Source organism: Rhizobium sp. WSM409, assembly GCF_057653825.1.
Genome location: NZ_CM172794.1, coordinates 1,061,810 through 1,172,546, shown reverse-complemented (window position 1 = coordinate 1,172,546; position 110,737 = coordinate 1,061,810). Strand labels below are relative to the sequence as shown.

The window sequence follows — 110,737 nt, the reverse complement described above, 5'->3', positions numbered from 1 at the left end:
AAAGTCTGGACGACCCGCCGGCCGCAGCCGGATGCAGACGAGCTGGCGAATGCCATCGCGCTGATCAAGGCGTCGCAGAAGCCGGTGATCGTTGCCGGCGGCGGCGTGCTTTATTCGCAGGCGACGAAGGAGCTTACCGCCTTTGCCGAGGCCCACGGCCTTCCCGTCGTCGTCAGCCAGGCCGGCAAGTCGGCGATCAACGAGACCCACCCGCTGGCACTCGGCTCGGTCGGCGTCACCGGCACGTCGGCGGCGAATGCGATCGCCGAAGAGACGGATCTCGTTATCGCCGTCGGCACGCGCTGCCAGGATTTCACTACCGGCTCCTGGGCGCTGTTCAAGAATGACAGCCTGAAGATGATCGGCCTCAATATCGCCGCCTATGACGCGGTGAAGCACGACAGCTATCCGCTGGTGACAGACGCCCGCGAAGGGCTGAAGGCGCTTTCGGCCGGACTTTCGGGCTGGAAGGCGCCGGCCGCCCTCACCGAGAAGGCGGCTGCGGAAAAGAAGGTCTGGATGGAGGCTGCGGCCAGGGCAATGGCGACGACCAATGCCGCCCTGCCCTCCGATGCGCAGGTGATCGGCGCGGTGGCGCGCACGATCGGCGGTGAGAATACGACGGTGCTTTGCGCTGCCGGCGGCCTTCCCGGTGAATTGCACAAGCTCTGGCCGGCGACGGCGCCGGGCAGCTATCACATGGAATACGGCTTTTCCTGCATGGGCTACGAGATCGCCGGCGGGCTTGGCGCCAAGATGGCGCGTCCCGAACGGGATGTGGTCGTCATGGTCGGCGACGGTTCCTACATGATGATGAATTCCGAGATCGCCACCTCGGTCATGCTCGGCCTCAAGCTCAACATCGTCTTGCTCGACAATCGCGGCTATGGCTGCATCAATCGGTTGCAAATGGGAACCGGCGGCGCCAACTTCAACAATCTGCTGAAGGACTCCTACCACGAGGTGATGCCGGAGATCGATTTCCGCGCGCATGCCGAAAGCATGGGCGCCATCGCCGTCAAGGTCGCCTCGATCGCCGAGCTGGAGCAGGCGATCGCCGACTCGAGGAAGAACGATCGCACCTCGGTCTTCGTTATCGACACCGATCCGCTTATTACCACGGAGGCCGGCGGCCACTGGTGGGATGTCGCGGTGCCGGAGGTCAGCCCGCGCGAAGAGGTCAACGAAGCGCGCAAGGGCTATGTCGAAGCACGCGCCGCCCAGCGTATCGGCTGATCTATCGCTATCATTTTTTCGGAAGAGCAGAGCTCTTCCGCAATGCTTTTAAGGAGAATGTTGATGAAGGCCAAACTCGGCATGTCGCCCATCGCCTGGTGGAACGACGATCTTCCTGAGCTCAGCGACGATGTGTCCCTGGAGGAATGCCTGCGGCAATCGCGCGGTGCCGGCTTTACCGGCATGGAAAAGGGCCGCCGCTTCCCCGACGATCCAAAGGTGATGCTGCCGATTCTCCGTGCAGCCGACGTCACGCTGTGCGGCGGCTGGTTCTCGGGCACGCTTGTTGACGAGGAGCTTGCCGCCAACAAGGACCGCATCGCGCCGATGATCGAACTGTTCAAGGCCGTCGCCGCGCCCTGCATCGTTTATGGCGAAGTCGGCCGTTCCATCCAGGGCGACCGCTCCAAGCCGCTCGCGACCAAGCCTCGCCTTTCCGATGACGAGATGAAGGCCTATGCGCACCGCGTCACCCGGTTCGGAGAATGGTGCGCCGAGCAGGGCATGCCGCTTTCCTATCACCATCACATGGCGGCCGTCGTCGAAACCGAGCCGGAACTCAACGCCTTCATGCGCCATTCGGGCGAAGGCATCCCGCTGCTGCTCGATGCCGGGCATCTCGCCTTTGCCGGCGGCGACTTGCTGCGCGCCATTGGGAACCACCACGCCCGCATCAACCATGTTCACGTCAAGGATATCCGCAAACCTGTGGTGGATGGACTGGATCGCAGCCGGCAGTCCTTCCTCGATGCGGTGGCACTTGGCGCCTTCACGGTGCCGGGCGACGGCTCGCTCGATTTCGGCGCCATCGTCCAGCGGCTGGCCGATCACGGCTATGAAGGCTGGTTCGTTGTCGAGGCCGAACAGGATCCGCGCAAGGCTCCGCCGCAGAAAATGGCCGAGATCGGTCACGCCGAGTTGATGCGCGTCATGACGGCTGCGGGCTATACCGTGGAAACGGAAGGCTTTCCTAAGGGATAGCGGGAGCAAAAGACCCCTCCCCAACCCCTCCCCACAAGGGGAGGGACTTAACTTGATGCACCGCCCCGCACCAGATGGCGGCCACCTTGAAAAAAGGAAGGCCGTAATATGGGCGAGACAGCACGGCAGGTTAGCCCCTCCCCCTTGTGGGGAGGGGTTGGGGAGGGGAATTTTCCAACTTACGAGGAAAAACACCAATGCCAAATCTCAAGGTGAAACCATCAGGCACGTATGGCCGCGTCACGCATGTCACCCCGGAAAACGCCGGCTGGACCTATGTCGGCTTCGATCTGCATCGGATGAAGCCGGGCGAGACCGTTTCGGGAGAGACGGGTGATCGCGAAGTCTGCCTCGTCTGGGTGACCGGCAAGGGCAAAGCGTCTGCCGGCACCAAGGATTTCGGCACGCTCGGCGGCCGCATGAACCCGTTCGAAGGTGCGCCGCATGCGCTCTACATCCCGATGGAATCGACGTGGTCGGTGACGGCGGAGACCGATCTGGAGCTCGCCGTCTGCTCCGCACCCGGCGGCGGCACCTATCAGGCAAAGGCCATCCCGCCCGGCACGCACCCGCAGGTGACGCGCGGCAAGGGCACGAATGTGCGCTACGTCAACAATATCATGCCGGAAGACGACAGTTCGGCGCATTCACTGCTCGTCGTCGAGGTGATTACGCCAGGCGGCCACACCTCCTCCTATCCGCCGCACAAACACGACCAGGACGACCTGCCGAACGAGAGCTTCCTGGAAGAGACCTATTATCATCGGCTCAACCCGCCGCAGGGTTTCGCTTTCCAGCGCGTCTACACCGACGATCGCTCCCTTGACGAAGCGATGGCGCTCGAGGACGGCGACGTGACGCTGGTGCCGAAAGGCTATCACCCCTGCGCCGCCTGCCATGGTTACGACCTCTATTACCTCAACGTCATGGCCGGACCGCAGCGGATCTGGAAATTCCACAATGCCGCCGAGCACGAGTGGCTGCTGAAAGCGTAAGCGTCGCGTTCGATCGCTAAATAATCTGACAGCGCGGAACCGCCGCTGATGGTTCACTGCCTCCATCCAATCACGGATGGAGGATCACAATGCATAGCTCGAATTCCACAATCTCAGCCCGCAATATGCGGCCCGGCCTGTTCCTTGCTATAGTCACCGCAGCACAGTGGCTGGCGCGCAAAATGAACGAACGGCGCAACTGCAATTCTCTGATGGAGCTGTCCGACGAGCAGTTGAAGGATATCGGCCTTTCCAGGGGGCAGACCGAAAGCGACGTCCATGTCTACAGTCGCTGCTGAAACTTAAGCGTGATATTGTGCCGCTAGGTCGCCTCATCGGGCGGCCTGTCTGACCCGGAAGATGCAATGTCGCAGTTTTCAACAGCGCCGCTCCTGAAAACGAAGACGGTCACCATTCGTGACATCGTCTGCAATGGCGAATGCCGCCACAAGAGCGACGAGGAATGCGCTCACAAGACGAGCCTCGTCTATCCCTATCGCGGCGTATTCATGCGGCATGTCGGCCGCAATGATACGGTGGCCGAAGCCAATCAGGTTCTGTTCTTCAATGCCGGCCAGGGATACCGGATCAGCCACCCAATCGAGGGTGGCGATGCCTGCATCGATCTGGCGATCGACGAATCCATGCTCGAAGAGCTCACGCCGAAGGAGCAGGCGCAGCCCGGCCCGCCCTTTGCCTTTCGCCGCCAGCGCCGGCGGATCGATCCGCGCGCGCAGGCGCTGGTCGCTCTCCTGCGTCATGGTCTCAGCCGCAACGTCGCCGAAACGCTGGAAGCGGAAATATTGGCGCTGACGCTGGTGCGCCGCTCGCTCGGCGAGCGCACATCGCATGCGGCGGGCGCCAGCGCCGGCCGACAGAAGCTCGTCGACCGGGCAAAGCTGGTGCTCTCCTCCGATCTCGCGCGGCGCTGGACACTTTCGGAAATCGCCACCGAAGTGGGCGTCTCGCCGGTTTATCTCACCCAGGTCTTCCAACAGGTCGAGGCGACGCCACTTTACCGCTACCAGCTGCGGCTGCGGCTTGCCCGCGCGCTCGATCTGCTTGGCCAATATGAGGATCTGACCGCGCTCGGTCTCGACCTCGGCTTTTCCAGCCACAGCCATTTCAGCGCTTCCTTCAAGCAGACTTTCGGGCAGACTCCGGCCGAATTCCAACGCGCGGCGCAGCTGCGGCGCTAGTGAAAGCCTACAGCGCCGCGGGTCTTTTCGAGAGCCGCAAGGACGCTGTAGCACTTTGAATCCCCGCATAATTCCTTAAATCGATCCCAATTTAAGGAATTATGCGGGGGGTCGATCGCTAAAGATTTCGACAGCGGCAATGCGGACTTCAATGATCTTATCAGCCTGTCCCGATCGCGGGACGATCAACGGAGGATCATCAGATGAAGAAGACCACATGCGCCGCCTGCGACTGCGAACTCGGTGCGGAGACCATCACCGTCAAGCTCGGCGGCAAGACTGTCGAGGTCTGCTGCCAGGAATGCGCCGAGGCGCTGAATGAGGCGGAAGCCGCGACAACGGCCGCTTCGAGCGGCAAGGAATAGACGATATCAGGCAAAAGCCGCGCTCCCGGCGCGGCTTTTGCGTCTATATCTTTATTCTGCACAATTCCGGACGCAAACCGTTGCACCGTTTTGCTGGAATTGCTTTAGACGGGCAGAAGCCCGTACCGCCAGCCCCGGCGTTTGGCGTTCTGCGACAGCACCAGGAAGGCAAGGATGAACATGCCTGCCTCGGCAAAGACCGGCACCATCCAGATCCCCTGTTCGCCGAAGACGAAGGGTAGCAGGAAGGTAAGCGGCAGGGTGAGCAGATAGGGCCGCGACAGGCCAAAGATCGCCGCACGCGGCGCATCGCCGATCGACTGGAAATAGGATGACAGGATCATCATCTGCCCGAAGAGAAAATAGGCGCCGATCGTCCAGGGCAGAATTCGCCTGACCTCGGCAATGATCGCGGGATCGGCGACGAAGACGGCGCCGAGGCGGCCGGCCAGCAGCTCGACGATGATCTCCACCAGGGTGCAATAGACGAGTGCGGCGAGCATGGCGATCTGCAGGCTGCGGCCGACGCGGAGCCGGAGGCCGGCGCCGTGATTGTTGCCGGCGACCGTCTGCAGCGCGATGCTGAGACCAAGCAGCGGCAGATAGGTGAAGGTCATGATCCGGGTGATGATGCCGTAGGCGGCCACCGTCGCGACATAGTCATGTTCGCTCCAGAGAGAGATGTTGATCAGAATGGCGGCCGAGGCCAGCGATATGCCGATGAAACCGAGGCTCATCGGCGCGCCGAAGGCGACGATGCCGCGCCATTCGGCAAGAGCCAACCCCGGAGACGGCCTTAGTGCCGCCGGCCGGCGCCAGCGAAAGGCGAGCACGGCTGCGAGACAGACGCATTGCGATGCGATGGAGCCGGCTGCCGAACCGAGCACGCCCCAATGCATCACCGCCATGAACAGCCAGTTGGCGAAGATGTTGAGCAGCGAGGCCGACAGCGTCACCAAGGTCATGAAACCGATCTTGCCTTCGCAGCGCAGCCCGTCGAGATGCAGCGACAGGAAGAAGCTGATCGGCGCACAGGCGATCATCGCGCCCATGAACAGCATGGCGCCATCGGCCACGGCAGCATTGCCGGCAGCACCGGCATCGATGATCTGTCGGCCAACGATCCAGTAGACCAGATTGAGGATGAGGGTGACGGCGAGCGCCAGCGCATGCGCGCCGGCAAACACCCGACGCGCGCCTTGACGATCGCCGGCGCCGAGCCGGCGGGCGAGGATACTCGCCATACCGTTCGAGACCAGCGATTGCAGGGCGACCAGCAGCATCAAACCGGGAAAAATCAGGCTGACGGCAGAGAGCGCATCCGGGCCGACATAGGCGCCAAGGAAATAGGCGTCGACGACGGTGAACAGGCCGTTGACGGTGGTGATCGCGACGATCGGTGCCGCCGTTTTGATGAAGACGCCCGGCAGCCAGCCGGTGAGAAAGGCATTGCCTTCGGAAAGATCGGTCATGGAGAAATCCGTGCTATAGGAGGCAGGGCCCGATCCGGCTAAATCATTTGGATCCGGACGGCCTCAAAAGGACAAAACAATCTAGAGATCGAGCACCAAATGCGGCACGCCGTTCGAGGTCTTCCTCGGCGACACGCCGTCGGCATCGATCTGCGCGTTCACACGCCGGCGAAAGGCTGAAAAGCTCTCGAAGGTGACGACATCCACCGGCTCGTCGAAATGGATGGTGATCCTGTGAAGGTCGCCGCCCGGCAGGGCCGAAAGCGCCAGGACTTCGCCGGTGAACGGCTGATTGAGATAACGGCCGCGAATATGCGCGCCGACGAAGAGCGGTGTCTTCGGGCTGGCATTGGGCTTTGCCGCAAGGGCCGCGAGCGTGTTCCAATCGCGTACACCGTGCTGGCGGGCAATCATTTCCAGAGCCGCACTGTGGGTCAGCGGGGTGCCGCGATCGTTCATCGCCTGGCGCAGGCGCTTGGCCTGAGCCTTCAATTCTTCAATGGCAAGATAGGTCGTCGTCATGGCGTGAGCCTTCGCAAGGCATGCTCTTCGACTGTGGATGGGAGCTCGCATTGCCGCCAGTCAGCATGCACAAAGGGCCGTGACCATGATCGCGAGGACTTCACCATGGATTTTCATCCGCGAGCGGCCGGTGCCTCGAACCGGCCTTTGTATGCGCGAACGCCGCCGACATGTCAAGAATGGCGCATCTGCCTTGGGAATGCGCAACTTTGGGGCAAATCTGCACGAAATCGGTGCGATTTTCCCGCAGCGGTCACATAAGCATTCAATTTTTAACGATGTTCTTCAGCAAATGTCAGCATTCTTCACGTAATATCCTGTCGTATTACAAGCGGAGGCTAAAAGGGCCTTTCAGATGCACCTCGACACAGAACACCCCAAGCCGGAACGTGCCTACAGGGAATTCAATCTCGACAGGCCCGGCAACATCATCTTCGTCGGCCATCACCTCAGCACCGGAACGCAGGTGCGCTGCCTGATCCGCACGATCACGCTTGCCGGCGCATTGCTCGAAGTCAGCCCGAACCTGGAAATGCCGAGCCATTTCTTCCTCGAAATCCTCGGCATCCATGACGAGATCGGTGCGACCGTGGTCAAGCGCGAAGGTGAATTGGTGACGATCAGCTTCAACATGCTGATCAATCCGGAATTCCTGCACCACGTGTTGCGATTGAACTTCGAAACCTGAGGCTTTTTCCGATCCGCGAATCATCGCGGCACGGCACCTTTGTTTCTGCAGCCCGTCTTGCGACAAGACGCGCGATGATCGAAACGGTCCAGAGAAATCCACGCCATTCCGGACGATCAAGCGGATCGGCGAGCGGATCGGCAAAGCGATCGCGGCGGATTCGGCGATTGCAGATTTCGATTTCCCTGAAGAGAATAACCCAGTTGAGATCCATTGCTTCATCCTCCATCTATTGCTGGAGCACTTGAGCTAAGCCTTCGCGCCCTTCCGATGTAGAGGCGCTGGGGAAAGGGGGTTTTCATCCATGAAAGATGCGAGCTGGGACGACCTGCAGCTTTTCTTCCATGTTGCGACCGGCGGCGGGCTTTCGGCGGCGGCTCAGCGCACCGGGCTCAGCGCACCGACGATCGGCCGGCGTATGCTGGCGCTCGAACGGGTGACCGGCCGCTCGCTCTTCAGCCGCGGCCCCACCGGTTATCTGCTCGCCAAGGACGGGCAGGAGTTGCTCGATCGCGTCCGGCTGATGCAGGATGCAGCGCGTGCGATCTCCGACTGGCGCGGCGAGGTGCTGACACTGCCGATCGTCTCGACGGCGGCCGACAGCTGGACTTCACGCTTCGTCGCCGACCATCTGGCCAGCGTCTGGACGCCGAAAGACAGCTTCCGCATGTGCTACAAGACCTGCGATGCGAGCGTCGATTTCACCTATCGCGAGGCGCATATCGCCATTCGCCACAGTCGGCCGGAGAGCGGCAACGTCGCGATCCGCCGCTCGGTCAAGGTGGCGCATGCGGCATATCAGGCGCCCGGCTATGACGAGAAAAACTGCAACTGGATCTCGCTCGGCACTGATACCGCCATCACGCCAGCCGACAAATGGACGTTCGAACAGCCGGATTCCTGGATCACCAGCTGGACGAACACGCCGCATATGCTCTTTTACCTGATCCGCGGCGGTGCCGGCCGCGGGGTGCTTCCCTGTTTCATTGGGGATCAGGAGCGCAAGCTCGTCCGCGCCGGGCCTGTGATCGACGAGCTGACCTACGAGATGTGGATCGTCGCGCATGACGACGAACGGCAACGGCCAGAGGTCAGGATCGTCATCGACCGTCTGGCGGCGCTCTTTGCCGATCATGAAGAGCTGTTTTCCGGGCAGAGATCATCGGCTTGACGCAACGGCATGAGAAAACGCGGGCCATTCGACCCGCGTTCCCTAATAGTTAGGTTTTTGTCGGCTCAGGCGGCGAGATGCCGCTCGATCTCGTCGACCGGCATATTGGTATAGTCTTTCGCCACTTCCGCGGTGATCATCGCCTGCGTATCGGCGCGGAGCGCGGGCCGCAGCGCGCCAAGCGCCTTCGGCGGTGCAACGAGGACGATGCGACGGGCCTTCTTTTCCTGTACCAACTCGTCGAGCTTTACCGCTACCTGTTTCAGAAATTCGGCTTCGGCCTGATCCTGCCAACTGGTCTCCTCGACAGCGCTGCCGCTCAGTCCGTTCGCAGCATGGGTTCGGCCAGGCTTATCGGCGCCAATCTCGCGATCCGGCGCGCTCGGCTGCGTCAGGGTTTCCAGCACCTTCAGGTTCACCAGTTGGGCATCGCCGGCATTCTGCATGATCAGAGCCTTGGCTCCATCGCAGACCACAACCCATGATTCCCAAGGGATTTTGACATCAGTCATCTTCAACTCCTCGCTGTCGTCATTCGAAGCGCGCCGTGCTTCATCGATCAAGGCACAACGCTCGGCCATTGAAAGAGTTCGGGAAAATTGCACCGAAATCGCACGGGCGGCGATCCGGTCGGCCCTTGCTGCGTAGAAAGGCCAAGCTCGGGAGATTGACGATGAAGACATCACTGCTCGCCTATGCCGGCACCTTTCTCACTCTTCTCGTCTGCGACGGGATATGGCTCGGCCTCATCGCCCGCAACTTCTACCGCGACCAGCTGGGAGCGCTGATGCTGCCCTCGCCCAATCTGGCGGTCGGCGCACTGTTCTACCTGTTCTTCGCCGCCGCGGTGGTTGTACTTGCCGTGCTGCCCGCACTGTCGGCTGGCTCGATCGCCACTGCGTTTCTCCACGGTGCCATTCTGGGACTGGCGGCCTATGGCACTTATGACATCACCAATCTCGCCACGCTTCGCAACTGGCCGCTCGCCATGAGCCTGGTCGACATGTCCTGGGGCACGGCTCTGACGGCGCTGACTGCCGCCGGCGGATATTTCGCCGTCAGATTTTTTGGCTGAAACGGGAGCCTGGAGATGAAAGCCCACGTCCCGATAATGGACATCAGGCGTCCCGCTTGGGCACAAAGTTTAAACTCGTTAAAATTGTCATTTTATATTTGACGAATGTGCAAAACATTCATGTGACCTTGGTTTGAGCAAGACCCCAGCTTGCTCGCGATCAAGACCCCAAATGTGCCCCGTCTGACGGAGAATGTGAATGACTATGCTCCGCGCCACACACCTTGCCACGGTCAAGTCCGCTGTCTACGACCTGCGCTGGGAAGAATTCAGTGTCAAACGGCCAGCCCGCATTGTCGCCGTCCGGCCGTGCCTCACAGGCGTCTCCATGCGAAGCGCCGAGATCATCGATATCTCCCAGGGCGGCGCCACCTTCATCGTCTCGACCACGGCCGGCCTGCCAAAGCATTATTATCTCAACATTCTCGGCCTCGCCTACCGGATCGGCTGCGCCGAGGTCTATCGCCATAAGGAACGCATCGGGGTGCGGTTCATCAACATCATGGACCCCGAGGTTCTGCGCCGCGTCGTCCGCACCGATTTCCTTGTCGGCAACATGGAAGCAATCGCTGCCCGACGCGCGCCGATCTTCCGCGCCTGAACAGGCCGAGTCGTTGCGGAAATAATCTTGCTTGCGTTGGCCGTGCCCGGGCCTATTGTTTCGCCAATTGTCATTATGTCCGGGAAACTGCCGTCGCATGTCCGCCTTTTCGCGCTTTACACCTCTTGCCAGCGCCCTGCCCTCCACAGTCCCCTTCGTCGGCCCCGAGGCGATCGAGCGCCAGCGCGGACTTGCCGTTTCGGCGCGCATCGGCGCCAATGAGAACGGCTTCGGCCCAGCCGCTTCCGTGTTTGCAGCGATGCGCGAAGAGGCCGGCAATATCTGGAAATACAATGACCCGGAGAATTTCGCGCTCAGGGAAGCGCTGGCCGCCCATCTCGGCGTCTCGGCCGCCAATATCGCCATCGGCAGCGGCATCGACGAATTGCTTGGCCAGATCGTCCGGCTGGTGATCGAGCCGGGCGCGCCCGTCGTTACCTCGCTCGGCGCCTATCCGACCTTCAATTTCCACGTCGCCGGTTTCGGCGGCCGGCTGGTGACCGTTCCCTACGCAAACGACCGCGAGGATCTCGACGGGCTGCTCGATGCGGTGAAGCGCGAGAACGCACCGCTCGTCTATTTCGCCAATCCTGACAATCCGATGGGAAGCTGGTGGGATGCCGACAGCATCGTCGCTTTCGCCCGTTCGCTGCCCGAGACGACACTGATGGTGCTCGACGAGGCCTATAGCGAGACGGGACCATCAGGTTCGCTGCCGTCGGTCTCCTCGCTGATCGAAATGCCGAACGTCGTTCGCACCCGCACCTTCTCCAAGGCCTACGGGCTTGCCGGCTCACGCACCGGCTACGTGATCTCGACGGCAGGCACGGCGCAGGCCTTCGACAAGATCCGCAATCATTTCGGCATGAACCGGCTGGCAACGGCTGCAGCGCTCGCGGCGCTGAAGGACCAGGCCTATCTCGTCGAGGTGGTCGGGAAAATCCATGCGGCGCGGGAGCGGATCGGCGGCATCGCCCGGGCGAACGGTCTCGTCCCCCTGCCCTCGGCAACAAATTTCGTGGCGATCGACACAGGGCGCGACGGCTCTTATGCACGGTCGATCGTCGACGGCCTGATAGAGCACGGCGTCTTCATCCGCATGCCTGGTGTGGCGCCCCTCAACCGCTGCATCCGCATCAGCGTCGGGCCGGAGACGGATATGGCGCTGCTCGAACAGGCTCTGCCGCAGGTTCTGAAAAAGATCGGCCGATAAAACAGAAGAACCGCGGCCGGTGGAGGAAATCCGGTCGCGGTTCTCTTCTCCCGGCGTCGGCCCCGTCCAAAGCGCCCGCCAGCCCCCTCTTTTTGAGGTTGTTATTGCTGCTCTTGTCGAATTCCTGATCGGAGACGGTCTTAGTGAACCGTCATCCACTCGCGGGCGGCGCGCAGCGCTGCTGCGAGCTGCATCTTGTCCATGGCGGCGGCCACGTCGGCACGAAGCTCGGCGGCGCGGTCGTTGCCCTTGATGGCGGCGATGTTCAGCCATTTGTGGGCTGCAACGAGATCGACTTCGCAGCCGCGGCCGGTCGCATACATCAGACCCATTTCGCAGAAGACATCGGCGCTGTTGTTGTCGCCACCCATGGTGGCCGTTTCAGCATTGTGCATTTCAAAGCGTGCCATCGGTTTTATCCCTGTTAGCCTGTTTATGACTGACCCTGTTTTACCTCTAGGCCTTGCCGTCTATCGCGGCTTGCGGCCCTTTCGGTCCGGCGGGTTTGCCCCGCTCGTTTGATGGGTTCACTATGCCAAACGGCTTTCAAAAAACGCCTAAAATGCATGATTAATTTGAGACAAACAAAGTGCAAACACTTGGTAAAATTGGATTTTCGTTAAACATCGGACTCCCTGCGAATTAAGGATTTTCGAGCGGGTTTTACGAAAGATTCAGATTTGAAAATAAACGGATCGTTCATCATGAAATCAGGAGGCGATCTCTTTGAACGCTCGCCGCATAGCTTTTTCTCCCGTTTTTCAGCAGTCAGCATGATAGTGATTGACCTTATTTACCTTTACGTTCGCGTCAGTTATTTTCACGGCCGAACAGGGACATCATGGAGGAAAAGATGATCCGCAGCTTCATTCTCGCCGGCGCCATAACAGTGATCGCGGGTATCGCGCATGCCGAGGAGCCGATCGTCGGCAGCTGGAAGACGGCCGCCGGTGATACGGCGGTGATCGCATCCTGCGGCGGCAGTTATTGCGTGACGCTGAAGACCGGTAAATATGCCGGCCGGAAGATCGGCACGCTTGCTGGAACCGGCGGCAGCTATGCCGGCGAGATCACCGACCCGGCCGCCGAAAAGACCTATAGCGGCGCGGGCAAGGTTTCCGGCAATTCGCTAAGGATGCAGGGCTGCGTGATGAAGATCCTTTGCAAGTCTCAGACCTGGACGCGGCTCTGAGAGAACGCGGGGGATAGCTGGCAAGGCCGACATGTGTTAGATTGTACACAGTTCAACACAGGAGTTTTCGAAATGGCCGGCAGCACGACCATGACGATTCGGGTCCGCCCCGACGTAAAAGAAAAGCTCGACAGGATTGCCGCCGATACGCACCGCAGCAAATCGTTCCTCGCTGGCGAGGCCGTAGCGGCCTATGTGGAGCGCGAGCTTGAAATCATCGAGGGTATCAAGCGGGGCATGGCCGATGCGGAAGCTGGGCGCGTTATACCGCACGAGCAGGCTGTCGCCGAAATGCGTGAGGTCATCGAAGATGCCAAGCGCAGAAAGACCCCGCGCGGATGAGGCCGGTTCTTTGGTCGAAGGAAGCACACCAAGATAATCTGGAAATTCTGCGTTACATCGCGAAGGACAGCCCCGATGCGGCCGAAAGGGTCGTGGACGCCATCGAGGAAGCCGGCAAGAAACTTGGGGAATTTGCAACCGGTCGGCCAGGGCGAGTAGCTGGCACTTATGAAAAATCCCTCACCCGGCTCCCCTACATAATTTCTTATGAGCTGCGGTCGATCGCGGGACGTGAAAGCGTCGTTATCTTGCGTGTGATCCATACCGCGCGGGATTGGCCGGCCGAAGAATAGCCGAACCAACTTATAAGCGTATCGTAGCGCACCTGCGCAGCCATCATCCAAAACGCCAAGCATGTCGACGCGGCATGCCTCCAAGCCTCTGGCGGTCGGCCGAGCCTGTCCGGCAAGCTGAACGGCTGATGAACCGGCATCTCAGCACCCGTTCAGCCATCGCATGCCAAAACTCTTGTCACGATAGAGTTGCGTATCGGGGATAAGGGGATGAACATCTATATTCTGGCAAGACGCTTTAGCATCATCACGCTGTTTGCGGCGATCTTCGCGATCACGGTTTCGGCAGTCGTGGTGCACGAAGGCGGCGGCGGGGCGCAGTCGCATTTCGGGGCGAGCTATACCTGCCTGGAGAGAAACGGCACCTTCTGCGCGCCTGCGGTGCGCTGACTAAAGCGCATCGCATCGAACCGAATTCATGCAATGCGCTTTAAGTCTTTGATTTATGCAGTTCGTCATAAAAAACCGCTGCACACTTTTAGACGACATCGCATCGGACAGGCAGCAGGATAAAAAATCGGAATCCGCCGGCGCGCGTCGTTTGCTTGTCAAGAACAACTCTCTATAATGTGTCATGAACAAACGAATCCCCCCTTTGTCGCCCCTCGACATTTCCTCTCCACCGCCTTTCCAGCCTGAGAGTTTCGATGATCCCGCCAAGGCGGTCGAGGCGCTGACGGCGCTTTACGAGCGCAATACGGCGTTTCTCATCGAGAGCTTCGCCGAACTCGCACAGGGCGCGCCGATCTCCTCGCGCTACCGCGCTTTTTATCCACAGGTCAGCATCGAGACGACAAGCTTCGGCCATGTCGATTCGCGGCTTTCCTATGGTCATGTCACGGCACCCGGCATCTATACGACGACAGTTACCCGGCCGAAGCTCTTCAAGCATTACCTGAAGGAGCAGCTGGCGCTCTTGATGAAGAGCCACAACGTTCCTGTCATCGTCTCGGAATCGACGACGCCGATCCCCTTGCACTTCGCCTTCGGCGAGGGTGCGCATGTGGAAGCATCGACCAACGCATTCGTCGACATTCCGATGCGCGATATCTTCGACACACCCGATCTCAACACCACCGACGACGAGATCGCCAACGGCGAATATATCCCGCCGCCTGGAGAGCCCTCGCCGCTTGCGCCATTTACCGCGCAACGCATCGACTATTCGCTTGCCCGACTGTCGCATTATACGGCGACGCATGCCGAGCATTTCCAGAATTTCGTACTGTTTACGAATTACCAGTTCTATATCGACGAATTCTGCAGCTGGGCGCGCAAGCTGATGGCCGAGGGCGGCGACGGCTATACCGCCTTCGTCGAGCCCGGCAATGTCGTCACCCTGCCCGGCTCGAACGCGCCGGAAACGGATTCCGCCCTCACCCGCCTGCCACAGATGCCAGCCTACCATCTGAAGAAGAAGGGCCATGCCGGGATCACCATGATCAATATCGGCGTCGGCCCCTCCAACGCCAAGACGATCACCGACCACGTCGCCGTGCTGCGCCCGCATGCCTGGCTGATGCTCGGCCATTGCGCCGGTCTTCGCAACAGCCAGCGGCTCGGCGACTATGTTCTCGCCCATGCCTATATGCGCGAGGACCATGTCCTCGACGACGACCTGCCGGTCTGGGTACCGATCCCGGCGCTGGCCGAAGTGCAGGTGGCGCTGGAAGCCGCCGTTGCCGAAATCACCGGTTATGAGGGTTTCGAGCTGAAGCGCATCATGCGCACCGGCACCGTCGGCACGATCGACAACCGCAACTGGGAACTGCGCGACCAGCGCGGGCCGGTGAAGCGGCTCTCCCAGGCGCGCGCAATCGCGCTCGACATGGAATCGGCAACGATCGCCGCCAACGGCTTCCGCTTCCGCGTGCCCTATGGCACGCTGCTCTGCGTCTCCGACAAGCCGCTGCACGGCGAATTGAAGCTGCCGGGCATGGCGACGGCCTTCTACCGCACGCAGGTCAACCAGCACCTGCAGATCGGCATCCGCGCCGTCCAGAAGCTTGCCGCCATGCCGAAGGAAGCGTTGCATTCACGCAAGCTGCGCAGCTTCTTCGAAACGGCCTTCCAATAGGCCGTTTCCTCATCTGCCCGTGACGACAGGCGCCGACCCCTCGGCCAGCATCTGCGGCCTGCCGGCGGCAAGGTTCAGCCCTGATATCAGCAGGGTGAAGGCGACGACGACGAAAACGATGCGCAGAAGAACCTTCAGCGCATCGGCATCGTCGAGTACCAGCTGATGCCTCTCACGACGGCGTGCCCAGATCTGGCTTGCCAGGGCGATTTCAAGAATGCTCATTTCCGTTCTCCTCGACAGGTTTCGATGAAGCCTTGTCGAGTGCTGCCTTGCGATTTCGACAGCCGGCCGGCACAAAGATTTTTTCCACCGCTGTCGAAATGCAGGGAACTCGGTCGTCCAGAGTTATTGAGACGCTCACAAGGAGGCTGCCGCGATGAAATATCTCTGTCAGGTCTGGTTCGATGGCGGGGTACTCGACGCCATGACGAAAGAGGAAAAGATAGAACTCGACAGCAATTCCTTGAACTATGACAAGGACCTCGTCGAAAGCGGGCATATGATCGTCGCCCAGGCGCTGCAGCCGCCGAAATCGGCGGTGACCGTGCGGGTGCGCGGTGGCGAGATGTCAGTGACCGACGGTCCCTTCACTGAGACGAAGGAGGCGCTCGGCGGCTTCATCCTGATCGAGGCAAAGGATCTCAACGAAGCGATCCGGATTGCGTCAGGCATCCCGCTCGCCAGGCTCGGCGCGATCGAGGTGCGGCCAATCCACGAATTCGGAGCTAAATGAGGAGAGACCAATGAAATTTCTATGCCAGATCTGGTTCGACACGGAAAAAAGCAAGCTGGTCCCTCAAACCGAATGGGATGCGCTCACACAGGAGTGCATCACCAGCGACAATCGCTGGCGCGAGAGCGGTCATCTGCTGGTGGCGCTCGCCTTGCATGAACCGTCAACGGCGGTCACGGTCCGCCTGCGCAATGGCGAAGCCTTTGCGACCGATGGCCCATTTGCCGAAATCAAAGAGCACCTCGGTGGTTTTGTGCTGATCGAAGCCGAGAATATCGAGGAGGCGAAGACGATCGCGTCGAGTTTTCCGATCCTCAAATATTGCTCGATCGAAGTGCGCCCGACTTACTCCATCCAGGATGGGAAATAGCCATGCGCTACATCTGCCTGATTTATAACAGCGCCGACACGGACGGGACGCTGACGCCTGATGAAACCGATGAACTCGTCAAAGCGCATTTCGCCTTCGACGAGGAGCTGCGCCGCGACGGCATCATGATCCATGCCGATGCACTTGAGATGCCTGACAAGGCGACCGTGCTGCGGGTTCGAGACAATAGGCTGTCTGCTACCGACGGCCCCTATGTCGAGACGAAGGAGCATCTGGCCGGTTTCTACGTGATCGAGGCGCCGGATGTGTTGAAAGCCAGGGAAATTGCCGGGCGGATCCCGTCGGCGCGTTTCGGCGCGGTCGAACTGAGGCCCGTGCGGATGCTGACTCTGCCGGACTGAGGTGCCCCATTGGAAAGCGTGATCGAGGACATCTATCGGACGCAGTCGCGCCGGGTGCTGGCGACGCTGATCCGCCTGCTCGGCGATTTCGACCGGGCGGAGGAAGCGCTTCACGACGCCTTTGCCGCGGCCGCGCGGACATGGCCGACGGACGGTATTCCCGGCAACCCAGTCGCCTGGCTCGTTTCGACGGGGCGCTTCAAGGCGATCGACACGATCCGGCGGCGGGCGCGTTTCGATGCTTCGCAGCATCATATCGAAGACAGCCTCTACACGCCCGATGCAACGGAGATCGGCGGCATGGAACCGATCGAGGACGACATGCTGCGGCTGATCTTCACCTGCTGCCATCCGCTCATTCCGGCCGATGCGCAGATGGCGATGGCGCTGAGGGAAATCTGCGGGCTAACCACCGAAGAGATCGCCCATGCCTTCCTCATTCCGGCGCCGACGGTCGCCCAGCGGATCGTGCGCGCCAAAGGCAGGATCCGGGCGGCGAAGATCCCCTACGAGGTGCCGGGCCGCGAGGCGCTGCCGCCGCGGCTAGACCGGGTGCTGCACGTTATCTACCTCGTCTTCAACGAGGGCTATTCGGCCTCTTCGGGCGAGGAGGTGGTCCGCGCCGACCTGACCGCAGAGGCGATCCGTCTGGCGCGGCTGCTTCTGGCGCTGCTACCGCATCCCGACGTTTCCGGCCTGCTGGCGCTGATGCTGCTGCAGGACTCCCGCCGCACCGCCCGCCGCGTCGGGGACGGATCGCTGGTGCTGCTTGCCGATCAGGACCGCTCGCTCTGGGATCATGTGAAGATTGCGGAAGGCCTGGCGCTGCTCGCCGCGGCGATGGAAGCCGGAGAAATCGGTACCTATACGCTGCAGGCGGCGATCGCCGCCGAACATGCCCGGGCGCCGGCTGCCGAAGAGACCGACTGGCGGCGGATCGCCTTTTATTACGATCTGCTTCTGGCGGCGCAGCCCTCCCCGATCGTCGAGCTCAACCGCGCCGTGGCGATTGCGATGGCGGAAGGGCCGGCGAAGGGGCTGGAACTGGTCGATGCCATTCTGGGACGCGGGGAGCTGCAGGCCTATCACCTCGCCCATTCGGCGCGCGCCGATTTCCTGCGCCGTCTCGGCCGGAGGCAAGAGGCGATCGCCGCCTATCAAACGGCGCTGTCGCTCTGCCGGCAGGAGCCGGAGCAGGCGTTTTTGAGAAAACGGATTTCAGAGCTTGCCGCGGCGTCCGAGCGGCAGTGAGATCGCCGTGCCTGTCAGTGCCGAGACGATGATCAGCAGGTGGGCATTGATGCTTGCCTGCGCCAGCGCGGCAAGGGCCAGCCGCTCGCTCGAGGCGCCCAAGGCGATGGCGCCGGCGGTGATGCCGGCCGGATAAGTGCCGACGCCGCCTGGCGCATGCATCGGCAGCACGGAGGAAAGCTCGCCGCCGAGCGCGCCGCCGAAACTTGCGGCCATCGGCAACACACCCATCAGGCCGAGCGCCCAGGCCAGCACCATCACCTTCACCAGCCAGTTGACGATGGTCATCGCCCAGGCGCGCGCAAAGGCGATGGCATCGAGCGGCAAGCCGTTTTCGATCTCGGCGACGAATTTCTGCGCCTTCTTCGGCAGCAGTCTGGCGGCCAGGCGCAGCAGCGGCTTGCGGGCGGCGAAGGCCGCGACCGGCAGCAGCAGGAAGACACTCCAGAGCGACCAGGCAATAGCGGCATCGGCTGAAGCGATCGCAAAGCCGATGCCGGCGGCGGCCAGAAGCGCGTGCAGGTCGAGCAGCCGCATGACGAACAGCGCCGAGGTTCCGCGCGTCAGCGGAATGCCGAATTCGGTGCGCATCAGCAGCGGAAAGCTGGTCTCGCCGGCACGGAACGGCAGCATGATGTTCAGCAGATTATGGATTTGCGTGACGCGGAAGAGGATCGCGAACCGGCCGGCTGTCTCGTTCGGGAAATAATCATAAATGCGCCAGGTGCGCAGGAAATAGGTGCTCGTCAGCAGCACCAGCGCACCGATCACCGGACCCGCGCCGACATCGGCCCACTGCCTGATGATAACAGGCCAACCCCAGAACCATTGGATGAAGAGGCCATAGGCTGCGACGATGACGACCGTCAGAACGGTCATGCGATTGCGCATAAACCAGGATTGCCGGCTTTCAACGATCGAACTCTTCATGTAGTAGGCATTCCTCGCTTGGCTTCGCCATAGGCAGCGGTTCCGTCGCCAGGCCTTTTAGGAGAAATGAAGGTTGCGCACAACGGCGGAGTTGATGGCGGCGGTGGCGAACAGGCTTCCACGCCGACGATCCGAGCGCCGTGACGGCGCCTTGCCGGCTTGACGTGGAGACGATGTTGGAGCGGATTACCAAAAGCATTACGAGCGCAAGCATTTTTCTGGCAGGCTATTTCCTGCTGAACATCGCGCTTCGCATCGCCTTGCCGCATACGCTCGATCTCGACGAGGCGGAGCAATCCTTCTACTCGCAATACCTGCTTGCCGGCTACGGCCCGCAGCCGCCCTTCTACAACTGGATCCAATATGCCATCGTTTCGGTGACCGGCATATCGATGTGGGTGCTCTCGGTGCCCAAGAACATCATCCTCTTCGGCTGTTATCTCTTCTACGGGCTTGCTGCCCGCGAGGTACTGAAGAGCCGTTCGCTCGCAGCCGTCGCCATGTTGAGCCTGATTACTCTGCCGCAGGTCGGCCTGATGGCGCAGCGCGAACTGACCCATACGGTTGCCCTGCTGTTTGCGACCTCGCTCTTCCTCTTCGGTTTTTTCCGCACGCTGCGCCAGCCGACGATCGGGAGCTATCTCCTCATCGGCATCGCCACCGGCATCGGGCTCATCTCGAAGTATAATTTCGCCATCCTGCCATTTGCTGCTCTCGTCGCCGTGCTGCCAGAGCGGGAATGGCGCAGCCGGCTCATCGACTGGCGTTTGCTGCCGGCCGCCGTCCTTGCCATTCTGATCGTGCTGCCGCATGCGCTCTGGCTGCCTGACAATCTTGCCAGCGCCTCTGCGCCGACGCTGGAGCGGATGACTGCCGAACACCTGGCCCCGGCCGGCCTCCCCCGCATCGGGCAAGGACTGCTGTCTCTCGTCATCGCCGTCCTCGGCTTCGTCGCATTGCCGATCGTTCTGATCGCGGCCGCCTTCCGGCGCAACTTCTTTCGCGCGCTCTCCTCTTCCAGCCCGATGATCCGGGTGATCGAGCGGATGATGGTCATCAGCCTGCTCGCCTTCGTCGGCGTGATCCTCTTCGCCGGCGCGAGCGATATCCACGAGCGCTGGCTCGACCCATGCCTGCTCGTCCTGCTGATCTATCTGTTCCTGAAACTGGAAACCGCAGACCTCGATCTTTCCGCCGGTCTTGCGCGCTTCCGGCCGGTGGTGCCGGTCTTCATGGTCGTCATCCTGTCGATCCTTCTTTTCCGGATCGTCGGCATTCAATATATCGGCACTTATACGAGAACGAACGTACCCTTTTCCGGCTACGTTGCTGAATTGACCGCGACCCGCAAGCCGGTTCTGATCGTGGCGGGAACCAAGTTCGTTGCCGGCAACATGCGGCTAAAGTTTCCCGACGTTCCCGTCGTGATCCCGTTCTTCCCCGGTCCCGGAGTTCCCGAATATGCTGACGCGAAGGGGCCGGTGCTGGTTATCTGGCGCGGCGAGACCGCAGATGATCCAACAATTTCCCCCGGCTTCGCCAATGACCTCGTCAAATCGGGCATTCATCTGCCAGAGTTGAAGACGCTGACGCTGCCCTATCTCTTCGGTGACGGCAAACGCAGCTTCTCCATTGGTTACTCCTGGGTGGACGGCGGCGCGAAATAGCGCCCCGGCAGATCAGCCGATTGCGGGAAACCGGCATTGCCCGCTGGCAACCGGCGGACACTTCATGTAGTAGCCTTCCGCAAGTGCGGCGGCAGCAGTAAAGATTGCTCGGCCGTCCGGCCTTTTGGAGATGAAAGTTGCAGACAACCGTAGAGCCCATTCGCGGTACGAATGATCCGGTACAATCGCTCGAACTGTCGCTGGTCGTGCCCATTTTCAACGAAGAGCAAAGCGTCGGCCCGCTTGTCGAGCGCGTCGCGGCTGCGATGGTTAGCTACCCCCATCGCTGGGAGCTGATCCTCGTCGACGACGGCAGCACGGATGCGACGCTCGTCAACGCCCGCAAGTATGTGGGACGCGAGGGGCTGGCGCTCAGGATCGTCGAGCTGCAGCGCAACTTCGGCCAGACAGCCGCCATGCAGGCCGGCATCGATACCGCCCGTGGCCGCCTGATCGCGACGATGGACGGCGACCTGCAGAACGACCCGAAGGACATTCCTTCGATGGTCTCCGAGCTGGAACGGCGTGAACTCGACCTCTTGGTCGGCTGGCGCAAGAACCGCAAAGACGGCCTGTTCCTGCGCAAGATCCCCTCCTGGTGCGCCAACTACCTGATCGGCCGCATCACCGGCGTCAAGCTGCATGATTACGGCTGCAGCCTGAAGATCTACCGTGCCTCGATCATCAAGCAGGTGAAGCTGATGGGCGAGATGCACCGCTTCATCCCCGCCTGGGTCGCCGGTGTCGTCCCGAGCTCGCGCATCGGCGAGATGGCCGTCACCCACCATGCCCGGGAGCACGGCGTTTCGAAATACGGCATTTCGCGCACCTTCCGCGTCATCCTCGATCTGCTGTCGGTGATGTTCTTCATGCGCTACAAGGCGCGGCCGGGGCATTTCTTCGGTTCGCTGGGTCTCGGCCTCGGCGCGCTCGCCATGCTGATCCTGCTCTATCTCGGCTTCGACAAATTCATCCTGGGCAACGACATCGGCACGCGACCGATGCTGATGGTCGGCGTCGTGCTGCTGCTGTCGTCGGTACAGATGATCACCACCGGCATCCTGGCGGAAATGATCGCGCGCACCTATTACCGCGACGATGCCTCTCCGAATTATATCGTGCGGCAGATCTTCGACGATCAAAGCCAAGCCTAAGCCGGCAGCACGATGCTGGAGCGCGCGACGAGGACGATCAGAACCGCGGGCCTGCTGCTTGCAGCCTATTTCGTGCTCAACATCGCGCTGCGCATCGCGCTTCCGCATTCGCTGGAGCTCGACGAGGCCGAGCAATCCTTCTTCTCGCAATATCTGCTGGCCGGCTACGGCCCGCAGCCGCCCTTCTACAACTGGATGCAATATGCCGTCGTTTCGGTGACGGGCATGTCGATCGGCGCGCTGATCGTTCCGAAAAACATCCTGCTGTTCCTATCCTATCTCTTCTATGGCCTTGCCGGGCGGCGCGCGCTGAAGGACGAGGCGCTTGCCGCCGTCGGCATGCTGGCGCTGATCACCCTGCCCCAGGTCTCCTACATGGCCCAGCAGGATCTGACCCACACGACGGCGCTGCTCTTTGCCAGTTCGCTGTTTCTCTACGGCTTCTTCCGCACGCTCGACCGGCCCGATATGGCGAGCTACCTGCTGCTCGGGCTTGCGACCGGCATCGGGCTGATCTCGAAATATAATTTCGCCCTGATGCCTGTCGTCGCCTTGATCGCCATCCTGCCCGATGCCGAATGGCGGCGCCGGGCGCTCGACTGGCGCATGCTGGCAGCGATCGCTGTTGCGCTCGTCATCATCCTGCCGCACGCGATCTGGCTGCAGGGCAATCTCGCATTCGCCTCCTCCGACACTCTGGTCAAGATGGCCGCCGGCAGCGAACCCGCCGGCGCAGTGCGGATCGGCAAAGGCCTTCTCGCCTTTCTCGTCGCCATCATCGCCTTTGCGGCGCTGCCGGTCACTATCTTCGCCGCCACCTTCCGCCGGGATTTTGTCCGGGCGCTTTCGGCGGGCAACCGCTGGACTGCGATGATGGAGCGGATGATGCTCGCAAGTCTTGCCGGCATCGTTCTGATCGTGCTGTTCACCGGCTCTACCACGGTGCGCGAGCGCTGGCTCGACCCCTTCCTGCTAGTGCTGCCGATCTATTTCCTGGCGAAGATGCAGGCGGCCGGGCTCGACCTTTCCGCCGGGCTGCGCCGCTTCCGGCCGGTGTTGCCGGTGCTGATGGCCTGCGTGCTGATCGCACTCGGCTTCCGCGTCGTCGGCGCCGGGCTGATCGGCACTTACAGCCGGCCGAATGTGCCGATGGCGGGTTTTTCGCGCGAGATGACGCAACAGGCACAACCGGCGCTGGTGATCGCTTCCGACACCTATATCGGCGGAAACATGCGGCTGCAATTTCCCGATGTGCCGGTGGTGATCCCGGATTTTCCGGCACCGGGCATTCCGGCCTATGCCGAGGCCAAGGGGCCGGTGCTGATCGTCTGGCGCGGCAAGAAGACGGCGACGGCTGCCGATGCGGTGATGCCGGAGCGTTTTTCTTCGGCGCTGACGGCGGCTGATATCGCGCTGCAGGAGATCGGCTCGCTGTCGCTTCCCTATTACTTCGGCCGCCAGGGCGACAATTTCGCGCTCGGCTACGCCTGGGTTCGGCCGGAGAGCAAATAGAATGACCGAGAGCAACCGTCGCGGCCTGAGTTGGATCTTTGTCCTGCTGGCGGCCTATTTCGTGCTTCAGGTCGGCGTGCGGCTCGCAACCTCGCATTCTCTCGATCTCGACGAAGCCGAACAGGCCTTCCGCTCGCAATGGCTTGCCGCCGGCTACGGCCCGCAGCCGCCCTTCTACAACTGGCTGCAATACACCGTCTTCCAGTTCGCCGGCGTCTCGCTAACCGCCCTTTCGGTGGTGAAGAACCTACTGCTGTTCAGCTCCTACGTGCTCTACAGCCTGACCGCGCGGCTTATCCTGCGCGACAAGGCGCTGGTGGCGATCGCCACGCTCGGACTGCTGACCATCCCGCAGATGGCTTTCGAGATGCAGCGCGACCTGACGCACACGGTCGCCGTGTTCTTCTCGGCCAGCATCTTCTTCTACGGCTTCATCCGCAGCCTGAAGCAGCCGAGCCTTGCCTCCTATCTCATCGCCGGCATCGGCATCGGTTTCGGCCTGCTTGCTAAATATAATTTCGCGATCCTGCCGGCGGCCGCCCTGATTGCCGCGCTTTCGGATGCGCGCCTGCGGCCGCGGATCTTCGACTGGCGGCTGGTGCTGACGGCGGCGGTAGCGCTCGTCATCATCCTGCCGCATCTCTTCTGGCTGAAGGACAATCTCGATTTCGCCACCGCACGCACCCTGGAGAAGATGACCGCGAGCGGCCATGCGAGCTATCTCACGCAGGTGGCCATGGGCGTCAGTTCTCTGGCTCTCGCCATCATCAGCTTTGCCGGATTGACTGTGGCGGTGTTCGCGATCGTCTTCGGCAAGAGCCTTCGTCCGGCGCTGACCGCCGGTTCGGAATGGACGCGGCTGTTCGAGCGGATGATGCTCGTCTTCCTCGCCGGCATTCTGCTTCTGATCGTCTTCGGCGGCGCGGCCGGCATCAAGGATCGCTGGCTGGTGCCGATGCTCTTCATCCTGCCGCTCTATTTCTGCCTGAAGATCGAGGCAGTGGGCGTCGCGACAGACAGGGCGTTCAGGCGTTTCATGCCCATCGTCGCCGTCATCATGATCGGCGTGCCGGCGGCCCTTTACGGCAGCGTCACGGCGGCACGTATCACCGGTCATTACGAGCGGCTGAACAGGCCTTATGCCGGAATGCTGGAAACCTTGCGCAAACAGGCCGAACCGGCGGCGATCCTTGCCGGGGACAGCCTGCTCGCCGGCAATCTCAGGCAGGATATTCCCGGCGTGCCGATCCTCTCGGTGGATTATCCTGGCTTCCACCCGGATCTTACCGGCCGGCGACCACTTCTCCTGGTGTGGCTCCTCCCGCAGAAGGGGGGAAGCGAAGCTCTTCCGCCTGATATGGCTGAATGGCTGCAGACCCATCTCGGCGTGTCCGCACCGCAGGCGTCGGTGATCGACGTGCCCTATCTCTATGGGCGCGGCGACGACCGCTACCGTTTCGGCTATGCTTGGGTCAACCAGCCGGGCTGAGCACAATCAGGATTTCAGCTCCTTCCAGGCCAAATCCAGCGCCAGTTTCGTGATCCTCGCTATCTCATTCACTGTGCTCGGAGGCGCTGAGCCATTAGCTCGTTGGCCATATCCAGCATGCTCGAACATTGTAAAAGTATTGTATTTGTCATACACTAAGAGCAGGGAGTAAATTTACATGGCACGGGCAAAAACCTTTTCCCTTGGCGATACCTATGACGGGATTCTATCGGATCTTGTCCGCAATGGCCGGTTCGGCACCGAAACCGAGGCCGTGCGGGCAGGCATCCGTATGCTCGCCGACCACGAGCTGAAAATGCAGGTGCTGCGTAAGGATATTCAGGCGGCGGATGCCGAGATCGAAGCCGGCCTCGGCAAGGAATACGCTACCGGCGCGGAGTTCCTCAAAGACGTCATGAACGAAAGCTAAGGCCATCAAACCGAAACGCCTGATTATCGCTCCATCCGCCATTGAGGATCTGCGGAATATTCGACGCTATATCGCCGAGAGCAGCCCCCACTACGCGCATGAGTTTCTGGCCGACCTGACCGCGAAGATCGCCTGGATCGCCGAAGTGGACTTCACCGGATCTCCACGCGACCACATTGCGGAAGGCCTGCGCGGCCTGCCCTACCGGAACCGCTGCATCTACTACCGCTCCTATCACGACCGCATCGTTGTCCTACGTGTCAAGCATGGCGCCGAGGATATCAAGTCGCAGGATTTCGAGCTTTAGGCCCAGCTAGCTGGGCTGAGCGCAATCAGGATTTCAGTTCCTTCCAGGCCAAATCGAGCGCCAGCCTGGTGATCCTCGCCATCTCGTCCACCTCGGCGTGGCTGATGACGAGCGGCGGCGAGGCGAGCATGCGGTCGCCGGTGGCGCGCAGCACGAGACCGTTCGCCAGCGCGTGGTTGCGCACCAGCGCACCGACCTGATCGGGCTTGGCATAACGAGCGCGCGTGCTCTTCTCGGCGGCAAGCTGCAGTCCGCCCATCAGGCCGATGCTGGCGGCTTCGCCGACCAGATCATGGTCTGCGAGCTCTGCCCAGGCCCTGCCGAAATAGGGGCCGATATCGTCGCGCACGCGCTCGACCAGTCTTTCCTCTTCGATGATGCGCAGGTTTTCGAGGGCTGCGGCAGCGCAGACCGGGTGGCCGGAATAGGTGAAACCGTGGTTGAAGTCGCCGACATCGTTGATCAGCACATCGGCGATGCGGTCGCTGACGAGTACGCCGCCGATCGGCAGGTAGCCGGAGGAAAGCCCCTTGGCGATCGGCGCCAGATCGGGCTCGACGCCGAAATACTGGTGGCCGAACCAGGCGCCCAGTCGGCCGAAACCGCAGATCACCTCGTCGGTCACCAGCAGGATATTGCGCGCCTTGCAGATGCGGTCGATCTCCGGCCAGTAGGTCTCGGGCGGGATGATGACGCCGGCAGCCCCCTGTACCGGCTCGGCGACGAAGGCGGCGACGTTCTCCTCGCCGAGTTCGTCGATCTTCGCTTCGAGCTCTCGGGCAACCTTGAGACCGAATTCGGCCGGTGAGAGATCGCCGCCCTCGCCGTACCAATAGGGCTGGCCGATATGGACGATGCCGGGGATCGGCAAGTCGCCCTGCTCATGCATGTATTTCATGCCGCCGAGGCTGGCGCCGGCAACGGTCGAACCGTGATAGCCGTTCTTTCTCGATATGACGATTTTCTTCGACGGCTTGCCGATGGCGCTCCAATAGACACGCGCCATGCGGAACCAGGTGTCGTTCGCCTCCGAGCCGGAGCCGGTGAAGAAGATGTGGTTGAACCGCTCCCCGGCATGGGAGGTGACCTTCTGCGCAAGCAGCGTCGCCGGCGTCGAGGTCGTGCCGAAGAAGGTGTTGTAATAGGGCAGCTCATTCATCTGCCTGGTGGCGGCATCGGCGATCTCCCGGCGGCCATAGCCGATATTGACGCACCAGAGGCCGGCGAAGCCATCAAGATATTTCCTGCCGTGATTGTCGAAGATGTAGACGCCCTCGCCGCGTTGGATGATACGCGCGCCCTCGGCATTCAGCTTCTTCATGTCGGCGAAGGGATGCAGGTGGTGCGCAGCGTCGATCGCGGCAAGATTCGAGGGTGGGTAAGTATCGGGCATGACTGGTAAAAGACCCTCGCGGATTGAAAGGCTGATGTCGATGAGATAGGAGCTTGGCCTTGTCCCGGAGGATTTTCAAGGTCATGGCGAGCGACAGGATGGACGGCAAGGCCGACGGCGGCGATCCGCGCTTCGAGATCCTGATCGTCGGCATGAATGGCGACCTGCGTGGCAAGCAGCTTCCACCTGGTACCGAAGACAAGGTCTGGGCCGGTGACATCCGCCTGCCGACCTCGACGCAATCGCTCGACATCTGGGGCGACGACAATGACGATATCACCGGCCTGTCGCTGACGATCGGCGATCCCGACGGCAAGGTCATCCCCGACCGGCGCAGTCTGGCGCCGATGCCTTGGGCGCCCGAGGGCTCGATGCAGGTGCTCGCCACCATGCACGAATTCGACGGCAGCCCGAGCTTCATGGATCCGCGCGCCATCCTCGCTTCGGTGCTGGAGCGCTATGCGGCGCGCGGGCTGACGCCCGTCGTCGCCACCGAGCTGGAATTTTACGTGATGTCGGGAGACTGGCGCGAAACCGGACGCCCCTGCCCGCCCGAAAGCCTCACCTTTCGCGGCGAACCGAACGGTTTTCAGCTCTACGACATGAGCGTCGTCGACGCGCTCGACGGCTATTTGCAGACGCTGAGGGCCTATGCGAGAGCGCAGGACCTGCCGGCGGATGCGACGACAGCGGAATTCGGTCCGGGCCAGTTCGAGGTCAACCTGCTGCACCGCGCGGACGCGCTGGCAGCCGCCGACGATTGCCTCTATCTCAAGCGCATCGCCGAACAGGCGGCGCGCCGGCACGGGCTGAAATCGACCTGCATGGCCAAACCCTATTCCGAACATGCCGGCTCCGGCCTGCATGTGCATGCGAGTATCATCGACGGACAAGGCCGCAACATCCTCGATGCCAAGGGCGGCGAGCCGAAGATGCTCAAATCGGTGATAGCAGGCCTGCTCGACTCCATGCGCGCGGCGCAGCTGATCTTCGCCCCCTTCGCCAATTCCTACCGCCGCTTCCAGCTCGGCTCGTTCGCGCCTGTCGATCTGACCTGGGGAAGCGGCCATCGCGGCACGGCGATCCGCATACCCGACAAGGATGGTCCGGCCGCACGCATCGAACACCGCGTCGCCGGCGCCGACGCCAATCCCTATCTGCTGCTGGCAGCGATCCTCGGCGGCATGCTCACCGGTCTCGACAGCGAACTCGACCCCGGCGAAGAGACGACGCCCTCGCACACACCGGTGAATACGGCGCGACTGACGCATGACTTCCTCAGCGCCGTCGACACCTTCCACACCTCGCCGTTCATCACCGATATCTTCGGCGCGCGTTATCAGGCGCTCTATGGCGACACCAAGCGCAAGGAAGCGCTTGCGCATCTGCGCACCGTTTCGGATTTCGACTACCGCACCTATCTGCCGCGGCTCTGAAATTACGCGGCGGCCGACTTACGCAGCGGGCCGACTTACGCAGCGGGCCGACTTACGCAGCGGGCTCGCGGCGTTCGTCCGCATTCACCTGAGCGGCGAGACCCTGCTTGACGAGAACCTTCAATTCGCCCGGGTGCAGCCGGATCGAGACGTCGCGGGCGAGCGGCAGCAACTCGCCGTCCATGACGCAATTGGCCTTGGAGCGCAGTTTCGGGAAATGCAGGTGCACTTCGGCCGGGTGCATCACCATGACATCGGCATTCTCGCGGACCTTGCCGCGCAGCATGTCGATGGCGAGGCGGGCGACACCAAGCGGCTTCAGCGGATTTGCCGTGTAAAAGCCGAGTTCGCCGCTTCTCAAATTATCGGCGTAAAGCAGCGCGTTCTCGCCGAAGGGATTGTTGGAGACTGATATCGCCGACACCCTGCGGCGCTCGCGCATGCCGATCGCCTCGAACTCGACCTCGAATTCCGGCGGGTTGAAGATGACGCCCAAGGCCGCCTTCGTACTCGCCCGGATCTTGCCCAGCCGGGACCGATAGCTGTAGGCGTTGCGGTAACGCACCATGCGGGCATGCAGGCCGGCGGAAAACTGGTGGATGAAGGGCCGGCCGTTGGCGCTGGCGATATCGACATTGTCGACCTCGCCAGAGGCAAGCACATCGAGCGCCTGCCAGATATCGAGCGGCACACGCAGCGAGCGGGCAAAGAGGTTCATCGTGCCGGCCGGCACGACGCCGAGCGCAATGCCGTTTTTCCAGGCAATCGATGCCGCCGCCGAAATCGTGCCGTCACCACCGCCGGCAACGATACCGTCGATATCGTCGCGCTTGGCAGCCCGCTCCATGGCGGGAACGATTTCCTTTCCTGAGAAGACGATGGCGTCGAAATCGTGCCCCGCTTCGCGGAAAGCCGCCTCCGCCCTTTTTTCATAGGCCAGCATGTCGGTGGTCTTGAAGGTCCCGCCGTCGCGATTGAAAAAGCCTACAAGCTTCATAAGAGCTCCCGTCTCTGGCGCGGAAATGCTCCTGCCTTGCCCTGAGATGGTTGCGGTATCGCCGATTTCAAGCGCAGCCTTCTTTCCTGACAAAGGACAGAAGTTCAAAAATTGCAATAGACGTATGCACATAGCAGGACGCTGCACTGCAAAAAATGCACTCGACGGCAGCCGAGAGCTCACGGATAGATGGTCTATCGGAGACATCGTCTCCACCTCCCGCCATTTCCACCGATCGGCTTGCGGCTGCGCCTGCGCCAGCGGCCATTGCCAAGCAGAAACCGCCTCGAGGAGCTCTCGTGAGTGAGATTGCCGCCAATATTTCCATCGATAGCCGGGATGAAGAGCTGCCGTCGGCAATGACCGTGGCGCTGGTCCAGCTGGCGCTCGCCTGCGGCGGCTTCGGCATCGGCACCGGCGAATTCGCGATCATGGGATTGCTGCCCAATGTCGCCGAGACCTTCTCGGTCACGACGCCACAAGCCGGCTACGTCATCAGCGCCTATGCACTCGGCGTCGTCGTCGGCGCACCTGTTATTGCCGTGCTCGCCGCGAAGATGGCGCGCCGCACGCTGCTTTTGACGCTGATGCTGATCTTTGCCGCCGGCAATATATCGAGCGCCATGGCGCCGACCTTCGAAAGCTTCACGCTGCTGCGCTTCGTCAGCGGCCTGCCGCACGGCGCCTATTTCGGCGTCGCGGCCCTTGTCGCCGCCTCGATGGTGCCGGTGCATCGCCGCGCCCGTGCCGTTGGCCGCGTCATGCTCGGCCTGACCGTCGCGACACTTCTCGGCACGCCGTTGACGACCTTCTTCGGCCAGTCGCTCGACTGGCAGGTGGCGTTTTTCTCGGTCGGCGTGCTCGGCCTGCTGACGGTGGCACTGATCTGGTTCTACGTTCCGAAGGACAGGGTTTCCGCGGAAGCGGGTTTCCTGCGCGAACTCGGCGCCTTCCGCCGGCCGCAGGTGTGGCTGACGCTCGGCATTGCCGCTGTCGGTTACGGCGGCATGTTCGCGATGTTCAGCTATATCGCCTCGACGACGACTGAGGTGGCGATGCTGCCGGAGACGGCCGTTCCGATCATGCTGGTCCTCTTCGGCGTCGGCATGAATGCGGGCAATTTCATCGGCTCTTGGCTCGCCGACAAATCGCTGCTCGGCACGATCGGCGGGTCGCTCATCTATAATATCGTCGTGCTGACCATCTTCTCGCTGACCGCCGCCAATCCCTATATGCTCGGTCTCTCCGTCTTTCTCGTCGGCTGCGGTTTTGCCGCCGGACCGGCGCTGCAGACGCGGCTGATGGATGTCGCCGCCGACGCGCAGACGCTTGCGGCCGCTTCCAACCATTCCGCCTTCAACATCGCCAATGCGATCGGCGCTTGGCTCGGCGGTCTCGTCATCGCCGGGGGCTACGGTTTTGCGGCGACCGGTTATGTCGGCGCGGCACTGTCCTTCCTCGGCCTCTTCGTCTTTGCAGCCTCGCTACGCCTCGAGCGCCGCGACCGGAGCACGCAGGCCGTCTGAGGCCAAGCGCAGCTCGCGGCCTTCCGGGCTGCAGAAGACATAATCGTCACCCCAGGCGGCCAACGCCTGGATGACGGGCTTTAGCGTCCGGCCGAGCGGCGTCATTGCATATTCGACCCTCGGCGGCACGACCGGATAGACGGTGCGTGAGACAAGGCCGGACTCTTCCAGTTCACGCAGCTGCTTGGTCAGCATGCGCTGGGTCACGGCCGGCAGCTTACGACGCAATTCGTTGAAGCGCAGGGTTCCCTCCATCAGATGAAACAGGATCACGCCCTTCCACTTCCCGTCGAGGTAAGTCAGCGTCGCTTCGACCGGGCAGCCGGGGAAATTCTTGACGAGCTTGGCGCGCGGCAACGACATTTTACAGTATCCTTTTGGGTACTACGTACAGAATTTGTGCATTCTTGCGTTGTCAGATCATAGTGCGCATCTAGCTTCCGTGCAACGAACACAGGAGTTTCCCATGCGCGCCGTCGCCTATAAAAAGCCCCAACCGATCTCCTCCGAAACCTCGCTGATCGATGTCGAGCTGCCGATGCCGGAGGCCAAGGGTCACGATCTGCTCGTCGAGATCAAAGCCGTTTCGGTCAATCCCGTCGACGTCAAGGTGCGCGCCCATTCCGCACCGCCCGCAGACGAGTTCAAGGTGCTCGGCTGGGATGCCGCCGGCATCGTCAAGGCCATCGGCGCCGATGTCACCCTGTTCAAGCCCGGCGACGAGGTGTTCTACTCCGGCGTCATCAGCCGCCCGGGCAGCAATGCCGAATTCCATCTCGTCGACGAGCGCATCGTCGGCACCAAACCGAAGAGCCTCGACTTCGCGGCCGCGGCGGCCCTGCCGCTGACCTCGATTACGGCCTACGAGGCGCTGTTCGACCGGCTGAAGGTGCAGGACGCAGTTTCGGGAGCGGCACGATCCATCCTGATCATCGGCGGCGCTGGCGGCGTCGGCTCGATCGCCATTCAGATCGCCCGGGCATTGACCGACCTGACGGTGATCGCTACGGCCTCGCGGCCGGAAACGCAGGACTGGGTGAAGGAACTCGGCGCGCATCACGTCGTCGACCATTCCAAACCGATCGCGCCGCAGGTGGCAGCGCTCGGCATCGGCGCGCCGGGATTCATATTCTCGACCACCAATACCGACAGCCATATCGGCGACATCGTCGAAGCGATTGCGCCGCAAGGCCGCTTCGCATTGATCGACGATCCGAAAACGCTCGACATCGTGCCCTTCAAGCGCAAGGCCGTCTCCGTTCATTGGGAGCTGATGTTCACCCGCCCGCTCTACGGCACGCCTGACATGATCGAGCAGCACAAGCTGCTGAACAAGATTTCCGAGCTCATCGACGGCGGAAAGATCCGCACCACGCTTTCGGAGATCGTCGGGCCGATCAATGCGGCAAACCTAAAGACGGCGCATGCCATGGTCGAAAGCGGCAGGATGAAGGGCAAGGCGGTGCTTGCAGGATTCTGAGATCACAGCCGGCAGGCCGGTATTCGGGGACCCCCAAGATCATCCAAACCATACCCGCCTGGAATGCCGCATCGTGGGGTGCGGCATTCTGGCGTTAAGCATTTATCCCGCTTGACTTTTTCTGCGTCCGGGACCACCTAGCATTCACGTGGATGACACTCGTCGACCACGGATTTCAACGGAGCCATCATAACGATGCCAAGCGACAGTAGCAGTCGATTGCCTTTGCCGTACGCGACCCTCGTGCGCTGACCGACTCCTGTCGGCTCGCCCGATCGGACGCTACGGCGGATCGACGGAAAGGCGAGCCTCAAATGAATATCAATCGCTTCCCTCTTCGGGCAGGCCATGCCGCCCGTGTCTTCATCAACAACAGCCGCGGCGCAACGATCGCCGAACGTGTCGAATCGTTGAACGTACTCAGCGTCCAGGATGCCGGGCGGGTGCTGACCGGCATGCCGCTCGACTATGCGGTCAACATTCTCGACCGGCCGGAGCTTCGCAACGCTGCACAGATCCTTGCGCTGATCAGCCCCGAGGATGCCGCACGGCTGTTGCACGGCATGTCCAACGACCGCGTCGCCGACGTGCTGCTCGAACTCGACGGCGAGACCCGCGCCCGGCTTTTCTCCAGCCTCGACGAACCGGTGCGCATCGCGATCCAGCACCTGATGGGCTATCCGCCGCGCACGGCCGGCGGCATCATGACGACGGAGTTCGTCAGCGTGCCTGATAGCTGGACCGTCGCCCGCACGCTCGACCATGTGCGTCAGGTCGAACGCTCGCGCGAGACCGTCTACGCCATCTATGTGCTGGACGAGGTCAGCCATGCGCTGCTGCATGTGGTGACGCTGCGCCGCCTCATCACCGGCGAGCCGGAGGCTTCGATCCTCTCGGTGGCACAGAAGGGTGCGCCGGTTTCGGCCGATCCGCTGATGAAGCAGGAGGATGTCGCCAGGCTGATCCGCAAGCACGACCTGCTCGCCCTGCCCGTCACCGACGAACAGGGGCAGATTCTCGGCATCGTCACTGTCGATGACGTGATCGACACGATGATATCGGACACGACGGAAGCGGCTCAGAGGTTCGGCGGCATGGAGGCGCTCGGCCAGCCCTACATGAAGATCAGCTTCGCCGGCATGATCCGCAAGCGCGCCGGCTGGCTCGCTGCGCTCTTCCTCGGTGAGATGCTGACGGCAAGCGCCATGCAGCATTTCGAAGGCGAGCTGGAAAAGGCCGTGGTGCTGACGCTGTTCATCCCGCTGATCATGAGCTCGGGCGGCAATTCCGGGTCGCAGGCGACATCGCTGATCATCCGGGCGCTGGCGCTCGGCGAGTTGAAGCTTTCGGACTGGTGGAAGGTGCTTTTGCGCGAACTGCCGACCGGCATCGTGCTCGGCGCGATCCTCGGCCTCGTCGGCTTCATCCGCATCGTCTTCTGGCAGTCGGCCGGGCTTTACGATTACGGCCCGCACTGGCAGATGGTCGCCGTTACGGTGTTTGCCGCCCTGATCGGGATCGTCACCTTCGGTTCGATCTGCGGTTCGATGCTGCCCTTCGTGCTGCAGAAGCTCCGGCTCGATCCGGCCAGCGCCTCGGCCCCCTTCGTCGCCACGCTGGTCGATGTCACCGGGCTCGTCATCTACTTCTCGGTGGCGCTGCTCATCCTCAGCGGGACGCTGCTCTAACCCGCAATAATGCCCGAGGGAAATTATTTTCCCTCGGGCAACTTCAACGGCCCATGCGTCTTCATGCTGCGGATGGCGAAGTTCGAGCGGATGTCGCTGACATTCGGCAGGGTCAACAGCGTTTCCGTCAGAAGCCGTTCGTAGGCGGCGAGATCCTCCACCACCACTTCGGCGAGGAAATCGGCCGTGCCTGAGATCAGGAAACAGGAGACGATCTCGGGGATGGCGAGCAGCGCCTTCTGCTGCGCCTCGGAATTTTCGCGGCTGTGCTGGACGACCTTGAATTCGACGAAGACGGTGAGGCCGAGACCGACCTCCTTGCGATCGATATCTGCCGTGTAACCGCGGATGATCCCGGACCGTTCGAGATTGCGGATGCGGCGCAGGCAGGGCGACGGCGAAAGGTTCACCTTCTCGGCGATCTCGACATTTGTGGCCCGTGCATCCTCCTGCAGGCACTTCAGGATGGCAATATCGAATTTATCGAGATTTGGCATTTTCGCGACCCCCGCCGACATCAATTGGCAGAAGATTGCGCATAGCATGATTTTTGAGCCATAGATAGCAAGGACATGCCCTGACCTCTGGCGCTAGTCTTCTCTTCAACCGGACAGGCTCCGGATGAAAGAAAGGACAGGACGATGACCACCATTGCTTTCACGAACGACAAGTCGCCATCGCAGGTACTGGGTTATGCCGGCGGCACCATTACCGTGCTGATCTGGGCGACATGGTTTCTTGTCACCCGCCACAGCGCCGCAACGCCCCTCGGCTCGATCGATATCGGGCTGATCCGCTTCGGAATTCCGGCGCTGGTGCTTTCGCCTGTCTGGCTGAAGACGGGACTGCTGCCGAAGGGCCTGCCGCTTCACCTGCTGGCGATCATGGTGTCCGGTTCGGGCGCTGTCTTCTTCCTGCTGACCACGCTGGCAATCCATTCCACGCCGGCGGCCTCTTCGGGGATTCTGCTCGGCGGCTCGATGCCGCTCGCCGCGGCGCTCATCGGGATTGCGCTGTTTCGCGAAAGACCTGACGGCACACGCATCGCCGGGCTTATCGCAATCGTTGCCGGCGTGCTGATCCTGCTCACGCGCAGCCTTGCGGACGCCTCGCTGCCATGGACGAGCTTCGTGCTGCTGCCGGCCGGCGCCATTCTCTGGGCAAGTTATACGCATGCCTTCCGCCGCTCCGGTCTGACAGCCGTGCAGGCAAGCGCCCTGATCGCCGTCTGGTCCTTCCTGATCATGGGCGCGCTTGCCCTCATCTTCGGCATCTCGCTGCCACAGGCCCCACTTCAGGAGATCGGCCTGCAGGTGTTGAGCCAGGGCGTTCTTTCCGGCCTCGTCGCCATGGTCGCCTACGGCACCGCCGTCAGAACACTCGGCGGAACACAGGCTGCCGCCTTCACGGCGCTGACGCCGGTGCTGGCGACGCTTGGCGGCGGCTTGCTGCTTGGCGAAGCGATCGGCATGACGGAAATCAGCGCCGCCGTGATCACCGGCATCGGCGTGGCGCTTTCGACAGGCATCGCCACGCCACGCCGCTGAAATCCAACACCAACAGCAGATCGAAAGCCGCCTGCAGCCATCGCTGCGGCGGCTTTTTCAATGGAGAGGGCGTCGTTATCGAGCTTGGAACGGACACGTCAGGCCTGGATGACGACGACCCTGGCGCCGACTTCGACGCGGCTATAGAGGTCAATCACATCGTGGTTCATCATGCGGACACAGCCGCTCGACATGGCAAGACCGATCGATTGCGGCTGGTTGGTGCCATGAATGCGAAAATGCGTGTCGTTGCCGCCACGAAAGAGATACATCGCCCGCGCACCGAGCGGGTTGTTCGGGCCGCCCGGCATGCCGCCGGCGAGCTTGCGATAGCGCTCTTCGCGGCGCTGCATGTTTTCGGTGGGTGTCCAGCTCGGCCACTCGGCCTTGCGGCCGATATAGGCGTTACCGGCAAAGGCCAGCCCCTCGCGGCCGACACCGACGCCATAACGTACCGCCCTGCCGCCGCCGAGGACGTAATAGGCGCGCCGCGCGGGTGTGTCGACGATCACCGTGCCGGCAGCATGCGTGGTTTCGTAGGCCACTTCCTGGCGGCGGAGCTCCGGCTTGATCTTGTCGATCGGCACCTGCTTCAACGGGAATTTTTCATCCGGAAGTGCGGCATAATTGGTCTGGCTGTTCAGACCGGTCGAAGAGCAGCCGGCCACGAAAAGCGGCAGAGCGATCAGAAAGCCCCGGCGGGAGATCGTCATGAATGTGTCCTTAGTGCGTCAACACGATGTCGCAAGCTAAGGAGATTATGGTTAATGAAACGCTAAACAGGTGCGGCAGACGAAGATAACGAATGCGTTATCCGGTATGGGTGAACTGTTATTTCGCAACAGTTTCAATGCTACTCGTCAGCTCAAGGTATTGACCTACGGAAAAGTTTTCCCAGCCATCCTGCGGGGCACGATCGAGTTCTGGCGAGCGACTGGAATAAATGCCGAAGAATCCATCCGAGAGCTGATCGCGCCGGGCTAGGTAAGCCGCCTTCGAAAGGCCGACTTCGCTTTCCCGCTGAAGGATCTCTTCGCCCCCAATCGACATAGACCAGACCAGCCGGATGTTTCTGGTGCAAATGTCGATAACAGGATTCCCGCCGGTACACCTGCCGACAACAATCTCATCATCCTTGCCCCAGGTGTTCCGGCGCAAGAAATCCAAGAGTCGCATTTCATCATGGAAGCCGTCGGTTGCCACGCGCAGGCGGGCCATGCGGACGGATTTTCTGGCAGCGGGGGGAAGCCGAGCCACCTTTATCAGCCGGAGCGCATGGTGCGGCTCCTGCTCAAACCGAATTTCGAGAAAGGGCCGATAGCTCCAAAGAAGTGGAACAGCCGCTTCGGTACCCCCGTCCATCCACCAATCGGGCGGCCCCAGCAGCTCGGAGACCGCGCGCATAGTCATGCCGCACTTCAGGGGTCCAAGCTCTCCCGTTTGCAGAAAGGAGAGCAAAGAAACCGTGGCGGATTTGCGATAGCGAACGGCCATCCGGTCTTACATATTCGGATAGACCGGCCCCTCGCCGCCCTGCGGCGGCACCCAGTTGATGTTCTGGTTGGGGTCCTTGATGTCGCAGGTCTTGCAGTGCACGCAGTTCTGGGCGTTGATGACGAAGACGTCCTTGCCGTCTTTCTCCACCCATTCATAGACGCCGGCCGGACAGTAACGCGTCGACGGGCCGGCATAGATGTCGTGCTCGGACGACTTCTGCAGGTTCATGTCCTTGACCTGCAGGTGCACCGGCTGGTCTTCCTCGTGATTGGTGTTCGACAGGAACACCGAGGACAGGCGATCGAAGGTCAAGACGCCATCGGGTTTCGGATAGGCGATCGGCTTGTGCTGCGAGGCCGGCTCCAGCGATTGGGCATCGGTCTTGCCGTGCTTCAGCGTGCCGAAGAAGGAAAAACCGAGGAGCTGGTTCGTCCACATGTCGAAGCCGCCGAGCGCCACGCCGAGCGCGGTGCCGAACTTCGACCACAGCGGCTTGACGTTGCGCACGCGCTTCAAATCCTTGCCGATGTCGCCCTTGCGCCATTCATTCTCGATTTCGATCACGTCGTCATGGCTGCGGCCGGATACAATCGCCGCGGCAATCTTCTCGGCGGCCAGCATGCCCGACAGCACCGCATTGTGGCTGCCCTTGATGCGCGGCACGTTGACGAGCCCGGCCGAACAGCCGATCAGCGCCCCGCCAGGGAAGGAAAGCTTCGGCACCGACTGGTAGCCGCCCTCGGTGATGGCACGCGCCCCATAGGACAGTCGCTTGCCGCCCTCGAAGGTGGTGCGGATCGCCGGATGGGTCTTGAAGCGCTGGAATTCCTCGAAGGGATAGAGATAGGGGTTCTTGTAATTGAGGTGGACGACGAAGCCGACGGCCACCAGATTGTCTTCCAGGTGATAGAGGAAGGAGCCGCCGCCGGTCTTCATGCCGAGCGGCCAGCCGAAGGAGTGCTGCACCAGGCCCGGCCGATGGTTCTCCGGCTTGACCTGCCAGAGTTCCTTGATGCCGATGCCGAATTTTTGCGGTTCGCGGTCCTTCGAAAGATCGAACTTGGCAATCAGCTGCTTGGCGAGCGAGCCACGCACGCCCTCGCCGATCAGCACATATTTGCCGAGCAGTTCCATGCCGCGGGTATAGTTCGGGCCGGGCTCGCCGTTCTTCTCGATGCCCATATCGCCGGTGGCGACCCCGATCACCGCACCCTCGTCATTGTAGAGCACTTCGGTTGCGGCAAAACCCGGATAGATCTCGACGCCGAGTTCTTCGGCCTTGGTCGCCAGCCAGCGACAGACGAGCCCGAGCGAGACGATGTAGTTGCCGTGATTGTTCATCAGGGGCGGCATCAGCACATTCGGCAGGCGAACGGAGCCGGCCGGACCGAGCAGCAGGAAGTGGTCGGCGGTGACTTTGGTCTTGAAGGGATGATCGGCATCTTTACGCCAATCCGGCAGCAGCCGGTCGATGCCGATCGGATCGACGACGGCGCCCGAGAGGATATGCGCGCCGACTTCCGCGCCCTTCTCCAGCACGACGACGGACAGTTCCGGATTGACCTGCTTCAACCGGATCGCCGCCGCAAGACCAGCCGGGCCTGCGCCGACGATCACAACGTCGAATTCCATGCTCTCGCGTTCGGGCAGCTCAGTCGTCTCGGTCATTCACTCGTCTCCGCTTGGCGGCACGCGGCCGTCATCCCGTCATGGCACTTTCTTGTCAAAACGAGAAAGCATTGTCGAGCCGGGATACGACAGCCAATCTTCCAATTCGCCCAATGATGAGGCCTCGTGGAAAAGAATTACATAACGTTTACGTCAACGTCAATTATCAAACGCTGCCGAACCGGTTACATCCCCTTTCCTTTTCCGCTGCTTGCGCCTTATACATCGCTCAAAGCTATCGGAGGACAATCATGGATCTCGGCATCAAGGGCAAACGGGCACTCGTCCTCGCCTCCTCGCGCGGCCTCGGCCTAGGCATCGCCGTGGCGCTGGCGCGTGAGGGCGCAAACGTGCTGCTCTGCGGGCGCAGCGGCGACCAGCTGGAGGCCAATTGCAAAGCGATCAATGGCGAAGGCAAAGGCCGGGCCGACTGGATCTGGGCCGATCTCGGGGACGAACGCTTCGTCGAGATGGTGACGACGGCGGTAAAGGAAAAGTTCGGCGGGCTCGATATCCTGGTCAACAATACCGGCGGGCCGACACCCGGCACGACGGAGGACATGACGGGCGAAAAGCTGGAAATCTATTTCCTCTCCATGGTCGCGCGCGTGATCACGCTCACCAATGCGCTGCTGCCCGGCATGAAGGCGCAGGGCTGGGGCCGCATCCTGACGGTTGCCTCATCCGGCGTGATCGAACCGATCGCCAATCTGGCGTTGTCGAATACGCTGCGCCCGGCCCTTGCCGGCTGGAGCAAGACGCTTGCCTCCGAAGTGGCGGGCTTCGGCGTCACCACCAACCTGCTCCTGCCGGGCAGCATCCTGACGGCGCGGCTCGACGATCTCGACGGGGCGGCGGCAAAGCGGACCGGCAAGAGCCTCGAGGAGATCCGCACCGACAAGGAGGCGCGTATTCCGGTCGGCCGCTACGGCAGGGTGGAGGAATTTGCCGCAACCGCGGTCTTCCTGTGCAGCCAGCCGGCAAGCTATATCACCGGCTCGCTCATCCGCTGCGACGGCGGCGCGGCACGCTCCGTCTGAGCATTCCCTCTCAGCCGACGCGGGCCGCCGCCGCCCATGTCGCCACACTTCGGATCATCTGTTCGACGTTCGCCGGATCGTCCGCAAGTTCGGCGAGCTCGGACAGACGATGGAAGCCGGTCAGGATCGCAATGCGCCGCCGGTCGAGCCTGCGTCCGGTCAGCATTTCATAGGCCGATACGATGCGGGCGGTCAGATCGGGCGAGATGAAATTCGAGTAGATGAATTCCTGGTGCAACGGGCCAAAACCTGAATCGGCGAAATCATAAATGCCGTTCAGCCGCCTTTGCGCGTGGTCGAAGGCCATGTTCCAACCATGACCGTCGAAGAAGCCGTAGATGTTGCCGTAGGGATCGGGCGGCAAGGCTTCGAAATCGAAAATGATCACCTGCGCAAAGCTCCGGATGTCAGGCGGCAGCAGCGCCAAAGCCTTTGTTCGCACCGTCTCGGGCGATTGCCATGGCTGGATCGCCCCGGCACCGGCCGACCGCATGCGGTCGGCATCGAGCACATGCAGCTCGGCGTAAAAACGCGCGAGATCTTCCGCGAGGTGCTGACGATCGCTTTCGCCAAGCGCATCGTAATCTTCGACAATGAGATGTTCGCCGTCGAGCTTGGCATGGCTGGAGAAGATCGGCGGCCCGTCGTGAATGCGCATGTCGGGAACCGCCATCGACAGCGACGGCCGAACGATCTCGAGCAAGGCGGCTTCCTTCTGAAGCGCTCTTTCTGCGCCGAGATTGCGGGGAAACTTGAAGATCAGCGTGTCATCGACGTCGACGGCAAGCGAATCCCAGCCTTTTGCCGCCAGCTTGAAGACGGAGGCCGTGAGCTCAGGAAACACGCTTGTTATGAGAGAGCGAAATTCGCTGGCGTCCAACTCAGTCATGACGACCTGCCTTCTCTAGTTTTTCCTCCCGGGCGACGGTCGGCTTACGGGCCGAAATCGTCGCCCCGCGAACCACCCTCGCCGCCGCCGTCAGACGGCACCGGCTACACTGGCTCTATATTAGTATAGTTTGAATATTACGGAATATTCATTACAAAAATTTAAGCCATTATAACCACTTAGTGATTACCCGCCGGGAATTATGTCTTTTTTGCGCCGCAATATAAGTGGCTCAATCGGGGCATAAAATTCGCAACCTTGCCCCCGCAACCTTGCCCAAAGTCCGGTATCGCCCATGAAGAAATTTTGGATCACCGTCAGCGTTATCGCAATTGCCGCCGTCGGCGTCTGGCAATTCGGGAATCTGGTCCCTAATGCCTCCCGCATTCCCTACCTCTCGCAGTTCATCAAGCAGCCGCCCGGCGGTAATGGCGGCGGGCAGCAGGCACAGGCCGATCAGGGGCAGGCCAATCAGGGGCAGGATGGTGGGCAACATCAGGGCGGCGGGCGCAGACGCGGTGGCGGCGGCCCGACCGTCGTTAAAACAGTCGCAGCCGCGAAAACGACACTGCCGATGGACGTGACGGCGACCGGCTGGGCCGATGCCGATGACAATACGACCATTGCCGCACAGGAACAGGGCCTGATCGTCAGCATCGATGCGCAGGACGGGGCGACCGTCAAAGCCGGCGACCTGATCGCCAAGCTGGACGATCGGACGGCCAAGGCGACGGTCGACAAGGACAATGCGATGATCGTGCGCGACGCGGCAACCCTTTCGGAAGCCGCGACCGCATTGACGCGTGCGCAGGATCTCTTCAACCAGAAGGCCGGCACCCAGCAGAGCCTCGACCAGGCAGTCGCCGCCCGCGATACCGCTGCAGCCACTGTTGACGCCGACAAGGCGTCGCTGGCCTCCGATCAGATCTTGCTCGAGCACACCGATATCCGCGCTCCCTTCGACGGCCGGCTCGGCGATATCGTTGTCAGCAAGGGGGCTTTCCTCAGTGCCGGGGCGGCAATCGTCACCATCGCGAAATACGATCCGATCTATGTGAAATTCCACCTGCAGGAACGCTATCTGCGGGAGCTGAAGAGTGCCTTGGCAGCCGGTCCGGTCGAGGTCAGCACCGCCCCCAATTCCACCAAGGGGCAAGTGCGAAAGGGCGAAATCAGCTTCTACGACAACACGGTCGATACGGCCTCGGGCACGATCCTCGCCAAGGCGAAATTCGAGAATGCCTCCGGTGCGCTCTGGCCCGGCCAGTCAGTCAACATCGTCGTGCATTTCAACAATGACGAACAGCAGGTGGTGGTGCCGACGGTTGCCGTCAGCCCCGGTCCGGAGGGATTCTTCGCCTTCGTCGCCAAGGACGGCAAATCGCATCTGACGGCCGTCACCGTTGCCCGTGCAAATGGCGGCTTCACCGCCATAGAATCGGGCCTTCAGGCAGGCGATCACGTCGTCGTCGAGGGCCAGGGCCAGCTCAGCGACCAGCAGGCGATCAACGAGCAATTCGACGAAAAGGCGCTTGATGTCGCCTCCGCCGAAGAGCCTCGGCAACAGCAGCCGTCCGAGACGATCGCGGTGGGAGCTCAGCAATGATCCCGAATTTTTGTATCCAGCGCCCCGTCGCGACGACGCTGCTTGCCATCGGCGTCATTCTGGCCGGTCTTGCCGGTTATCAGCTCGTGCCGGTCGCGGCCCTGCCGCAGGTCGATTTTCCCACGATCAGCGTTTCGGCGCAGTTGAGTGGCGCCTCGCCGCAGACGATGGCAACCTCGGTTTCGACACCGCTGATCAAGCAGTTCGAGACCATTCCCGGGATCACCGAAATCAGCGCCTCCAGCTCGCTCGGCAGCACCAGCATCGTGCTGCAGTTCGACCTCAGTCGTAATATCGATGCGGCTGCAGCCGACGTGCAGGCGGCGATCTCGCATGCCACCCGGCAACTGCCCGACAATCTGACGACGCCGCCGAGTTATCGCAAGACAAACCCGGCCGATGCGCCCGTCATGCTGCTCTCGGTGCAGAGCAACACCATGCCGCGCAGCAAGCTTGACGACATCGCCGAGAACATCATCTCGCCGTCGCTTTCCACACTTCCCGGCGTCGCCCAGGTCAGCGTCTACGGTGCACAGACCTATGCCGTCCGCGTCGAGGTCGATCCCAACAAACTGCTGACCCGCGGCATCGGCATCGACACCGTCAACAAGGCGCTTGCTGCCGCCAACAGCCAGCAGCCCGTGGGAACACTGCAGAACAATTCGCAGAGCATGACCATCACGGCGAACACGCAGAGCACCAGCGCCGAGCAGTTCCGTTCGCTGGTCATTGCCAATCCGAACGGTGCGCCGATCCACCTCGGCGATATTGCCGACGTGCAGGACAGCGTCGAGAACCAGTATACCGGCAGCTGGTATGACGGCCAGCGTGGCATCATCCTCGCCATCCAGCGCCAGCCGGACGCCAACACCGTCGATGTCGTCGATGCGATCAACGCCAAGCTGCCGCAGCTTCACGCCGAAATCCCACCCTCGGTCAACACGGTCGTCATGAACGACGCCGCAAAGCCGATTCGCGATGCCATCTCCGATGTGAAGTTCACGCTGCTCCTGACGATCGGCCTCGTCGTTCTCGTCATCTACCTCTTTACCGGCCATGCGACCGCAACGATCATTCCCGGCCTTGCCGTTCCTCTGTCGCTGATCTCGACCTTCGGCATGATGTATGTGCTCGGCTATAGTATCGACAACATCTCGCTGCTCGGGCTAACGCTCGCGGTGGGGCTCGTGGTGGATGACGCCATCGTCATGCTCGAGAACATCCTGCGACATGTCGAGGAAGGCATGCCGGTGCGGGAAGCGGCGATCAAGGGTGCGGGCGAAGTCAGCTACACCATCATTTCCATGTCGGTTTCGCTGATCGCGGTCTTCATCCCGATCCTGCTGATGGGCGGTGTTGTCGGCCGCGTGTTCAACGAATTCGGCATGGTGGTCGCCATCGCCATCATCTCCTCGGCAATCGTCTCGCTAACCGTGACGCCGATGCTCGCCTCGCGCCTGTCGAACCACCAGAGCCGCCCGCCGCTCATCATCCGCATCTTCGATGCCGGCTTCGAACGGACGCTGCGCGGCTACGACAGGGCTGTCGGCTGGTGCCTTCGCCACCGCCCAACGATCCTCGGCGTTTTCCTCGCCTCGGTCGCGCTGACAATCTATTTCTTCATGACGCTGCCAACGAGCTTCTTCCCACAGGAGGATATCGGCCGCCTGACGATCAGCACGCAGGCCCGGCAGGACATTTCCTATTCCGCGATGTCGGCGCTGCAGCAGCAGGCGGCCGCCGTCGTGAAAGCGAACCCGGCGGTCAACCATGTGATGTCGACGATCGGCGGCAACCCCAACAAGCCGCAGAACAATGGCTCGATGTTCGTCGAACTCAAGGACAAGAAGCAGCGTGCGCCGCTTGACCAGACGCTGCGCGAACTGCGCACGGCGATCAACAAGATCCCCGGCTTGCAGGCCTTCGTGACGCCGAACCAGAGCCTGCGCTTCGGCGGCCGCCAGACCGCCAGCCAGTATCAGCTGGTCGTGCAGGCGCTGAACGTCGACCAGACCAACCTCTGGGCCGGCAAGATCCAGGCGGCGATGCGCAAGGACCGGCTGTTCACCGACGTGACCTCGGACGCCCAGAACAACGCCCTGCAGGCCAATATCGTCATCGATACCGAGCGGGCAGCCGCCTACGGGATCGACAACGACACGCTGCGCACGACGCTGCAGGAATCCTTCAGCGGATATTCCGCTGCGGAAATCCAGTCGACCGGCGACAGCTACGACGTCATCGTCGAATACGACACCAGCAAACCCTGGGACGACCAGAAGCTCTCGGAGATCCGTGTCGCCTCGGCCAATGGCAGCCTGGTGCCGCTTTCGAACTTCGCGCATGTCCAACGCACCACAGGCCCGGTCACCATCAACCAGACGGGCCAGCTGGTCTCGACCACCGTTTCCTTCAACCTGCCGGAAGGCGTCTCGCTCAGCGACGCCACGGCAGCGATCGACCAGATCAAGAAGGACATCAGCGTGCCGGCAGACGTCTTCACATCCTACGGCGGTACGGCGCAAATCTTCGAGCAATCGCAGGGCAATACGCCCTATCTGATCCTGGCGGCGGTGCTGACCATTTATGTCGTGCTCGGCGTGCTCTATGAAAGCTTCATCCACCCGCTCACCATCCTGTCCGGCCTTCCGGCCGCGGCATTCGGTGCGCTGCTGGCATTGAAGATCATGGGCTTCGACCTGTCGATCATCGCCCTGATCGGCCTCTTGATGCTGATCGGCATTGTCAAGAAGAACGCGATCATGATGATCGACGTGGCGGTGGAGACCATGCGCACGACGGGCGAGAAGGCGACGGCGGCGATCCACGAAGCCTGCGTGCGACGCTTCCGGCCGATCATGATGACGACCTTCTGTGCCCTGCTTGGCGCCCTGCCGATCGCGCTCGGCACCGGCGCAAGCTCGGAACTGCGTCAACCGCTCGGCATCGCCGTCGTCGGCGGCCTGATCGTCTCGCAGATGCTGACGCTCTTCATCACCCCGGTCATCTTCGTCGAGATGGATCGCTTCGGCAATTTCCTCGGCCGCCTGATCGGCCACAAGAAGGTCGAGGAGCCGGAGCTGCACGAGGCAAGGGCGATGGCCGCCGAATAACGGCGGACTGTTGAACCTTCATGGCTGATCTGCCCTGCGGCATCCTTCTTCTCCCTGGCGGGAGGAGAAGGATGCCTGCTCGACATATGCGCCTTCAATCCTCTTGAATGTGTCACGCCCCTGTGGCATCACCCGCCCTCCTGATTTCGGGGCGTGCTTACGCCCTTTCGCGGAGCGATGCTCCGTCTCCAATAACAATCGGCATGAAGAGGTGCGGGCATGGCTCAGGCGCTGGGTTTCGACTTCGGCACGACGAATACGGTTCTCGCCACGGCGGATGGCGGGGCGACGCGCTCGATGGCGTTCACGAGCACGGAGGGTACGGCAGACAGCATGCGCACGGCGCTTTCCTTCATGAAGGATGCCCAGCTCGGCGCATCGGCGCTGAAGGTGGAAGCGGGCCATGCGGCGATCCGCCAATTCATCGACAATCCCGGCGAATGTCGCTTCCTGCAGTCGATCAAGACCTTTGCGGCAAGCGCGCTGTTCCAGGGCACGCTGATCTTTGCCAAGCGGCATAATTTCGAGGATCTGATGGAGGTCTTCGTGCGGCGCCTGCGCAACTACGCCGGCGACAACTGGCCTTCAGACGTCAGCCGCATCGTCACCGGCCGGCCGGTGCATTTTGCCGGCGCCAGCCCCGATCCGGCGCTGGCGACCGAACGCTACAATGAGGCGCTGTCGCGCTTCGGCTTTCCCGAGATCCACTATGTCTATGAGCCGGTTGCCGCCGCCTTCTACTTCGCGCAGAACCTGAAGCGGGATGCCACCGTGCTGGTCGCGGATTTCGGCGGCGGCACGACCGACTATTCGCTGATCCGCTTCGAAACCGTCGCCGGCAAGCTGACGGCAATGCCGATCGGCCATTCCGGCGTCGGCGTCGCCGGCGACCATTTCGACTACAGGATGATCGACAACATCGTCGCGCCGCTGATCGGCAAGGGCAGCCATTTCAAAAGCTTCGACAAGATTCTTGAAGTGCCGTCCAATTACTATTCCAGCTTCGGCCGCTGGAACCAGCTGTCGATCTTCAAGACGACGCGAGAATTCGAGGATCTGAAGAAGCTGGTTCGCACCAGCCTGGAACCGGAAAAGCTCGAAATCTTCATCGACCTCATCGACCACGACGAGGGCTACCCGCTTTATCAGGCGGTGTCGGCGACGAAGATGGCGCTCTCGGCATCCGAGGAGGCGCCTTTCGATTTCGCACCGCTCGGCCGCGGTGGACATCGCAGCATCAAGCGCAGCGACTTCGAAGGCTGGATCGCCGATGATCTTGCCCGCATCGAAGGCGCGCTCGACGACGTGCTCGACAAGACCGAGACGAAACCGTCGGAGATCGACAAGGTGTTCTTGACCGGCGGCACCTCTTTCGTGCCGGCGGTGCGCCGCATCTTCACCGAACGCTTCGAGCGCGATCGGATCGAAAGCGGCGGCGAACTGCTGTCAATCGCCCATGGCCTGGCGCTGATCGGCGAACGCGACGACATCGCGCAATGGACTGTGCAATAGAGCCGGCAAGGGCGGGCAATCGGCTGCCCGCCCTTTCAATGCCAGTGTCACTCCGCTAAGCTTGCCCACATGATCTCCGCCAACGACCTTTCCCCAGCCGAGCTCGCAGCGCTTCTGCATTTCCATGCCGATGCCGGCGTGGAATGGCTGCTGGAGGAAGAGGCGATCGACCGCTTCGCCGAGTTCGAGGCAATGAAGGCCGCCCGCCGGCCGGCGGCACAGGCGCAGCAGCAACGTCCCGCCGCTGGGGAACGCCCTGCCCCAGGTCAGTCACCGGCGCGCCCGAACGCCGCAGCCCGCCCAGCGCCTGCCGAACGCGCAGCGTCAGGTCCGCAACCGGCAATCCCGGATGGCGAGGCGGTGCAGCAGGCGCGCTTCGTCGCCGAAACCGCGCGATCGCTCGTCGAGCTCAAGACCGCGATCGAAACCTTCAACGGCTGCAACCTCAAGCACAGCGCCCGCTCGACCATCTTTGCCAGCGGCGATACCGAAAGCGGGATCATGGTAATCGGCTCGGCGCCGAGCGCCGAAGACGATCGCGAGGGTTTGCCCTTCTCCGGAAAATCCGGTCAGCTGTTCGACAAGATGCTGGCGGCGATCGGGCTGACGCGCTCAACCATTCTGTTGACGCAGGTCATCCCCTGGCGGCCGCCTGGCAATCGTGCGCCCTCGGCGGCGGAAATGGACATCTGCCGACCCTTCATCGAGCGGCAGATCGCGCTTGCCGAACCGAAAGCGATCCTGCTGCTCGGCAATTTTTCGGCGCGTTTCTTCTTCGGCGAAAACGATACGATTCACGGCCTACGCGGCCGTTGGAAGGAGATTGCGGCTGCGGACTGTGTCATTCCTGCCATAGCCAGCCTGCATCCGCAGGATCTGTTAACCGCACCTGTAAACAAGCGGCTGGCCTGGAACGACCTGCTCGCCTTTCAAGCGAAGCTTAAGTCCCTCTCTTTGCTTAGAAATTAGCCAAAGTTGAATAATTTGTGAATCAATCCATGCGTTTTTCGCATGGCTGCATCCCGTCGTGACGCATTGCGGAATCTATGCTGCATCGCAATATCAGCTGTGTCTTGGGAGGAATCACAGGAACCAAGGCCATGAACAAACGTTTTCGTCCTATCCATAGCGGGTTTGAAACCCTTCGCCTCGCCGGCGACCAGGTTCGTTCTACTCAAGGCTACAGCCGTTTCGGCTTTGCCACGAACGAACAGATGATTGCCCGCGGCACCGGCATCAACAGCCGTACGGCGCGCCCGAACGCCATTTTTTCGGACTTCCAGCAATATTAAGCGGCAGGCCCTGCGCCTGCCCTTTCGTGTCAAGAGTACCCAACATGTCGAGCCTGATATCACTTCTGCGCAACATCGAAACCTTCGAGCACATCCGCGTCGCGGTCTGCGCCGCGCGGGAATATGAGCGCGAGCTCACGGTCAAGCCGGCCGATGCCGGAACTCGCAATGGCGCAGGCACAGCGGCGATCGTTCTCTGATCAAACGGCCATTTCCTCGATCTGGGCTTTCGCCCATTCGAAGGCTTCGTCGACATAGGCGAACTTGACGGCTTGCCAGGCGCAATATTCCTCGACGAAATCCCGCGATATCCAAAGGTGCGTCTTGCGCGGCTCGTCATACCAGCCGACGCAGCCGCGTTGCGCCGCTTTTGCAAGCAGCCGCTGCAGGTGCGTGCGCGACATCATGAAATCGGCAGCAAGAGCCCGGGTTTCGACACGGCCGACGGACAGCCGCCCCGGCTCGCTGCTTTCCATATCCATCCGGCCGATGAAGTTGTCGACGACGAGGCCGCCGGCTTCCGTCCAGAGGAACAACGCCACCTGCTCCGGCGGTTCGCGCCAGGCGGCATCTTCGATGCAATGGCGGGCAATGCGCGGCTGAATGAGCCGCATCAGTGATGGATTTGCCTGGAGAAAGGCGGCCCTTTGACCGCCGTCGAGCAGGTCGAGCGCGGCGAGATTGGAGAAAAGCCAGGCAAACATTCCCTGATGGCTGACGTCGGCCGGTTCGAAATGACGTGGCCGCCGCCGCTCGTCGCCGGGCGTGTGGGTTATGAAGCGGTAGGTATAGAGTTCTTCGATGAAGGCGAGCACGGTGTTGCGGCTCGCCACCTTGTGCGCGGTAATGCGCCCGGTCAGCCGCACGGCGGTGAAACCCGACGTCGGGTCGCGCGGATCATATTCCAGGTTGAGGGCATAGGCAGTCTGGGTCAGAAGCCAGCGTTGATGGGAAGCGAGCAATCGCGCCAGCCGCGGACCGGCATCGAACATGCCGCGCATCTGCCCAGCCAAAAAGCGAATGCTCATCAGAAAGGAAGAGTTCCCCACCAATTGCTCCGCTGTGAATGCCATTATGCTTTTCTCCACCTCCGCTCGCCGGCCAGCGTTCGGAGCAACGACACCCGAGAGCTCCTCCGGCATCAGCGGCCATTCAGACATGCACAGCTTGGAATAAATGATACTCTCTCATGTTCAACAATCATATTCCACAGGCCGACGGTATCCCAAGAATTCACCATTCTTTTCACTCTTTGAGCGCAATCCTCAACCCACTGCAATCGGCGCGTTAAAACCTTGATAACATGCACTTGCAGGTCTCAGGCTTGCGGCGTCGTGGCCTTGCGCGCCTCTCTTTGCTCGATGCCCAGTTGGTGCTCGCGATAGATGATGAAGATGCCGGCGGCGACGACGATGACGGTGCCGATCAGCATGGTCACGCTCGGCACGTCGCCGAAGACGAAGTAGGCGACGATGCCGCCGAGCAGGATCGAGGTATATTCGAACGGTGCGATGGTGGAGACGTCGGCATGGCGGTAACTTTCCGTCAGCAGGATCTGCGCGACGCCGCCGCAAAAGCCGGCGGCGATCAGATAGAGCGCCGTCGGCCATGGCAGGATGAGCCAGCCAAAGGGAAGAGAAGCCAGCGAGAAGACCGAGGCGGTGATCGAGAAATACAGCACGATCGTCGCAGTCTTCTCTTCCTCGACGAGCCGGCGCACCTGGATCATCGCCACGCCGCCGAGAACGGCCGAGAACAACACGCAGAGCGCACCGACGGCCTGGTCTGCTTCCATGCCGCCGTCGCGAAACAGCGTGAGTTTCGGCCAGGAAACGATGGCGACGCCGACGATGCCGACCAGGACGGCGCTCCAGCGATAGATGCGCACGGTCTCGCCGAGAAAAACGGCAGCGAAGATGACGGCGACGAGCGGCAGCGCATAGCCGAGCGCGATCGCCTCGGGCAGCGGCAGATGCAGGAGGCCGTAGAAACCGAAAGCCATCGACAAGATGCCGATCGTGCCGCGCTTCAGATGACCGATTGGATTGGCGGTGTAGAAGGCGGCGCGCAGCTGCCTGTTATAGGCCAGATAGGCCATGATCGGGAAGAGCGCGAAGAACGACCTGCAGAAGGTGACCTGACCCGGCGGGATGTCTGAGCCCGCCAGCTTGATGAAGGTCTGCATGGCCAGGAAGACCACGACCGACGAGACTTTCAGCGCAATGCCTCTCATCGGGTTTCTGAGAACCGAGTGCATGATCCTGGCTCTTGATACTGACTTAACCGGAACGGGGAGACGCGTTCGACTCGGGAACGCAGCAGGTGACGTCATCTATCGTAGCGAAAGAAAAACCCGATTGGCGAAAAAACCGCAAGCAACATGGCAGAATCGCAGAATCGCCGTCAGCCGCGGGATGAACCGTGCTGCATACGCGTCACTGCGCTGAAATTTCCCTATTTGAGTCATTCACCCCCAAAATGTTCATCTCCCGGCGTTCGGCGTTAACCAATTGAAAACCATAGGCAAGCATCGTTTTTTATCGCTGATCTCGAAATTTTCTTCACCGCACAAACAATTGCCCGCTCCTTTCAGGATCCCATTTGATGAAGCCGCTTAGCGCCGAAACCATCGCCCAGTCGCAGAATGCGACCCCGCGCTCCATGCGCGTCGTCACCGACGGCATCAGCACCGACCTCGAGCGCTTCAGCGCCGACAACACCCATATCGTCAAGCAGATCAAGCTGCTGGCGATCAATGCGCTGATCGAGGCGGCCAGAGCCGGCGAGACCGGAAAGGGCTTCGCGGTCGTTGCCAACGAGGTGCAGCGGCTGGCGCAGATCGCGACCGACATTACCGGCAGGTTTGAAAGCAACGTGCTTGGCCGCATCGGCCTCAGCCGCGCCATGGCCGATTCGCTGGTCGAGGAGATGGAGGGCGTTCGCCTCACCGATCTGGCGCAGACGCTGGTGCAGCTCATCGTCCGCAATCTCTTCGAGCGTACGGCCGATGTGCGCTGGTGGGCGACGGATCCGGCGCTCTGGCAGGCGCTGCAGAACCCGGCCCGTGAGACTGTCGCCTTTGCGGCGGAGCGTCTCGGCGCCATCAACCGCTTCTACACCGTCTATCTCGATCTCGTCATGACCGATCTCTCGGGCAAGGTGATCGCCTCCGCCAATCCCAAGTTCCAGCGCAAGATCGCAGGCACGAGCCTTGCCGGCGATCCGTGGTTCCGCGCGGCGTCGGTCTGCTCCTCCGGCGACGCGTATATTGTCGACGACGTCAAAGCGAGCCCGCTGCACGAGAACAGGCATGCGCTCGTCTATGCCACAGGCATCCGCGAAGAGGGCAAGCTCGACGGGCGGCTGGTCGGCACACTCGGCGTCTATTTCGACTGGCAGAACCAGGGCCAGGCGATCGTCGAGAAAGAGGCCAACCTGCCGCCGCAGCTGGCGGAAAGAACGACGGTCATGCTGCTCGACGGCAAGAGCCGGGTGATCGCCACCACCAATCCCGCCTTGCTCTTTTCCCATTTCGCGCTCGCCAATCCGTCCGGCCAGGCGAAAGGCAGCTACTACGACAATAACGGCTCAATCGTCGCCTTCGCACGCACCCTCGGCTATGAGGATTACGACGGGCTCGGCTGGTACGGCGTCGTCGTGCAGCAGACGGAAAACGACGCAACGATCAAGGCCGCGCTCAATCTGAAGTAGAGACTTTCTCCCCTCAGCTGCGTTCATTCGTTTCCAATAAGATATTTTGCCCGCGAACTTGGTGTTCGCGGGCAATTTGCTTTAAGTTTAGTTCAGACTTTAATGTAATCATCCCCGGCAAAATTTATGGCAGAGTGCGCCCGCCTCTGTATTCCGCGGTTATCAAATAACGGTCTTCAGGAAACACCATGCGAACAGATACCGGCCAGGTCATTCATCTGGCAGATTACCGTCCCACCGACTTCGTGCTGGAACGTGTGGACCTGACCTTCGAACTCGACCCGACTGAGACAAAGGTCGAGGCGCGTCTGATCTTTCATCGTCGCCCGGGCGCCGATCCGGCAGCGCCGATCGTTCTCGACGGCGACGAACTGACGCTGTCGGGGCTGCTGCTCGACCAGGTGGAGCTGGACCCTTCGCGTTACGACGCAGCACCGGAAAGCCTGACGGTGCGCGACCTGCCGGAGAGCGCGCCCTTCGAACTGACGATCACCACCGTCATCAACCCTGAGGCCAACACCAAGCTGATGGGCCTTTACCGCACCGGCGGCATCTACTGCACGCAGTGCGAGGCGGAGGGTTTCCGCCGCATCACCTATTTCCCCGACCGGCCCGACGTGCTTGCGCCGTTCACGGTCAACATCATCGCCGACAAGGACGCCAACCCGCTGCTTTTGTCGAACGGCAACTTCCTCGGCGGCGCCGGCTACGGCCCCGGCAAACATTTCGCCGCCTGGTTCGATCCGCATCCGAAGCCGAGCTATCTCTTCGCGCTCGTCGCTGGCGATCTCGGCGTTGTCGAAGACACGTTCACGACCATGTCCGGTCGCGAGGTGGTGCTGAAGATCTATGTCGAGCACGGCAAGGAGCCGCGCGCAGCCTATGCCATGGACGCGCTGAAACGCTCGATGAAGTGGGACGAAGAGAGGTTCGGCCGCGAATACGATCTCGACATCTTCATGATCGTCGCCGTCTCCGATTTCAACATGGGCGCGATGGAGAACAAGGGCCTCAACGTCTTCAACGACAAATACGTGCTTGCCGATCCCGAGATCGCCACCGATGCCGACTATGCCAATATCGAGACGATCATCGCGCATGAATATTTTCACAACTGGACCGGCAACCGCATCACCTGCCGCGACTGGTTCCAGCTGTGCCTCAAGGAAGGCCTGACGGTCTATCGAGACCACGAATTCTCTTCCGACCAGCGCTCGCGCGCCGTCAAGCGCATCGCCGAAGTGCGCCACCTGAAATCGGAGCAGTTCCCGGAAGATAGCGGCCCGCTCGCCCATCCGGTGCGGCCGACGACATATCGCGAGATCAACAATTTCTACACGACGACCGTCTACGAAAAGGGCAGCGAAGTCACGCGCATGATCGCGACGTTGCTCGGCAAGGACGGCTTCAAGAAGGGCATGGACCTCTATTTCGACCGCCATGACGGTGAGGCCGTGACGATCGAGGATTTCGTCAAATGCTTCGAGGATGCAAGCGGGCGCGACCTCGCGCAATTTTCGCTCTGGTACCATCAGGCCGGCACGCCGCTCGTCACCGCATCGGGCAGCTATGATGCGGCAGCCGGCAGCTTCACCCTGTCGCTCGAACAGATGATCCCTGCAACGCCCGGCCAGCCGAGCAAGGAGCCGATGCATATTCCGCTCAGCCTCGCGCTGTTTGGCGAAAACGGCGGCAAGATCGAGCCGACCTCGGTCGACGGCGCGGAATATGCCGGCGAGGTGCTGCATCTCACCGGCCGCACGCAGACGGCCGTGTTCCATGGCGTTGGCTCGCGGCCGGTCGTTTCGATCAACCGCAGCTTCTCGGCGCCGATCAACCTGCATTTCGATCAGAGCCCGGCCGATCTTGCCCATCTCGCCCGCCATGAGACCGATCATTTTGCCCGCTGGCAGGCATTGACCGATCTGGCGCTGCCGAACCTGCTGAAAGCGGCACGCGACGCCCGCGAGGGCAAGCCTGTGATCTGCGAGACGACCTTCGTCGAGACGCTGATTGCCGCCGCTGCCGACGAGAGCCTCGAGCCCGCCTTCCGCGCCCAGGCGCTGGCTCTGCCGAGCGAATCCGATATCGCCCGTGAACTCGGCGGCAACAATGACCCCGATGCCATCCATGCCGGCCGGCAGGCGGTCCTGAAACAGATCGCCGATGCCGGAAAGGATGTCTTTGCCGGCCTCTACGCAGCGATGACGACATCAGGCGATTTCAACCCGGATGCGAAGAGCGCCGGCCTGCGGGCGCTGCGCAATAGCGCCCTCACCTACCTCTCGCATGCCGAAGAGACGCCGACCCGCGCCAAGGCCGCCTTCGATGCGGCCAACAATATGACCGATCTCAGCCATGCGCTGACCATCCTCGCCCATCGTTTTCCCGACAGCGCGGAGACGAGCGAGGCGCTCGCCACCTTCCGTGACCGCTTCGCGGAAAATGCGCTCGTCATCGACAAATGGTTCGCGATCCAGGCCGGCATTCCGGGCGCAAAAACCCTGGGACGGGTCCGCGCGCTGATGGACGATCCGCTCTTCAAGCGCACCAATCCGAACCGGATGCGGTCGCTGGTCGGCACCTTCGCCTTTGCCAACCCCACCGGATTCGGCCGCGCCGATGGCGAAGGCTATCACTTCCTCTCGGATCAGATTCTCGATATCGACGGGCGCAACCCGCAGCTTGCCGCCCGCATTCTCACCTCGATGCGCTCCTGGCGCTCGCTCGAACCCGTGCGTGCCGATCACGCCCGCTCGGCGCTGATCGAGATCGAGCGAGCCACCGATCTTTCGACCGACGTGCGCGACATCGTCGAGCGCACGCTTAAGGGGTAATTTGATTCGACCGGCCATCAGGAGAAATTCGGCGGCCGGTCGCCCAGCACCTCGAATCATCTGGAAAAACCCGAAATTATAAATAGTTAACGGATTTTTACCTTTGCCTCTGGACAAGGCGAATCACCCATGATTCTCTAGGTCAGGTTCGAGCGAGCGGCGCGCGAATCACATGAGGGACAAGGCGAAGAGATGATGGACGTGCGGCGGGCAACCGTGGCCGGAGGACGGCTGCGTGTCGATTTTGACGGGCTCAATGCCTGGCGCGACAGCCTTTCGGGCCATGCGACATCGGAACCACTTCTGCGTTATCTGCCGAAGGCCGAGCTGGTCTTGAAGCGGGCCATCCCGGCGCTGATCGTCGCCTTCCTCTCCGTCGTCGCCGCCTCGCATTTCTTCGGCATGATGAGCGAATATGGGCGGCTGGAGGCCTCGGCGCGCCATGCCACCGCACTTTCGGCGGCGACCGCCTCTGCGGTGTTTGCCGATGCGTCCGACATCTTTGACAGCGGCGATATCACCGGGGCGCAGGCCCGCCTCGCCAAATACCTGCCGCAGGACCGGCTGGACAGCGGCGCTTTCGTGCTGCTCGTGCAGGCAAGCGGCAAGGTTTTTGCCGCGACCACCGCCGGGCTTTCGCATGTTGGCAGCAATGTCGGCGACTTCTTCCCCGAGGTCTCGGCGATCCGCCGCTTCGGCGATCGCGCCGGCGTCATCGAAACGACGATCGGCGGCGTGCCGCACTATGCCGAGATCACGCTGATGGGCAATGCCGGCGGTTATATCGTCGCCGCCACCTCGCTCGACGAGATCGGCCGGCTCTGGCGTGAGGAACTGGCGCTCAACGTGACGCTGTTTGCCGGCATCTCCTCTATCCTGCTCGTCATCCTCTATGCCTATTATACGCAGGTGAAGCGCGCTCGCGACGCCGACGACATCTTCCTGGAATCGAACCTGCGCGTCGAGACGGCGCTGTCGCGCGGCCGTTGCGGCCTCTGGGACTTCGATTTCGAGAACCGCGAATTCTTCTGGTCGCGCTCGATGTACGACATGCTCGGCCTGCCGGGTTCCGACAAGACGATGGGTTTCGGCGAAGCCGCCCGACTGATGCATCCCGATGACGGCGGGCTCTACGAGATCGCGCGCGCCATCGGCAAGGGCGCTTCCGGCCAGGTCGATCAGATCTTCCGCATGCGCCATGCCGGCGGCCACTATGTCTGGATGCGGGCGCGTGCCCAGGTGATCCGCAGCAATTCCGGCCGTATGCACCTGATCGGCATCGCCATGGACGTGACCGAACAGCATCGGCTCGCCCAGCGCTACGCAGAAGCCGACCAGCGCCTGGCCGACGCCATCGAATGCACCTCGGAAGCCTTCGTGCTCTGGGACAAGAACGATCGGCTGGTCATGTGCAACACGCATTTCCAGCAGGCCTATGGCCTGCCGGACAGCGTGCTCGTGCCCGGCACCGAGCGTTCGACCGTCAATGCCGCCGCCGCCCGGCCTGTCATCGAGCGGCGGATTTCCGATGCCGACGGCTCCGGCTATTCGCGCACGACGGAGGTGCAGCTTGCCGACGAGCGCTGGCTGCAGATCAACGAGCGGCGCACCCGCGACGGCGGCAGGGTTTCGGTCGGAACCGACATCACACTGATGAAACGCCACCAGGAGCGGCTGCGCGAATCCGAGCGCCGGCTGATGGCGACGATCGGCGATCTGTCCGCCTCGCGCCAGACGCTGGAGATCCAGAAATCCGAGCTTTCGACGGCCAACTCCAACTACCAGGCGGAGAAAGAACGCGCCGAGGCCGCCAACAAGGCGAAATCGGAATTCCTGGCCAACATGTCGCATGAGCTGCGCACGCCGCTCAACGCCATCCTCGGCTTCTCGGAAATCCTGCAGAACCAGATGTTCGGTCCGCTCGGCTCGCTGAAATACGACGAATATGCCCGCGATATCCATGACAGCGGCAAACATCTGCTCAACGTCATCAACGACATTCTCGACATGTCGAAGATCGAAGCCGGCCATGTCAGGCTGCATTGCGAGCGCATCGATCTTGTGCCGCTGATCGAGGAAAGCCTGCGCTTCACCGCCATGCCCGCTGCTGAAAAGAACATCGTCATCGAACAGCGCATCTGCTCCGGCCTGACGCTGATGGCCGACCGCCGGGCGATGAAACAGGTGCTGCTCAACCTGCTCTCCAATGCGGTGAAGTTCACCGACAATGGCGGCCGCATCGCGGTGCGCACCCGCCGCGTCGACGGCGCCGTCGTCGTCACCATCGCCGACACCGGCATCGGCATTCCACGCTCGGCGCTGTCGAAGATCGGCCAGCCCTTCGAGCAGGTGCAGAGCCAGTATGCCAAAAGCAAGGGCGGCTCAGGCCTCGGGCTCGCCATCTCGCGCTCCCTGACCTCGCTGCATGGCGGCCGCATGAAGATCCGCTCACGCGAAGCGGTCGGCACCGTGATCTCGCTGCGCATTCCGGATGATATCTAGAGCCGACCTCATTTAGCCGGCCGATGCGGCGGTGAAAACCGCCAGCTGAGCGGCGAAAGCACGCTTATATGCCGGCCGCGCCTCGGCCCGGGCGACATAGGCGGAGAGGTTCGAATATTCCTCCAGTATGGCAGATCCTTTCAACCTGAGCAGCACCGACACCATCAGCAGGTCGCCGGCGCTGAACGCACCATCGAGCCAGTCGGCATCGCCAAGACGGTGGGAGAGGCCGATCAGCCGTTTGCGGATGCTGTCCTCGAGGGCAGAAAGGCGGTGATCGTACCAAGGCTTGTCGCGCTCGAGGATCATGACGAGAGCGCGGTCGAAGATCGGTGGTTCCACCGTGTTGAGCGCGGCAAACATCCATGTGAGCGCGCGCGCCCGGGCATTCACATCGTCCGGCAGCAAGCCCGCATGGCGCTCGCCGATATGGAAGACGATGGCGCCGGACTCGAACAAAGTGAGATCGCCTTCCTCATAGGTCGGGATCTGCCCGAATGGCTGCAGCGCCAGATGCGCGGGCTCCTTCATCTCTTTGAACGAAACAAGACGAACGTCGTAAGGTTGGCCCACTTCTTCGAGCGCCCAGCGAACGCGCATTTCACGGGCCAGGCCCCTGCCGCGATCGGGCGACCGTTCAAAGGCGGTAATGGTAATCGTCATTCGTGTTCTCCATAGCTTTGCCCTGAAGACGACTGGCTAACCGAGAATCCGACAGGCGATGCTCGAGATAATCCTCACGGTCGTTCCATCTGGTGTGAGATCAGGCTTTCACGACAGTCAGGAATATTTTCCGAACCGCTTTCGAAAGCCGCTTCATCTCCGCTTCCAGCGTCCTGATGTCGGGGCAGTCGCCAGCGCGGCAGACGAGTTCGACGAGACCCGCCGGCGCCTCCTTCGGATCGAACAGGCCATCAATGCAGAGGCGGATCAGTTGCGAAAGGCCGGTATAAAGCGTGAAAGCCTCGAGACATATGTCGAGATCGGACGTTGCCATCAGCCGGTCACCAAGCACTTTCAGGGCCTCGCCAGTGCTCACCCCATTGACGGCAATGCCGACGCCCTTGGTCGGTGCGATCAGTGCAAGATACTGGGCGATGAATTCGAGATCGATGACGCCGCCGGGAATGAGCTTCAGGTCCCACGGACCGGAGGGCGGCTTTTCCTTGTCGATCAGTCCGCGCATCTCGGTGACATCATGCGCCACCTTAGCAATATCGCGATCGGCCGACAGCACCTCGCGAACGATCAGTTCCGCCTCGGCGATCAGGCTCTCATTGCCGCAGATCAGCCGGGCGCGGCTGAGCGCCATATGTTCCCAGGTCCATGCCTCAGCGCGCTGATACTTGCCGAAGGCATTGATGCGGGTGGCGACGGGCCCCTTGTTGCCGGATGGGCGCAGCCGCATGTCGACCTCGTAGAGCACACCTTCGGCGGTCGGCGCCGACAAGGCGGCCATCAGTCTCTGGGTGATGCGGGTGAAGTAACGCGTCGCGTCGAGCGGCTTCGGCCCGTCGGATTCGGAAGCCGAATCGTCATAATCATAGAGCAGGATCAGATCGATGTCGGAACCGGCCGTCAGCTCGAAACTGCCGAGCTTGCCCATGCCGGCGACCGCGATGCGCCCGCCGGGATAGTCGCCGTGTGCTGCCCGCATCTCGCCGACCACGGCATCGAGTGCCGCCGCAATGATGAGGTCGGCGAGATGGGTGAAGGCGCGTGCAGCCATCACGCCGTTGATCGCGCCGGTGAGCAGGCGGATGCCGATCAGGAAGCGCTGCTCGGCGGCGAAGATGCGCAGCCGGTCGAGCACCTCTTCATAGTGGCGCGCCTGGGCAAGCGAGCCCTTCAGCCGCTCGCCGAGATAATCGCGCGTCGGCAGCTCGGCCATCAGGCCGGGATCGAGCATGCCGTCGAAGACATGCGGCTTGGCGGCGATCACCTCGGCAAGCCGGGGTGCCGAGGACATGATGTTGACGATCAGCGACAGCAGCGCCGGGTTGCTGCCGAGCAGCGAGAACAGCTGGATGCCGGAGGGAAGGCCCGAGATGAAGCTGTCGAAGCGCAACAGCGCCTCGTCGGCGCGCTTGCTTTCGCCGAAGACCCGCAGGAGCTGAGGCGCCAGCTCCGTCAGCCTTTCACGCGCCTCGACCGATTGCGTCGCCCGGTAGCGGCCATAGTGCCAGGTGCGGATGATGCGCGAAATATCCGACGGCCTGGTAAAACCGAGTTTCTTCAGCGTCTCCAGCGTATCCGGGTCGTCGCCCTGGCCGGTGAAGACGAGATTTCCGGTGTCTGTGGAAAGCCTGCTCTCCTGTTCGAAGAGGTGGGCATAACGCCGCTCGACCGTCTTCAGCACGCCGACCAGCCGTTCGGAGAAGCTCGGCGTGTCGGAAAAGCCCATCATGAAGGCGATGCGCTTCAAATCGGCATCCGTCTCCGGCAGCAGGTGAGTTTGCTCGTCGCGCACCATCTGGATGCGATGCTCGACATCGCGCAGGAACCAGTAGGCCTCGATCAGCTCGTCGCGGGTTTCAGCGTCGATCCATTTCGCTTTGGTGAGTTCACCGAGCGTCTCCTCCGTCGCCCGGCCACGCAAGGCCGGCATGCGGCCGCCGGCGATCAGCTGCTGCGTCTGGACGAAGAATTCGATCTCGCGAATACCGCCGCGGCCGAGCTTGACGTTGTGGCCTTTGACGGCGATCGCACCGTGGCCCTTATGCGCGTGGATCTGCCGCTTGATCGAATGGATATCGGCAATCGCCGCGTAATCGAGATATTTGCGGAAGACGAAAGGGGCGAGCCCGCGCAGGAAATCACTGCCCGCGGTCAAGTCGCCGGCAACGGCGCGCGCCTTGATGAAAGCCGCCCGTTCCCAGTTCTGACCCCTGCCCTCGTAATAAATCATCGCCGCATCGACCGGGATCGCCAGCGGCGTCGAACCCGGATCAGGGCGCAATCTGAGATCGGTGCGGAAGACGTAGCCGTCCGCTGTCCGCTCCTGCAGGATGCGCACCAGCCGCCGCATCATCCTGGGGAAGATCTCGATCGCGTCATCCGGGTCGGGCACGATTCCCGCCTGTTCGTCGAACACGACGACGAGGTCGATATCGGAGGAATAGTTGAGTTCGGATGCGCCGAGTTTGCCCATGCCGAGCACGATCAGCCCGGAGCCGTCGCTCGGCGCCGCCACATCCCGCAGCCGCAGCTTTCCGCCCTCATGCGCCGAAAGCAGCAAATGGTCGATCGCGGCGGCAACCGAAGCTTCGGCAAGCTCGCTCAGCCAGGCCGTCGTCGCCCGGCCGTCGAAGATGCGTGCAAGATCGGCGAGCGCGACCAGGAAGGCCACCTTGCGCTTGATGATGCGCAGCCTGCTCATTACCACGGATTCCGCGGGCGCTGCCCCCTCGCCGTCCGGTTGCCAGCAGCGCCGCGCCTCGGCGACCAGCGCCTCGATCTGCGGCTCCAGCGGTTGGGTGATGGCACCAGCGAGGATGGCGGGATCGAGATTGACGATTTCGCGCAGATAAGGCGACAGCGTCAGCACGGCCGCGATGAAATCGCGAAGCGGCCCTTCCGTCTTCAGCATCGCAGCCACGGAAGGCTCGCTCCCGCCGGCCTCCTGAAGGTCGGCCAGCGCCAGCTTCAACTCCGTCTGGTTCAGCGGACGCAGCAGCCCTTCGGCGACATCCTTCAGACCATGCGTCGATTTCGTCAGCATGCGCTCTCCTGCTTTAGCACCTAAAGCGCATCACGATCTTTCGGATTCGCTCCTTGCGCTTTCAGCCTTTGTTTTACGCATGCCGTTATCGCAAAACCGCTGCACAGTTTTGCGCGACATGCTCGAGGGAAACGACCACGCAGAATCTCGGGAACGCCTCCTTCGATCGGCATTAAACTAGGGTCTTGGTGGAAAACCGCCAATACGCGATTCAGCCGATCATCGATCTCGGCAATCAGGCAGCCTTGGCGGGGAAGATCATGCTGACCGTCAATCCGCGCTTTTCGGGTTTGTCGGGATCGGTGTCGGAGAGTTCCAACCGGCCATTGTGCAGCTCCATCACCGCTTCCACCAGCGAAAGCCCGAGCCCCGTTCCAGGCTTCGACCGGCTTTCATCGAGGCGGACGAAGCGCTTCACCACGTCGTCGCGCCTGTCGGCCGGAACGCCCGGCCCGTGGTCGGCGACCGAAAGGCAGATGCCATCCGGGCGGCGGGCGAGCTTCAGCGTTACCTTGCCCGCCCCTTCCGTATCGGAAGAATATTTGATGGCATTGTCGAGCAGGTTGAAGATCGCCTGGCCGATCAGCTCGCGATTGCCCTGCACCTCGACATCGGGTTCGATGCTGGAGCTCAAGCCAAGCCCCGCCTCCTCCGCCGCCGGTTCGTAAAGCTCGGCGCTATCGGAGACGATGGCCGAAAGCTCCACCGGCGACATCTCGGCGGCGACCGATCCGGCCTCGACGCGGGAGATCATCAACAGCGCGTTGAAGGTGCGGATCAGTTGGTCGGATTCGGAAATGATGCCTTCGAGCGCGGTGCGCCGCGTCTCGCCATCGGCGATATCAAGCGCATCGGCCGCCTTGTTGCGCAACCGCGTCAACGGCGTCTTGAGATCGTGGGCGATGTTGTCGGAGACCTGCCGCAGGCCCTCGTTCAGCTTCTCGATGCGCTCCAGCATGGTATTCAAAGACATCGACAAGCGGTCGAATTCATCGCCGGATCCGCCCACCGGCAGGCGCTGCGACAGGTCGCCGGCCATGATCTTCTTGCTGGCATCCGACATGCGGTCGATGCGTTTCAGCGCGTTGCGGCCGATGCCGAACCAGATGATGATGGCGCCGAGCCCCATGATCGCCAAGGCCACCATCAGCGCCTGGCGCACCAGCAGACGGAAACGCTCGGGGTCGCCGAGGTCGCGGCCGATCAGGATTCTGAGGCCATTGTCGAGCACGAAGATATTGGCAATCGCCTTGTGGCGGCGCTCGACGCCGCTGTCGGTATAACGCTGGTAGCCGAATGGCGCGGAGGTCCAGCCGATCTCCTCGAAGACACCCGGCTGCACCGACGCGACGTTGCCGGCGAGAATATCGCCCGAAGGACCGGCGATGATGTAGAGGTTGGCGCCCGGCTGGCGGGCACGCCGCTCCATCGTGCGCAGGAGAAGGTTCATGCCGCCGGTGTCATAGGCGCGTTGCACCTGTTCCACCTCCTGCCTGACGGCATCGCGGATCTGGCCCGTCAGCAGCCGTTCCGACATTGCCGTCACATAGAAGACGAGCGTCGCGGCGCAGATGGCGAAAAGCAGGATGTAGAGTGCCGAAAGGCGGACTGCGGTGGACTTGAAGAGAACCTTGAAACGGCTCATCCCTCATCCTTGATCATATACCCCGCGCCGCGAATGGTCTTCAGGAGCGGCTGGCTGTAGTCCTTCTCGATCTTCGAGCGCAGGCGCGAGACATGGACGTCGATGACGTTGGTCTGCGGGTCGAAGTGATAGTCCCAGACATTTTCGAGCAGCATGGTGCGGGTCACCACCTGGCCGGCATTCTTCATCAGATATTCGAGCAGGCGGAATTCGCGCGGCTGCAGCGGGATCTCCTTGCCGCCGCGGCGCACCTCATGGGAGAGCCGGTCGAGTTCGAGATCGCCGACGCGATAAACGACGTCCTGATCCGGCGTGCCCTTGCGGCGGCCGAGCACCTCGACGCGCGCCAGCAATTCGCTGAAGGCATAAGGCTTCGGCAGATAATCGTCGCCGCCGGCACGAAGCCCGGTGACGCGGTCATCGACCTGGCCGAGCGCGGAGAGGATGAGGACCGGCGTATGGATCGCCTTGCGGCGCAATTCGCTGATGACCGAGAGCCCGTCCCGGCGCGGCAGCATGCGGTCGATGACGATGACGTCGTAGGTATTTTCCGACCCCATGAACAGGCCGCTCTCGCCGTCGCTGGCGTGATCGGCGACGATGCCCGCCTCGCGAAAGGCTTTCGTGAGGTAGACCGCGGCTTCGAGATCATCTTCGATGATGAGAATCTTCATGCGGCCGACATTACCCACCGGCTGCGTTTCGGCAAGGCTCAAAGCATCTTCCTGCGGGGCGGCGCTCATCGCGATCATCCTTCAAAGGTCAGAAGAATCGAGCCGCGCGGACTCTCGTCCGCACGGCTCCAGTTTTCTTGAAGATCAGCCCTGGCCGTTGATCGGAAGCGCTACGAAGCGGCTCCCCTCACTGGACTGGATCTGGAAGAGAGCGCGGGTGCGCCCGTCCTTCTTGGCTTGGTTCAGCACCTTGACGATGTCGTCGGCGCTGGAGACCTCCTGGTTGTTGACCGAGGTGATCTTCTCACCTTCCTTAATGCCCTTGTCGGCGGCATCGGAGTTCGGGTCGATGTCTGTTATCGCCAGGCCCTTGCCGTCGTCAGACGGGCCGACCGTCAGGCCGAGATCGGCAAGCGCCTTCTCGGAAGCCGGTGCCTCAGGCTGCTGCGGCTGGCTGTTGTCATCGGCAGACGCATCCTTCTGGTCGATCGGCAACGTGCCGAGTTCGACGGTGAGAGGCTGGGCCTTGCCGGCGCGCCAGACCGAAAGCTCAACCTTGCTGCCCGGCTGCATCGCACCGATACGGCGGCTGAGATCACGGGCATCCTTGATCGTCTCCCCATTCAGCGCGGTGACGACGTCTCCGGCCTTCATGCCGGCCTTGTCACCCGGCGACCCGGCCTGCGGGGCAACGACCAGGGCGCCGCTCGGCTCGGAAAGGCCGATGGATTCGGCGATGTCCTTGGTTACCGGCTGGATCTGGACACCCAGCCAGCCGCGCGAAACCTGGCCGTCCTTCATCAGATCGGCGACGACGTCCTTGGCGGTCGAGGCGGGAATGGCGAAGGCGATGCCGACGCTGCCGCCCGACGGCGAGAAGATCGCGGTGTTGATGCCGACGACTTCGCCGCTGAGGTTGAAGGTCGGACCGCCGGAGTTGCCGCGGTTCACGGCGGCATCCACCTGCAGATAATCGTCATAAGGACCGGAACCGATATCACGGCCGCGAGCTGAGACGATGCCGGCTGTAACCGTGCCGCCGAGACCGAAGGGATTGCCGACGGCAACGACCCAGTCACCGACGCGGACATTGTTGTCGTCGGCCCAGTTGACGTAGGTGAACTTCTTGCCCTTGCCGTCGACCTTCAGCACAGCGAGATCGGTGCGCGGATCCTTGCCGATCAGCTTGGCATCGAGTTCGGTGCCGTCTTTCATGACGGCGACGAAGGCCTGACCATCGGAAACGACGTGATTGTTGGTGACGATGTAGCCGTCCTCAGAGATGAAGAAGCCGGAGCCCTGGGCGACGGGGCGGAGGCGACCCTTGCCGCCCGGACCATTCGGGCCACCATTCGGTCCGTTCTGGCCGAAGCGCCTGGAATGGCCCTGCTGATCATTCGGATCCTGGCCGAACTGCTTGAAGAACCGCTTCAGCGGATGATCGTCGGGTAGGTCGTCGAAGCCGCGGCCGTTGAAATCGAAGGAGAAGCCGTCATTGTTGTTGTCGGAGACGGGATTGACGCGATTTTCGACCCGGACGGAAACGACGGCCGGCGAAACGGCGTCGACGACATTGGCGAAGCTCGGAACGGCGGGCGCCTGAACCTTGACAGCTTCGGCATAAGACCGGGTGATTTCGAGCGGAACGCCGGTTGCGAGCACAGCGGCTGCGATACCGGCAACGGTAGAGGCCTTGAGCACAGTGGCGAGGGACGGACGTCCGTTGAAATTCTTGAGCATTGGAGCACCTTCTCTTGTTCTTAGTTCTCAGAGCCGGCGATGCCGGATCAGTCGATGAGTAAAGATATAGGACGCCGCACCTTACTGCGAACTGTCCGGCCAATGAAAAGTTGGTAATGTTTGCAAGGTTTGGCAAACGGCCGAACGTGCCGCGGGCTTCTCTGGGCGGCCTGGACGCGGTCGGAAATGCTCGTCTACCGGCTCAGCCCGGTCGGTTATTTCTTCAGCAGCTCGCTCAGCCGCGCCTGCTCGTCTGCCGTCAGCTTGCTGCCGGTCGGCTTGCCCGCCCTGTTGCGCGCAAAGACCAGCAGCGACAGCCCGCCGGCGAGCACCAGCAGTACCGGTGCGCCCCAGAGCAGCACCGTCTTCATGCTGACACGCGGCTTCAAGAGCACGAACTCGCCGTAGCGCGAGACGATATAGTTCAGCACCGCCTCGTCGCTGTCGCCATCGGTGATGCGCTCGCGCACCAGCAGGCGCAGGTCCTTGGCCAGATCGGCGTTGGAATCGTCGATCGACTGGTTCTGGCAGACCATGCAGCGCAGTTCCGCCGAAAGTGTGCGGGCCCGCGCCTCGAGCGCCGGATCGGCCAGCACCTCGTCCGGATTGACGGCGAAGGCGGGGGCCGCCATCAGCAGCAAAGCAAAAGCCAGGAGCAGACGCCGCATCATTCCGCCGGCTCCATTTTGGGAGCTGCCGGCCTTGCCGGCTTCGCCTTGCGGCGCGGCGCGCCGACACGCAGGCGGCGGTCGCTGAGCGAGACCAGGCCGCCGAAGGCCATAAACACCGCTCCGCCCCAGATGCAGAGAATAAACGGCTTCCACCAGATGCGCACGACAATGCCGCCGTCCTTGGTGGCGTCACCGAGCGACACATAGAGCTGGCTGAGCCCGAAGGTCAGGATGCCGGCCTCCGTCGTCGGCATCTGGCGGGCAGTGTAGAGGCGCTTGGCTGACCAGGTATCGGCAACCGCGACACCGGCGCGCCGGACGGTGAAGTGGCCGCGGTCCTCGGTATAGTTCGGCCCGGTCGCCGGCTGCATGCCGTCGAAATGCAGACTGTAACCGCCGGCCTCGGTCACCTCACCGGGCTTCATCTCGATGACATACTCGCTCTCGAACGTCGTCACCGCAACGATGCCGAGCACGGTGACGCCGAGCCCGGCATGGGCAAGGGCCGTGCCGAAGGCCGACCGCGGCAGGCCGGAAAGCCGGCGCCAGGCGAGACGGCCTGCGACCTTGCCGATGCCGGCGCGGTACCAGAGATCGGCGACAGCACCGAGGATCAGGAACAGCCCGGCAGCGAGGCCGAGCACCGAAAGCACCGGCCCGCCATGTTGAATGTAGAAGAAGACCACCGCGGCAAGGAAGGCCAGACCTGCGACGACATAGAGCCGCTGCAGGGCGCCAAGCAGATCGCCGCGCTTCCAGGCAAGCATCGGCCCGAAGGGCACGATGACGACCAGCGGCGCCATCAGCAGGCCGAAGGTCAGGTTGAAGAAGGGCGCCCCGACGGAAATCTTGTCGCCGGTCAGCGTTTCCAGCAGCAGCGGATAGAGCGTACCTGTGAGCACCGTGCCGCAGGCGACCGTCAGGATGAGATTGTTGACGACGAGCGCGCCCTCGCGCGAAATCGGCGCAAACAGCCCGCCGGCCGACAGCTTCGGCGCGCGGAAGGCGAAGAGCGACAGCGCCCCGCCGATGAAGATCAGCAGGATGCAGAGAATGAAGACGCCGCGGGAGGGATCGCTGGCAAAGGCATGCACCGAGGTCAGCACGCCGGAGCGCACCAGGAAGGTGCCCATCAGCGACAGCGAGAAGGTGAGGATGGCGAGCAGCACCGTCCAGATCTTCAGCGCCTCGCGCTTCTCCATGACAAGCGCCGAATGCAGCAGTGCGGTGCCCGCTAGCCACGGCATGAAGGAGGCATTTTCCACCGGGTCCCAGAACCACCAGCCGCCCCAGCCGAGCTCGTAATAGGCCCAGTAGGAGCCCATGGCGATGCCAAGCGTCAGAAAGGTCCAGGCGGCCAGCGTCCAGGGCCGCACCCAGCGTGCCCAGGCGGCGTCGATGCGCCCTTCCAGCAGGGCCGCAACCGCAAAGGAAAAGCAGACGGAGAAGCCGACATAACCGAGATAGAGCAGCGGCGGATGGATCGCGAGGCCGACATCCTGAAGAACCGGGTTGAGATCGCGGCCCTCGGCCGGCGCCGGATCGAGACGGAGGAAGGGATTGGAGGTCAGCAGGATGAACAGCGTGAAGGCGACCGAAATCCAGGCTTGCACGGCCAATACGTTGGCTTTCAGCGTCTCCGGCAGATTGCGGCCGAAGATGGCGACCAGCGCGCTGAACAGCGTCAGGATCAACAGCCAGAGCATCATCGATCCCTCGTGATTGCCCCAGACGCCGGAATATTTATAGAGCAGCGGCACCAGCGAATGCGAATTCTCCCAGACGTTCTCGACCGAGAAATCCGAGACGACATGGGCATAAGTCAACACACCGAAGGAGAAGGCCACGAGCGCAAACATCGCCAGCGAGCCGATCGTCGCCACATCCATCATCGCCCGGTCGTGACGGCGGGCTCCGATCAGCGGCACGATGGAGAGGATGAGCGCCGTGGCCAGCGCCAGCACCAGCGCGTAATGGCCGATCTCGATGATCATGGCGTCGCCTTCACTTCCTGGCCTTGGCCTTCCTTCCACAGTCCCTGGGATTTGAGCCTGTCGGCCACATCCTTCGGCATGTAGGTCTCGTCATGCTTGGCAAGCACGGTGTCGGCGACGAAGACGTTCGTTCCAGCGGCAAACATGCCTTCGGTGACGACGCCCTGGCCCTCGCGGAAGAGATCGGGAAGGATGCCGGTATATTTGACCTTCACGGCATTGGTGCTGCCGTCGGTGACGGCAAACTCCACCGTCGAACCGGTGCCGCGCACGACACTGCCCTCACCGACCAGGCCGCCGAGGCGGATGCGGGTTTCCGGCGCCACCGGCGTCTTGGCGAGATCGGCCGGCATGTAGAAATAGGCGACCGACTGGCTGAAGGCGAACATCACCAGCAGCACGGCGGCGAGGATGAAGCCCATGCCGCCCGCAATCACCGCCAGGCGCTTCTGCTTGCGTGTCATTGCGTCGCTCCCTCCGTGGCTATGCCGAGTTCCCTGGCAAGCGCCAGCAATTGCCTGCCCTGTTCGCCGGGCGGCGGAAAGGCCGCAAGCCCACGCTTCAAGGCGCCGGCGGCGCGATCCTTGTCGTTTAATACGGCGTAAGAGCGGACGAGCCGCATCCATCCCTCGAAATTGTTCGGATCCTCGCTGAGCTTGGCGTCGAGGCTCTCGACCATGCCGCGGATCATCTGCTGCTGGTTGCCCGCGCTCATAGTCTCGGCCGCCGCCACATCTTGCTGCGTGGGATTGCCGGGGGCAGCCGGATTGGTCCCGGCCGGCGCGCCGCCGTTCATGGCGATATGCTGGTTGACCAGCGGCAGCCAGGGCGCATCTGATGGCGATTGTTTTGCCAGCGCCTCGAAGGCCTGGCGCGCCTCGTTCGGCCGTCCCGCCTGCTCCATGCTGAGGGCGATGTAGAAGCGGGCACGCGGATTGTCAGGTTCGAGCGTCAGCGATTGTTCCAGCACCTGCCGCGCCTCCTCCGTCACCACGCCGTCGGAGACCGCCATCAGCGTCTCGGCAAGGCCATCGAGCCGGACCGGGCTCGGGCCGAGAAGCCGGATGGCATTGCGATAGGCCAGTTGCGCATCGTTGACGCGCATCGTGCGGAAATAGATCGGCGCCAGCACGTCCCAGCCCTTGCCGTCATCGGGCTTCTCAGCCAGGTGCCGTTCCGCCTTGGCGATCAGCACCGCCACGTCGTTGCCAGGGTTTTCCAGCCGCGCCTCCAGCGGCTGCGAGGGCAGGTCCGGCCTGCCCGTCGTCAAATAAAGACAGAGCCCGAGAACCGGCAGGACCAGGAGAACGAAGGCTTCGGTGAAACGGTGATGCCGTGCGGGTTTCGGCGTCTCAGCCGGCTCGTCGGCAGAGACGGCGATCAGCCGCCGGCCGATTTCCGCCCTCGCATAATCAGCCTCCTCCGGGGTGATCAGCCCGCCATCGAGATCGCGGTCGAGTTCGCGCAACTGGTCGCGATAGACCGCCGCCTCGCCCGCACGGATATTATCCGCCGCCTTCGCTCCGCGCAGAAGGGGGTAGAGCAGGATGACGGCGAGGGCTGCCGTCAAAGCGGCAACGAGAATCCAGAACAGCATGTCGCCCAAATACGTGAAGCGCGCCTTCATTCCAACTGCCAAAGCCGGAATGACGAAGATTTGAGGCTAGCGCATAACCCCGAGAATCGGAATCGATTTTCGGAAAGGATTATGCGCCATTTAAAGTGATAGAGCGTCCTTAGCGCGTCCTGTCGGACGCGCGGCGCTCTATTGGCCGCAATTCAGAGCGGCGACCAGCTGCCGTCGTCATTGCGGCAGGCAGCGCCGCGCGTCACCGTGTCCTTGCCGTCGACGGTCAGCGTGTGGGTGTATTGCCGGCAGTTCTGGGAACCGACCTGATAGGGTGCAGCCGCAACGACCTTGCCGGTCACGTCCTTGCCGGTCCAGAGCACTGGCTGGCCGACGGCGGCGCCTTCCAGCGCCCGATATTCCGCCTCGAGCGCGCGCTGCTTGTCGCTGTCGTTCAGCGTCACGCCGCTGCGGCCGACGATGCCGCCCTGCAGCGCGGTGATGAAGGCGGCCGATGCCGAGGGCTTGCTCGAAAAAATGCCACGCGAAGCGGCACTCTTCGTCGTCGTGCAGCCGGACAGCGCGACGGCGACGAGAAGAGCGGAAGCGATCATGCCTTGCGAGCGTAAAATCATTGCGTCGAACCACGATCAGGGGTCAATTTCAGCCGATCGAAGTGCAGCGTCCCCGTGTCAGCATTAAGGCAAAGCATGCTATGCATTTGCCAGTATCTTTGTGACATCAAGCAGTTGCTCATGCAACATCCTTTGTGACGCCGGGCAGGATAAGCTTGGCCTTCAGCCCGCCCCATTCACCGCGGGAAAGCTCGAGCCGTCCCTGGTATTCGTTGGAAATCTCGGTGACGATCGAAAGGCCGAGCCCGGTTCCGGGTTTGCTTTCGTCGAGCCTGCGGCCGCGCTTCAGCGCCTCGCGGATCTGGTCCGGCTCCAGGCCCGGCCCGTCATCCTCGACTGTGAGCTCCACCCAGTGGCGGCGCACGCTCGCCTCCACCCCCTTCACATCCTCGCCGGCCTCGACGGCCGAAAGCCGCACCCTGCTTCTGGCAAAACGCGCCGCATTTTCCAGGAGGTTGCCGACTGTCTCCTCGAGATCCTGCTGCTCCATGGCAACGGCCAGATGCGGCGGTGAGACGACGAGATCGAATTCGGTATCGACGTTCAGCCGGCGCATGACGCGCACCAGCCGTTCAAGCGCCGGCTCGGCATCGGTGCGGGCGAGCACGGATTCGCGCTGCGCGGCGATGCGCGCCCGATTGAGATAGGACTGCACCTGCCCCTGCATCGCTTCCGCCTGGCTGCGCACCAGCTCACCATGGGATTTTTCGAGGACGCGCGCCTCGTTGAGAAGCACGGCGATCGGCGTCTTCAGCGAATGCGCGAGATTGCCGACCTGCATGCGGGCCCGCTCGACAATGCGGCGGTTGCTGTCGATCAGCGCATTCACCTCGTTGGCGAGCGGCAGGATTTCGCGCGGGAAGTCGCCTTTCAGCTGTTCGCTCTCGCCGGCGCGGATGCGCTCCAGCGCGGCGCGTGCCTTGTCGAGGGGCTTAAGGCCGTAGAGAATCGCCAGCGCGTTGACGATCAGGCTGCCGACGCCGAAACCGGCGAGCGCCAGATAGAGGCTGTGAGAGAAGGTGCGCACGTCGTCTTCGACGACATCGACATTGCCGGTGACGCGGACGCGCGCCGCGCGGCCGTCGGTATCGAGCACCACTTCGGTTTCGGCCACCTGCACGCGGTTCCCGGAGGCATCCGTCACCTGGTAATAGCGCTCGTAATTCTTGTCGAAGGGCGCCTCGACGACCGAGGGAACCGGAATGAGCGCCGAGCCGAGCGAAGGCGACACCAGCGGTGCGGTCGTATAGGTGCCGAGCGGCTCCACCACCCAATACCAGCCGGTCTTCGGCTGGGCAAAACGCAGGTCGCCGAGCTGCGGGCTGCCGCTGAGAGCGCCCTGATCGCCGATCGTCACCGAATTGATGACGTTGTAGAGCTGCGCCCGCAACAGATCCTGGAAACCGCGTTCGGCACTCTTGCGGTAGAGGGTGGAGATCAGCAAGCCGATCACCACCAGCGCCACCGTCGACCAGACCGTGGTCAGCAGCAACACACGTGCGGTGAGCGACTTAATTCGCATGTTTCGGCGCTTGGATGCGGTAACCGAGACCGCGCACCGTTTCGATCAGATCTACCCCCATTTTCTTGCGCAGGCGGCCGACGAAGACCTCGATCGTGTTGGAATCACGGTCGAAATCCTGGTCGTACATATGCTCGACCAGTTCCGTGCGCGAAACGACCTCGCCCATGTGGTGCATGAGATAGGAAAGCAGTCGATATTCGTGCGAGGTCAGCTTCAGCGTCGTGCCGTTGACCGTCGCCTTCGAGGACTTGGTATCGAGCCGCACCGGCCCGCAGATGATCTCGGATGAGGAGTGCCCGGCCGCGCGCCGGATCAGCGCCCGAAGGCGGGCCAGCACTTCCTCGACATGGAAGGGCTTGGTGACGTAGTCGTCGGCACCTGCATCGATGCCGGCGACCTTGTCGCTCCAGCGGTCGCGCGCCGTCAGGATCAGCACCGGCACACCGCGGCCGGCGCCACGCCATTTTTCTAGAACGGTGACCCCGTCCAACTCCGGCAGGCCGATATCGAGAATGATGGCGTCATAGGGTTCAGTGTCGCCGAGGAAATGGCCTTCCTCGCCATCGAACGCCTGGTCGACGACATAGCCCGCCTCCTTCAGCGTGTCGGCCAGCTGCCGGTTCAGATTAACGTCGTCTTCGACTACCAGGATGCGCATCGGTCCGCCTTCGTCCGCTTCAAATCAATCAATGTCCTGAATAAGCCGATTCCGCCTACATCGGAACCTTTACCGTGACTTTGCGTGGGCGCTGTCCATTGCCCTGCACAAGAACGGTGATGATGCAGGTATCGCCCACCGGTTGCACGGACAGGAGCTGGCCGCCGGTCTGCTCGACGACCTGGGCTGCGGCGGCGCTGCAATCGCCTCCGATACGCACGACAAAAGTGCTCGTGGCGTCCGGTGAGGGCGCCGATACCACCAGTCCGGCGGCCAATGCTGCGACGCTCAGAGGAAAGGCCATGTGTTATGCTTTCAAGGTAATGCCAACTTGCTCCGAATATGTACTCACGCGACCTGAATGGCAAATGAATGCCCCGTAATGCAGGGTGTTTAGAACTGTTCTCGACTGTTCGATGCAGCCGGTTTCAGGGCCTGGAAAACGCCGCAGCAGCCAGCTACGGCCACCGCCATTGCACCCAAAAACGATGACCTCCAGCCTTATCCACGCGTTCTTTATCACCTCCGGTAAAGGTGGGGAGCCGGCGGGACCGACACCACAGTCTTTGTCCGCGAATCGGCCGCGCCGTTCCGATTCCTGCCGACCGCAGCTTTCACGGGCCGGTTGAAACTGTTATGTCCTTGCCGCCCCCACATTTCAGACCGTTTCAGCACCAATGCCAAAATCCTCCCGCTTCCGCTCGGCGCAGACGGTCACCGTCCTCGCCGTTACCCAGCTGATCGGCTGGGGCACGACGTTCGACATGCTCGGGGTCATGGGCCGTGTCGTCGCGCCGGATCTCGGCCTGGCGAACGAAGTGGCGTTTGCCGGCCTGACGATCATGATGGTGGTCAGCGCCATCGTCGGTCCGGCGACCGGCCGATGGCTCGGCCGCTATGGTGCTGCCCGTGTGCTTTCGGCCGCCTCGCTGACCTTTGCGCTCGGGCTGCTTCTGCTTGCCGCCGCAAACGGCATCGTGCTCTATGCCAGCGCCTGGGTCATCATCGGCATCGGCGGCGCATTTGGCCTCTCGGCGCCGGCCTATACCGCCGTCGTCGAGCGCGAAGGAGCAAACGGCAAACGCGTCATCGCCATCCTGATGCTGTTCACCGGGCTTTCGAGCGCCATCTTCTGGCCGATCCTCAGCCTGCTCAACGAGGCGGTCGGCTGGCGCCTCACCTTCCTGGTCTGTGCGGCGCTGCAATTCTTCGTCTGTCTGCCGCTGCATCTCTTAGGCCTGCCGAAGCCGATCGCAACACATGTCGAAGGCGGCACAGCCGAAATCGCTCCGGTGCCGCTGTCGAAAGCCAAGCAGCGAAAAGCCTTCCTGCTGATCGCCGCGACGACGACGATCTCGACCTTCGTCACCTTCGGCATCTCGCCATCACTGCTCGAAATCTTCCGCCAGTCCGGCGCCTCGCCGGCCTTTGCGCTGCAGCTCGGCTCGGCACGCGGCGTCCTCGGCATCTCTGCACGTTTCCTCGACATGCTGCTCGGCCGGCACGGCAACCCCATGCTCAGCGCGGTCATGGGCATCAGCCTGATGATGATCAGTTTCCTGATGATGCTGGTTGCCAGCCCGTCGACGCCGCTGCTTGTCACCTTCGTCCTGTTTTACGGGTTCGGCACCGGGGTCATGACCGTCGCCCGCGCGCTGCTACCGCTGGCGCTGTTCTCACCGCGCGAATTCGGACTGCAATCGGCCCGGCTGTCGCTGCCGCAGAACCTCGCCAACGCCATCGCCCCCGTCATCTTCACCGCCATCCTCGATCGCGCCGGCACCGGCCCGGCGCTCGCCGCCTGCGCCGTTCTCGCGGCCTTGTCGCTGGCCTTCGTGCTGATGCTGATGGCGCTGGTGCGCGGTGCCCGCGCATCAGAGTCAGCCATTCTTAATGTCTCTTGATTATCATCCAAGCATGGACGAGCGCGGCTTTCCGTCCATACGCCGCAACCGCTGCGGCAGCCAGATCATGAACCAGAAGCCGCTTTTCACGAATCTTTTGAATCGCTTGCCGCCGCTTTTTCGAAAGGTGAGTCTGAGGACTCAGAAGTTGAGTCAGCTTCCGGGCGATCCGAATCCGGAAAATCATTCATCCAGTTGAAATTTCGATGGAATACAGCGTGGCCAAACGCCTGGGCAAGTCAGAGCGGCCGCGTCACAGCCGTGCGGTTATCGTAGTCGGCGGCGATGCGCTTTTCCCGGAGCGGCCGCACGCGATCGATCGAGAGCTGATAATCGGGATGCGCCTTGTAGGCGGCAAGGGCCGCCTCGTCGTCGAATTCGCCATAGACTACGAGATCGATCTCGGTGCCCAGCTGATCGGTCTTCACATTGGTGCCGATTTCCAGCAGCCGCGCATGCGGAATGCCGGTCAGTATAGAAAGCCCGGCCCTCACCTCCTGCAGATGTTCCTCCTGCACGGTGAAGAAGACGATATGACGGATCACGCGGAAGCTCCTGTCAGATTTATCAAAATGATGAAGCGACCTTGGCGCACCCTATCGGAGGCGCGGCGCTCCAGCTGTCAGCCGGGCGATAACACGCGCGCCCCAGGCCTTCAACCGCGCGAGCATGCCACGGGCCGCATCGGGACGTATCGCCGCATCGAAGACCATGGCATAAGCGGCGAGCTTTTCCGCCCGGTCGGTGCCATTGACGATGCGGCGCGCATTCACCCAATCCGCGGTCGTCGCGTTCAGGTGATCGGCGAGCTTGTGGCCGGTAAAACTTCCCTGCAGCATGCCCTCGATCAGGATCGTCACCGCCGCATCCATCTCCATCGCCCGGTCGGGATCGGCAACGAGATCGATCCCCGTCAGCACACTCATCGCCTCGTAGTTCCGCTTGTGGGTGAGCTGCACCAGGCCGCGTCCGAGCCAGCTGCAGCCATCCTCGTCCGGCCGCCAGTAGGGCGTCTTCACCCAAGAGAGCCGGCCTGCGGCAAAGGCCGTCTCGAGGATCTCGACTGCGCGCGCATCGCTTTCCGCCAGCGTCTCACGCACCGGCTGCATCGTATAGGCGGTCTCGTGGTAAGCGGTTGCGAGGATATAGGCGAGCCACCGCCGGTCGGCATCGGCAAACCGTTCTTCCCAGGCGTCGAGAATCGCCGTGATGCCCACTACCTGAGGCTGAGTCAGGTTTCCCTTGAAGAGTCCGTGCCGTACCGTGTCGAAAAAGAATGCCCGGTCCATGTGGACAACCATTCCGCGCTTCCCTCAAATATCAAGGTTAAAACTATCTTAATCGATTAAATTCGATTTAATCGTTTAAAGTGTTTAAGCCACTGATTTACACGCCTTTTGTCTTGTGCAATGCATCTTCCTGCCCTGAAGCCTTACTGCGAAAAGAGGAGACTTCCGATGCAGACGTCCGCCAATAGCCCAACCACCATTCCCCAGCATGTCGTCGACCAGATGGAAAACGAATGGCGCCAGGTTCGCCCTGAACGGGAAAATACGCGCCCGGCCCAGCAGCCTCAACAGCAACGCTGAAATAGACGCAAAGCGGTACCGATTTAAGCTCGAGCGCCGCCCCAGCGCCCGATCAACGCCCCGGCCAGTCACTCATGGCCGGGTGAATTTTTTCATAGGTACAATACACGTCCCAGCGGTTGACCGCCCCTCATCGTAGTACAGCCCCCTCATCGCATCACAGCATCTAGCCGTTTCGCCAGCGTGTCCAATGATCGGGTGAAAATCATCCTGTCGTCGAGCGCACGCGACAGCACCAGTGCGCCTTGAATGCCCGCGACGCCCTCCTCGGCGAGTGTTTGCGCCTCCCCCTCAGACCGGCCTGCCCGCATCAACGCCGAGCGCAAGGCGTCGATCCAGCGAATGAAATAATCGCCGATCTCTGCCGAAAACCGCTCGCGGGTTTCGTCAAGCGCGAAGGCGCCGACGAGGCAGATGCGGCGACCGGAGCGGAAGTAGTCGTTCACATTCGTCCACATCGCCGCGATCGCCTGATCGGCGTCGTCCTTTCTCAGCGGCTGATAGATCGCATGTTCGAACCAGGCATCGACATCGGCGAGCACGGCGCCCGCCATCTCCTCCTTGCCACCGGGGAAGAAGTGGTAAAGGCTGCCCTTGCCGATGCCGGTGCGTTCGGTGATGCGGCTGAGCGAAGTGCCCTCATAGCCGAGCTCGCGGAAGATTTCGGCGAGCAGCGGTACGATGTCGGCGCGTTCGTAGACGGTCTTCACCCGTGGCTTCCCTGGCTTGTTTAGAGGCCGAGTTCGGTCAGACCGGGATGGTCATCCGGCCGCCGGCCGAGCGGCCAATGGTACTTGCGCTCCGATTCCCGGATCGGCAGGTCGTTGATGCAGGCGAAGCGGCGCTGCATCAAGCCGGCGGCGTCGAATTCCCAGTTCTCGTTGCCATAGGAGCGGAACCAGTTGCCGCTGTCATCGTGCCATTCATAGGCGAAGCGCACGGCGATGCGATGATCGGTGAAGGCCCAGATCTCCTTGATCAGCCGGTAATCCAGCTCCTTTGCCCATTTGCGGGTGAGGAAAGCGACGATCTCCGCGCGGCCGGTGATGAATTCAGCGCGGTTCCGCCAGCGGCTGTCCGGCGTATAGACGAGCGAGACGCGCTGGGGATCACGGCTGTTCCAGCCATCCTCGGCAAGACGGACTTTCTGGGTGGCGGTCTCAAGGGTGAAAGGCGGGACGAGGCTGGACATAGGTTCTCCGGGCGCTCCTGTACTGAACGGTTATCATTGTACTGATCAGTACATTGATTGGCAAGCCGCTTCCAGGCGGCGTTTCTCAAAGGCCGGGAGGCCGGCGCCACCGCAACGGCAGGGCATCCGGGCGAAGCACGATCTTTTGCGGCGTGAAACGCCACAACCGTTCCGCCCGTTGAAAGGTGGCGATCTCAGGCGAATCCAGCAGCACCTCGGCCCTGCCCGTCATCTGCAGGATGTCCCCGGTTTCGAAATCGATGAAGACCAGCCCCGCCTTCGGGTTGACGAGGAAATTACCCAGCGTGTTGAAGAACCGATTGCCGGGAAAATCGGGAATGGTCAGTACGCCATCGGCGCCGACATGGACGAAGCCGGCATTGCCGCCGCGATGGGACACGTCCACCTGTCGCTCGCCATTGTCGCGGTCGACATAGGAGGCGACGAAAAACGTATCGGCGCCCTCGATCATCCCTAGCGCCCGATCGTCGAGTTGGCTGGAATGAAGCGTCGGCATCGCCGTCGGCAGATCGGGATCGCGGACGAAGGCGGAGGAGCGAAGCTGGATATATTGCGGGCAATTGCCGAAGCTCTGGCCGACGCGTACTTGGAAAGCTTCAGCATCCGTCCTGTGGATCACGCCGTTCAGCCGGTTGCGCCGCCGGGTCTCGAGCTGGATGCCGAGCATTCCAATCGCGTCACCATCCTCCATGCCGGCATCGGCAGGATCGGCTGCGTCACGCGGCAGGTGCACCTCGAGAATCTCCGGCTCCGGCGAGGCCATGAACCCCGGGCGCTCGGCCCTGACCGTTGCCCAGACATCGCCCTTGGCATCGACCGCGCCGAGCACGACGAAAGGCAGCATCGGAAAGAAGGCGCGATGCTGCTCCGGCATGGCCTTGCGGACGAAATTCCGGCCCGGCCCGTCCATGCGTTCGGCGACACCGACACTGCGCTGCATGGCGAGTTCGCCCGCATGCCAGGGCGATGTGGCATCCTGTCTTGTCTGTTCCAGCATCACGGCCTCCTTCGGGGCAGCATTTTGGGAACCGGGGCAGCGTCCCTGCCCCGGCGGCTTGTCACGCGGCAAGGCCGATCTTGGTCTTGCGAAAACCGACGAAACCCGGCAGCGCCTCGATGCGCGCAAGCCAGGCGCGAACGCTTGGATAGGCCGAGATATCGACATTACCCTCCGGCGCATTGGCGATGTAGCTGTAGAGCGCCACGTCGGCGATCACAGGATTGTCGCCGAGCAGGAAGCTGTGACCGTGGAGCTCCGCCTCGATCAGCGCAAGAATGCGGTGCGCCCGGGCGATCACCTCGTCGGTGCGGAAGTCAGCGCCGAAGACGGTGACTAGGCGCGCAGCACATGGCCCATAAGCGATCTCGCCTGCTGCAACCGAGAGCCATTTCTGTATCCGCGCCGCGGCCACCGCCTCTTCCGGCAGCCAGTCGGTGCGGCCGTATTTGCGCGCGAGATAGACGAGGATGGCAGAGGAATCGGCAATGACCGTGCCATTGTCGTCGAGCACCGGCACCTGGCCAAAGGGATTGAGCTTCAAAAAGTCCGGCGCCTTGTGGGCGCCTGCCGCCATGTCGACCTCGACCAGTTCATAGGGAACGCCAAGCAGCGACAGGAACAAGTGAGCCCGATGCGCATGGCCGGAAAGCGGGTGATGGTAGAGTTTCATGATGGTTCCTCTGGTCTTCCGATCGACGGGACGCGGTTGGCGATGGCCGCTTCGAACCATCTGCTCTCTAATTTACTGCCTTCCATCTGGCTGCAGTAGAATGCTAATCTGGGAGGCATCTTACCAATTCATGGAAGGATAGAATGGACCGCCTCGACGCCATGACCGTGCTTCTTGCCGTCGTCGAACAGGGCAGCCTGTCGGCCGCCTCACGGCATCTGCGATCCCCGCTCGCAACCGTCAGCCGCAAGGTTTCGGAACTGGAAGCCCATCTCAACGCCCAGCTGCTGCAACGGAGCAACCGGAAGATCACGCTGACGGAGGCCGGCCGCTCCTATGTCGAGGCGGCGCGGGAAATTCTCGATCGGGTGGAAGAGGCGGAACGGACGGCAGCCGGCGAATACAGCGCCCCGAAGGGCGAACTGACGATGACCGCACCGATCGTCTTCGGGCGGCTGCATGTCCTGCCTGTCGTGGTGGATTTCCTGAAAGCCTATCCCGATATCAATCTGCGGCTGATGCTTGGCGACCGGCTGTCGAACCTCGTCGAGGATCATATCGACGTGGCGCTGAGGATCGGCAACCTGCCTGATAGTAACCTGATCGCCACAAGGCTCGGCGCGATCCACCGCACGGTCTATGCCAGCCCGGATTATCTCACACGGCACGCTCACCCCCGGCACCCAGGCGATCTCGCCGGGCATGACTGCGTCACCTTCGAGGGTATGGCCTCGATGCTGAGCTGGACATTCACCGAGGGGAAACATGATCTCACGGTGCCGATCCGCTCGCGGCTTGCCGTCAACACTGCCGAGGCCGCGGTCGATGCGGCTGTCGCCGGCCTCGGCATCACCCGCGTGCTCTCCTACCAGGCCGCACGCGCCGAGATGGCTGGCCTGCTGGTGCCGCTGCTCCAAGATTTCGAACCGCCGCCGGCGCCGGTGCATCTCGTTTATCCCGCGCAGGGACTGGTGCCCCTGAAACTGCGGGCGCTGCTCGATTTCGCGACGCCGCGCCTGCGCGCGACGCTAAACAAGTCCTAGATCAAAGAAGTAGAGCATGATGTCGTCCGAAAACCGCTCACACTTTTCGGCATCACGCTCTAGGCGAGCTTGCCCTCTTCCGCCTTGTAGAAATACTGGCTGGCGACCAGCCAGCCCTTCAGCGGCCGGAGCGGCGGAATACAGGTGGCGAGCATGAACGGACCGGTGACCAGAAGCTGTACCCAGATCGGCGCCGAAAAGGCCACCTCCAGCCAGACGCCGAGCAGCACGCTCGGGACGCAGGCGAAGCAGATGACGAAGAAGGCCGGACCGTCGGCCGGATCGGCGAAGGAATAATCGAGACCGCAGACCTCGCATTCCGGCCGCAACGTCAGGAAGCCCCTGAACATATGGCCCTGGCCGCAGCGCGGGCAGCGCCCCCTGATGCCGGTCTGTACCGGAGGTAGTGGGGGATATTCCGTATCCATGACGATCTCGCTTTCTTGCTTCGCAAACATTGATGCCATCAATATCTGTAATGACTGCATTCAATATAATTACATTATAAGGAAATTACCAGTCAATTCGTCAGAATGCCGCGGAGCTCCCCAGCGCATGCCGGCAGCAAGCTGACTGCAGATTTATCAAGCAGCATTTGGGGCCGAAGCCAGGCCTGGCAGCCTGGGCGAATCAGACATGAACGTGACGGTTTCGCTTCGCCCAGGCCCCGACAGATCAGGGCCAGACCGATCTGATCTCGACCGCTCGTGCCTGATCAGCCTGGGGCGGCGTTTCCGCGTCAGAAGAACGACGCTGCCATTTCCGGCGGGCCTTCCAGCGCATGGGCCATGAATTCCAGTGCGCCCTGCAGTTTCTCCCGGGTGATCGGTCCGCCAAGGCAGACACGCACGGCCTCGGGCGCCGCGCCCTCGACCGTGAAGGCATCGCTTGCGACGACGCCGATGCCGGAAGAACGGGTGTGGCTGCCGAAGGTCGAGCGGGTCCAGCCGTTGGAGAGCGGCAGCCAGATGTTGAAACTGATCGGATCGGCGCGGTAGCTGCCGGCCGGCAGGATGGCGGCGACCATCTGCTGGCGGGCGGCGGCCTCGGCGCGGATGAAACGCAGGATCGTATCGGCGGTGCCGTCCTCGATCCAGCGGGTGGCGAGCGCCACGGTCAGCGGCGAGGCCATAACATTGTTGGCGCGCATGGCGCTGACGAAGGGCCACACGGCCTTGCTGTCCGGCGCTACGACATAAGCAAGTCGCAGACCCGCGCCGATGCATTTCGCCAGCCCGCCGATATGCCAGGTCAGATCGGGCGCTGTTGCCGCGAGCGGCGCCGGGCCGTGCTGCGGAATGAAGCCATAGGCATCGTCCTCGACGATCGGCACATGATATTTGCGGGCAACGGCGCAGATCTCCTCGCGGCGCCTGGCCGGAATGGTCAGCGTCGTCGGATTCTGCAGCGTCGGATTGAGATAGAGCGCCTTCGGCTTCAATCTCTCGCAGGCCTCGGCAAAGGCGTCCGGCAGGATACCGTCCTCGTCCATCAGCAGACCGGCCAGATTGAGCCGCAGCTGGGCGGCGATCGAGCGCATGCCGGGATAGGTGATGATTTCCGAAAGCACGGTTTCGCCCGGTTTTGCCAGCAGGCCGAAGATCGCCAGCAGGGCCGGATGGGCACCGGGTGTGACGAAGATGCGCTCCTGCGAGGGCACCAGCCCGCGACGGCTGAGCCAGGAGGCCGCAGCCTCCTTGTCCATGCTGGAGCCGCCGAAGCCCTGGTAGCGCAGAAGCGGAATGAGGTTCGCCGTCACCGCCGACATGCCCTCGCGCATGCGGGCGATCAGCTCGGGGTCGTGCGTTTCCGGCGGCATGTTCATCGAGAAATCGACGATGGAGGCGCGGCGGGGATCGGGCGCGGCGTCGGGCGCGAATCCCTGGCGCTCCTTGTCCGCGCCACCGGTAACGAAGGTGCCTCGGCCGACATGCGAATCCACAAGCCCACGCTTCTGCGCCTCGACATAACCTCTCGCCACCGTCGTGAAATCGACATTCAGCCGCTTGGCGAGTTCGCGTTGCGGCGGCAGCCGGTCCCCAACCACCAGATGCCCGCTGCGCAGATCCATTTCGATCACATCGGCGATCGCCATATAACGCGGACTGCTGCTGCGGCTGAGATCGGGATGCCAGTCTTTCATGTCGTGATCCGTGTCGGTCTGATTCCTGATGAGATTGACCGTATATTGTTGCATAGTGCCGCTGTCACGAAAAATGTCGCGCGCCAAGTCCCGAGAATGATGCACGTCGAAATGCCGCAGCTTTTGCGCACGCCTTGATACAATTTAATGACGGATTGTCGCCGGATTTGACTGCTGTTTGCGCAAATTCGATCTGGCACGACGACCGCGCTGTCGCAGGCCGATTTCGGCAGCGTGTGCGCCAATGACGTGCTGACGATCCGCTCGGCTTGCCGATCGGGCTTCACCCGAGAAGTCCCCGGTGAGGCGCGAGGACGGCAAGACAATCGGCAGCGTCTTCAGCGCGCATTGACGACGGTTTGCCGCGAGCCATGGCTTCAGGCGTACGCCGCGAAAGCGTCAATGCCGGTCAGCCTTGCCGACAAGATCCACAGGCGTGCCGCCTCCTCGGGATCGGCTGCATGGTCGCTGACGCCGCCGGGTTCTCCAACCGTTGCGCGGATGGCGATATCGCAGTCCTCGCAATAGAGGCCTCCCATACCTTCGAGTTGTGGCGAGGTCGCCGCCCAAACCTGCGTCGCTGCCCCCTGGGCTGGTGTCTTGAACGTCGGATCAATCGGATTGCCGTCTGCATCGATCCAGCCGGCACTGACCATTTCCTCCTTTGCGAGATGGCGCTGCAAGGGGGTAAAAATCTTGCCCGGGTGCAGCGAGAAGGCGCGGATGCCGGTGTCGCGCCCGAGCCTGTCCAGATGCACGGCGAAAAGTGCGTTGGCGGTCTTCGACTGGCCGTAGGCCTGCCATTTGTCGTAACCGGTCTCGAAATGCACATCCTCCCATCGTATGGCCGAGTTGCCATGGCCACCGGAGGAAACCGAAACGATGCGAGTGCCGCGCGAGATCGCCGGCCAGAGGCGGTTGACCAAGGCGAAATGGCCGAGATGATTGGTCGCGAACTGTGCCTCCCATCCGTCGCCGACACGCGTTTCCGGGCAGGCCATGATGCCGGCGCTGTTGATCAGAATGTCGATGCTGCGGCCAGATGCGACGAACCGCTCGGCAAAGGCGCGAACGCTTTCGAGGTCGGAAAGGTCGAGCCGATCAATCTCTACGCCATCGATACCGGCGACCGCGCTACGCGCCGCCTCGATGCTCCTTGCGCCGATGGTCACCTTCGCGCCGGCGCCCGCCAGAGCGCGCGTGGTCTCGAGCCCGAGGCCGGAATGGCCGCCGGTGACGATGGCGCGCTTGCCGGAAAGATCGAGACCGGCCAAAACCTCGCCGGCCGTCGTGTGGGCTCCAAATCCGGAGCGGATGGGGACTTGTTTGTCACTCATGATAATTACCTTTGTTCTGCGGCGCGTTGCCGTCGCTCGGGATGACGGTCGCGAGAATAAGGCGTGGCTTCCAGACGATCCATGCGCTAAAGTCCGGCATCTCTTCGCCATCGTCCGGATTTCTACATGGACCCGTTATCCGATGTTCTCGCATTGCTCAAACCGCGCAGCTATGTTTCCGCGGGGCTTGACGCTGGCGGTGCTTGGGCGATCGATTTTCCTCCCCCTGACGGCATCAAGTTCAACGCAGTGATTTCAGGCGCGTGCTGGCTGAGCGTCGATGGCGTCCCCGAAGCTGTCCGCCTGGAGGAAAGCGACTGCTTTCTGCTGACGAGCCGCCGAGCCTTTCGTCTCGCCAGCGATCCGGCTCTCGAAGCGATCCCGTCCGATGCGATCTATTCGATCGCCCGCGACGGCATTGCGACTTGCAATGGCGGCGGCGATTTCTTCCTGATCGGCAGCCGTTTTTCCTTTTCGGGAGGAAATTCGGACATCCTTCTCGGAATCCTGCCGCCGATCGTCCACGTGAAGAGGGATTCCGATCACGCCGCCGTGCTGCGCTGGTGTCTCGATCGGATGACGCGCGAATTGCGCGACCAGCAGCCGGGTGGCTTTCTGATGGCGGAGCATTTTGCTCATGTCATGCTCATGCAGGTGTTGCGCCTCCATATCGCATCGCCGAATGCGCGCGGCGTCGGCTGGCTTTTCGCGCTTACCGACCGGCGGATCGGTGCGGCTATCGGTGCCCTGCATGCCGATCCAGCCCGCAAGTGGACGCTGCAGTCACTGGCTGAACGTGCCTCGATGTCGCGGTCCAGTTTTGCTCTCCACTTCAAGGAAAAGGTCGGGCTTGCGCCGATGGATTATCTGACGCGCTGGCGCATGCTTCTCGCCGGTGACCGATTGACAAGCTCGGCCGAAGCAATTGCCGGTGTCGCCCTGTCGCTCGGTTATGAATCCGAAAGCGCATTCAGCACCGCTTTCAAAAGAGTGATGGGATGCTCGCCGCGGCAATATGGTCGCGCTCAGCCGCCCGCCAGTGCCATGCGAGATAGTCTCGGCGCTCAGTGAAACCTTGATTGGTGCAGGCATCGGAGGGAGGTCGCGCGTTGGCCTGCCGAAATTCGCTCCGATACGGTCTTGCACCTGCCGTCGATTCTCTTACCTATTCAAGGAAGAATGCGCCGGCTTTCGGCCTTTCGCGTCGGCGCCCATCGGGATGAAAGCATGAATATCGATCCGATTTTGCGGTCAGTCGTGGCCGTCCGTTCCTCCATTCCGGAAGATGCCTTCACAGCGGAGACGCTGGGCACTGTCCGGGAGGGCAGCGGCGTGGTCATTCGCGACAACGGGCTGGTGCTGACCATCGGTTATTTGATCACCGAGGCCGAAGAGGTCTGGCTGACGACCCATGACGGGCGTGTGGTTCCCGCGCATGCGCTTGCCTATGATCAGGAAAGCGGCTTCGGTCTGGTGCAGGCGCTTGGCCCTCTGAATGCGCCGGCGGTGGATCTCGGCGACGCGGCCACGGCCAAGGCCGGCGATCCCGTCGTGCTGGCCGATGGCATCGGAGAATTCGTCGAGGCTAATATCGTCGCCCGGCAGGAATTCGCCGGCTATTGGGAATATCTGCTGGACGAGGCGATTTTCACGTCACCAGCCCATCCCTCATGGGGCGGTGCGGCGCTGATCGGTTCGGACGGCAAGCTTCTCGGCATCGGTTCGCTTCGCCTGCAGATGAGCGATGGCGACGAGGTCGCCGATATCAACATGGTCGTGCCGATCGACCTTTTGCCGCCGATCCTCGACGATCTCTTGAACCGGGGCCAGGTCAACAGACCGCCGCGGCCCTGGCTCGGCGCCTTCTCCGCCGAGAGCAATGGCGGCGTGGTGGTCATGAGCGTGGCCGAAGGCGGGCCGGCCGCTCAGGCGGGCCTGCGTCAGGGCGATATCATTTCGGAAATCCGCGACGAAGAGGTCGATGGCCTGGCCGATTTCTACCGCAAGGTCTGGAGCAGCGGCCCGGCCGGCGCCGAGATCCCCATGCGCATCCTCAGGAACGGCCGGGAAGCCTGGCTGCGCATCAAGTCCGCCGACCGCAACAGCTTTCTTAAGAAGCCGCAGCTGCAGTAAGTCCGCGCCGGCGCCGTGAAAGCCGCTGGCGCTCATTCGAGCGGATTGTCCGGGCATCCTTATCCCCCTCAAAGATTTTCCGGTGTGATCGTCAGAAAGCGCACCGGCTCGGCGCTGACCTCCATCTCGATGAGACCGAGCCTGTTCAGGGCAAGATCTATCGATCGCCTCACCTGGACCTCCGGCGCCTGGTCGAGGACGATCGACATGATGCCACGGCGGAGATAGTCCTGCGTCTCTCGCGTCAATTCGTGGCCGACCCAGAAGGGCCGCCCAGCCTTGTTTGCCTCGAGCACCCTGGCAACACCCTTGTTGTCGCCGCCCGCACTATAGACGCCGATGATGCCGGGCTCCCGTCTGAGCGCCGCTTGCAGCAACTCCATGGCATTGTGCTCGTCATCGAGGTCGAACATAACCTCGACGAAACGATGTTCATTTGAACCCTTCTCCGAGAGATAGCTGGAGAAGCCGCGGATCCGCTCCTTATGGTTCTCATAGGCGCCGCTGTGGCAGAGAGCGACGAACGAACCGGTGCGCTGCGCCAGCATGCCCGACATGTAGTGAGCTGCGGTGCGTCCTGCAGCATAGTTGTCGATGCCGACATAGGGCAGTTCGGGGGCCGGACGGGTCATGATCTGTACAACGGGAATGCCGAGACCGGCCGCCTTGCGCACGCTTGTGACGACATCGGCATGGTCGGGCGCGACCACGATCAGCGCCGACCGGCGTGCCGTCGGGTTGGCGATGTAGCGGGCGAATTGCGCCGGCTCGTTCTCGCGGACGAAGGTGCGGTGAACGGTGATGCTGTCGTCGAGCGAGGCGGCGATGCGCTCGAACGCCCGGTTCAGACGCGAATAGAAGCTGGTCTCCGGGCGAACGAGGATCACCTCTATCCGGATCAGACCGCGATGGGCGACCGGCAGGCTTTGCCGGTATTCAAGCCGCCTTGCCGCCAGGAAGACTTTCTCCACCGTTTCCGGCCGCACGCCGCCGCGGCCGTTGAGGACGCGCTCGACGGTCGCTGTGCCAACGCCGGCTTGGCTTGCGACATCCTTCAAAGTCACCTTCATCAGGCTCACCCACTCCCAAAGCTTGACACAGCAAAGCATCGGCCTGCCGTGAGGTCAATGATCAAATTTGATCAAGGAAGCATTGGAGCATGGGGGCGCCGCAGCCGTATCGTACCAGCAATCCGGGAGGAGCACCGGACGGTCCAAAACAACCGAGATCAAGGATCATCCGCCGGCACGAAGCGGCCGGGGATGACGGAGGAGCCAGATGAAGATCGCACTCGACCCGCATATGCACCGTCACCTCAACCTGCGCGACCTCTGCCGCAAGGCAGCGGAACTCGGTTATCAGCATATCGAGCTTTCACCGCGCGACGATTTTCTGCCCTGGTGGGTGCGCCCGCGGGCGCACAAGGAACGCATCGCGGAATTCAAGGCGGCCCTCAAGGATCACGGCGTCCAGCTCGCCTCGATCCTGCCGATGTACCGCTGGGCGAGCCCGCATGAGGACGAGCGGCAGGCAGCAGTGCGTTACTGGAAGGAAGCGATCGCGATTTCGGCCGAAATGGGCTGCGATACGATGAACTCGGAATTCGGCCGCGGGCCATCGCCGGATCGCAGCCACCGCGCCAGCTGCTGCGGCGGCATGCATACCCACGAGCACAGCGAGGCCGCCTGGTGGCGCTCGATAGAAGAACTCGTTCCGGTGTTCGAGCGCGAAGGCGTCACGCTCAACATGGAACCGCATCCGGAAGACTGGTGCGAAACGCTGCATCCGGCGATCGACATGCTGAAGACCATCGGCTCGAAGAACGTCAAGTTCCTCTACTGCGCGCCGCATACCTTCTATTTCGGTGACGACATGGCGCAGATGATCCGCGATGCCGGCCCGCTGATTGCCCATGTGCATGTGGCCGATACCTATAATCACAAGGCCTCATCCGGGCTGCGCTACATCATCAATCCGCCGGGCGCGAAGGTCACCATCCATCAGCATATGGATATGTACCAAGGCGAGATCAATTGGGATGTCTTCTTCTCCTCGCTCGCCGCGGTCGGATTCGACGGCATCATCACCGCCTGCGTCTTCGGCTGGGAGGAGCGCGCCGACGATTCCGGGCGCTTCATGCGCTCCGAAATCCAGAAATATGTCGACAAATACTGGCCCGGGAAACTTGGCTGATCGTCAACATCCGCCCCGGCACCACTATCAGGAATAAAACCGTGACCATCACCATTACGACAGCCCCCTGCTGCTGGGGCGTGGACGACGTCAACAATCCAAACCTTCCCGCCTGGGAACGCGTCTTCGACGAGGCGGCGGCGGCCGGCTATGGCGGCCTCGAACTCGGCCCCTATGGTTACGTGCCGCTCGATGATGCGCTCGTCGCCAAGGCGCTCACCGAGCGCAATCTCTTCATCGTCGCCGGCACGATCTTCGACGATCTGGTCTCTCCTGAAAACCGGGAGACATTGCTGCGGCAGACGGATGAGATCTGCGCCGTCATCACCAAGTTGCCGCAGCCGGATCAGGTGGCAGGCCAGCGGTTCAGGACACCCTATCTCACAGTGATGGACTGGGGCCACGACGAGCGCGACTATGCCGCCGGCCATTCCGATCGGGCGCCGCGTCTCGATGACAAGGCCTGGGCCGGGATGATCGCCAATATCACGGCGATTGCTGAACTCGCTCAGCGCAAATATGGCGTGCGCGCCGTCATCCACCCGCATGCGGGTGGCTATATCGAATTCGCCGATGAGATCGAGCGGGTGGCAAGAGACATTCCGCAGGAGATCGCCGGCTTCTGCCTCGACACCGGCCATAGCTATTATGCCGGCATGGATCCCGTGGAGATGCTCCGCCGCTATGCCGACAGGCTCGATTACGTCCACTTCAAGGACATCGACCAGACCGTCTTCGATCGTGTGCTTGGCGAGACGATCCGCTTCTTCGATGCCTGCGGACAGGGCGTGATGTGCCCGATCGGCCGCGGCGTCATCGATTATCCCGCCGTCAAGCGAACGCTCGAGGAGATCGGCTATCACGGCTTCATCACCGTCGAGCAGGAGCGTGATCCGAGGAATGTCGCCGGCAGCCTCGAAGATGTGAAGCAAAGCCGCGATTACCTGCGGTCGGTTGGTTTTTAGGGAAAAGATGATGACGAATGACAGGCGAAAGCCGATCCGTTGGGGCATGGTCGGCGGCGGCAGAGGCAGCCAGATCGGCTATATTCATCGCTCGGCAGCGCATCGCGACGACGTCTTTGCCCTTGCGGCGGGTGCCTTCGATATCGATCCGGAACGCGGCCGCGCGTTCGGCGTCGATCTCGGGCTCGACGAAGCCAGGAGCTACCGGGACTATGCGGCGATGTTTGCGACTGAGGCCCGGCGGGCCGACGGCATCGAGGCCGTGTCGATCGCGACACCCAACAACACCCATTTCGCGATCTGCAAGGCAGCACTTGAACATGATCTGCATGTGATCTGCGAAAAGCCGCTCTGCTTCACGATCGCCGAGGCCGAAGAACTGAAGACGCTTTCCCAGGCGCGCGACCGGATCGTCGGCGTGACCTATGGTTATGCCGGCCATCAGATGATCGAGCAGGCGCGCGCCATGGTCAGGAATGGCGATCTCGGCGAGATCCGCATCGTCAACCTGCAATTCGCCCATGGTTTCCATAGTGCTGCGGTGGAGGAGCAAAACCCCTCGACGCGGTGGCGCGTCGATCCGAAATTCGCAGGTCCTAGCTATGTCCTCGGCGATGTCGGGACCCACCCGCTTTATATCGCCAAGGTCATCCTGCCGCACCTCAAGATCAGACGTCTCCTCTGCACCCGCCAGAGCTTCGTCAAAAGCCGAGCGCCGCTCGAAGACAATGCGGTGACCCTGATGGAATATGATAATGGCGCGATCGCCACCATCTGGTCGAGCGCCGTCAATGCCGGCTCCATGCACGGCCAGAAGATCCGCATCGTCGGCTCGAAGGCCAGTATCGAATGGTGGGACGAGCGGCCGAACCAGCTCTCCTACGAGATCCAGGGTGAACCGGTCCGTATTCTCGAGCGTGGCATGGACTATCTCTATCCCGAGGCCAGGATCGACGACCGGATCGGCGGCGGCCACCCGGAAGGTCTCTTCGAAGCCTGGGCGAACCTCTATCGCCGCTTCGGCTTCGCCATCAACAGAGAGCGCGGCCTCGCCCCTGCGGGGATCGAAGAGCTGGTCTTTCCCGATGTCGATGCCGGACTGGAAGGGGTGCGCTGGGTGGAAAACTGCGTGCGTTCCGCCGATGCCGGCGGGATCTGGCTGGATTATCGCTAGGTGTTCAAGGGGCCCTGGTGCGTCCCTGTTCTCAGATCGCGCCGTATGCCGGCTTTACACAGCTGCGCTGGAGACCTGTTCAAGGACGCCCTTCCATACCCTCTCAGATAAGCGGGTCTTCATCTTCCGGCGCCCGCGGGGCGCGGCGGGGCGTGCTGTCATTGGCGGCTTTCTTATGCTCGTCGGCAGCTGCCTCGCGGATTTTCTGGAAGCGGTTGTCGTCTGCGGGTGGCTGCGGGTCGCTCTTTTTCACGAAACGGATCATTGGTCATTTCCTGCTTTGAGAGTGGAAGCGCTCCGCACACATATCGGAGCGCTCTGAAAATGGTGTCAGACGGCAAGCGCGGTGGCGCAGGCTTGAACACTTCGGCTGTCGGGTGAAGTCTGCCCAGGCATGGTCGCCCAACCGCCGGCCTCGACGAACTGCCGCTGCTTGTAGCCTTCGGTAATCGCCTTGAACTCGATCAGTTTAGCGCTCGCGTCCGGCGCCGCATTGAACCGCTCGACACAAATGGCCGACGCCAGCTCTCCGCGTGCGGTGTCGCCGGCGGCGACTGCCGCTTTGCTTGACGTGCCGCCTGTTACCCAACCTCCCCAGCTGAAGCCGATAATCATCGTGGCGATCGCCGTGACGACGCAGGCCCAGACGAGAAGCGTCTTGGATGGCTGGTAACTCTCGAAACGCTGGGTGATCGATGTCTTGCTGCTGCTCTGCACGGACATTGGAATTCTCCCTGTCTATTGTTCGGGTTGCGCCGTCCGGCCACGCCGGAACAGTTCAGGCTGTTCTCAGTATCCCATATCTCCCATGCCGCCATTTCCGGCTGCAGGGGCGGAGTCTCTTGCGGGAATGTCGGCGATCATCACCTCGGCGGTGATCAGCAGCGCCGCAATCGAGCCGGCGTCCTGCAGAGCGGTGCGCACGACCTTGGCGGGATCGACGATGCCGGCCTCGATCATATCGACATAGGTCTCCGTCTGTGCGTCGAAGCCCTGATTGTGATTATTGCTGCCGGCGAGTTTTCCAACGACGATGGAGCCCTCGAACCCGGCATTGTCGGCGATCTGCCGGATCGGGGCTTCGAGCGCCCTGAGCACGATCGAGATGCCCGCCGTCACGTCGGCGTTCTCCCCGGTCAGCCCCGTCAGCGCCGACTTGGCGCGCAACAGTGCCACGCCGCCGCCGGGCACGATGCCCTCTTCGACCGCCGCACGGGTGGCGTTCAGTGCATCGTCGATGCGGTCCTTCTTTTCCTTGACTTCCGTCTCGGTGGCGCCGCCGACACGGATGACCGCGACGCCGCCGGCGAGTTTCGCCAGGCGCTCCTGCAGCTTTTCCTTATCGTAATCGGAGGTGGTCTCCTCGATCTGCGCCTTGATCTGCTGGATGCGCGCCTGGATGGCCGCTTTCTCGCCGGAGCCGTCGATGATCGTGGTGCTCTCCTTGTCGATCAGCACGCGCTTGGCGCGGCCGAGCATATCGAGCGTGACGTTGTCGAGCTTGATACCGAGATCCTCGGAAATCATCTGGCCGGCGGTCAGCACGGCAATGTCTTCGAGCATCGCCTTACGGCGATCGCCGAAACCCGGCGCCTTGACGGCTGCGACCTTCAGGCCGCCGCGCAGCTTGTTGACAACAAGCGTCGCCAAGGCCTCGCCTTCGACGTCCTCCGAGATGAGCAGAAGCGGTTTGCCGGTCTGTACGACGGCTTCCAGGATCGGCAGCATCGCCTGCAGGCTGCCGAGTTTCTTCTCGTGAACGAGGATATAGGGATCCTCCAATTCCACGCGCATCTTCTCGGCATTGGTGACGAAATAGGGTGAGAGATAGCCGCGGTCGAACTGCATACCCTCGACGACGTCGAGTTCGGTCTCGGCGGTTCGCGCCTCTTCGACCGTTATGACGCCCTCATTGCCGACCTTGTCCATCGCCTTGGCGATCATCTCACCGATGGCGGCGTCGCCATTGGCGGCAATGGTGCCGACCTGGGCGATCTCACCTGACGATTTGACCTTCATCGCCCGCGCCTTGATTTCCTTGACGACGGCGGTAACGCCGAGATCGATGCCGCGCCTGAGATCCATAGGGTTCATGCCGGCAGCGACGAGCTTGGCGCCTTCGCGGAAGATGGAGGCGGCGAGAACGGTTGCCGTCGTCGTGCCGTCGCCGGCAAGATCATTGGTCTTCGAAGCCACTTCACGCACCATTTGCGCGCCCATGTTCTCGAACTTGTCCGCGAGCTCGATCTCCTTGGCGACGCTAACGCCGTCCTTGGTAATGCGCGGCGCGCCGTAGGCCTTGTCGATGACAACGTTGCGACCCTTCGGGCCAAGCGTCACCTTGACGGCGTTGTTGAGCAATTCGACGCCGCGCAGCAGGCGGTCGCGCGCGTCGGTGGAGAACCTGATTTCCTTGGCAGACATGATATTTCTTCCCAGTTCGGTCTTGAGATGCTGGTCACAAATTCGACGGTCAGGCAGCTTTGTCGGCAGCCGCTTCAGTCTTTTCGACGATGCCCATGATGTCGGTCTCCTTCATGATCAGAAGGGTTTCGCCATCGATCGTGACCTCTGTCCCCGACCATTTTCCAAACAGAATGAGATCACCGACCTCGACATCGAGCGGGACCAGATTGCCGCTTTTGTCGCGAAGGCCCGGGCCGACTGCGACCACTTCGCCGTGCTGCGGCTTCTCCTTGGCGGTGTCTGGAATGATGATCCCGCCCTTGGATTTGACATCGCCTTCCGCACGTCGAATGACGACGCGGTCGTGAAGTGAACGGAATTTCATAGAGGTCTTTCTGCTGCCGGCGCGTAGGGCGGCTGCAACTCATAAATAGCACTCGTGGCACTCGATTGATAGGAGTGCTAAGAAATATTATTCGCCCATGAACTTTTTTGAGATATTCAGGAAATCAATCCGACCGGATATTTTGTATTGATCAGCAAATAAATAGAATTTTTTACGCCATCGCGCTCCATTTTATTTTCGTGAGCGAAGAGTTAATTTGGCGTTTTTCATAGATAAATCAGAATTTATCTTGATTTAAACTCAATCGAGGCGCAATGATAGGCTTCGTCGATTTGGCCGACTTGGCTTCGCGGTGTCAGAGACCTACGACCCGCCATCACCACTGAATTCTCGATAGCGATCCATGACGTCGTTCCGGCGTTGAGTTCGCCTGTTCCGATCCGGAATGAGCTTGGCGCTGACCGCGGATGTACCGGCAGCCTCGAGTTCGTCCGGTTCGGATCTCAACGATACAGGAAACGCATCGGTGTATTCCTGCGGAGGCCTCAGCCGTGACCAGTCGTACCACACAAACCGTCGTCCGCTTTTCATCCCCATTCCGTCTGCCCGGTTTCGACGGGGCGCAGCCAGCCGGAGAATACCGCGTCGACTATGACGAGGAATTGATCGACAGCGTTTCCAGGCTTGCCTGGCGACGGGTCGGCGCCTTCATCCACCTGCCGGCGATCGCTGCGCAGAGTTCGACGCAGCAGATGATGCCTATCCACCTGTCAGATCTCGAAACCGCGATCGAAAAGGACCACAAACCGTCATGACCGCTACGCGCATCCCGCAACGCAATGGACGCTCAATCCGGCGCGAGGCAGCAACGCATATCTTCAAGGTGGGGCAGACTGTCCGAGTGAAGGACGGGTTCTTGGTCGTTCCCTCCAAGCTTCCCGACACATACCGCATTACCGCCACACTGCCTCTGAGAGGAAATGTGCTGCAATACCGTATCCACAGTGACGATGAACGTCATGAGCGGGTCGCGACGGAAGATAGCCTGGAACTGGTAAACCTATCGCCCGCCGGCAGCGGCGCAACACTGATCGAGAGGACGTTTGGCCATGGCCACGGCCCGAATGACGAAAGGTTGACATCGTGAACAGTCATGAAGACGAAGCCGAACGCAGACGGAATGCCGTTGCCGTCGGCACATGGGAAAATAAATGTGGTGCGTCGGGCCGCTACTTGATGGAGGCCGAACATGACCGCCGGATCGAATCTGCCCGTTCGTGGACCGTCTATCGTGTCTCTGCAAGCGTTCCAGTGCACGCCGACCATGGCATGATCGGCAAGAGCCGTTCGGAGGCCGGTGAAGACATGATGTCCTTCAATCTTCTCAACATAGGATACCGGAAGGAATGGCTGAGGCTGTCGGACGCCGCCCGGAGCGGTCGCCAGACCCCGCCGGTTCAACCATGGCGCTAGCCTTTCTGAACCAAAGCCGCAGCTTCGATGCGGCGAGAAATGCAGTGCGCTTCATCGGCCATGACGGCATGTTCCAGGTGTTGTTTTTCGTCGAGGTTGGCGCGCTGGCGAAATCCGACGCCGCATTGCAAAGAACCGAGCCTTCGGAAACGGGGTGGCTTTCGTCGTTCGACACCCTGCGCAACTCCATTCAGGACGTGGCGCACAAAGCCTATTCGTACCGCCGCCGCGCCTTCTATACTCTAACTGCGGCGGATTTCCGCTAGACGGATCCGGACGCGCGAGAACGCTCCATGTTGATCCGTTACGGCTATGAAATGACGCTGACCTGCCCGCAGCCGACCGCATTGGTCTGTCTGCTGTCGGTTCATGACGATCGCGCGGCCGACATCAGAATTCCGGAAACGGTCTTCACCACGCCCGATGTTCCCACTTCGACCTATCGCGATCTCTTCGGCAACCGCTGTCTCCGGCTGGTTGCGCCAGCGGGCGACCTGACCATATGGGGCGATGCGACGATCGAAGACGACGGCAAACTGGACAGGTCGCTGCCAGGCGCCAGGGAACTCCCGGTTTCGGAGTTGCCGGATGATTGCCTCGTCTACCTGATGGGCAGCCGCTATTGCGAGACGGATCGTCTCAGCCAGATTGCATGGGATATGTTCGGCACCGTCTCACCCGGCTGGGGCCGCGTTCAGGCGATCTGCGACTTCGTCCACGGCCATATCCAATTCGATTACATGCAGGCGCGATCGACGCGGACAGCGTTCGAGGCGTTCCACGAACGTGTCGGCGTCTGTCGCGACTTTGCGCATCTCGCGGTAGCGCTGTGCCGTTGCCTCAACATTCCTGCCCGATATATCAATGGCCATCTCGGCGACATCGGTATTCCGGTCGTCGATCCGATGGACTTCAGCGCCTGGATCGAGGTCTTCCTGGACGGTGCATGGCATACATTCGATCCGCGCAACAACACGCCGCGGATCGGTCGTATCATCGTCGCACGCGGGCGCGACGCCGCCGACATACCGCTCATCAATTCCTTCGGACCGCATGTGCTGAAGGCGTTTCGAGTCTGGACCTATGAGGTGACGAACGTGGAGCAGATGCAAAACGTCGCCGAGGAAGCTGTTTAGAACGAGACCTGAACGGATGCGGCAATGTCCAGCCGCAGGCTTTGCCGCAGGCGGCAGATGTCGCGGGACTGCCTGTCCCACACACTTTTATCCGACATGCTTAGAACAACGGTTGAAAGATGTTGGCGTCGAGCCATCTTGGGTGTGGGCAGTCCTTCGGGGTTAGCGGAAGATAGGGAGTTGGCAGTCCATGTTCGATCACATTTCCATCGGCGTAAAAGACCTCGCAAGAGCCCGCCGTTTCTACGATGCGGCGCTGACGCCGCTCGGATATGAGCGCCTGTCCAATTCCGACTCCATGATCGGCTACGGCCCGGAAAGGGTCGGGCTCTGGGTGATGCAGGTCGAACAGCCCGTTGTTGCCGACATGCGATCCGGGCTGCACTTCTGCTTCGTCGCGCCTGATGAGGCCGCTGTCGATGCCTTTCACGCGGCGGCCGTTGCATCCGGCGGCACGGATAACGGCGAACCAGGTGTGCGGCCGGATTATGGGCAATTCTATTACGCCGCCTTCATCATCGACCCGGACGGCTATCGCCTCGAAGCTTATTTCCACAAAGGCGAGCTATAACGGACCGTCAGGCAGCGGCTCTCGGAATGGATACGCAGCAGCCGGAAGCTTCGAGCGCTTTATTGGCTACATCGATGAACAGGCGACGGAACCAGCGCGCCCGGCCGTCCGTCTGGTCGACTCGGCGATAAAGCATCGTCACGGGATCGGCCGGCAGCGAAAGCGGCGGCTCGCAAAGCATCAGCCCATGTAACTGCGCCATGCAGCGACCGATCGATTCCGGCACGGTGGCAATGGCGGGCATCGCCTTCAGCACCATCGGCAGAGCGGAAAAGCGCGGCACGGTCGCCACCACCTGTCTCACATCGCCGGTGCGGTTCAGCGCCATGTCGATACCGGTCGAGGTGTTGCCTTCGAACGAGACGGTGACATGCGCGACATTGGCGAAATCCCTGAGGCTCAACGGCGCCTTCAGCCCGAGCTGAGCTTCATCGTAGATGCAGATCGAGACTTGGTCGAACAGCGGCGCGCGAATGTGCCAGGAGGCGGGCTCGTCGTGCATCGCGACGCTGAAATCGAAGACGCCTTCATCCAGCCGGCGTGCAGCATCGCGCTTTTCGGAAGCGATACCGATCAGCCGGGCGCCGGGTGAAAGCTGGAGGAGACGGGCGGCAAGCGGGCCGAAGAAGGCCGACTCGAGATTGTCGCACATGCCGATGCGGAACTCGCCCTGCCAGCTTGCCGGATCGAACTCGGCCTGCGGGCGGATGGCGCGCTCGATACCCGACAGCGCATCCTCGATCGCCGGGGCGATGGAAAGGGCGCGCGGCGTCGGTTGCAGGCCGCGCCCGACACGCACGAATAGTTCATCGTCCAGCGCCTCGCGCAGGCGCCGCAAAGCGGCCGACAGGCCTGGCTGACCGAGCAGCAGGCGCTCGGCGGCGCGACTGACATTGCGCTCCTGCATCAGCACCGAAAAGGCCAGCAGGAGATTGAGGTCGATCTTGCGAAGGGTGACATCATTCATCATCGTCAGTAATACCTGGCATGGCTACTATCAATTTGCAATAGGAATGGAAGCTGTACATTTTCTCGTTCCCTGCCGCCCGGCAACCTCCCCCGATGAGGCGGCAGCAAAGAAGGAACGATTTCGATGACTCTTTCCAAATCGCGAAGCGGAGCGGGGCTGGCATTGCTGCTGCTCTGCGCCGCCAATTTCCTCGACGCCATGGACGTCTCCACCATCGGCGTTGCGCTCCCCGCCATCCAGGCCGAACTCGGCATGGAGGCGACCTCGTTGCAATGGGCCGTCAGCGCCTATGTGCTCGGCTATGGCGGCTTCCTGCTGCTCGGCGGCCGGGTCGCCGATGTCTTCGGCCATCGCCGCGTCTTTCTCTGGTCGCTGGCGATCTTTGCCGCCGCCAGCATCGCCGGCGGCTTCGTCAACAGCGGCCCGACGCTGATCGCCGCCCGATTGGTCAAGGGCATTGCCGCCGCCTTCACCGCGCCCGCGGCGCTTGCGCTGCTGCTCTCCGTCTTCGGCGAGGGAACGGCACGGGCAAAGGCGCTCGGGGTCTTCTCCTCCACCGGCGCCGCCGGCTTCGTGCTCGGCATGGTGCTCGGTGGTGCTGCGACGATTATCAGCTGGCGGGCGACATTGGTCATGGGCGCGCCCGTCGCCATCCTGACGCTTTTTGTTGCGCCACTGGTGCTGCCCGCCGACCCGAAAAGGACGGGACCGCGGCCGGCCTTCGACTGGGCCGGCGCGCTGACGATCACCCCTGGGCTGCTGCTCTTCGTCTTCGGCATCACCAATGCTGCTGCCGCCGGCTGGCAGGCTTTTGCGACCTGGGGTTCGCTCGTCGCGTCGCTGGCGCTGATCCTGCTCTTCCTCGTGGTCGAAGCGCGCCATGCCGATCCAATGGTGCCGCTCGGCATGTTCCGGCGGGCCAAGCTCCGGCATGCCAATGCGATTGCCGCCCTCTTCCAGGGCGCCTATGTCGGCTTCCAGTTCCTGGCGACGCTCTATTATCAGAACGTCCTCGGCTGGTCGGCCTTCACCACCGGCTTCTGTTTTGCGCTTGGCGGTGTCTTCGTGATGTTCTTGGCGCCCCGCTTTGCGACGCTTGCGCAAAATCGCGGCGCCACCGGGCTGATGGCAGTGGGGGTCGGTCTGCAGGCGTTCAGCTACATCTTCTGGGTGACCGCACTTGGACATGTCGATCCGATCCTGCTCGTGCTGTTCTCGCAGATCCCGCTCGGCCTCGGTTACGCCCTGACCTACCCCTCGGTGCAGGTTGCGGCCCTTTCCGATGTGGAGGATGACAAGGCGGGACTCGCCTCCGGACTGCTCTTTGCCTCATTCCAGATCGGCGGCGGCATCGTGCTTGCGGCCGCCTCGGCAGTCTTCGGCGCCGCACCGCATTTCGGCTGGAACCCCTATGTCGCCGGCATCGCCTTCGTGGCGCTGCTTGCGGTGGCGATTACCCTGCTTGCCGCTGCCGGTCCGCGGACATCGGCCGCCCGGAGACCCAGCTATCAGGCGGCGGAATAACCGTCATCGGCCCGCACCCTGACCGGTGCGGGCTGCTCATGAACCGGAGCGATATCTGCAGCAAGAATCCCGTTGCGTTGCCTGGGTGAAAGGCGCATGGTCGCAACTTCGGCAGCCAGTGTACGGGCGCTGCCGACTGAGGGTTTTTATACCCTTGCCCCGATGAAAGGAGGACCGATGTCTTCCACTTTCGAAAAGTCGCATCTGACTTCGTCCGATCTCGACATGCTGCAAGGCGTGCTCGACGACGCCGGCTACGACGCCAAAATCCTGATCGGCAACGAACGTGTCTTCAACGTCGCGGCCATACTGTTGATCAGGCTGTTCGAAGAGGGCGTCACCTCGCCGGCCATGCTCTCACAAGCGCTCGAACACCATTTCGGCAAGCTGAAGACGCCGCCGAAACCGGTAACCCCCGTCTTTAACCGATATGCGATACAGGGATTGCCCCGCGAAAGACGCGCTGCTGGCTAGAGCATAACGCGAAAAGTGTGAGCGGTTTTCGGACGACCTCATGCTCTCACTGAATGTTCTAAAGCGCGTCGCGATCTTTCAGATTCACTCCTCGCGCTTTAGGTCTTTGTTTTACGCATGCCGTTAGCGCAAAACCGCTTCACACTTTTGCGCGACATGCTTTAGCGGCAAGCGAGCCGCCCGGCTCCGAAGGAATATTGTGCGAAAAACCCTCTTGCTTTGTATCTGCGTCGCAGCGGCCGGTTATTTCGGATGGGTGCAATTCGGGGCTTACCAACAACGGCAACAGGCTAGAGATCTTGCCGACATCGACAGGGAGCGCCGGGTGGCGCTCCTGGAAGTCGATGGCTGCCAGGCGAAAGTGGATATGCTTCTGTCGATGACAGACCGCCTGCTCAAGGCCGGCGGCATGCTGGTACCGCTCCATATCGGACGGGACATAGAACTCTGTTTGGACCGCGGCATCATGTCGACATCAGGCCGAGCGGAGATGGAAAGAACGAAGTTGATCCGCCTGTTTTCCGTGAATGACTAAGGCGGTCGCAAGATTCGCTGCTCGCGCTTCAGGTCCTGTTTTACGCACGTCGCTATCGCAAAATCGCTGCGCAGTTTTGCGCGGCGCGCTTTATGCCCTGTGGAAATATGGCTTTCCTGCGGCGGCGGCCTTAATGGCACCTCAATTTTAGTCTATAAGAAAGGCTCGCTGATTTGGCCGATGCGGCATTAGCGGTGACCGGGTTTCCGGCCCCGCCATTTTCCCGATCGCGAAAGCATGGTGACGTCCCGTCTCAACGTCGGGTTTGGCTTTCGGTGACCTCTCCGGTCATCCGCCTCCAGACAGCGATGCGGTTTCAGCAGGCATCATTTTCATTCCATCCCTGCGGCCCGGTGTTGTCGGGTTGCCCCTCATGACGATCCCGCGATCTCCGATCGCGACCGACAAACGGGGCTAATACCACGCAGGCTGCGGCTTTCAATTTCGATCTAAAGGGAGATTTTATCGATGGCAAAAGGACAGGTAAGAAGCAATCGCGAGGTCCGGAAGCCGAAGAAGGACAAGCAGGCAGCGAAGGTGGAAAGCACATTCGCCAATCAGATGAAGACGGCGACCAAAACCGCCCCGCAGGGCAGTGCTCCAAAGAAATAGAACCTCTTATCGAGCCGCCGCTCTCGCCCTCGCTGCGCCTAACAGCGCAAGTGATAACGCGTCCTGGCGGACGCGCCGGCGTGACATCATCACCTATTGACATGTCTACAGAAAAACAGGAATTGCTGCAATCATGACCACACTTCTTACAATGTACCACTTCGACTATCCGCTCTTCCTCATCCGCTCGGCCGTAGTGATTGCACTCGGCCTTTCGGCCGTCGCGGCCTTTCACGGCGTCACTCTGTGATCGAATCTGCGCGCCGCAGCGAGTGCGAGGAAATCCAAGTGGCCCCTTTGGGCGAGCCCGACGAAAACCCGGAGCGATCCCGGGGGAATGCCGAGCTTTTCGCTGAAAAGCGCTGGTTGAAGATCCTTGCCGGATATCGCCAGCCACGAGCCGGACGCAGCGCTTTCGAGCTTGCCGTCACCGTAGTCCCCTTCGCGCTGTTCTGGGCTGCCGCCTGGGCAGCGGTTCACTACAGCTTCTGGCCCGGCCTGATCCTCGTCCTTCCCGCCGCCGCCTTCCTGCTCCGGCTGTTCATGATCCAGCATGATTGCGGCCACGGCTCGTTTTTCGCCCGTCGCCGCGTCGACGACTGGGTTGGACGCACGATCGGCATCCTGACGCTGACGCCCTACGACTATTGGCGCCGGGCGCATGCGGAGCACCACGCCTCGGCCGGAAACCTTGACGAACGCGGCGTTGGCGACATCGAAACGCTGACGATCGCCGAATATAACGCGCTGTCGCGCTGGGGCCGGCTCGGCTACCGGCTCTACCGGCACCCGATCGTGATGTTCGGGATCGGACCGGCATGGCTGTTCCTCTTCAAGCAGCGCCTGCCTTTCGGCATGATGCGCTCCGGCGCCCTGCCCTGGGTCTCGACCATGGCAACCAATCTTGCCATCGCAGTGGTCGCCGCGCTGCTGATCTGGGCGGTCGGGATCGTCCCCTTTTTACTGGTGCATCTTCCGACCGTGCTTCTGGCAGGCGCTGCCGGCGTCTGGTTGTTCTACGTCCAGCATCAATTCGAGGAAACACATTGGTCGAAGGAGCCGGACTGGCAGTTCCAGCATGCGGCCCTCCACGGTGCCTCGCATTACGACCTGCCGCCAGTGCTACGGTGGATCACCGGCAATATCGGCATCCACCACGTGCATCATCTGTCGAGCCGGGTGCCTTACTACCGGCTGCCGGAGGTGCTGCGAGATCATCCTGAGCTTGCCGATCTGGGCCGCATCACGCTCATGGAAAGCCTGCGTTGCGTCAAGCTGGTGCTGTGGGACGAACAGACGAAGCGACTGGTCTCGTTTCGCGAGGCGGCGCGGCTTGCCGCAGCATGATAACGGGGCGTTAGAGCGGTTTAGCTTTCACGGAAGCGCAGAGCCGCTCTAACCTTTTGCCTGCATCCAATTCCAGGGAAAGCCGTTTCCCTGGAATTGTTTAGCGATAACCCGTCACGTCAGCCGGTCTGCCCGGCTCCTGCACTTCCACCATGTAGCGCCAGCAATCCGGCCGCGAACCGTCGATATCGTCGAAGCCGTAGGTCTTGGCCACTCCGCCGCTCGACAGCGACTGGCCGTTCCAGCGGGCGCGGTCGGGATCGGCGGCGATGGCCGCAACGGCGCGGCCGACGAAATGCGGCGTTTCGGAAATGGCGAAATGCGGCTGCACTTTCGTCGCCTCGCGCCAGTTCTCCTCGCGAACACCATAAGCATCCAGCATCATTTCGGAGCGCAGCCAGCCGGGCGTGATCGAAACGGCGGTGGCGCCGTGTTTCGCCAAATCTTGCGCATGCGCCCAGGCCATGCGGGTGACGCCCGTTTTGACGAGGTCGTAAAAGGGCGACAGCCGGTAATGGGTGGCATTGTATTCGGCTGTGCCGTCGGTCATCTCCACCAGCAGCCCGCCGGGCCGCTCGATCATCAGCGGCAAGGCGTAGTGGGCGGTAATCAGATGCGTCTCGATGCCGAGCTGCAGCATGCGCAGGCCCTTGTCCAGCGAATGCTCCCAGACGGCCTTGTCCCATTCGAATAGCTTCTCGCAGCCCCAGATGTCGTTGACGAGAATATCCAGCCGACCGGCTTCGCTGCGGATGCGGGCGACCAGCGCCTCGACCTGTTGTTTGATGAGATGGTCCACCTGCACGGCGATACCCTTACCGCCTGCGGCGGTTACCAGTTCGGCCGTCTCTTCGATCGTCTCCGGCCTGGCATATTCGGATTGCTTGGCGCGCGTCGTGCGCCCAGTCACGTAGACGGTGGCGCCGGCGGCGCCGAGCTCCACCGCGATGCCGCGGCCGGCGCCGCGCGTGGCACCCGCCACCAAGGCAACTTTCTCCCGCAAGTTTGCTGTCACTTCTCCATCCTCCACGCCAATGCAAAGTGTTACAGCGTCCTTTGCGCCTCTAAAGAGGCGCGGCGCTGTAGAACGCCTTATGCCGTAATGGAAGCGCCAGGAATTGGCCGGCGCTCCTTGTTTATAAACGAATGATCGTTTATATATAATGTGAATGCAAGAGGAATTTCATGCCGCGTCGCCGCACACTGTCCGACGAACAGCTTCTCGCCATGGTGCTGGCGCTGATCCATGCCGAGGGGCCGGAGGCGGCGACCTTTGCGGCGGTGGCGAAAACGAGCGGTCTTTCCGGCTCGACGCTGGTACAGCGCTTCGCCACGAAAGCGGCGATGCTGCGCGCCGCGCTGCTTTATGCCTGGGACAGGCTTGATGCGGAAACGGCGCGGCTTGCCGAGGTCGTGCCGAAAACGCAAGAAGGCGCCGTCGCGCTGCTCGTCGGCCTGTCGCAGGATTACGGCGATAATGCCGCCGCCTATGGCGAGGGACTGCTGGTGCTTCGCGAGGATTTTCGCGATCCGGTGCTGCGTGCCCGGGGTGCGGCCTGGGGAGCGGCACTGACGGCGGCAATCGCGCGATGTTTCGGCTCGGCGAAGGCGCCGGAGACGATCGCCCGGCTGATGCTGTCGCAATGGCAGGGTTCGCTCATCTGGTGGGGTTTTGGCGCCGAAGGGCCGGTGGCTGCCTATGTCCAGACGGAGTTGCGGCATTTCCTCGCCGCGGTACCTGTCCATTCAGGTTAAGAGGCCGTGAAGATCATCGCCTTGATAAAATATAGCAAGGCGGCAGTCGCGACGATGGTCGCCAATGTGAGCAGCAGTCCGATCAGGGTGACGAGACCATCCCGCTCCATCAGGGCGACGGCGAGCACCACCAGCGAGAACACCGGCAGAATATTGCCGAAGGGGATCGGCAGCGCGATCACCACGGCGAGCAGGAAGACAGGAATGCCGAGCAGCGCCTGCACCGTCGGGCCGGTGAGGGCCTGCAGCCGGCCGGCGCGCACGACCTTCTCCACCCGGGCGATCACCGGGACCGCGTGACCCACGACGAGATCGAGCGCCGCCGATGAAACCCGGCGATCCCTGACGATGGCGGGCAGCCAGACCTTCCGGCCGCCCGCAACGATCTGGAGGGAGACCAGCGCCAGCGCGGTACCGAAAACCATTCCGAATGGCCCGGGAATCGGGGTCAGTGCCGGGATTGCCAGGAACAGGATGGTGAAGGCGATGCTGGTCGAGCCCATCGCCTCCAGAGCCTCGCCGATGGAGAGGCCGCCCTTCGCCCGGGCGAGTTCCAGCATCTCCCGGAGCCGCGCGGTGGCCACACCGCGCGGCGGCCGTCTATTTCCGGCTTGATCAGACATTACGCAGTCCATTTTCAGCTGGTCGCCGTCACGCACCCGCGCCGGCTCCCTTCAGGGCGCCGACCAGGGCTGCGCATTGCGGGTCGCTGCCGTCGAGAAGTTCGGCCGGCGCGGTATGACCGATCGCTATGCTGACGACTGTGGCCGCCGCCCAGCCGTAGTCGCCGGCGGCGCGCTCTATGAGCTTCGGCCCCTGGGATGTCAGGCAGGCCTGGGACTGGCGGACGATCTCCACGGGAAGCCGGGCGCGCTCAGCCTGTTGCTGGATCTCAGCCTGCAACGGATCGACGACGAGCAGGGCAAAAATCCAACCGATGAAATTCGAAATCATATCTGTTTCCTTCTTTGTTGACGTATTCCCTGTGCAGAGCCCGCTCAGGCGGGCTGCTGCGGATCCCGCGTCTTGAGGAGGCTCCAGACCACGCCGGCTGCGATGATCGCGAAGGTGATGCTGAGCGAGAGCGCGGCCGGGAATTTTTCAAGGCCCAGCAGGTCGGCGAGGAAGATCTTCGAGCCGATGAAGATCAGCACGATGGCAAGCGCCGGCTTGAGGTAACGGAAGCGATGAATCATCGCAGCAAGCGCGAAGTAAAGGGCGCGAAGGCCGAGGATCGCGAAGATGTTCGAGGTGTAGACGATGAACGGATCGGTGGTGATTGCGAAGATCGCGGGGACCGAATCCACGGCGAAGATAACGTCGGCCACCTCGACCATCACCAGCGCCATGAAGAGCGGCGTGATGAACCAAGTCATCCTCCCCGTCCTGGGATTTGCCTTTCTGACGAAGAACCGTTCGCCGTGATGTTCCTCGGTGACGTTGAAGCGGCTGCGCATGAAGCGCACGAGGATGTTCTTCGAGACATCAGGCTCTGCCTCCTTGATGACCAGCATCTTGATGCCGGTGACGATCAGGAACGCGGCGAAGATATAGAGAAGCCAGGCGAATTCGGCGACCAGCGTCGCGCCGACGCCGATCATGATGGCGCGCAGCACGATGACGCCGAGAATGCCCCAGAAGAGCACCCGGTGCTGGTAGATGCGCGGCACGGCAAAGAACGAGAAGATCAGAGCGATGACGAAGACGTTGTCGAGGGCCAGCGTCTTTTCGACGACGAAGCCCGTCATATAGGCAAGACCGGCCTCGGAGCCGAGGTACCACCATACAAAACCACCGAAGGTAAGGCCGAGCGCGATATAGAGAGCGGAAAGCCTGACGCTTTCGCCGACGCCGATCTCCTTGTTCTGCTTATGAAGAATACCGAGGTCGAACGACAGAATGGCGATGACGAGGGCGAAAAAGCTCGACCACATCCAGAGCGGCGTTCCCAGCCACTCGACGAACAAAAATGAGAGATTCAAGGATAGTCCCCTGTCGGCACTGGTTGTCGGAGAAGAGGTCCGACATCGCAAGAGTGCCGAAGCTCTCGCCAGAGGGGCCCGGACCAGCGGGTTGCACCGCAAGTAGGGTCTCACTTTTCAATAATCAAGCAGCGGCCAGTGCCAATTTTACGCATCGCGCCGGAGGCAAGCCGTGCGAGAGAAAGCCTTCGCCAGCGGTCTCAGGCGTCCTCGTCGTCCTTCTCCTCGCCCACGGTCAGCGGCCAGTCGACGACATAATCCTCGAGATCATCGAGATCGATCTCATTTTCGTTGATCGCGCGGCCTCGCGCGGAAATGCCGGCCGCATGGACGGTCTCCGGGTCGCCGGAGACGAGCGGGTGCCACCAGTAGAGGTCGCGGCCTTCATTGACCAGCCGGTAGCCGCAGGTGGGCGGCAGCCAGGCGATATCGGGCACGTTCTCCTTGGTCAGCTGCACGCAGTCCGGCACGAAATCCCAGCGGTTCTCATAGCTGGAGCAGCGACAGCTTTCGCCGTCTAGCAGCTTGCAGCTGACCGAGGTGAAATAGATATCGCCGCTATCCCATTCCTCGATCTTGTTGAGGCAACAGAGGCCGCAGCCGTCGCAGAGGCTTTCCCACTCGGCGACGGTCATCTCGGCAAGCGTCTTGCTCTTCCAGAAGGGCACATCGTTCATCGTCGTTTCATGCAACAGCGACCCGCAAATTCGCGTGACCCTTATGCATCTCTCTTGTTATCGGCCGCAAAATCAATCAATCCTTCAGTATACTCCTGGTACTCGGAGAATTCTCTCCTGGTATCGGAGAGATTTGCGGCCATATGCGGGCCTCGCGCTTTTGTCTGATATGACCGAAGCGAGATCAGGCGGGAATACAGGACGTGCAGGATCCGGACAACCCAGGAAATGGGCCAGAAAACGGGCCAGAAAAAAGGCCCGGAAAAGCGGCGAGCGAGGCAGCGGAAAAGCGGCCGGCGAAGAGCCGTCACATTCTACTGCGCATCGATTCCTGGATCGATTCGACCGTCTGGAACGCCGGCTTCCGCGCTGCCGAGATCTGGGAAGACATTACCATTTTCTTCCGCCGCTTCCGCGTGCGCGGCTGGAAGCGCATGGTCTTCGAACTCGCCGGCGAAGGGCTGACGCTCGGGGCGGCCGGCTCGGTGCTGATGCTGCTGCTTGCCCAGCCCGCCTTCGAGGCAACCAAGGAAGACTGGCGCAACCGCGGCGATTTCGCCGTCACCTTCACTGACCGCTACGGCAACGTCATCGGCCATCGCGGCGTCATCCACCAGAATTCCGTACCGATCGACGAGCTGCCGGATTCGCTGATCAAATCGGTGATCGCCACCGAGGACCGGCGCTTCTTCGACCATTTCGGCATCGATTTCATCGGCCTCTTCCGCGCCATGAGCGAGAATGCGCGCGCGGGCGAAGTCGTCCAAGGCGGCTCGACACTGACGCAGCAGCTCGCCAAGAACCTGTTCCTGTCGAACGAACGCTCGATCGACCGCAAGGTCACCGAGGCGTTCCTGGCACTGTGGCTCGAGGCGAACCTTTCCAAGAAGGAAATCCTCTCCACCTATCTCGACCGCGCCTATATGGGCGGCGGTACTTTTGGCGCGGCGGCGGCGGCGCAGTTCTATTTCGGCAAGAACATCACCGATGTGAACCTTGCCGAATCCGCCATGCTTGCCGGCCTGTTCAAGGCGCCGGCGAAATACGCGCCGCATGTCAACCTGCCGGCGGCGCGTGCCCGCGCCAACGAAGTGCTGACCAATCTGGTGCAGAGCGGGTTGATGACCGAGGGCCAGGTGATCGCCGCCAGGCGCAATCCGGCCACCGTCGTCGACCGCAACGAGGTGGAATCGCCCGATTTCTTCCTCGATTGGGCTTTCGACGAGGTCCAGCGGCTTTCGTCGCGCTTCCACCAGCATTCGCTGATCGTGCGCACGACGATCGACATGGGCATCCAGCAGGCGGCGGAGGATTCGGTCGAGACGTCGCTGCGCGAATATGGCGAGGCCTATCACGCCAAGCAGGGCGCGATGGTGATGATCGAAAACGGTGGCGCCGTGCGCGCCATGGTCGGCGGCCGGGATTACGGGGAGAGCCAGTTCAACCGCGCCAGCAGGGCGCTGCGCCAGCCGGGCTCGTCCTTCAAGGTCTACACTTATGCTGTGGCGATGGAGAGCGGCATGACGCCGCAGACGACGATCGTCGATGCGCCGATCTACTGGGGCAACTGGAGCCCGCACAATTACGCAAACCGCTATGCCGGCCGCATCACACTCGAGACCGCGATCGCCCAGTCGATCAACACCGTGCCGGTGCGGCTCGCCAAGGAAAAACTCGGTATTCAGCCGATCCGGGCGATGGCGAAGAACCTCGGCGTCGAAACGCCCATCCGCGACGACGTCACCATCCCGATCGGCACCTCCGAGGTGACGGTCCTCGACCAGGCGACGGCCTATGCCACCTTCCCGGCCGGCGGCTACCAGTCGCGCCGCCACGGCATCACCCAGATCCTCGATTACGACGGCGACGTGCTCTACGATTTCGACCGTGACGAGCCGGCGCCGAAACGCGTGCTCTCCGAACAGGCCGACGCCTATATGAACCAGATGTTGTCGCGTGTTCCCTATGTCGGCACGGCGCGCAAGGCAGCCCTCGACAACGGCATCCTGACGGCCGGCAAGACCGGCACGACCCAGGCCTATCGCGACGCCTGGTTCGTCGGCTTCACCGGCAATTACACCTGCGCCGTCTGGTTCGGCAATGACGACTACACCTCGACCAACGAGATGACCGGCGGCTCGCTGCCGGCGATGACCTTCAAGCGCGCCATGGACTACGCCCACCAGGGTGTGACGCTGCGGGCCATCCCCGGCGTCGAAAATCCCCTGCCCTCGGAAAAGGACCTCGCCAAGACCGCCGCCGCCAAGCCGCAGGACGGATTGCCGCAGCTCATCCGGCCGCGCATGCTCTCGGTTCAATCGACTGGCATCCTCAAGAAGCTCGGCGAAAAGCTGAAGGATGCCGCCCCGCTCGCGCCAGCGAAGGTGGCGAGCGCGGAGTAGCAGGCTCCGCCTGGCGCACGATCCCGAAATCAGCCTCCGCCCGCCTCGATATATCGGCACGGATTGCCGTTGCTGCACTTGGCATGACGGCTTTGCCGCATGGACATAACCGTGGATCAATCGGCTCCCATGTCACGGCGCGGCATTCCACCCTGCCAGAATCAGTGGTAACCCTTTCATCCGATATGGTTTCCAAGGTCTTGACGTGTTTCGATTCCCCCTCTTTATCGCGATCACGCTGATCGTCGCCTTTGGCGGCGGGATCATGATTTCGCTTTACGCGCTGGACGCGACACAGGGTTTCGGGGCGATCAAGCTCGGCGCCTGGGAGGCCTTTCCAGCGCTGCAGACGGTCGAGGCCGATCCTTATGCCAAGTCGCACCGGGCACGCGCCGGCAAGCTGCTCTATGGCAGCGCCGAGGGCCTGACGTTTACGGCGAGCGTCGACGACGAGGGCGCGCGGCTGAATGCCGGCTGCCGCTACCGCATCAGCGGGCAGACGCCACCTGCCCGGCTCTGGACCCTCTTTACCGCCGACAATGGCGGCAATCCGGCGGCGGTGACGACCGGGCATCCCTCAGCGCTGAATTCCTGGACGGTGCTGCGCCAGCAAGATAGCGGCTTCTCGATCGAGATCTCAGCCGTCGCACAGCCGGGCAACTGGCTGGCCTTGCCACAGGCCGGCACCTTCCGGCTGGTGCTGACGCTGTTCGACACCCCGACCGCCGGCAGTTCCGGCGTGATCGACCTCGCCATGCCGAAGCTCACCAAGACCGGATGCGGCAATGCTTAGGATATTCTTCGCGGTCCTGACCGGTCTTTTCGGCGCAGCCCTGCTGCATCTCGTGATCATCCTGTCGCTGCCGCATTTCACCGGCAGGGATGCGGCGACCCGCGTGGAGGCAGAGGGCGACCTCAACAATTTCTACCTGCTTGGCAACCAGTATGACGAAGCCGGCCTTGCCAATGGCGACCCCTTCCTGCGCACCGCCGTCTGCTCCTTCGACGTCGAGGATGCGCCGGTGCATTTCACTGCCAAGGGCAATGTGCCCTTCTGGTCGATCGCGATCTACGACAGCGCCTCCAACGAGGTCTTCAGCATGAACGACAGGACATCGGTCGGCGGCGCGCTCGATGTGCTGGCCGGCAGTCCGATCCAGCTGACAGACCTGCGCAAGAACTTGCCGCAGGAGCTGCAACAGGCGATCCTGGTGGAAATGGCCCGGCCTGACGGCTATGCCGTGCTGCGGACGCTGGCGCCGCAGGCGAGCTTCGATGAGGCTGCGCGCAACTTCCTGACGGAAGCCGGCTGCGAGCAATTCGCCGCTCGCTGAGGTTGAAGAGCGGTTACTTCTTGTTGACGCGTGGCGCGGGCGCCGGACGATGTTTCGGGCTCTCGGCCAACCGCTCGTAGCGGACGCCGGTGAACCAAAGAATCTTGGCTTCGCGGGGCTCTTTGTCCGGACGACGCGGCGCCCGCGGCTGCCGATCCGCCAATGCGACTACTATTGCCATTCTCGTCTCCATGCACTGCCCGAGACGGATGAACTTGCGATGGATTTCACCCTGCCCGCCAATGTGCGGGCCGGCGCGTCCTGCAGTACCGGGATGACCGGACCGAGGGCATTCGCGCCTTTCCCACGGCACCTGATTGAAATACCGTGATGCGGAGTTTCAACGATCCAAATACTCAAATCGCGTCGTTCCTATCCGAATTGAGACAGATGACAGTTAACAGTTTACTAATATTCGGCCGATGCCAAACACAGTTCACGTTACTTCCCCTTTAACGCTCGAAGAGTTGATTTGGTTTCACCCCGCCTGCGCAAACTGCCGGCTGGAGTTCAACGGATAAATTTAGAAACAATTCATATAGTTGACATCGGCGCTGCAATCGGCCGGCCGGGAAAAGCGCGATGTTGCAAAAATACATCACGAAAATATTTAATTGCGAGGCGCGCGGATGCGCGTATGTTCGCTCATGTCGATCACACGTTTCCGGGCTCCGATCGATCGGGATTTTCCACGTTCTTGCCGGAATGCGGAGGGCAAGCGGTGTCTTTGCTGGTAAATTCATCTTTCTCGCCTGACGATCTCGACGTGCTGCGCAGTGCGCTTGATGCCTGGTGCACAGAACGGCGCATCGACATCAAAAGCGTCGACGCGCAATTCGCGGCATCCGCAGCACTCGACCTTTATCAGGCAGGTTACGACAGCCGCGAAAAGCTGCTGCACGCGCTACGCGATCAAAGGGCCGCCTGAGTTTTTCCACCATCACGGCAGCGATAGGCATCGTTGCAATACTCCTTTCAAACCGCGCATTTTTATATTGCCGGCCAACCATGTCGCGACACTTTTCGCGTGTATATTTCTGTAGCATTTTAATAAAATCTTCAGCATGCATTAACCGTACCGGTGTAGGATTTGTTCATAACCGTATGGCCTGACATGCGTTCCGCCAGCGCATATCGGCCCTTGGTCCCCTTGTTCTGCGTTTTCGGGGTGTTTTTTGTGCGTGACCGGTTTCGAGACCTAGAAGGCCCCTTGGCCGTCAGGAAAAAGGACGTGGTGTTGATGGCGACTGTCAGCAGTTTCGAGAACCTGTCTCATCCGACAAGGTCCGAACTGCGCCAATTCGCCGAACTTTTCATGCCGCTGTTCCAGGCTTCCTCCGACGAGGCCAAGCGCCAGGCGGTCGCGGCGCTGTCCCAATGCCAGAACATGCCGGCCGCTGTAGCGCTGTTCATCGGCAACCAGCCGATCGAGATCGCGGCGCCTTTTCTTGCCGCCTCAAAGGCAGTCGCCGACGACACGCTGATCACCATCGCGCGCATGCAGGGTGCAGCACATGTCAAGGCGATCGTCAGCCGCGATTCACTCTCGCCGAAGGTCATCGATGCGCTGGTGGCGCTGCGCCAGAGCCAGCCGCGGTCCGCGAGCGCATCGGCGCCAGTGATGGAATCGCCGGC

Annotated in this window: 117 protein-coding genes (2 of these 117 cut by a window edge); 66 read left to right on the top strand and 51 right to left on the bottom strand. The window is 61.9% G+C overall.

Translation table 11 applies throughout. The features are described 5' to 3' along the window. From iolD to AC25BC_RS05915, 6 genes are all read left to right on the top strand, one after another. On the top strand, positions 1-1,236 hold the 3' portion of the coding sequence (iolD, locus tag AC25BC_RS05940; protein WP_012756774.1) for a 3D-(3,5/4)-trihydroxycyclohexane-1,2-dione acylhydrolase (decyclizing). Its footprint begins 615 nt before the window's first position; the window shows 1,236 of its 1,851 coding nt (coding positions 616-1,851); the start codon falls outside the window, past its left edge; its stop codon occupies positions 1,234-1,236. Between the two features lie 63 nt (positions 1,237-1,299). Then, a complete protein-coding gene (gene iolE, locus AC25BC_RS05935; RefSeq protein WP_128439180.1) occupies positions 1,300-2,217 on the top strand; it encodes a myo-inosose-2 dehydratase in 918 nt (305 codons plus the stop codon). A gap of 197 nt (positions 2,218-2,414) precedes the next feature. Next, complete coding sequence (iolB, locus tag AC25BC_RS05930) at positions 2,415-3,212, top strand: 5-deoxy-glucuronate isomerase (RefSeq protein WP_012756772.1); 798 nt, start codon at positions 2,415-2,417, stop codon at positions 3,210-3,212. A gap of 89 nt (positions 3,213-3,301) precedes the next feature. Continuing rightward, positions 3,302-3,511, top strand: a complete 210-nt coding sequence (locus tag AC25BC_RS05925) for a DUF1127 domain-containing protein (RefSeq protein ID WP_128439181.1) — start codon at positions 3,302-3,304, stop codon at positions 3,509-3,511. Between the two features lie 66 nt (positions 3,512-3,577). Then, the gene (locus tag AC25BC_RS05920) at positions 3,578-4,411 is read left to right on the top strand and encodes a helix-turn-helix transcriptional regulator (protein ID WP_012756770.1); all 834 of its coding nucleotides are present in this window, start codon (positions 3,578-3,580) and stop codon (positions 4,409-4,411) included. A 203-nt stretch (positions 4,412-4,614) separates the two neighbouring features. Next, positions 4,615-4,776 (top strand): hypothetical protein, encoded by a 162-nt coding sequence (locus tag AC25BC_RS05915; protein ID WP_012756769.1) that lies wholly within the window; start codon positions 4,615-4,617, stop codon positions 4,774-4,776. A gap of 104 nt (positions 4,777-4,880) precedes the next feature. On the opposite strand, the gene AC25BC_RS05910 is transcribed toward AC25BC_RS05915, so the two are convergent. Continuing rightward, positions 4,881-6,248: an MATE family efflux transporter gene (locus AC25BC_RS05910; protein ID WP_128439182.1), complete on the bottom strand. Its 1,368-nt coding sequence runs from the start codon at positions 6,246-6,248 to the stop codon at positions 4,881-4,883. 81 nt (positions 6,249-6,329) lie between these two features. Then, positions 6,330-6,770, bottom strand: a complete 441-nt coding sequence (locus AC25BC_RS05905) for a glyoxalase superfamily protein (protein WP_128439183.1) — start codon at positions 6,768-6,770, stop codon at positions 6,330-6,332. 355 nt (positions 6,771-7,125) lie between these two features. Here AC25BC_RS05905 and AC25BC_RS05900 point away from each other — a divergent pair, with 355 nt between their 5' ends. Continuing rightward, positions 7,126-7,458 (top strand): hypothetical protein, encoded by a 333-nt coding sequence (locus AC25BC_RS05900; RefSeq protein WP_003558042.1) that lies wholly within the window; start codon positions 7,126-7,128, stop codon positions 7,456-7,458. Here AC25BC_RS05900 and AC25BC_RS05895 read toward each other — a convergent pair. After that, complete coding sequence (locus tag AC25BC_RS05895; RefSeq protein WP_113547140.1) at positions 7,409-7,672, bottom strand: hypothetical protein; 264 nt, start codon at positions 7,670-7,672, stop codon at positions 7,409-7,411. The genes AC25BC_RS05900 and AC25BC_RS05895 overlap by 50 nt on opposite strands. Positions 7,673-7,762: 90 nt before the next feature. Here AC25BC_RS05895 and AC25BC_RS05890 point away from each other — a divergent pair, with 90 nt between their 5' ends. After that, entirely contained in the window at positions 7,763-8,629 is an 867-nt protein-coding gene (locus AC25BC_RS05890; RefSeq protein WP_128439184.1) for a LysR family transcriptional regulator, read from the top strand. Between the two features lie 65 nt (positions 8,630-8,694). Here the strand turns inward: AC25BC_RS05890 and AC25BC_RS05885 are convergent, their stop codons facing one another. Further along, a complete protein-coding gene (locus AC25BC_RS05885; protein ID WP_128439185.1) occupies positions 8,695-9,141 on the bottom strand; it encodes a baeRF12 domain-containing protein in 447 nt (148 codons plus the stop codon). Positions 9,142-9,302: 161 nt separating this feature from the next. Here AC25BC_RS05885 and AC25BC_RS05880 point away from each other — a divergent pair, with 161 nt between their 5' ends. From AC25BC_RS05880 to AC25BC_RS05870, 3 genes are all read left to right on the top strand, one after another. Next, complete coding sequence (locus tag AC25BC_RS05880; RefSeq protein ID WP_128439186.1) at positions 9,303-9,704, top strand: DUF2177 family protein; 402 nt, start codon at positions 9,303-9,305, stop codon at positions 9,702-9,704. A 199-nt stretch (positions 9,705-9,903) separates the two neighbouring features. Beyond that, the gene (locus AC25BC_RS05875; RefSeq protein ID WP_003558031.1) at positions 9,904-10,305 is read left to right on the top strand and encodes a pilus protein PilZ; all 402 of its coding nucleotides are present in this window, start codon (positions 9,904-9,906) and stop codon (positions 10,303-10,305) included. A gap of 97 nt (positions 10,306-10,402) precedes the next feature. After that, the gene (locus AC25BC_RS05870) at positions 10,403-11,518 is read left to right on the top strand and encodes a pyridoxal phosphate-dependent aminotransferase (RefSeq protein WP_128439187.1); all 1,116 of its coding nucleotides are present in this window, start codon (positions 10,403-10,405) and stop codon (positions 11,516-11,518) included. Between the two features lie 140 nt (positions 11,519-11,658). On the opposite strand, the gene AC25BC_RS05865 is transcribed toward AC25BC_RS05870, so the two are convergent. Continuing rightward, a complete protein-coding gene (locus AC25BC_RS05865) occupies positions 11,659-11,928 on the bottom strand; it encodes a sel1 repeat family protein (protein WP_003546876.1) in 270 nt (89 codons plus the stop codon). A gap of 443 nt (positions 11,929-12,371) precedes the next feature. Here AC25BC_RS05865 and AC25BC_RS05860 point away from each other — a divergent pair, with 443 nt between their 5' ends. From AC25BC_RS05860 to AC25BC_RS05840, 5 genes are all read left to right on the top strand, one after another. Then, complete coding sequence (locus AC25BC_RS05860) at positions 12,372-12,710, top strand: DUF2147 domain-containing protein (protein WP_128439188.1); 339 nt, start codon at positions 12,372-12,374, stop codon at positions 12,708-12,710. A 72-nt stretch (positions 12,711-12,782) separates the two neighbouring features. After that, positions 12,783-13,052 carry a CopG family ribbon-helix-helix protein gene (locus AC25BC_RS05855; protein WP_012756758.1) on the top strand — a complete coding sequence of 90 codons (270 nt, stop codon included), beginning with the start codon at positions 12,783-12,785 and terminating at the stop codon, positions 13,050-13,052. Further along, the gene (locus tag AC25BC_RS05850) at positions 13,049-13,345 is read left to right on the top strand and encodes a type II toxin-antitoxin system RelE/ParE family toxin (protein ID WP_012756757.1); all 297 of its coding nucleotides are present in this window, start codon (positions 13,049-13,051) and stop codon (positions 13,343-13,345) included. The genes AC25BC_RS05855 and AC25BC_RS05850 overlap by 4 nt, the downstream gene beginning before the upstream one ends. Before the next feature lie 210 nt (positions 13,346-13,555). Next, on the top strand, positions 13,556-13,735 hold the full coding sequence (locus AC25BC_RS05845) for a hypothetical protein (RefSeq protein ID WP_128439189.1): 180 nt from the start codon (positions 13,556-13,558) through the stop codon (positions 13,733-13,735). Between the two features lie 184 nt (positions 13,736-13,919). Then, a complete protein-coding gene (locus tag AC25BC_RS05840) occupies positions 13,920-15,422 on the top strand; it encodes an AMP nucleosidase (protein WP_128439190.1) in 1,503 nt (500 codons plus the stop codon). 9 nt (positions 15,423-15,431) lie between these two features. Here AC25BC_RS05840 and AC25BC_RS05835 read toward each other — a convergent pair whose 3' ends face one another. Then, positions 15,432-15,647 (bottom strand): hypothetical protein, encoded by a 216-nt coding sequence (locus AC25BC_RS05835; RefSeq protein WP_245459826.1) that lies wholly within the window; start codon positions 15,645-15,647, stop codon positions 15,432-15,434. A 154-nt stretch (positions 15,648-15,801) separates the two neighbouring features. Here AC25BC_RS05835 and AC25BC_RS05830 point away from each other — a divergent pair, with 154 nt between their 5' ends. From AC25BC_RS05830 to AC25BC_RS05815, 4 genes are read left to right on the top strand one after another with little or no spacing between them, the layout of a single operon-like run. Further along, the gene (locus tag AC25BC_RS05830; protein WP_113547134.1) at positions 15,802-16,158 is read left to right on the top strand and encodes a YciI family protein; all 357 of its coding nucleotides are present in this window, start codon (positions 15,802-15,804) and stop codon (positions 16,156-16,158) included. 10 nt (positions 16,159-16,168) lie between these two features. Then, on the top strand, positions 16,169-16,528 hold the full coding sequence (locus AC25BC_RS05825) for a YciI family protein (RefSeq protein WP_113547133.1): 360 nt from the start codon (positions 16,169-16,171) through the stop codon (positions 16,526-16,528). Between the two features lie 2 nt (positions 16,529-16,530). Next, a complete protein-coding gene (locus tag AC25BC_RS05820) occupies positions 16,531-16,890 on the top strand; it encodes a YciI family protein (protein ID WP_113547132.1) in 360 nt (119 codons plus the stop codon). A 9-nt stretch (positions 16,891-16,899) separates the two neighbouring features. Further along, positions 16,900-18,141 (top strand): RNA polymerase sigma factor, encoded by a 1,242-nt coding sequence (locus AC25BC_RS05815; protein ID WP_128439191.1) that lies wholly within the window; start codon positions 16,900-16,902, stop codon positions 18,139-18,141. Here the strand turns inward: AC25BC_RS05815 and AC25BC_RS05810 are convergent. Beyond that, positions 18,109-19,071 (bottom strand): lysylphosphatidylglycerol synthase domain-containing protein, encoded by a 963-nt coding sequence (locus tag AC25BC_RS05810; RefSeq protein WP_128439192.1) that lies wholly within the window; start codon positions 19,069-19,071, stop codon positions 18,109-18,111. The two genes, AC25BC_RS05815 and AC25BC_RS05810, sit on opposite strands and share 33 nt — an antisense overlap. Before the next feature lie 173 nt (positions 19,072-19,244). Between AC25BC_RS05810 and AC25BC_RS05805 the strand changes: the two genes are divergently transcribed. The 6 genes from AC25BC_RS05805 (at position 19,245) to AC25BC_RS05780 (ending at position 25,630) form a co-directional block, all read left to right on the top strand. Beyond that, positions 19,245-20,738, top strand: a complete 1,494-nt coding sequence (locus tag AC25BC_RS05805) for an ArnT family glycosyltransferase (protein WP_128439193.1) — start codon at positions 19,245-19,247, stop codon at positions 20,736-20,738. A 137-nt stretch (positions 20,739-20,875) separates the two neighbouring features. Next, on the top strand, positions 20,876-21,892 hold the full coding sequence (locus AC25BC_RS05800) for a glycosyltransferase family 2 protein (protein ID WP_003546851.1): 1,017 nt from the start codon (positions 20,876-20,878) through the stop codon (positions 21,890-21,892). Positions 21,893-21,904: 12 nt separating this feature from the next. Next, the gene (locus AC25BC_RS05795) at positions 21,905-23,404 is read left to right on the top strand and encodes a glycosyltransferase family 39 protein (protein ID WP_012756747.1); all 1,500 of its coding nucleotides are present in this window, start codon (positions 21,905-21,907) and stop codon (positions 23,402-23,404) included. 1 nt (position 23,405) lies between these two features. Then, positions 23,406-24,893 (top strand): ArnT family glycosyltransferase, encoded by a 1,488-nt coding sequence (locus AC25BC_RS05790; RefSeq protein ID WP_128439194.1) that lies wholly within the window; start codon positions 23,406-23,408, stop codon positions 24,891-24,893. Between the two features lie 178 nt (positions 24,894-25,071). Next, on the top strand, positions 25,072-25,323 hold the full coding sequence (locus AC25BC_RS05785; RefSeq protein WP_012756745.1) for a ribbon-helix-helix domain-containing protein: 252 nt from the start codon (positions 25,072-25,074) through the stop codon (positions 25,321-25,323). Positions 25,324-25,327: 4 nt separating this feature from the next. Beyond that, complete coding sequence (locus tag AC25BC_RS05780) at positions 25,328-25,630, top strand: type II toxin-antitoxin system RelE/ParE family toxin (protein WP_080518538.1); 303 nt, start codon at positions 25,328-25,330, stop codon at positions 25,628-25,630. Positions 25,631-25,655: 25 nt separating this feature from the next. On the opposite strand, the gene AC25BC_RS05775 is transcribed toward AC25BC_RS05780, so the two are convergent. Next, a complete protein-coding gene (locus AC25BC_RS05775) occupies positions 25,656-27,023 on the bottom strand; it encodes an aspartate aminotransferase family protein (protein ID WP_128439195.1) in 1,368 nt (455 codons plus the stop codon). 83 nt (positions 27,024-27,106) lie between these two features. Between AC25BC_RS05775 and AC25BC_RS05770 the strand changes: the two genes are divergently transcribed. Next, positions 27,107-28,459 (top strand): glutamine synthetase family protein, encoded by a 1,353-nt coding sequence (locus AC25BC_RS05770; RefSeq protein WP_128439266.1) that lies wholly within the window; start codon positions 27,107-27,109, stop codon positions 28,457-28,459. A 52-nt stretch (positions 28,460-28,511) separates the two neighbouring features. On the opposite strand, the gene AC25BC_RS05765 is transcribed toward AC25BC_RS05770, so the two are convergent. Continuing rightward, positions 28,512-29,456: a diacylglycerol/lipid kinase family protein gene (locus AC25BC_RS05765; RefSeq protein WP_128439196.1), complete on the bottom strand. Its 945-nt coding sequence runs from the start codon at positions 29,454-29,456 to the stop codon at positions 28,512-28,514. 299 nt (positions 29,457-29,755) lie between these two features. Here AC25BC_RS05765 and AC25BC_RS05760 point away from each other — a divergent pair, with 299 nt between their 5' ends. Next, the gene (locus tag AC25BC_RS05760; RefSeq protein ID WP_113547124.1) at positions 29,756-30,982 is read left to right on the top strand and encodes an MFS transporter; all 1,227 of its coding nucleotides are present in this window, start codon (positions 29,756-29,758) and stop codon (positions 30,980-30,982) included. On the opposite strand, the gene AC25BC_RS05755 is transcribed toward AC25BC_RS05760, so the two are convergent. Continuing rightward, positions 30,941-31,345, bottom strand: a complete 405-nt coding sequence (locus AC25BC_RS05755; protein ID WP_113547123.1) for a winged helix-turn-helix transcriptional regulator — start codon at positions 31,343-31,345, stop codon at positions 30,941-30,943. The genes AC25BC_RS05760 and AC25BC_RS05755 overlap by 42 nt on opposite strands. A gap of 103 nt (positions 31,346-31,448) precedes the next feature. Between AC25BC_RS05755 and AC25BC_RS05750 the strand changes: the two genes are divergently transcribed. Together AC25BC_RS05750 and mgtE are read left to right on the top strand one after the other, a co-directional pair. Further along, positions 31,449-32,462: a zinc-binding alcohol dehydrogenase family protein gene (locus tag AC25BC_RS05750; RefSeq protein ID WP_128439197.1), complete on the top strand. Its 1,014-nt coding sequence runs from the start codon at positions 31,449-31,451 to the stop codon at positions 32,460-32,462. 314 nt (positions 32,463-32,776) lie between these two features. After that, entirely contained in the window at positions 32,777-34,150 is a 1,374-nt protein-coding gene (gene mgtE, locus AC25BC_RS05745; RefSeq protein ID WP_113547121.1) for a magnesium transporter, read from the top strand. 23 nt (positions 34,151-34,173) lie between these two features. Here the strand turns inward: mgtE and AC25BC_RS05740 are convergent, their stop codons facing one another. Then, on the bottom strand, positions 34,174-34,695 hold the full coding sequence (locus AC25BC_RS05740) for an Lrp/AsnC family transcriptional regulator (RefSeq protein ID WP_017993465.1): 522 nt from the start codon (positions 34,693-34,695) through the stop codon (positions 34,174-34,176). Positions 34,696-34,791: 96 nt separating this feature from the next. Between AC25BC_RS05740 and AC25BC_RS05735 the strand changes: the two genes are divergently transcribed. Beyond that, positions 34,792-35,697 carry a DMT family transporter gene (locus AC25BC_RS05735; RefSeq protein WP_128439198.1) on the top strand — a complete coding sequence of 302 codons (906 nt, stop codon included), beginning with the start codon at positions 34,792-34,794 and terminating at the stop codon, positions 35,695-35,697. Positions 35,698-35,795: 98 nt separating this feature from the next. On the opposite strand, the gene AC25BC_RS05730 is transcribed toward AC25BC_RS05735, so the two are convergent. From AC25BC_RS05730 to AC25BC_RS05720, 3 genes are all read right to left on the bottom strand, one after another. After that, entirely contained in the window at positions 35,796-36,410 is a 615-nt protein-coding gene (locus AC25BC_RS05730; RefSeq protein WP_003546820.1) for a L,D-transpeptidase, read from the bottom strand. A 118-nt stretch (positions 36,411-36,528) separates the two neighbouring features. After that, positions 36,529-37,191 carry a hypothetical protein gene (locus AC25BC_RS05725; protein WP_128439199.1) on the bottom strand — a complete coding sequence of 221 codons (663 nt, stop codon included), beginning with the start codon at positions 37,189-37,191 and terminating at the stop codon, positions 36,529-36,531. A gap of 6 nt (positions 37,192-37,197) precedes the next feature. Continuing rightward, positions 37,198-38,862 carry an electron transfer flavoprotein-ubiquinone oxidoreductase gene (locus tag AC25BC_RS05720; RefSeq protein ID WP_128439200.1) on the bottom strand — a complete coding sequence of 555 codons (1,665 nt, stop codon included), beginning with the start codon at positions 38,860-38,862 and terminating at the stop codon, positions 37,198-37,200. Positions 38,863-39,113: 251 nt separating this feature from the next. On the opposite strand from AC25BC_RS05720, the gene AC25BC_RS05715 reads away from it, so the two are divergent. After that, the gene (locus AC25BC_RS05715; RefSeq protein ID WP_128439201.1) at positions 39,114-39,902 is read left to right on the top strand and encodes an SDR family oxidoreductase; all 789 of its coding nucleotides are present in this window, start codon (positions 39,114-39,116) and stop codon (positions 39,900-39,902) included. 10 nt (positions 39,903-39,912) lie between these two features. On the opposite strand, the gene AC25BC_RS05710 is transcribed toward AC25BC_RS05715, so the two are convergent. Beyond that, positions 39,913-40,791, bottom strand: coding sequence for a phosphotransferase family protein (locus AC25BC_RS05710; RefSeq protein ID WP_128439202.1), 879 nt, complete (start codon positions 40,789-40,791; stop codon positions 39,913-39,915). 295 nt (positions 40,792-41,086) lie between these two features. On the opposite strand from AC25BC_RS05710, the gene AC25BC_RS05705 reads away from it, so the two are divergent. From AC25BC_RS05705 to AC25BC_RS05680, 6 genes are all read left to right on the top strand, one after another. Next, a complete protein-coding gene (locus tag AC25BC_RS05705; RefSeq protein ID WP_128439203.1) occupies positions 41,087-42,397 on the top strand; it encodes an efflux RND transporter periplasmic adaptor subunit in 1,311 nt (436 codons plus the stop codon). After that, a complete protein-coding gene (locus AC25BC_RS05700) occupies positions 42,394-45,510 on the top strand; it encodes an efflux RND transporter permease subunit (RefSeq protein ID WP_128439204.1) in 3,117 nt (1,038 codons plus the stop codon). Before AC25BC_RS05705 ends, AC25BC_RS05700 begins: the two co-directional genes overlap by 4 nt. A 219-nt stretch (positions 45,511-45,729) precedes the next feature. Then, positions 45,730-47,022, top strand: a complete 1,293-nt coding sequence (locus tag AC25BC_RS05695) for an Hsp70 family protein (RefSeq protein ID WP_012756729.1) — start codon at positions 45,730-45,732, stop codon at positions 47,020-47,022. A 69-nt stretch (positions 47,023-47,091) separates the two neighbouring features. Then, positions 47,092-47,991 (top strand): uracil-DNA glycosylase, encoded by a 900-nt coding sequence (locus AC25BC_RS05690; protein ID WP_012756728.1) that lies wholly within the window; start codon positions 47,092-47,094, stop codon positions 47,989-47,991. Positions 47,992-48,122: 131 nt separating this feature from the next. Then, positions 48,123-48,314 carry a hypothetical protein gene (locus AC25BC_RS05685; RefSeq protein WP_003546802.1) on the top strand — a complete coding sequence of 64 codons (192 nt, stop codon included), beginning with the start codon at positions 48,123-48,125 and terminating at the stop codon, positions 48,312-48,314. A 44-nt stretch (positions 48,315-48,358) separates the two neighbouring features. Next, the gene (locus tag AC25BC_RS05680; RefSeq protein WP_012756727.1) at positions 48,359-48,514 is read left to right on the top strand and encodes a hypothetical protein; all 156 of its coding nucleotides are present in this window, start codon (positions 48,359-48,361) and stop codon (positions 48,512-48,514) included. On the opposite strand, the gene AC25BC_RS05675 is transcribed toward AC25BC_RS05680, so the two are convergent. Together AC25BC_RS05675 and AC25BC_RS05670 are read right to left on the bottom strand one after the other, a co-directional pair. Beyond that, positions 48,515-49,387 (bottom strand): hypothetical protein, encoded by an 873-nt coding sequence (locus tag AC25BC_RS05675; protein WP_012756726.1) that lies wholly within the window; start codon positions 49,385-49,387, stop codon positions 48,515-48,517. A gap of 245 nt (positions 49,388-49,632) precedes the next feature. Further along, entirely contained in the window at positions 49,633-50,571 is a 939-nt protein-coding gene (locus AC25BC_RS05670) for a DMT family transporter (RefSeq protein ID WP_012756725.1), read from the bottom strand. A gap of 347 nt (positions 50,572-50,918) precedes the next feature. Between AC25BC_RS05670 and AC25BC_RS05665 the strand changes: the two genes are divergently transcribed. From AC25BC_RS05665 to AC25BC_RS05655, 3 genes are all read left to right on the top strand, one after another. Beyond that, positions 50,919-52,025: a methyl-accepting chemotaxis protein gene (locus tag AC25BC_RS05665; RefSeq protein WP_012756724.1), complete on the top strand. Its 1,107-nt coding sequence runs from the start codon at positions 50,919-50,921 to the stop codon at positions 52,023-52,025. Positions 52,026-52,213: 188 nt separating this feature from the next. Then, positions 52,214-54,862, top strand: coding sequence for an aminopeptidase N (gene pepN / locus AC25BC_RS05660; RefSeq protein ID WP_012756723.1), 2,649 nt, complete (start codon positions 52,214-52,216; stop codon positions 54,860-54,862). 192 nt (positions 54,863-55,054) lie between these two features. Next, the gene (locus tag AC25BC_RS05655; protein WP_012756722.1) at positions 55,055-57,364 is read left to right on the top strand and encodes a PAS domain-containing sensor histidine kinase; all 2,310 of its coding nucleotides are present in this window, start codon (positions 55,055-55,057) and stop codon (positions 57,362-57,364) included. A 12-nt stretch (positions 57,365-57,376) separates the two neighbouring features. Here AC25BC_RS05655 and AC25BC_RS05650 read toward each other — a convergent pair whose 3' ends face one another. The 13 genes from AC25BC_RS05650 to AC25BC_RS05590 all read right to left on the bottom strand — a co-directional run bounded on the left by AC25BC_RS05650 (position 57,377) and on the right by AC25BC_RS05590 (position 72,498). Continuing rightward, positions 57,377-58,027 carry a glutathione S-transferase family protein gene (locus AC25BC_RS05650; protein WP_012756721.1) on the bottom strand — a complete coding sequence of 217 codons (651 nt, stop codon included), beginning with the start codon at positions 58,025-58,027 and terminating at the stop codon, positions 57,377-57,379. A gap of 100 nt (positions 58,028-58,127) precedes the next feature. After that, entirely contained in the window at positions 58,128-61,085 is a 2,958-nt protein-coding gene (locus tag AC25BC_RS05645) for a bifunctional [glutamine synthetase] adenylyltransferase/[glutamine synthetase]-adenylyl-L-tyrosine phosphorylase (protein ID WP_012756720.1), read from the bottom strand. Between the two features lie 235 nt (positions 61,086-61,320). Beyond that, positions 61,321-62,730, bottom strand: coding sequence for a sensor histidine kinase (locus AC25BC_RS05640; RefSeq protein WP_017993455.1), 1,410 nt, complete (start codon positions 62,728-62,730; stop codon positions 61,321-61,323). Further along, positions 62,727-63,482, bottom strand: a complete 756-nt coding sequence (locus tag AC25BC_RS05635; protein WP_017993454.1) for a response regulator transcription factor — start codon at positions 63,480-63,482, stop codon at positions 62,727-62,729. Before AC25BC_RS05635 ends, AC25BC_RS05640 begins: the two co-directional genes overlap by 4 nt. 66 nt (positions 63,483-63,548) lie before the next feature. Continuing rightward, a complete protein-coding gene (locus AC25BC_RS05630; protein ID WP_017993453.1) occupies positions 63,549-65,144 on the bottom strand; it encodes a Do family serine endopeptidase in 1,596 nt (531 codons plus the stop codon). A 215-nt stretch (positions 65,145-65,359) separates the two neighbouring features. After that, positions 65,360-65,815 (bottom strand): cytochrome c-type biogenesis protein, encoded by a 456-nt coding sequence (locus AC25BC_RS05625; RefSeq protein WP_128439205.1) that lies wholly within the window; start codon positions 65,813-65,815, stop codon positions 65,360-65,362. Next, complete coding sequence (locus AC25BC_RS05620; RefSeq protein WP_128439206.1) at positions 65,812-67,809, bottom strand: heme lyase CcmF/NrfE family subunit; 1,998 nt, start codon at positions 67,807-67,809, stop codon at positions 65,812-65,814. Before AC25BC_RS05620 ends, AC25BC_RS05625 begins: the two co-directional genes overlap by 4 nt. Beyond that, a complete protein-coding gene (gene ccmE, locus AC25BC_RS05615) occupies positions 67,806-68,273 on the bottom strand; it encodes a cytochrome c maturation protein CcmE (protein ID WP_128407378.1) in 468 nt (155 codons plus the stop codon). Before ccmE ends, AC25BC_RS05620 begins: the two co-directional genes overlap by 4 nt. Next, positions 68,270-69,406, bottom strand: coding sequence for a c-type cytochrome biogenesis protein CcmI (gene ccmI, locus AC25BC_RS05610; RefSeq protein ID WP_432431580.1), 1,137 nt, complete (start codon positions 69,404-69,406; stop codon positions 68,270-68,272). Before ccmI ends, ccmE begins: the two co-directional genes overlap by 4 nt. A gap of 182 nt (positions 69,407-69,588) precedes the next feature. Further along, positions 69,589-70,011, bottom strand: coding sequence for an RT0821/Lpp0805 family surface protein (locus AC25BC_RS05605; protein ID WP_012756713.1), 423 nt, complete (start codon positions 70,009-70,011; stop codon positions 69,589-69,591). A gap of 118 nt (positions 70,012-70,129) precedes the next feature. After that, positions 70,130-71,533: a sensor histidine kinase gene (locus AC25BC_RS05600; protein WP_113547103.1), complete on the bottom strand. Its 1,404-nt coding sequence runs from the start codon at positions 71,531-71,533 to the stop codon at positions 70,130-70,132. After that, entirely contained in the window at positions 71,523-72,194 is a 672-nt protein-coding gene (locus AC25BC_RS05595) for a response regulator transcription factor (RefSeq protein ID WP_012756711.1), read from the bottom strand. Before AC25BC_RS05595 ends, AC25BC_RS05600 begins: the two co-directional genes overlap by 11 nt. A 55-nt stretch (positions 72,195-72,249) precedes the next feature. Beyond that, entirely contained in the window at positions 72,250-72,498 is a 249-nt protein-coding gene (locus AC25BC_RS05590; RefSeq protein ID WP_003557930.1) for a hypothetical protein, read from the bottom strand. Between the two features lie 373 nt (positions 72,499-72,871). Here AC25BC_RS05590 and AC25BC_RS05585 point away from each other — a divergent pair, with 373 nt between their 5' ends. Further along, positions 72,872-74,098 (top strand): MFS transporter, encoded by a 1,227-nt coding sequence (locus tag AC25BC_RS05585; RefSeq protein WP_113547102.1) that lies wholly within the window; start codon positions 72,872-72,874, stop codon positions 74,096-74,098. Between the two features lie 239 nt (positions 74,099-74,337). Here AC25BC_RS05585 and AC25BC_RS05580 read toward each other — a convergent pair whose 3' ends face one another. Beyond that, positions 74,338-74,643 (bottom strand): Dabb family protein, encoded by a 306-nt coding sequence (locus tag AC25BC_RS05580; RefSeq protein WP_012756708.1) that lies wholly within the window; start codon positions 74,641-74,643, stop codon positions 74,338-74,340. Positions 74,644-74,694: 51 nt separating this feature from the next. Next, positions 74,695-75,399, bottom strand: a complete 705-nt coding sequence (locus tag AC25BC_RS05575; RefSeq protein WP_012756707.1) for a hypothetical protein — start codon at positions 75,397-75,399, stop codon at positions 74,695-74,697. Positions 75,400-75,555: 156 nt separating this feature from the next. Between AC25BC_RS05575 and AC25BC_RS05570 the strand changes: the two genes are divergently transcribed. Continuing rightward, the gene (locus AC25BC_RS05570) at positions 75,556-75,687 is read left to right on the top strand and encodes a hypothetical protein (protein ID WP_020486941.1); all 132 of its coding nucleotides are present in this window, start codon (positions 75,556-75,558) and stop codon (positions 75,685-75,687) included. A 149-nt stretch (positions 75,688-75,836) separates the two neighbouring features. Here the strand turns inward: AC25BC_RS05570 and AC25BC_RS05565 are convergent, their stop codons facing one another. From AC25BC_RS05565 to AC25BC_RS05550, 4 genes are all read right to left on the bottom strand, one after another. Next, positions 75,837-76,397 carry a TetR/AcrR family transcriptional regulator gene (locus AC25BC_RS05565; RefSeq protein WP_128439208.1) on the bottom strand — a complete coding sequence of 187 codons (561 nt, stop codon included), beginning with the start codon at positions 76,395-76,397 and terminating at the stop codon, positions 75,837-75,839. A gap of 20 nt (positions 76,398-76,417) precedes the next feature. After that, on the bottom strand, positions 76,418-76,879 hold the full coding sequence (locus tag AC25BC_RS05560; RefSeq protein ID WP_012756704.1) for a nuclear transport factor 2 family protein: 462 nt from the start codon (positions 76,877-76,879) through the stop codon (positions 76,418-76,420). An 85-nt stretch (positions 76,880-76,964) separates the two neighbouring features. Beyond that, positions 76,965-77,897 carry a pyridoxamine 5'-phosphate oxidase family protein gene (locus AC25BC_RS05555; protein ID WP_128439209.1) on the bottom strand — a complete coding sequence of 311 codons (933 nt, stop codon included), beginning with the start codon at positions 77,895-77,897 and terminating at the stop codon, positions 76,965-76,967. Between the two features lie 61 nt (positions 77,898-77,958). Continuing rightward, positions 77,959-78,570 carry a glutathione S-transferase family protein gene (locus tag AC25BC_RS05550; protein ID WP_128439210.1) on the bottom strand — a complete coding sequence of 204 codons (612 nt, stop codon included), beginning with the start codon at positions 78,568-78,570 and terminating at the stop codon, positions 77,959-77,961. Positions 78,571-78,713: 143 nt separating this feature from the next. On the opposite strand from AC25BC_RS05550, the gene AC25BC_RS05545 reads away from it, so the two are divergent. Then, positions 78,714-79,613 carry a LysR family transcriptional regulator gene (locus AC25BC_RS05545; RefSeq protein ID WP_128439211.1) on the top strand — a complete coding sequence of 300 codons (900 nt, stop codon included), beginning with the start codon at positions 78,714-78,716 and terminating at the stop codon, positions 79,611-79,613. 59 nt (positions 79,614-79,672) lie between these two features. On the opposite strand, the gene AC25BC_RS05540 is transcribed toward AC25BC_RS05545, so the two are convergent. The 3 genes from AC25BC_RS05540 to AC25BC_RS05530 all read right to left on the bottom strand — a co-directional run bounded on the left by AC25BC_RS05540 (position 79,673) and on the right by AC25BC_RS05530 (position 83,093). Next, positions 79,673-80,041, bottom strand: coding sequence for a DUF983 domain-containing protein (locus tag AC25BC_RS05540; RefSeq protein WP_128439267.1), 369 nt, complete (start codon positions 80,039-80,041; stop codon positions 79,673-79,675). Between the two features lie 311 nt (positions 80,042-80,352). Continuing rightward, complete coding sequence (locus AC25BC_RS05535; protein ID WP_128439212.1) at positions 80,353-81,756, bottom strand: aminotransferase-like domain-containing protein; 1,404 nt, start codon at positions 81,754-81,756, stop codon at positions 80,353-80,355. A gap of 377 nt (positions 81,757-82,133) precedes the next feature. Beyond that, positions 82,134-83,093: an SDR family NAD(P)-dependent oxidoreductase gene (locus AC25BC_RS05530; protein ID WP_012756699.1), complete on the bottom strand. Its 960-nt coding sequence runs from the start codon at positions 83,091-83,093 to the stop codon at positions 82,134-82,136. 126 nt (positions 83,094-83,219) lie between these two features. On the opposite strand from AC25BC_RS05530, the gene AC25BC_RS05525 reads away from it, so the two are divergent. Both AC25BC_RS05525 and AC25BC_RS05520 read left to right on the top strand, forming a co-directional pair. Then, entirely contained in the window at positions 83,220-84,164 is a 945-nt protein-coding gene (locus AC25BC_RS05525; protein ID WP_128439213.1) for an AraC family transcriptional regulator, read from the top strand. A gap of 156 nt (positions 84,165-84,320) precedes the next feature. Beyond that, positions 84,321-85,226: a S1C family serine protease gene (locus AC25BC_RS05520; RefSeq protein WP_012756697.1), complete on the top strand. Its 906-nt coding sequence runs from the start codon at positions 84,321-84,323 to the stop codon at positions 85,224-85,226. 68 nt (positions 85,227-85,294) lie between these two features. Here the strand turns inward: AC25BC_RS05520 and AC25BC_RS05515 are convergent, their stop codons facing one another. Further along, complete coding sequence (locus AC25BC_RS05515) at positions 85,295-86,296, bottom strand: LacI family DNA-binding transcriptional regulator (protein ID WP_128439214.1); 1,002 nt, start codon at positions 86,294-86,296, stop codon at positions 85,295-85,297. Positions 86,297-86,504: 208 nt separating this feature from the next. On the opposite strand from AC25BC_RS05515, the gene AC25BC_RS05510 reads away from it, so the two are divergent. Genes AC25BC_RS05510 through AC25BC_RS05500 form a run of 3 tightly spaced genes read left to right on the top strand, consistent with a single transcriptional unit; the run spans position 86,505 to position 89,558 of the window. After that, positions 86,505-87,419, top strand: coding sequence for a sugar phosphate isomerase/epimerase family protein (locus AC25BC_RS05510; RefSeq protein WP_128439215.1), 915 nt, complete (start codon positions 86,505-86,507; stop codon positions 87,417-87,419). A 41-nt stretch (positions 87,420-87,460) separates the two neighbouring features. After that, positions 87,461-88,384 carry a TIM barrel protein gene (locus AC25BC_RS05505; RefSeq protein WP_017993436.1) on the top strand — a complete coding sequence of 308 codons (924 nt, stop codon included), beginning with the start codon at positions 87,461-87,463 and terminating at the stop codon, positions 88,382-88,384. 7 nt (positions 88,385-88,391) lie between these two features. Beyond that, complete coding sequence (locus AC25BC_RS05500) at positions 88,392-89,558, top strand: Gfo/Idh/MocA family protein (RefSeq protein ID WP_164903008.1); 1,167 nt, start codon at positions 88,392-88,394, stop codon at positions 89,556-89,558. A 103-nt stretch (positions 89,559-89,661) separates the two neighbouring features. Here the strand turns inward: AC25BC_RS05500 and AC25BC_RS05495 are convergent, their stop codons facing one another. The 4 genes from AC25BC_RS05495 to AC25BC_RS05480 form a co-directional block, all read right to left on the bottom strand. Then, a complete protein-coding gene (locus tag AC25BC_RS05495; RefSeq protein WP_012756692.1) occupies positions 89,662-89,823 on the bottom strand; it encodes a hypothetical protein in 162 nt (53 codons plus the stop codon). A gap of 65 nt (positions 89,824-89,888) precedes the next feature. Continuing rightward, positions 89,889-90,281, bottom strand: coding sequence for a hypothetical protein (locus AC25BC_RS05490; protein WP_012756691.1), 393 nt, complete (start codon positions 90,279-90,281; stop codon positions 89,889-89,891). Between the two features lie 66 nt (positions 90,282-90,347). Beyond that, positions 90,348-91,982, bottom strand: a complete 1,635-nt coding sequence (groL, locus tag AC25BC_RS05485) for a chaperonin GroEL (protein ID WP_017993434.1) — start codon at positions 91,980-91,982, stop codon at positions 90,348-90,350. Between the two features lie 49 nt (positions 91,983-92,031). Then, on the bottom strand, positions 92,032-92,349 hold the full coding sequence (locus AC25BC_RS05480; protein ID WP_012756689.1) for a co-chaperone GroES: 318 nt from the start codon (positions 92,347-92,349) through the stop codon (positions 92,032-92,034). Positions 92,350-92,861: 512 nt separating this feature from the next. On the opposite strand from AC25BC_RS05480, the gene AC25BC_RS05475 reads away from it, so the two are divergent. The 6 genes from AC25BC_RS05475 to AC25BC_RS05450 all read left to right on the top strand — a co-directional run bounded on the left by AC25BC_RS05475 (position 92,862) and on the right by AC25BC_RS05450 (position 95,490). Beyond that, the gene (locus AC25BC_RS05475) at positions 92,862-93,125 is read left to right on the top strand and encodes a hypothetical protein (protein WP_012756688.1); all 264 of its coding nucleotides are present in this window, start codon (positions 92,862-92,864) and stop codon (positions 93,123-93,125) included. Continuing rightward, positions 93,122-93,457, top strand: coding sequence for a hypothetical protein (locus AC25BC_RS05470; protein ID WP_012756687.1), 336 nt, complete (start codon positions 93,122-93,124; stop codon positions 93,455-93,457). Before AC25BC_RS05475 ends, AC25BC_RS05470 begins: the two co-directional genes overlap by 4 nt. Beyond that, complete coding sequence (locus tag AC25BC_RS05465; protein WP_128439216.1) at positions 93,454-93,783, top strand: hypothetical protein; 330 nt, start codon at positions 93,454-93,456, stop codon at positions 93,781-93,783. Before AC25BC_RS05470 ends, AC25BC_RS05465 begins: the two co-directional genes overlap by 4 nt. Continuing rightward, complete coding sequence (locus AC25BC_RS05460) at positions 93,774-94,049, top strand: DUF1488 family protein (protein ID WP_128439269.1); 276 nt, start codon at positions 93,774-93,776, stop codon at positions 94,047-94,049. The genes AC25BC_RS05465 and AC25BC_RS05460 overlap by 10 nt, the downstream gene beginning before the upstream one ends. Before the next feature lie 27 nt (positions 94,050-94,076). After that, positions 94,077-94,919 carry a transglutaminase-like domain-containing protein gene (locus AC25BC_RS05455; RefSeq protein ID WP_128439217.1) on the top strand — a complete coding sequence of 281 codons (843 nt, stop codon included), beginning with the start codon at positions 94,077-94,079 and terminating at the stop codon, positions 94,917-94,919. Positions 94,920-95,109: 190 nt separating this feature from the next. Continuing rightward, entirely contained in the window at positions 95,110-95,490 is a 381-nt protein-coding gene (locus AC25BC_RS05450; protein ID WP_012756683.1) for a VOC family protein, read from the top strand. Between the two features lie 7 nt (positions 95,491-95,497). On the opposite strand, the gene AC25BC_RS05445 is transcribed toward AC25BC_RS05450, so the two are convergent. Beyond that, positions 95,498-96,460 carry a LysR family transcriptional regulator gene (locus tag AC25BC_RS05445; protein ID WP_012756682.1) on the bottom strand — a complete coding sequence of 321 codons (963 nt, stop codon included), beginning with the start codon at positions 96,458-96,460 and terminating at the stop codon, positions 95,498-95,500. 123 nt (positions 96,461-96,583) lie between these two features. Between AC25BC_RS05445 and AC25BC_RS05440 the strand changes: the two genes are divergently transcribed. The 5 genes from AC25BC_RS05440 to AC25BC_RS05420 all read left to right on the top strand — a co-directional run bounded on the left by AC25BC_RS05440 (position 96,584) and on the right by AC25BC_RS05420 (position 100,952). Further along, a complete protein-coding gene (locus tag AC25BC_RS05440) occupies positions 96,584-97,984 on the top strand; it encodes an MFS transporter (protein WP_012756681.1) in 1,401 nt (466 codons plus the stop codon). A 96-nt stretch (positions 97,985-98,080) separates the two neighbouring features. Further along, complete coding sequence (locus AC25BC_RS05435) at positions 98,081-98,458, top strand: hypothetical protein (RefSeq protein ID WP_017993428.1); 378 nt, start codon at positions 98,081-98,083, stop codon at positions 98,456-98,458. 199 nt (positions 98,459-98,657) lie between these two features. Continuing rightward, a complete protein-coding gene (locus AC25BC_RS05430; protein ID WP_128439218.1) occupies positions 98,658-98,993 on the top strand; it encodes a hypothetical protein in 336 nt (111 codons plus the stop codon). Positions 98,994-99,461: 468 nt separating this feature from the next. After that, positions 99,462-99,605, top strand: coding sequence for a hypothetical protein (locus AC25BC_RS05425; RefSeq protein ID WP_003546677.1), 144 nt, complete (start codon positions 99,462-99,464; stop codon positions 99,603-99,605). Between the two features lie 297 nt (positions 99,606-99,902). Further along, positions 99,903-100,952 carry a fatty acid desaturase gene (locus AC25BC_RS05420; protein WP_128439270.1) on the top strand — a complete coding sequence of 350 codons (1,050 nt, stop codon included), beginning with the start codon at positions 99,903-99,905 and terminating at the stop codon, positions 100,950-100,952. A 100-nt stretch (positions 100,953-101,052) separates the two neighbouring features. Here the strand turns inward: AC25BC_RS05420 and AC25BC_RS05415 are convergent, their stop codons facing one another. Continuing rightward, positions 101,053-101,967 (bottom strand): SDR family oxidoreductase, encoded by a 915-nt coding sequence (locus tag AC25BC_RS05415; RefSeq protein WP_017993424.1) that lies wholly within the window; start codon positions 101,965-101,967, stop codon positions 101,053-101,055. Positions 101,968-102,137: 170 nt separating this feature from the next. Here AC25BC_RS05415 and AC25BC_RS05410 point away from each other — a divergent pair, with 170 nt between their 5' ends. After that, positions 102,138-102,707 (top strand): TetR/AcrR family transcriptional regulator, encoded by a 570-nt coding sequence (locus tag AC25BC_RS05410; protein WP_012756675.1) that lies wholly within the window; start codon positions 102,138-102,140, stop codon positions 102,705-102,707. Here the strand turns inward: AC25BC_RS05410 and AC25BC_RS05405 are convergent. The 4 genes from AC25BC_RS05405 to AC25BC_RS05390 all read right to left on the bottom strand — a co-directional run bounded on the left by AC25BC_RS05405 (position 102,704) and on the right by AC25BC_RS05390 (position 105,366). Further along, on the bottom strand, positions 102,704-103,330 hold the full coding sequence (locus AC25BC_RS05405; protein WP_041935487.1) for an exopolysaccharide biosynthesis protein: 627 nt from the start codon (positions 103,328-103,330) through the stop codon (positions 102,704-102,706). The two genes, AC25BC_RS05410 and AC25BC_RS05405, sit on opposite strands and share 4 nt — an antisense overlap. A gap of 28 nt (positions 103,331-103,358) precedes the next feature. Further along, positions 103,359-103,661, bottom strand: a complete 303-nt coding sequence (locus AC25BC_RS05400; protein WP_012756673.1) for a hypothetical protein — start codon at positions 103,659-103,661, stop codon at positions 103,359-103,361. Between the two features lie 44 nt (positions 103,662-103,705). After that, positions 103,706-104,689: a TerC family protein gene (locus AC25BC_RS05395; protein WP_012756672.1), complete on the bottom strand. Its 984-nt coding sequence runs from the start codon at positions 104,687-104,689 to the stop codon at positions 103,706-103,708. A gap of 200 nt (positions 104,690-104,889) precedes the next feature. Then, on the bottom strand, positions 104,890-105,366 hold the full coding sequence (locus AC25BC_RS05390; RefSeq protein WP_113547094.1) for a YcgN family cysteine cluster protein: 477 nt from the start codon (positions 105,364-105,366) through the stop codon (positions 104,890-104,892). A gap of 203 nt (positions 105,367-105,569) precedes the next feature. On the opposite strand from AC25BC_RS05390, the gene AC25BC_RS05385 reads away from it, so the two are divergent. The 3 genes from AC25BC_RS05385 to AC25BC_RS05375 all read left to right on the top strand — a co-directional run bounded on the left by AC25BC_RS05385 (position 105,570) and on the right by AC25BC_RS05375 (position 109,102). After that, positions 105,570-107,768, top strand: a complete 2,199-nt coding sequence (locus AC25BC_RS05385; RefSeq protein ID WP_128439219.1) for a transglycosylase domain-containing protein — start codon at positions 105,570-105,572, stop codon at positions 107,766-107,768. A gap of 205 nt (positions 107,769-107,973) precedes the next feature. Continuing rightward, on the top strand, positions 107,974-108,561 hold the full coding sequence (locus AC25BC_RS05380) for a DUF1214 domain-containing protein (protein WP_012756668.1): 588 nt from the start codon (positions 107,974-107,976) through the stop codon (positions 108,559-108,561). Further along, complete coding sequence (locus AC25BC_RS05375; protein WP_012756667.1) at positions 108,554-109,102, top strand: DUF1254 domain-containing protein; 549 nt, start codon at positions 108,554-108,556, stop codon at positions 109,100-109,102. The genes AC25BC_RS05380 and AC25BC_RS05375 overlap by 8 nt, the downstream gene beginning before the upstream one ends. A 13-nt stretch (positions 109,103-109,115) precedes the next feature. On the opposite strand, the gene AC25BC_RS05370 is transcribed toward AC25BC_RS05375, so the two are convergent. Beyond that, positions 109,116-109,283 (bottom strand): hypothetical protein, encoded by a 168-nt coding sequence (locus AC25BC_RS05370; protein WP_012756666.1) that lies wholly within the window; start codon positions 109,281-109,283, stop codon positions 109,116-109,118. A 540-nt stretch (positions 109,284-109,823) separates the two neighbouring features. Between AC25BC_RS05370 and AC25BC_RS05365 the strand changes: the two genes are divergently transcribed. Both AC25BC_RS05365 and AC25BC_RS05360 read left to right on the top strand, forming a co-directional pair. Then, positions 109,824-110,030, top strand: coding sequence for a hypothetical protein (locus tag AC25BC_RS05365; protein WP_113547109.1), 207 nt, complete (start codon positions 109,824-109,826; stop codon positions 110,028-110,030). Between the two features lie 249 nt (positions 110,031-110,279). Beyond that, positions 110,280-110,737 carry the start of a DUF2336 domain-containing protein gene (locus tag AC25BC_RS05360; protein WP_128439220.1) on the top strand. The gene runs 592 nt beyond the window's last position, so the window shows 458 of its 1,050 coding nt (coding positions 1-458); it begins with the start codon at positions 110,280-110,282; its stop codon lies off the right edge, out of view.

Bases quoted from the DNA above. Each gene is read 5' to 3' on its own strand.
- iolE (WP_128439180.1), top strand. From the start codon at position 1,300: ATGAAGGCCAAACTCGGCATGTCGCCCATCGCCTGGTGGAACGACGAT.
- iolB (WP_012756772.1), top strand. From the start codon at position 2,415: ATGCCAAATCTCAAGGTGAAACCATCAGGCACGTATGGCCGCGTCACG.
- AC25BC_RS05925 (WP_128439181.1), top strand. From the start codon at position 3,302: ATGCATAGCTCGAATTCCACAATCTCAGCCCGCAATATGCGGCCCGGC.
- AC25BC_RS05920 (WP_012756770.1), top strand. From the start codon at position 3,578: ATGTCGCAGTTTTCAACAGCGCCGCTCCTGAAAACGAAGACGGTCACC.
- AC25BC_RS05915 (WP_012756769.1), top strand. From the start codon at position 4,615: ATGAAGAAGACCACATGCGCCGCCTGCGACTGCGAACTCGGTGCGGAG.
- AC25BC_RS05910 (WP_128439182.1), bottom strand. From the start codon at position 6,248: ATGACCGATCTTTCCGAAGGCAATGCCTTTCTCACCGGCTGGCTGCCG.
- AC25BC_RS05905 (WP_128439183.1), bottom strand. From the start codon at position 6,770: ATGACGACGACCTATCTTGCCATTGAAGAATTGAAGGCTCAGGCCAAG.
- AC25BC_RS05900 (WP_003558042.1), top strand. From the start codon at position 7,126: ATGCACCTCGACACAGAACACCCCAAGCCGGAACGTGCCTACAGGGAA.
- AC25BC_RS05895 (WP_113547140.1), bottom strand. From the start codon at position 7,672: ATGGATCTCAACTGGGTTATTCTCTTCAGGGAAATCGAAATCTGCAAT.
- AC25BC_RS05890 (WP_128439184.1), top strand. From the start codon at position 7,763: ATGAAAGATGCGAGCTGGGACGACCTGCAGCTTTTCTTCCATGTTGCG.
- AC25BC_RS05885 (WP_128439185.1), bottom strand. From the start codon at position 9,141: ATGACTGATGTCAAAATCCCTTGGGAATCATGGGTTGTGGTCTGCGAT.
- AC25BC_RS05880 (WP_128439186.1), top strand. From the start codon at position 9,303: ATGAAGACATCACTGCTCGCCTATGCCGGCACCTTTCTCACTCTTCTC.
- AC25BC_RS05875 (WP_003558031.1), top strand. From the start codon at position 9,904: ATGACTATGCTCCGCGCCACACACCTTGCCACGGTCAAGTCCGCTGTC.
- AC25BC_RS05870 (WP_128439187.1), top strand. From the start codon at position 10,403: ATGTCCGCCTTTTCGCGCTTTACACCTCTTGCCAGCGCCCTGCCCTCC.
- AC25BC_RS05865 (WP_003546876.1), bottom strand. From the start codon at position 11,928: ATGGCACGCTTTGAAATGCACAATGCTGAAACGGCCACCATGGGTGGC.
- AC25BC_RS05860 (WP_128439188.1), top strand. From the start codon at position 12,372: ATGATCCGCAGCTTCATTCTCGCCGGCGCCATAACAGTGATCGCGGGT.
- AC25BC_RS05855 (WP_012756758.1), top strand. From the start codon at position 12,783: ATGGCCGGCAGCACGACCATGACGATTCGGGTCCGCCCCGACGTAAAA.
- AC25BC_RS05850 (WP_012756757.1), top strand. From the start codon at position 13,049: ATGAGGCCGGTTCTTTGGTCGAAGGAAGCACACCAAGATAATCTGGAA.
- AC25BC_RS05845 (WP_128439189.1), top strand. From the start codon at position 13,556: ATGAACATCTATATTCTGGCAAGACGCTTTAGCATCATCACGCTGTTT.
- AC25BC_RS05840 (WP_128439190.1), top strand. From the start codon at position 13,920: ATGAACAAACGAATCCCCCCTTTGTCGCCCCTCGACATTTCCTCTCCA.
- AC25BC_RS05835 (WP_245459826.1), bottom strand. From the start codon at position 15,647: ATGAGCATTCTTGAAATCGCCCTGGCAAGCCAGATCTGGGCACGCCGT.
- AC25BC_RS05830 (WP_113547134.1), top strand. From the start codon at position 15,802: ATGAAATATCTCTGTCAGGTCTGGTTCGATGGCGGGGTACTCGACGCC.
- AC25BC_RS05825 (WP_113547133.1), top strand. From the start codon at position 16,169: ATGAAATTTCTATGCCAGATCTGGTTCGACACGGAAAAAAGCAAGCTG.
- AC25BC_RS05820 (WP_113547132.1), top strand. From the start codon at position 16,531: ATGCGCTACATCTGCCTGATTTATAACAGCGCCGACACGGACGGGACG.
- AC25BC_RS05810 (WP_128439192.1), bottom strand. From the start codon at position 19,071: ATGAAGAGTTCGATCGTTGAAAGCCGGCAATCCTGGTTTATGCGCAAT.
- AC25BC_RS05805 (WP_128439193.1), top strand. From the start codon at position 19,245: ATGTTGGAGCGGATTACCAAAAGCATTACGAGCGCAAGCATTTTTCTG.
- AC25BC_RS05795 (WP_012756747.1), top strand. From the start codon at position 21,905: ATGCTGGAGCGCGCGACGAGGACGATCAGAACCGCGGGCCTGCTGCTT.
- AC25BC_RS05790 (WP_128439194.1), top strand. From the start codon at position 23,406: ATGACCGAGAGCAACCGTCGCGGCCTGAGTTGGATCTTTGTCCTGCTG.
- AC25BC_RS05785 (WP_012756745.1), top strand. From the start codon at position 25,072: ATGGCACGGGCAAAAACCTTTTCCCTTGGCGATACCTATGACGGGATT.
- AC25BC_RS05775 (WP_128439195.1), bottom strand. From the start codon at position 27,023: ATGCCCGATACTTACCCACCCTCGAATCTTGCCGCGATCGACGCTGCG.
- AC25BC_RS05770 (WP_128439266.1), top strand. From the start codon at position 27,107: ATGGCGAGCGACAGGATGGACGGCAAGGCCGACGGCGGCGATCCGCGC.
- AC25BC_RS05765 (WP_128439196.1), bottom strand. From the start codon at position 29,456: ATGAAGCTTGTAGGCTTTTTCAATCGCGACGGCGGGACCTTCAAGACC.
- AC25BC_RS05755 (WP_113547123.1), bottom strand. From the start codon at position 31,345: ATGTCGTTGCCGCGCGCCAAGCTCGTCAAGAATTTCCCCGGCTGCCCG.
- AC25BC_RS05750 (WP_128439197.1), top strand. From the start codon at position 31,449: ATGCGCGCCGTCGCCTATAAAAAGCCCCAACCGATCTCCTCCGAAACC.
- mgtE (WP_113547121.1), top strand. From the start codon at position 32,777: ATGAATATCAATCGCTTCCCTCTTCGGGCAGGCCATGCCGCCCGTGTC.
- AC25BC_RS05740 (WP_017993465.1), bottom strand. From the start codon at position 34,695: ATGCTATGCGCAATCTTCTGCCAATTGATGTCGGCGGGGGTCGCGAAA.
- AC25BC_RS05735 (WP_128439198.1), top strand. From the start codon at position 34,792: ATGACCACCATTGCTTTCACGAACGACAAGTCGCCATCGCAGGTACTG.
- AC25BC_RS05730 (WP_003546820.1), bottom strand. From the start codon at position 36,410: ATGACGATCTCCCGCCGGGGCTTTCTGATCGCTCTGCCGCTTTTCGTG.
- AC25BC_RS05725 (WP_128439199.1), bottom strand. From the start codon at position 37,191: ATGGCCGTTCGCTATCGCAAATCCGCCACGGTTTCTTTGCTCTCCTTT.
- AC25BC_RS05720 (WP_128439200.1), bottom strand. From the start codon at position 38,862: ATGACCGAGACGACTGAGCTGCCCGAACGCGAGAGCATGGAATTCGAC.
- AC25BC_RS05715 (WP_128439201.1), top strand. From the start codon at position 39,114: ATGGATCTCGGCATCAAGGGCAAACGGGCACTCGTCCTCGCCTCCTCG.
- AC25BC_RS05710 (WP_128439202.1), bottom strand. From the start codon at position 40,791: ATGACTGAGTTGGACGCCAGCGAATTTCGCTCTCTCATAACAAGCGTG.
- AC25BC_RS05705 (WP_128439203.1), top strand. From the start codon at position 41,087: ATGAAGAAATTTTGGATCACCGTCAGCGTTATCGCAATTGCCGCCGTC.
- AC25BC_RS05700 (WP_128439204.1), top strand. From the start codon at position 42,394: ATGATCCCGAATTTTTGTATCCAGCGCCCCGTCGCGACGACGCTGCTT.
- AC25BC_RS05695 (WP_012756729.1), top strand. From the start codon at position 45,730: ATGGCTCAGGCGCTGGGTTTCGACTTCGGCACGACGAATACGGTTCTC.
- AC25BC_RS05690 (WP_012756728.1), top strand. From the start codon at position 47,092: ATGATCTCCGCCAACGACCTTTCCCCAGCCGAGCTCGCAGCGCTTCTG.
- AC25BC_RS05685 (WP_003546802.1), top strand. From the start codon at position 48,123: ATGAACAAACGTTTTCGTCCTATCCATAGCGGGTTTGAAACCCTTCGC.
- AC25BC_RS05680 (WP_012756727.1), top strand. From the start codon at position 48,359: ATGTCGAGCCTGATATCACTTCTGCGCAACATCGAAACCTTCGAGCAC.
- AC25BC_RS05675 (WP_012756726.1), bottom strand. From the start codon at position 49,387: ATGGCATTCACAGCGGAGCAATTGGTGGGGAACTCTTCCTTTCTGATG.
- AC25BC_RS05670 (WP_012756725.1), bottom strand. From the start codon at position 50,571: ATGCACTCGGTTCTCAGAAACCCGATGAGAGGCATTGCGCTGAAAGTC.
- AC25BC_RS05665 (WP_012756724.1), top strand. From the start codon at position 50,919: ATGAAGCCGCTTAGCGCCGAAACCATCGCCCAGTCGCAGAATGCGACC.
- pepN (WP_012756723.1), top strand. From the start codon at position 52,214: ATGCGAACAGATACCGGCCAGGTCATTCATCTGGCAGATTACCGTCCC.
- AC25BC_RS05655 (WP_012756722.1), top strand. From the start codon at position 55,055: ATGATGGACGTGCGGCGGGCAACCGTGGCCGGAGGACGGCTGCGTGTC.
- AC25BC_RS05650 (WP_012756721.1), bottom strand. From the start codon at position 58,027: ATGACGATTACCATTACCGCCTTTGAACGGTCGCCCGATCGCGGCAGG.
- AC25BC_RS05645 (WP_012756720.1), bottom strand. From the start codon at position 61,085: ATGCTGACGAAATCGACGCATGGTCTGAAGGATGTCGCCGAAGGGCTG.
- AC25BC_RS05640 (WP_017993455.1), bottom strand. From the start codon at position 62,730: ATGAGCCGTTTCAAGGTTCTCTTCAAGTCCACCGCAGTCCGCCTTTCG.
- AC25BC_RS05635 (WP_017993454.1), bottom strand. From the start codon at position 63,482: ATGATCGCGATGAGCGCCGCCCCGCAGGAAGATGCTTTGAGCCTTGCC.
- AC25BC_RS05630 (WP_017993453.1), bottom strand. From the start codon at position 65,144: ATGCTCAAGAATTTCAACGGACGTCCGTCCCTCGCCACTGTGCTCAAG.
- AC25BC_RS05625 (WP_128439205.1), bottom strand. From the start codon at position 65,815: ATGATGCGGCGTCTGCTCCTGGCTTTTGCTTTGCTGCTGATGGCGGCC.
- AC25BC_RS05620 (WP_128439206.1), bottom strand. From the start codon at position 67,809: ATGATCATCGAGATCGGCCATTACGCGCTGGTGCTGGCGCTGGCCACG.
- ccmE (WP_128407378.1), bottom strand. From the start codon at position 68,273: ATGACACGCAAGCAGAAGCGCCTGGCGGTGATTGCGGGCGGCATGGGC.
- ccmI (WP_432431580.1), bottom strand. From the start codon at position 69,406: ATGCTGTTCTGGATTCTCGTTGCCGCTTTGACGGCAGCCCTCGCCGTC.
- AC25BC_RS05605 (WP_012756713.1), bottom strand. From the start codon at position 70,011: ATGATTTTACGCTCGCAAGGCATGATCGCTTCCGCTCTTCTCGTCGCC.
- AC25BC_RS05600 (WP_113547103.1), bottom strand. From the start codon at position 71,533: ATGCGAATTAAGTCGCTCACCGCACGTGTGTTGCTGCTGACCACGGTC.
- AC25BC_RS05595 (WP_012756711.1), bottom strand. From the start codon at position 72,194: ATGCGCATCCTGGTAGTCGAAGACGACGTTAATCTGAACCGGCAGCTG.
- AC25BC_RS05590 (WP_003557930.1), bottom strand. From the start codon at position 72,498: ATGGCCTTTCCTCTGAGCGTCGCAGCATTGGCCGCCGGACTGGTGGTA.
- AC25BC_RS05585 (WP_113547102.1), top strand. From the start codon at position 72,872: ATGCCAAAATCCTCCCGCTTCCGCTCGGCGCAGACGGTCACCGTCCTC.
- AC25BC_RS05575 (WP_012756707.1), bottom strand. From the start codon at position 75,399: ATGGTTGTCCACATGGACCGGGCATTCTTTTTCGACACGGTACGGCAC.
- AC25BC_RS05570 (WP_020486941.1), top strand. From the start codon at position 75,556: ATGCAGACGTCCGCCAATAGCCCAACCACCATTCCCCAGCATGTCGTC.
- AC25BC_RS05560 (WP_012756704.1), bottom strand. From the start codon at position 76,879: ATGTCCAGCCTCGTCCCGCCTTTCACCCTTGAGACCGCCACCCAGAAA.
- AC25BC_RS05555 (WP_128439209.1), bottom strand. From the start codon at position 77,897: ATGCTGGAACAGACAAGACAGGATGCCACATCGCCCTGGCATGCGGGC.
- AC25BC_RS05550 (WP_128439210.1), bottom strand. From the start codon at position 78,570: ATGAAACTCTACCATCACCCGCTTTCCGGCCATGCGCATCGGGCTCAC.
- AC25BC_RS05545 (WP_128439211.1), top strand. From the start codon at position 78,714: ATGGACCGCCTCGACGCCATGACCGTGCTTCTTGCCGTCGTCGAACAG.
- AC25BC_RS05540 (WP_128439267.1), bottom strand. From the start codon at position 80,041: ATGGATACGGAATATCCCCCACTACCTCCGGTACAGACCGGCATCAGG.
- AC25BC_RS05535 (WP_128439212.1), bottom strand. From the start codon at position 81,756: ATGAAAGACTGGCATCCCGATCTCAGCCGCAGCAGCAGTCCGCGTTAT.
- AC25BC_RS05530 (WP_012756699.1), bottom strand. From the start codon at position 83,093: ATGAGTGACAAACAAGTCCCCATCCGCTCCGGATTTGGAGCCCACACG.
- AC25BC_RS05525 (WP_128439213.1), top strand. From the start codon at position 83,220: ATGGACCCGTTATCCGATGTTCTCGCATTGCTCAAACCGCGCAGCTAT.
- AC25BC_RS05520 (WP_012756697.1), top strand. From the start codon at position 84,321: ATGAATATCGATCCGATTTTGCGGTCAGTCGTGGCCGTCCGTTCCTCC.
- AC25BC_RS05515 (WP_128439214.1), bottom strand. From the start codon at position 86,296: ATGAAGGTGACTTTGAAGGATGTCGCAAGCCAAGCCGGCGTTGGCACA.
- AC25BC_RS05510 (WP_128439215.1), top strand. From the start codon at position 86,505: ATGAAGATCGCACTCGACCCGCATATGCACCGTCACCTCAACCTGCGC.
- AC25BC_RS05500 (WP_164903008.1), top strand. From the start codon at position 88,392: ATGATGACGAATGACAGGCGAAAGCCGATCCGTTGGGGCATGGTCGGC.
- AC25BC_RS05495 (WP_012756692.1), bottom strand. From the start codon at position 89,823: ATGATCCGTTTCGTGAAAAAGAGCGACCCGCAGCCACCCGCAGACGAC.
- AC25BC_RS05490 (WP_012756691.1), bottom strand. From the start codon at position 90,281: ATGTCCGTGCAGAGCAGCAGCAAGACATCGATCACCCAGCGTTTCGAG.
- groL (WP_017993434.1), bottom strand. From the start codon at position 91,982: ATGTCTGCCAAGGAAATCAGGTTCTCCACCGACGCGCGCGACCGCCTG.
- AC25BC_RS05480 (WP_012756689.1), bottom strand. From the start codon at position 92,349: ATGAAATTCCGTTCACTTCACGACCGCGTCGTCATTCGACGTGCGGAA.
- AC25BC_RS05470 (WP_012756687.1), top strand. From the start codon at position 93,122: ATGACCGCTACGCGCATCCCGCAACGCAATGGACGCTCAATCCGGCGC.
- AC25BC_RS05460 (WP_128439269.1), top strand. From the start codon at position 93,774: ATGGCGCTAGCCTTTCTGAACCAAAGCCGCAGCTTCGATGCGGCGAGA.
- AC25BC_RS05455 (WP_128439217.1), top strand. From the start codon at position 94,077: ATGTTGATCCGTTACGGCTATGAAATGACGCTGACCTGCCCGCAGCCG.
- AC25BC_RS05450 (WP_012756683.1), top strand. From the start codon at position 95,110: ATGTTCGATCACATTTCCATCGGCGTAAAAGACCTCGCAAGAGCCCGC.
- AC25BC_RS05445 (WP_012756682.1), bottom strand. From the start codon at position 96,460: ATGATGAATGATGTCACCCTTCGCAAGATCGACCTCAATCTCCTGCTG.
- AC25BC_RS05440 (WP_012756681.1), top strand. From the start codon at position 96,584: ATGACTCTTTCCAAATCGCGAAGCGGAGCGGGGCTGGCATTGCTGCTG.
- AC25BC_RS05435 (WP_017993428.1), top strand. From the start codon at position 98,081: ATGGTCGCAACTTCGGCAGCCAGTGTACGGGCGCTGCCGACTGAGGGT.
- AC25BC_RS05425 (WP_003546677.1), top strand. From the start codon at position 99,462: ATGGCAAAAGGACAGGTAAGAAGCAATCGCGAGGTCCGGAAGCCGAAG.
- AC25BC_RS05410 (WP_012756675.1), top strand. From the start codon at position 102,138: ATGCCGCGTCGCCGCACACTGTCCGACGAACAGCTTCTCGCCATGGTG.
- AC25BC_RS05405 (WP_041935487.1), bottom strand. From the start codon at position 103,330: ATGTCTGATCAAGCCGGAAATAGACGGCCGCCGCGCGGTGTGGCCACC.
- AC25BC_RS05400 (WP_012756673.1), bottom strand. From the start codon at position 103,661: ATGATTTCGAATTTCATCGGTTGGATTTTTGCCCTGCTCGTCGTCGAT.
- AC25BC_RS05390 (WP_113547094.1), bottom strand. From the start codon at position 105,366: ATGAACGATGTGCCCTTCTGGAAGAGCAAGACGCTTGCCGAGATGACC.
- AC25BC_RS05375 (WP_012756667.1), top strand. From the start codon at position 108,554: ATGCTTAGGATATTCTTCGCGGTCCTGACCGGTCTTTTCGGCGCAGCC.
- AC25BC_RS05370 (WP_012756666.1), bottom strand. From the start codon at position 109,283: ATGGCAATAGTAGTCGCATTGGCGGATCGGCAGCCGCGGGCGCCGCGT.